This is a genomic window from Streptomyces dioscori (assembly GCF_003024195.1).
Taxonomy (GTDB): Bacteria; Actinomycetota; Actinomycetes; order Streptomycetales; family Streptomycetaceae; genus Streptomyces; species Streptomyces dioscori.
In genome coordinates this window covers 254,537-368,480 of the sequence record NZ_KZ679044.1, presented here as the reverse complement: position 1 = coordinate 368,480, position 113,944 = coordinate 254,537, and the positions used below count along the sequence as shown (strand labels likewise).

The following is a 113,944-nucleotide window of genomic DNA, read 5'->3' as shown; positions in this document are numbered from 1 at the left end:
GGCGGTTCTGGACCACGTACAGGGTGCGGCCGATGCGGTAGAGGCCGTCCCCGTTCACGACGTCCGTCGCGCCGGTCAGGGTGATGCGGGTGGCGTGGCCCGTCCGGATGTTCACCTTGTACAGCTCCCCCGGGGTGCTCTTGACCACGATCAGGGCGCGGTCGTCGGGGGTGCCCACGACGCCGTTGGCGTTGTTGACGTCGGGGAGCTGGACCCAGTCCCCGGTGAGCGGCAGGGTGCGTACCGCTCCGGAGCGGCCCCTCGGGACTCCGTACAGCGCCGCCGCGCGGGAGTCCGTGAACCATGCACGATCACCCAGCAGCGTCACGTCGTTGATGAAGTGGCCGGTGGCTTCCGTCAGTTGGTGTGTTGCCACGACATCTCCCGTGCGGGAGTCGTGTGTACGGGCCACCCCTGTATTGCCCGCCACGTACAGCAGGCCGTCGTGGTCGAGTTTCAGGCCCACCGCCACCAGGCCGGCGGCCCCCGCGAAGAGGATCCCGCCCTCGCCCGTCCGCAGGTCGGTACGGTAGATCGCGCCGTTCGCGCGCGAGCCCATGTACGCGTACGGCTTTCTGCCGATGGCTATGCCCTCGGGGAGGAAGCCGTCGGGAAGCGGGAACTGCGTCGGCCAGGTGGCGGGGGAGTTCGCCGCCGCCGCGTTCGCCGTTCCTGTCGCCGTCGCCGTCCCCGCCGCCACCGTGAACGCGGCGAGCGCCGCGCCGCCCAGCAGCGTGCGGCGGGAGGGGTGTTCGCGGGTCGTGCGGATCGAGTGGGTCATCGTTCCTGGCCTCCTTGGAGGGTCTGAGAACTTCAACTCCGTACGTGCCGTGCGTTCATCCTGGCTCAACCTCGCCCCGCCCATCCCGCCCGTGCCCCGCATCGACAGAGGATCGACAGCTTGACGGTCCCCCTGCGGGTACACCACTGCGGGTACACGACGCCTCAGCCGTTCCAGCTCTCGTCGTACGGGTCACGGGGGGCCTTGATCGGTTTGGCGTCGGTGACGTCCAGGAACGGGATGACTCCTTCGTTCACCGGGTCCTTCGTCCGCTTCGTGGTGTACGTGCCCGTGACCTCCAGCCACGTGTCCGGGCGCAGGACCGTGGGCGTGTGACCGGTGAGGCCGATCTTCACCGGCTGGGCGTCCGCGGCACAGCAACTGAGTGCCATGCGCACCAGGTAGGGCGTGCCGTCGCTGCCCATCGCCAGGAAGCCCGCCGTCCTGATACGGCGGTTGCCGAGCGAGCGGCCGTGGCCGTACGCGGCCCGGCCCGCGTAGTCGACGAGGCTCAGGCGGACGGTGTCCCCCGCGGGCAGGTCGGCGAACCCCCATGGCTGTTTCTGCAGCGCCGTCCCCGTGCGCATCGCGCTGTACGAGCCGAGCGCCGGCGGGGCCACCAGGACGAGCGCCAGGAGGGGGAGGGTCATCAGCCAGGCGATGCCGGGTTCCCGGTGAGCGTGAACGTGATCATGAGGGTGAGCATGAGAGTGGGGGTCGGAGTGGGGGTCGGAGTCTGCGTGGGCGTCCGTCCGGGTTCGGCGTTCGCGGCGGTCGTACCAGACCGTCGCGATCGCCGTCGCTATCAGGACCACCCCCGCCGCCAGCAGCAACGGCCTCAACCCGGCCTTGACGTACCGCAGATAGAGGTCGGTGAGGCCCGCGTGCAGGATCGCTCCGCCGGTGAGGAAGAGCACCGCCGCCTGCGCCTGGCGGTTCACAGGAGCACCGCCCCGACCAGGGACGACACCAGGACGGCCAGCGTGAACGTGGCGGGCGCGAAACGCAGCGCGAAACCGCGGCCGAACGTCGCCGTCTGCATCGCGAAGAGTTTCAGGTCGATCATCGGGCCGACGACCAGGAAGGCCAGCCGGGCCGTCAGGGAGAACTGGGTGAGGGACGCGGCCACGAAGGCGTCCGCCTCGGAACAGATGGACAGGAGCACGGCCAGGACCGCCAGGGCGAGGATCGACACCAGCATGTTGTCGGCGGCGTAACCGAGCCAGTCCGCCGGGACCACCGCCTTGAGCGTCGCCGCGGCCATCGCGCCGACGACCAGGAACCCTCCCGCGTGCATCACGTCGTGCCGTACCGACCCCCAGAACGCCGCCCCTTTGCCCTGGCCCTCCCAGGAGGGGCGCTCCGGCGGGCGCAGCCAGTCCGCACGGCCCAGCCGGTGCCAGAGCCAGCCCATCGCGCAGGCCACCAGCAGGCTCGCCACGAAACGGGCCAGGACCATCCGGGGCTCGCCCGGGAACGCGACCGCGGTCGCCGTCAGCACGATCGGGTTGATCGCGGGCGCCGACAGCAGGAACGCCAGCGCCGCCGCGGGCGTGACACCCCGGCGCACCAGCGCCCCGGCCACCGGCACGGACGCGCACTCGCAGCCCGGCAGCACCGCCCCGGCCATGCCCGCGACCGGTACCGCGAGGGCGGGCCGCTTCGGCAGCGCGCGGGCGAAGAACGACGGCGGGACGAACACCGCGATGACCGCCGACAGCATCACGCCGAGCACCAGGAAGGGCAGCGCCTGCACGATCACCGCGACGAACACGGTCATCCAGCTCTGCGTCACCGGCGCGGACAGCGCCCCGCGGAGGGGGTCCTGGAGCACCACACCCGCGAGCAGCAGCATGGTCAGGACGAGGGGGGAGTTGAACTGCCAGCCCTTCGGCCCACCGGGGACGTCTGTCGTGCCGTCCGTCCTGCCGTCTGTCCTGCCGTCCGCCGCGCCGTCCGTCTCGCGGTCCTCAACCCCGGGCGGAGTCGTGTCGGTTGTGGTCACGGGAGAGGTACCTCCGGTTGGGAGGGGCTGTGTCGGTGGATCGCCCTCCACCTTCAGTACGCCCGTTCCGGCACAGCTTCTCATCCGGGTCCGCCGGGGTTTCCCGGGACCGGTCGCCTTGCGGCAGGCCACCGTGCAACCACCCGTACCCGTGAGGCAGTCTGTGCTGTTGTGGGGAGCCTTCCGAATCAGAGCGGATCGAACGATCGCGGGCCGGACGATCGCGCCGCGCACATGGTGGTGTGCGGGGACGACGCTCTCGCGCACCGCCTCGCGGCCGAGTTGCGGGGCGTCTACGGGGAGCGGGTGACGCTGGTCGTGCCGTCCGCCGAGCGGACCGCGCGGCCCCCGGTCGTGGGACGGGCCCGCGCCTCGACCCTGCTCGACCGCGTGTCGGCCGCCATGACCCGGGCGGCGGCGGGCAACGGCGTCACCGGCGACAGCGGATCCGCCGGTCGTGGTGCCGGGGCCTCCGAAAGGCCGCGTGCGGAAACGGTGTTGGAGGCCGCCGTACTGACCGAGGCCGTGCTCGCCGAGGCCGGGGTCGAGCACGCCCACGCGCTGGCCCTCGTCCATGACGACGACGAGACCAACATCCGCGCGGCCCTCATGGCACGTCGGCTCAACCCGCGCCTCCGCCTGGTCATACGGCTCTACAACCGCCGCCTCGGCCAGCACATCGAAGCCCTGCTGGACCAGGCGTCCGCCCTCGCCATGGCGGGGATCGGGGAGTCCACGGGCTCGCCCGCGCCCGGTCTCCTCGACGCCTCCACGACCGTACTCTCCGACGCGGACACCGCCGCGCCCGCGCTGGCCGCCACCGCCGTGGCCGGGACCAGCAAGGTCGTACAGACCGACGGGCTGATGCTGCGGGCCGTGGAACGGCAGCCGCCGGGTCCGGGGGAGGTCGCCGACCCCGGGCTGTGCACCCTGGCCCTGCTCTCGGCCACCACCAACGACCCGGCGGGCGCGGACGGTTCGGAGAGCAGCGGGGAGCACGGGCCGCGGCTGCTGCCCGACGAGGCGTCCGTGGCCGCCGCGACCGGCCGCGGCACGATCGTCCTGGAGACCGTGTCGTACTCCGCTCCCCCGCTGCCCGCCCGACGCGGTGTCCTGCCGGGCGGGATGTCCATCGGGCTGCCCCTCGGCAGACTGTTCTCCCGGCGGCTGCGCTGGTCCTTCGCCGCTCTGGTGGCCTGTGTGGTCGCCCTCGTCGTCGCGTCCATGCTCGTCACGGGCGCCCATCCACTGCACGCCACCTACCTCACCCTCCTCGACCTCTTCGCGATCAACGATCCCGCGCTGGACGACCCCCTCGGCCGCCAGATCCTCCAACTCCTCTCCGGGCTGGTCGGGTTGCTGCTGCTCCCCGTACTCCTCGCGGCCGTCCTGGAAGGCCTCGGTACGTTCCGCAGCGGGACGGCGCTGCGCAAGCCGCCCCGGGGGCTCTCCGGTCACGTCGTCCTCCTCGGAGTCGGCAAGATCGGTACGCGCGTCCTCGCCCGGCTCCGTGAACTCCACATCCCCGTGGTGTGCGTCGAGGCCGACCCCGAGGCGCGCGGGCTCGCGCTGGCACGGCGGCTGCGCGTGCCCGTCGTACTCGGTGACGTCACCCAGGAAGGCGTCCTGGAAGCCGCCAAGATCCACCGGGCACACGCCCTGCTCGCCCTGACCAGCGCAGACACCACCAACCTCGAAGCGGCCCTGTACGCCCGGTCGGTACGCCCCGACCTGCGCGTCGTCCTGCGCCTGTACGACGACGACTTCGCCACCGCCGTCTACCGCACCCTGCGCGCCACCCACCCGAACGCCCTCACCCGCAGCCGCAGCGTCTCCCATCTGGCCGCGCCCGCCTTCGCCGGAGCGATGATGGGCCGCCAGATCCTGGGAGCGATCCCCGTGGAACGCCGGGTGCTGCTCTTCGCGGCCCTGGACGTCGCGGGGCATCCGCATCTGGAGGGCCGGACCGTCGCCGAGGCGTTCCGTGCGGGGGCGTGGCGGGTTCTCGCCCTGGACACGACGGTCCTGGACACGACGGTCCTGAACACCGTGGCGGCAGCGGGCGGTCGCCGCCCCCGTCCGCCGGCCGATCCCGCCCCGCCCGCGCCGAACAGCCCCGCGTCCCCGGCCCCGGCCCCGCCTCCGTCGGCTCCGGACCGCGACCGCAACGCCCCGTCCCCCGACCGCCCCTCGGGCCTGGTCTGGGACCTGCCCCCGAACTACGTGCTCGGCTCCGGGGACCGCGTCGTCATCGCCGCCACCCGCCGGGGCCTCGCGGAACTGCTGGGACGCGGCACCCGGGAACGTACGGCCGGCGGTGCCCCGGCCCCGTAAGGAGCGCGGGAACTGCGCGACCAACTCCCACCGACCCGCGGCTTTGAACTGCGGTGACGCACGGTTCAGCCACATCAACACCCCCTCCGGCCGGAGAGTTGTCCACAGGCTGAGGGGCCCGTCAGCGCGATGTCGTCCTGTGCGTGCAATATGGGGCCATGACTGAGAGCAACGGGGCCATCCCGCACGAGGGAACCATGCCCGAATGGGAGAAGCGCTTCCGGGCGCCGCGGGTGTCCTTGCCGGACTGGGCGGAGGACGCCCCGCACCGGTCCCTGTTCGTGTCCAACGCGACAGGGACGTACGAGTTGTACGCGTGGGACCGTGGGACGGGCGCCCAGCGCCAGGTCACGGACCGGCCCAACGGGACGACGGACGGCGTGCTGTCGCCCGACGGCGAGTGGATCTGGTGGTTCGACGACAAGGACGGCGACGAGTTCGGCATCTGGCGCCGACAGCCCTTCACCGCCAGGGCGGGCGATGAGGGCGGGTCCGGCGCCCCGGGCGGCACCGACGCACCCGCCGCCCCCGGCCTCGACCCCTCCTACCCCGCCGGGCTGGCGCTCGGTCGGGACGGGCGGACGGCGATCGTCGGCAGGTCGACCGACGAGGACGGCTCGACGATCTACGTCAGCCGCACCGGCGAGGACCCCGTCGAGGTCTACCGCCACCGGGAGTCGGCGGGAGTGGGCGACCTCTCGCACGACGGCACACTCATCGCGGTCGAGCACACCGAGCACGGTGACGCGATGCACTCCGCGCTGCGGGTGCTGCGGATGGACGGTTCGGCGGTCTCCGAGCTGGACGACACCAAGGACGGCACGGCCGAGCTGGGCCTTGAGGTACTGGGCTTCGCCCCGGTGGCCGGGGACACCCGGCTGCTCGTCGGACACCAGCGGCGCGGGCGCTGGGAGCCGATGGTGTGGGACGTGGTGTCCGGCGAGGAGACGGACCTGGAGCTGACCTCTCAGCTGGACGGCGACCTGAGCGCCGAGTGGTATCCGGACGGCTCCGCCCTGCTCGTCGTCAACAGCTTCGAGGCGCGCAGCGAGCTGTGGCGGTTCGACCTGGCGACCCGCGAGCTGGAGCGGGTGCCGACGCCCAAGGGCTCGGTGTCGGGCGCGACCGCCCGCCCCGACGGCAGCGTGGAGTACCTCTGGTCGTCCTCCGCCGAGGCGCCGGTGGTCCGTTCGACGTCCGGCGAGGTCGTCCTCGATCCGCCCGGTATGAAGGCGCCGCGGTCGGTGCCCGTCGAGGACGTGTGGGTGACGGGTCCGGGCGGCCGGATCCACGCCCTCGTGCAGCGGCCGGCCGGAGCGAGCGGCCCCCTCCCGACCGTGTTCGACATCCACGGCGGCCCGACCTGGCACGACAGCGACTCGTTCGCGGCGGGCCCGGCGGCCTGGGTGGACCACGGGTACATGGTGATCCGGGTCAACTACCGCGGTTCCACGGGATACGGGCGCGAGTGGACGGACGCCCTCAAGCACCGGGTCGGCCTGATCGAGCTGGAGGACATCGAGGCCGTCCGGGAATGGGCTGTCTCCTCCGGGTCCGCCGACCCCGACCGGCTGATCCTGACCGGCGGTTCATGGGGCGGCTACCTCACCCTCCTCGGTCTGGGTACGCAGCCCGAGGCATGGGCGCTGGGTATCGCCGCGGTGCCGGTCGCGGACTATGTGACGGCCTACCACGACGAGATGGAGGCGCTGAAGGCGATGGACCGCACGCTGCTCGGCGGCACCCCGGAGGAGGTTCCCGAGCGTTTCGAGGCGTCGTCCCCGCTGACGTACGTCGACGCGGTGAAGGCACCGGTCTACATCTCCGCCGGGGTCAACGACCCGCGCTGCCCGATCCGCCAGGTCGAGAACTATGTGACCCGCCTGGCCTCGCGGGACGCGGACCACGAGGTGTACCGCTATGACGCGGGGCACGGTTCGCTGGTCGTGGACGAGCGGATCAAGCAGGTCCGGCTGGAGCTGGACTTCGCGGAGCGGCACCTGGGCGGCTGATCGCGCCGGGGCCCTCGCGGGGCGGGGCGGGCCGGGGCCGGGGCACCCCACTCGGCCCGCTCCCCGCGAGGGCCCGTACCTTTGGGGTTGTGTACCGGTTCCTGCTGACGCCCCGCTGGTGGGGGATCAACGTCTTCGTGCTGTTGGCCATCCCCTTCTGCATGTTCATGGGGTCATGGCAGTTGAGTCGGTTCGAGGACCGCGTCCAGGACCATCGCGACGCCGGTGAGCAGGCCTCGGCGGCCAGGACGCAGGCTCCCCGGCCGCTCGGCCGGCTGCTGCCCGTGGACAAGAAGACGTCGGGCAAGCAGGCCACCGCGACGGGCCGGTACGGGAAGCAGTTGCTGGTCCCCGGCCGGGAGCTGGACGACAAGCGGGGCTTCTACGTCCTGACGATGCTGCGCACCGACGACGGCAGGGCCCTGCCGGTGGTCCGGGGCTGGCTCGCCGGCGACGCCGACACCGCGAAGGCTCCGGCGGTCCCGGCCGGCGAGGTCACCGTGACCGGTGCGCTCCAGGCGTCGGAGACGCCCGGGTCGAACGGCGTGCCCGCGGCCGGCGGGCTCCCCGCCGGACAGACCGGCGCGATCAGCTCGGCGTCGCTGGTGAACCTCGTGCCGTACAAGATGTACGACGCGTGGATCACGCTCGCCGAGGCCGACTCGGGGATGAAGGCCGTGCCCGCCGCCGCGCCTTCGGACACGGGGCTGGATCTGAAGGCCTTCCAGAACCTGGGTTACACCGGTGAGTGGTTCGTCTTCGCGGGGTTCGTGGTCTTCATGTGGTTCCGGCTGATGCGGCGCGAGGTGGAGTTCGCGCAGGACGCGGAGCTGGGTCTCGTGGAGGAGGCTCCGGTGGAGACCGACGCCGCGAAGGTGTCGTCCGCGTCGTCCACCACTGCCTGACACTGTCTGACACGGCACCCGGCCCGTACCCGGGCCTACCCGATGCACGGGCCCGAGCCGCAGCCCGGGCCCGGCGCGGTCAGGAACCGGCCAGCACGCCGGTCCGGTAGACCGTCCCCGCACACGCGTTGGACACGGTCGTCGCGGCCGCCGGTGCGCCGCCCGCGGCCGTGTAGGACACGCTGACGCTTCCGTCGACGGTTCCGTCGGCCCTCATGAGCTGGGGTTCCTCGCCGGTCGCGCCTTCCGAGACCGTACCGCCGCTGGCCCCGGTGGGGTCCTCCGTGGGCGTCGGGTCGGGCGAGGGTTCCCCGCCGCCGGTGCCGCCGTTGCCGCCACTGGTCGGGCAGGTCGACGAGGGCACCCAGGCGAACTTCACGTTGTACGTCCCGCCCGGCGGCAGTACCAGGGAGGAGACGTAGGTGGACGGGTCGGGCAGTCCGCCGGCGGGGTCGCCCGCCGTGTGCAGGAGCGTAGAGAGTTGCGAGGGATCCGCGGCGCCCAGCGCGGTCGGCGCCACCGAGCCGTCGCCGACGACCGTACAGCTGGCGGTAGAGACGTTGGTGACCGTGAAGGTGCCGTAGACCGCGCCGGTGGCATCGGGTGCGCCGCCCCCGGCAGCGGCGATGAGCTGCGTCGGCGTACAGGTCGGCGCGACCGCGGTGGAGTTCGTGGGCGAGGTGCCCGCGGTGCCGCCACCCTTGCCCTTGCCGGGCTTGTCCTTCTTGTCGCCCTTGCTGGAATCCTTGGACGAGCCCGAGGAATCGCCGGAGCCGCTTCCCGAGGAGGCTTCCTTGCCTTCGTTCGCGCCGCCCTGGGTCGCGGAGGTGGCGCCCGCCATGGACGGGTCGGCGTTGGAGCCCGTGGAGTTCGAGACGTGCACGAGGGCCGGGACCGCGGTGCCGATGAAGAGCGCGGCGGCGGCCATGCCGACGAGGGCCTGGCGCTTGCGTGCCCGCCTGGCCGGTACCGCGCGCCGCAGATGGTCCAGCGTGCCGTCGGTCGGCTCGATCTCCTCGACGGCCTGGTGCAGCAGTCGCCGCAGGGCCAGTTCGTCGGAGCCGAACACGTCGGTTCCAGACCCGTCGGCGGCGAGACCGGTACCCGGGGCCGTGGGGGTGCCGGGACCGTCAGCTCCGGACCCGCCCGCACCTCCGGCCGCCGAGCCGACGGACTCCGTACCCGTGGAATCCGTACGCGCGGACTCCGCACCCGCGGACTCCGTAGCCGAGCCGCCCGAGTCGCCGGCCGAGTCCTTCGTGAACAGCGGGGACAGCGGGGACACCTTGGTCGGTGCGTCGCCGGAAGCCTTCTCCGGCGTGCTGCCCGCGGACTCGACCGCGACCGCGCCTTCGCTCTTGCTCTTGCCCTTGCCCTCGACCTCGTCCGGGGACGTGCCCGGCGATGAGTCCGAGGCACCGGGGGCGGCCGGGTCGACCGACCCGGCCGGCTCGGTCGCGGCGTCCGGGGGACCACCCGTCGAGCGGTCCGACGGGCGGCCTTCCGTGTCCGTGCGGCCCGACTCTTCCGGGCCCGGGTTCTCCGAGGGGCCGTGATTCACAGTTCCGTTCCCAGCGTGCTGCTCTTGCTCGTCGTCGCCGTGGCGACCGTGCTCGTCGTGGCGTGCTCGCTCGTCGTGGCCGCTCATGCCGGCTCCTCCATGGCGACGCGCAGCGCGGCGATGCCGCGCGACCCGTACGCCTTCACGGAGCCCAGGGAGACACCGAGGGTCTCGGCGACCTGCGCCTCGGTCATGTCCGCGAAGTACCGCAGGACCAGGACCTCGCGCTGGCGTCTCTGGAGCCCCTTCATCGCCTTGATCAGGGCGTCGCGCTCCAGCTGGTCGTACGCGCCCTCCTCCGCGCTCGCCATGTCGGGCATCGGCTTGGAGAGGAGCTTCAGGCCGAGGATGCGCCGGCGCAGCGCGGAGCGCGAGAGGTTGACGACGGTCTGGCGCAGATAGGCGAGCGTCTTCTCCGGGTCGCGTACGCGCTTGCGCGCCGAGTGCACCCGGATGAAGGCCTCCTGGACGACGTCCTCGCAGGACGCGGTGTCGTCGAGGAGGAGCGCCGCGAGGCCGAGGAGCGACCTGTAGTGGGCGCGGTAGGTCTCGGTGAGATGGTCGACGGTGGTACCGGCCGCCAGTGCCTCGTCAGCGCCTTCACGCTGATTCGGGATGCGGGCCGACCGCGCTGCGGGCATGGGGGCGATCACCGGCATGCCGCCGCCGGACGCGCCGGACGTGCGGGGTCGGCGGGGCGGACGGAGGGCAGTGCCCCGCGTCGCCACAGTGAATTCGAGAACCTCAGCCACGCCAGTTGGACACGCGTCCCCCCGCCGGGGTTGTACGCGACAGGCATCACGTTTGCGTAGGACCTCGTGCCGGACCGTGCGCTAAGTGTCCTCATACGTAAAAGCCCATCCCCTATGCCCCATATGAACGTGGCGTCCGGTCACCCCTGAAGGGCGACCGCAAAGACGCTCCCCGCCCTCCGCGCGGTTGCGGAGAACGGGGAGAAAAATCTTCAGAACGCCAGAGGCTTGGCTTCAGTGGTCCGGACCACAGCTTCGAACCCGATCGAACCACAGAAGTCGCACAGATCCTACAAAAGATTCAACTAACGACCGGATGATTTCCCGGCCCGGCCCGGAGCCGGCGGCTTCCGGGGCAGGTCACAGCTCCGCGGCCACCAGTTCCGCGATCTGCGCGGTGTTCAGTGCGGCACCCTTGCGCAGGTTGTCGCCGCAGACGAAGAGCTCCAGCGCCGTCGGGTCGTCGAGGGCCCGGCGTACCCGCCCGACCCAGGTGGGGTCCGTACCGACCACGTCGGCGGGCGTCGGGAACTCCCCCGCCTCCGGGTTGTCGAAGAGCACCACCCCGGGGGCCGTGGCGATGATCTCCCGTGCCCTGCCCACCGTCACCTCGCCCTGGAAGCGGGCGTGGACGGTCAGGGAGTGCACTGTGACGACCGGCACACGGACACACGTGACGGCGACGGGCAGGTCCGGCAGTCCGAGGATCTTGCGGGACTCGTCCCGCACCTTCATCTCCTCCGAGGACCAGCCGTCCTCGCGCACGGTCCCGGCCCACGGCACCACGTTGAGCGCCACCGGCTCCGGGAACGGCCCGGTGTTGTCGCCCACAGCCCGCCGTACGTCGCCGGGGGTCGTCCCCAGTTCCGTACCGGCGACGAGCTTGAGCTGCTGCCGCAGGGTGTCGACCCCGCGCTGCCCGGCCCCGCTCACCGCCTGGTACGAGGAGACCACCAGCTCGCGCAGCCCGAACTCGGCGTGCAGCGCGCCCAGGGCCACGATCATCGACAGGGTCGTGCAGTTGGGGTTGGCGATGATGCCGCGCGGCCGGACCCGGGCGGCGTGCGGATTGACCTCGGGCACCACGAGCGGCACCTCGGGGTCCATCCGGAACGCGCCCGAGTTGTCGACCACGACGGCGCCCTTGGCGGCGGCCACCGGCGCCCAGCGCCCGGCCACCTCGTCGGGTACGTCGAACATGGCGACGTCGACCCCGTCGAAGGCCTCCTCCGTCAGGGCCACCACCTCGACCTGCTCACCGCGCACGGTCAGCTTGCGGCCGACCGAGCGCGGTGAGGCGACGAGGCGGATCTCGCCCCAGATGTCCGCGTGCTGGGACAGGATCTGGAGCATGACCGTGCCGACGGCTCCGGTCGCGCCCACGACCGCGAGCGTCGGCCGCCCGGCCGCCGTCACTGTCACCGTCGTACGCCTCCGTACGAGGGGACGGTCATCGTCCGGTGCCTCCGTAGACGACGGCCTCGTCGCTGTCGGAGTCGAGCCCGAAGGCGCTGTGCACGGCGCGCACGGCTTCGTTGACGTCGTCCTGGCGGGTGACGACCGAGATGCGGATCTCGGAGGTCGAGATGAGCTCGATGTTGACGCCCGCGTCGGACAGCGCCTGGAAGAACGAGGCGGTGACGCCCGGGTTGGTCTTCATGCCCGCGCCGACGAGGGAGATCTTGCCGATCTGGTCGTCGTAGCGCAGCGACTCGAAGCCGATCGCGCCCTTCGCCTTCTCCAGCGCCTCGATGGCCTTGTGGCCCTCGGACTTGGGGAGGGTGAAGGAGATGTCCGTGAGGCCCGTGGAGGCCGCGGACACGTTCTGCACGATCATGTCGATGTTGATCTCGGCGTCCGCGATCGTCCGGAAGATCACCGCGGCCTCGCCCGGCTTGTCCGGGACGCCGACGACCGTGATCTTGGCTTCGGAGATGTCGTGCGCGACTCCGGAGATGATGGCGTGCTCCACCTGCGCGTCCCCTTGCGGATTCTCGTTGCTGACCCAGGTGCCGCGCAGTCCCGAGAAGGACGAGCGGACGTGGATCGGGATGTTGTATCGGCGTGCGTACTCGACGCAGCGGTGCAGCAGCACCTTGGAGCCCGAGGCGGCGAGCTCCAGCATGTCCTCGGAGGAGATCCAGTCGATCTTCCGGGCCTTCTTCACCACCCGGGGGTCGGCGGTGAACACACCGTCGACGTCCGTGTAGATCTCGCAGACCTCGGCGTCGAGGGCGGCGGCGAGGGCGACGGCCGTGGTGTCGGAACCGCCGCGCCCCAGCGTGGTGATGTCCTTCTTGTCCTGGCTGACGCCCTGGAATCCGGCGACGATCGCGATGTTGCCCTCGTCGAGCGCCGTCCTGATGCGGCCCGGCGTGACATCGATGATGCGCGCTTTGTTGTGGACGGAGTCGGTGATCACGCCTGCCTGGCTGCCGGTGAAGCTCTGGGCCTCGTGGCCCAGGTTCTTGATCGCCATGGCCAGCAGGGCCATCGAGATCCGCTCTCCCGCTGTCAGCAGCATGTCGAACTCACGCCCGGCAGGGATCGGGGATACCTGCTCGGCGAGATCGATCAGCTCGTCCGTCGTGTCACCCATCGCCGACACCACGACGACGACCTGGTGGCCGTCCTTCTTGGCGTCGACGATTCGCTTGGCGACACGCTTGATGCCCTCGGCATCGGCTACGGAGGAACCTCCGTACTTCTGCACGACAAGGCCCACGTGCGCTCCTCGCTCAGTCCGTCTCGTACCGCACGGCTGCGGTCGGCTCAGTCTAACGAGCGGCCGAATTCCACCCGAGTGATATCGCATCGTGAGATGTCCCGCTCACGTGTTGATCACCCGGTCCGGTCGGGTCCCGTCCCGCGGTCGGCCGATCGGTCGGCTCCCGCGGTCCGGCCCTCCGGCCGCTCCAGGACCGCATCTGCCCGTCCCGGACGCACCTCACTCGCAAAGTGCCCCTAGTCACACGGCCGACGCGATATGTCCGGGCGGAAAGGGGCACGGCGTGCGTGTGGGGCGGGCCCGGAGTCACCGACTCCGGGCCCGCCCCACACGCAGGACTCTCAACCGCGCGTCACTTGACCTCGCGCAGGCCCAGCGGGCCCGCGATCTCCTCCGCCATCACGCGGCCCGCCTCCTCCGCGAGGGCGTCCTCGCTGAGTTCCTGGTCGGTGTCCAGGCCGTCCAGCTCCTGCAGGGGCTGGTTCAGCCGGACGTGCGCCACCAGGGACTGCAGGGCGCGCAGGGTGGCCGAGGCCGTGGAGCCCCAGTTCGAGAAGTACGAGAACTGCCACCACCACATGGCCTCGGTGGTGCGGCCGGCCCGGTAGTGGGCCATGCCGTGCCGCAGATCCGCCATGACATCGGCCAGATCGTCCGAGATACGGGCCGGGACCGGCGCCTTGCGGGGCTCGTACGGGTCGAAGACCTCGGAGTAGACGTCGACCGGGTCGAGCATCTCGGCGAGGCGCTCGCGCAGCTCGTCGACGTCCGGCTCGGGGCCCAGATCGGGCTCGTACCGCTCGTCGGGAAGGATGTCCTCGTGCGCGCCGAGACGGCCGCCGGCCAGCAGGAGCTGGGAGACCTCCAGGAGGAGGAAGGGGACGGCCGAGTCCGGCTCGTCACCTCTCGCGACCTCGGTCACCGCGACGAGGAAACTCTCGATCTGATCCGCGATCTGGACCGAGAAGTCGTCGGGGTCGGGATCGGTCGCGTGCAGCGTGGCGTCAGACATCTAGAAGCCGGCCTTCCTCAAGAACTTCGTCCCGTACATCAACCAGTCGTTCAGACATCCAGCAGCCGCCTTCCCTCGAAGGCGCGTCCCAGGGTGACCTCGTCGGCGTACTCCAGGTCGCCGCCCACCGGCAGCCCGCTGGCGAGCCGGGTGACCTTGAGGCCCATGGGCTTGATCATGCGGGCGAGATAGGTGGCCGTGGCCTCGCCCTCCAGGTTCGGGTCGGTGGCCAGGATCAGTTCCGTGACCGCGCCGTCGGCGAGCCGCGCCAGCAGCTCCCTGATGCGCAGGTCGTCCGGGCCCACACCCTCGATGGGACTGATCGCGCCGCCGAGCACGTGGTACTTGCCCCGGAACTCGCGGGTCCGCTCGACGGCGACCACGTCCTTCGGCTCCTCCACCACACAGATGACCGAGAGGTCGCGGCGCGGGTCGCGGCAGATGTTGCACAGCTCCTCCTGCGCCACGTTCCCGCAGGTGGCGCAGAAGCGGACCTTCGCCTTGACCTCCATGAGGCACTGCGCGAGACGGCGTACGTCCGTCGGCTCCGCCTGGAGGATGTGGAAGGCGATCCGCTGCGCGCTCTTGGGACCGACGCCGGGCAGCCGCCCCAGCTCGTCGATGAGGTCCTGGACCACGCCTTCGTACACGGATTGCCTTCCTGTTCCCACGGACTCGGTACGTACCGTAGTCGCGCTTGCTCTCTTCGTACGTACGGTAGTTGGCGGTCGGCCTTCTTAGAAGGGACCGCCGGGTTGACTTAGAACGGCAGGCCGGGGATGCCGCTGCCGCCGCCGAGGCCCTGGGCCAGCGGGCCGAGCTTCTGCTGCTGGAGCGCCTGGGCGTTCTCGTTGGCCGCCTGGACCGCCGCGACGATCAGATCGGCGAGGGTCTCGGTGTCCTCGGGGTCGACGGCCTTCGGGTCGATGACCAGGCCGCGCAGTTCGCCCGAGCCCGTCACCGTCGCCTTCACCAGGCCGCCGCCCGCCTGACCGTCGACCTCGGTGCGCGCCAGCTCCTCCTGGGCGTTCGCGAGGTCCTGCTGCATCTTCTGGGCCTGCTGGAGCAGCTGCTGCATGTTGGGCTGGCCACCACCGGGAATCACGATCAGCTCCTGGTTCGTACGGCTGTGAGTACTGCGGTGAGTACTGCCTTCGGATACGGCTTTCCGGCGTGAATTCCGCCTTGGCACGAGCCTACGTGGTCTACCGGGCCGTCGCTTCGGCACTCTTTCGAGTGAGAGGGCAGGTTGGTCTATACCTGATCAGGACCCACATCCGAGCGGAAAAGCCCCGAAAGCAGGACTGACTCCACCCAAGGGGCGGTAGTAAGGGTGCGGCGCATCAGCACCACGCGCCACGTCACCGCCATTGCCATGCCATTGCCACCGCCATCGTCACCGCCACAAACGTCACGCAACATCACACAACGTCACAACGTCACAACGTCACAGCGAGGGAGCGTCGGGTGAGCCAGCCGGACATGCAGCCCGAGGGGCAGGCCCAGGGCGGTCGGCGCGACGGTCCCGTGGAGCCCGGCGATCTGATGGGGCGGACCTTCCCGCTCGGCGACTGGGGCGAGCCGGCCGAGCGGCTGGACGAGCTCTACCGGTGGGTGGAGGCGGGGGCGCTCACCACCGCGTACTGGTACCTCACCGACCGGGTGTGGAAGCGGCGGGGCGCGCGGGCCCTGCGGGCCGGGGCCGCCGCGGGAGCCCTCGCCGGGGCGGGGCTGCCCCTGCTGGACCTCGCCGGGGTGCTCGGCGGGGGCGCCGCCTGGGGGTATCTGGCGCTACTGGTGGCGGTCGCCTGTGTGGCGGGGGACCGGTTCTTCGGGGTGACCTCCGGATGGATGCGGGACGTGGCGACCGCGCAGGCCGTGCAGCGGCGGTTGCAGGTGCTGCAGTTCGACTGGGCGTCCGAGTGCGTGCGGGAGGTTCTCGGGCCGGCCGAGGGGACGGCCGGGGAGGCCGCTGAGCGGTGCCTTGCCGTGCTGCGGCGGTTCTCCGAGGACGTGACGGAGCTGGTGCGGGTGGAGACCGCGGACTGGATGGTGGAGTTCCGGACGGGGGTGGCTCCGTTGGCGCTGCAGGCGGGCGGGGGTGGGCATACGCGGGATGCGGCGCCGGTGGGGCGGGCGTCCCTGCCGCCGGGTGCGCGGCCGAACATGCCCCGCCAGCGGCCCCCGGAGCCCCGGTAGGGGCGTCTTCCCCCGCCCCCGCCGCCCCTACCCTTCCCGTCACTGCATGGGGGCTTCGCCCCCTCGCCCCCCTTTGTCCTCAAACGCCGGACGGGCTGAAAGATGCCTTTCAGCCCGTCCGGCGTTTGAGGACAAAGTGACGGGAAGAGTCCTAAGCCTGCGGGGACGGGAATGACACCGGGCTTCTCAGGCCCGTTCCGTTCAGCGCTCTCACGCCGAAGAAGACGTTGTCCTTGGACAGGTCCACCTCGTGGGAGGTGACGTCGCCGACCGGGATCACGTGCGTCCACTCCGGCGCCGTCGTCTCCCGCCACACGACTTCGTAGCCCGCGAGGTCCGGCTCGGCCCCCCGAGCCCACACCAACTGCGTGGAGTTCGTGAGCGCGGCGGTCAGGATCCGCGCCTCCCGCGGCGCACCCGGCGCCTGCGCCAGCGTCCACAGCGCGGCCGCGTTGACCCGCGCGACCCGGGCCGTGAAGGGGAAGTCGCAGAACTCCGGCAGGTCCCCGTACTGCTTGCCGTCCTCGACCCGCACGTCCTGGTGCTGATGGGCGAAGTCCTCGGCGGGCTCGGTGAAACGGGCCGCCGGATATCCCTGCTCCAGGAAGGGGATGTGGTCGCCGCCCCGGCGGTAGCGGTCCCGGCGGTGGACGACCCGTACCCGCATACCCGTCGCCGGGTTGTCCGCCGTGTCCCGCACGAAACGGGCCAGCTGCCGCGACGGCGAGTCGTTCTCGCCGCCCACCGAACGGCGCGTGGCCGCCTGCTCCGGCGTCTCCGACGTCGGCACGCCCTCCGCGAAGAGCCGGATGGTGTAGGGGTCCTTCGTTCCGTCGTCCGCCCTCGAAGCGCCCACGATGTCGTTCGTGAACATGGCCTGCACGTCCGTGCCCGCCGCCTTGAAACGGGACGCCATGTGCGCGGCCCCGTACAGGCCCTGCTCCTCCCCCGCCACCGCCGCGAAGACGATCGTGGCGGCCGGGCGGCGCCTCGCCATGACCCGGGCCAGTTCCATCGCCACGGCCACCCCCGAGGCGTCGTCGTCCGCGCCCGGGGAGTCGGAGGTGGCGTCCATGACGTCGGTGACGCGGGAGTCGTAGTGCCCCGAGACGACGTACACCCGTTCCGGGGTGACCGAGCCGCGCAGGGTGGCCAGGACGTTCGTGATGCGGGTGGCCGTGGGGATGCGGGGCGCGGGTTCCTGGACGTACGACTGGAGTTCGGCCGTCATCCGGCCGCCGGACGTGGCGGCGTACGAGCGCATCTCCGCCAGGATCCAGTCGCGGGCCGCGCCGATCCCGCGGGCCGGGTCGTCCTGGGTGGAGAGGGTGTGCCTGGTTCCGAAGGAGACGAGTTTCCGGACGGTCGCCTCGATGCGGGCGGGGTCGATCTCCCGTAGGAGGGCGCGGAGTTCGCGGGTGGGGGGCTGTGCGGTGGCCGGCGGGTGTGCACCCGCGTCCGACTCCTCGGCCGCCGACGCCGATGTCGACGCCGATGCCGATGCCGTCCCGGCTGTACCCGCCGTGGCGGCTCCGGCGGCCGCCGTCGCGGCCAGAACGGTTCTTCTGCTCGGGTTCACAGGTCGCATACAAGGAATGGTTGTGTACGCGTCAACAGCGGGCAAGGCCCCCTACTGCTTCGTGTACGTCAGCGCGTCGCCGTTGCTCGCGTTCACCCGGCGCAGCCGGCCGTCCGGCAGGAGGGTCAACTCCGTTGCCGCGCCCGGTGAGCAGGACGAGGCCGGTTCGCCGACGGTGACCTCGGACGGGCCGATCCGCAGAGGTTCGCCGTCGCTCGGTGCCTCGGTGAGCGCCGCCCGGAACACACAGTGGTACGTGCCGCCGTCCGCCGGTCCGTCCGCGGTGAGCGAGAGGACCGTGGCGCCCACCTCGCCCTGCTGGATGGTGAGTTGACGGGTGTTGCGGCCCGTGGCGTTGTCGATGGCCGCGGTCCAGGTGCCGAGGTACCCGGTGGGGATCGCACCGTCCGCCGGTGTCTCCTCCCCCGTGCCGGACGGCTGCGTCGAGGGTTTCCCGCTCGACGGGCCGGGGGTGGTGGGCGCGTCCTTGGTCCGGGACGCGCTGGGGTCGCCGCCCGCCCGGCCGTCCCCGCCGCCGTTCATGAGCGCGTACACGGACGCGCCCGCGCCGAGCGCGACGACCAGCGCCACCACGATCAGCACGGCGGTGGAACGGGCGTTCCTGCGCGGGGGCTCAGGCTCCGGCTGCGGCGCGAAGCCCGGTCCGTACGGAGGGGTCGGGCCGTACGGAGGGGTCGGGCCGTAAGGGGGTGTCGACCAACCGCCGGACTGCTGCTGGTGCTGCTGTTGCTGGTGCGGGTAGCCGTAGCCGGCGGCGGGCTGGGGGTGCTGCTGGGGATAGCCGTAGGCCGGGTGGAGGAAGCCCGGGGCCGGGGTGTGTGCGGGCGGGGCGGCCGGAGGCGGTGCCGAGGGCCCGCCCGCGGTCATCGTCGGGAGGTGGTCGGCGGGCGTGCCCGGCGGCGGTTCCGGGACGGGCAGGGAGGAGGCGTCGGGGGTGGGGGCGTGCTCCGGGGAAGCCATGGGCGGGGGCGCGGAAGGGGGTACGGACGGAGGTACGGATGGGGGTACGGATGGGGGTACGGAGGCAGCGGGCGGGGCGGGTTCGGGGTCCGGGGTGGGTGTGCGGTCCGGAGCTTCCCCGTCCCCGTCCCCGCCCCCGGACCCGTCCCCGGACGCCGTCGGACGGGCCGAGACGTCCGGGTCCTCCGAGTCCAGCAACTGCACGGCGTGGCGGCCCAGTTGGGCCACCAGCATCCCCGGCAGCCAGGGGTCGCGGCTGCGGCCGTCCGCGACCGTGTCCTCCGCTCCCGTGCGCTCCAGGATGTCGTCGAGCGTCGGGCGGGAGGCGGGGTCCTTGCGCAGGCACTGGCGGACGAGGTCGGCGATGCCCTCCGGTACGCCTTCCAGGTCCGGTTCCTCCTGGGCGATACGGAACATCAGGGCGTGCACCCCGCTGTTGGCCGCGCCGAAGGGAAGGACGCCCGTGGCCGCGTACGACAGGACCGAGCCCAGGCAGAAGACGTCGCACGCGGGCGTGACCCGGTCGCCGCGGACCTGCTCGGGGGCCATGAAGCCGGGCGAGCCGACGAGCGCGCCGGTGCGGGTGAGGCCGCCGTCGGTGACCGTCTCCAGGGCGCGGGCGATCCCGAAGTCGATGACGCGCGGGCCGTCGATCGTGACGAGGACGTTCGACGGTTTGAGGTCGCGGTGGATCAGTCCGGCCGCGTGGATGTCCTTGAGGGCGTGCGCGAGGCCGGCCGCGAGGATCCGTACGGAACGTTCCGGGAGCGCGCCGTGGTCGTGGCCGACGACCTCCTGGAGCGAGGGCCCCGCCACATAGCCGGTGGCGACCCAGGGGATGGCCGCCTCGGTGTCCGCGTCGAGCACCGGCGCCGTCCAGTAGCCGCCCACGCGCCGGGCCGCCCGCACCTCCTGGCGGAAGCGGGCGCGGAACTCCTCCTGTTCGGCGAGTTCCTGGCGGACGAGTTTGACCGCGACGGTCCGTCCGCGGTCGGAACGCGCCAGATACACCTGGCCCATACCGCCCGCGCCGAGTCGCGCCAGCAGCCGGTACGCGCCGATGCGGTGCGGATCCGCAGGTCCGAGCTTCTCCATCGAAACGCCGCCCTCCCCCGTACATGTGCGACAGCGACGAGGATAGTGCGGCGGAACGGGGAGACGGCAGGGGCGGTGTCTACGGTTCCGTAACAGGGGGTACGGGTTCCGGGGCCGGTCCGGCGCCCGCTCCCGTAACTCCCGTAACGGTTTCCGCGGGCGCCTCCGTGACCGTCTCCATCGCTGCGATCAGCCGTTCCAGCACCCCTACGGTCTCGGCCAGTCCTTCAAGACCGCCGACGGTGTCGGCGAGCCGGTCAGCGAAGGCCGCGTGGCCCGGGCCGATCCTCCGGACGGCGTCGAAGCCCTCGCCGGTCGGCCGGAGCAGCTTGGCGCGGCGGTGGGCGGGGTTGGGTACGTACTCGGCGAGCCCCCGCTCGACCAGCAGGTCGGCGATCCGCTGCACGCTCTGCCGGGTGATGCCCATGGCGCGGGCGATCCCCGAGACGGGCAGGGGTTCCCGCAGGACGGCGCCGAGCACCTGCCACCGGGCGGCGGTGAGCCCGGCCGGTCCGGCCAGTTCCTCGGCGACGCCCAGGTACTGGCCGTTCAGCCGGAAGACCGCGAGCGCGCTCCGGCTGAACAGGTCCTGGCGCCCGCCGCCCTCCTCGGCCGCTCCGCTCACTGTCCGGCCGCCTCAAGGATGTCGTACGCCTGCGCGTCCGAGTCGTGGAAGAGCCGGTACCAGGCGTCGAGCACCTCTCCCTCGTACACGCCGAGCAGGGCGAACACCTCCCGCGCGAACGCGACGGGCTCGGTGGGCCCGGCGGTGACGAGCCCGCCGTCCGTCACGGCGTCGGCGTCCACGTACCGCTCGCCGCCCCGGTAGCCGGTGGCGGCCAGATAGAAGGACACGGCCGCGGTGTGCGCGCGGTCGTCGAGCAGGCCCTCGCGGGCGAGTCCCGCGGTGGCCCCGCAGATCGCGGCGACGGGCACGCCGGCCGCCAGGAACTCCCGCGCCGTGCGGGCGAAGGGGACGAGTTCGTCGCCCGTGTCCCAGAGGTCGGCGCCCGGCAGGATCAGCAGCGCGGCGTCCTCCGGGCGTACGTCGTCGAGCGTCACGTCGGGCCGGATCCGCAGCCCGCCGACGGACCGCACGGAGTCGCCGGACAGGCCGACCGTCCGGATCTCGTAACCCGCGCGGGCGAGATACGCGGTCGTGTGACCGGTCTCCCAGTCGGCGAGCGTGTCGTAGACGGCGAGGTACACGGGCTTACGGGCGGGATCGCGGTCGCTGTCGCGGGTCATGGCTTCTCCTCGGTCACTCGATCACTCACTGGGGCACTCGCTTGGTCACCGGCTCGCTTGGTCACCGGCTCACTTGATATGCCAACATGCTGTCATCACGACAGCATGCTGTCAATCTATTCACCGGCGCCCGGCCGGGGCCTCCCACACACGACAACCTGTCGCTTTCCCGGCCGCACCGCAGACAGGACGCCGATGTCGCGCCCGCGCCCCGGACACCTACGCTCGGGCGCATGACCCCTCAGCCCAACCCCCAGGCCGGCGCCGCCGTGAAGGCCGCGGACCGCGCACACGTGTTCCACTCCTGGTCAGCGCAGGAGCTCATCGACCCGCTCGCCGTCGCCGGTGCGGAGGGGTCCTACTTCTGGGACTACGACGGCAAGCGGTATCTCGACTTCACGAGCGGCCTCGTCTTCACGAACATCGGCTACCAGCACCCGAAGGTCGTCGCCGCGATCCAGGAGCAGGCCGGGAAGCTCACCACCTTCGCGCCCGCGTTCGCCGTCGAGGCCCGGTCGGAGGCGGCACGGCTGATCGCGCGGCGGACGCCGGGCGACCTGGACAAGATCTTCTTCACCAACGGCGGCGCCGAGGCCGTCGAGAACGCCACCCGGATGGCCAAGCTGCACACCGGCCGCCCGAAGGTGCTGAGCGCCTACCGCTCGTACCACGGGGGCACCGCCGCCGCCATCAACCTCACCGGCGACCCGCGCCGCTGGCCGAGCGACAGCGGGACGGCCGGGGTCGTGCGCTTCTGGGCCCCCTTCCTCTACCGCTCCCCCTTCCACGCGGAGACCGAGCAGCAGGAGTGCGAGCGCGCGCTCCAGCACCTCGCGGACACCATCGCGTTCGAGGGCCCGGCCACCATCGCCGCGATCATCCTGGAGACGATCCCGGGCACCGCGGGGATCATGATCCCGCCGCCCGGCTACCTGGAGGGCGTCCGCGCGCTCTGCGACGAACACGGCATCGTCTTCGTCCTCGACGAGGTCATGGCCGGCTTCGGACGCACCGGCGAGTGGTTCGCCGCCGACCACACCGGTGTCGTACCGGACCTGCTGACCTTCGCCAAGGGCGTGAACTCGGGGTACGTGCCGCTCGGCGGCGTCGCCATCTCCGGGGCGATCGCCGACACGTTCGCCCGGCGCCCGTACCCCGGCGGGCTCACCTACTCCGGGCATCCGCTCGCCTGCGCCGCCGCCGTCGCGACCCTGAACGTGATGGAGGAGGAGGGCGTCGTCGAGCAGGCCGCCCGGATCGGCGAGACGGTTCTCGGCCCCGGGCTGCGCGAGCTGGCCGAGCGCCACCCGAGCGTCGGCGAGGTGCGCGGCACCGGTGTCTTCTGGGCCCTGGAGCTCGTACGGGACAGGGAGACCCGCGAACCCCTCGTCCCCTACAACCCGGCGGGCGAGGCCAACGCCCCCATGGCCGCCTTCGGCGCGGCGGCGAAGGCGCACGGACTGTGGCCCTTCATCAACATGAACCGCACCCATGTCGTGCCGCCGTGCAACATCTCGGAGGCGGAGGCCAAGGAGGGGCTGGCCGCACTCGACGAAGCACTCTCCGTGGCCGACGAGCACACGGCCCGATGACGCTCCGCCGATGACGCTCCGGCGGGCCGGACGAAGACCGGACGAAGACCGGACAAAGAGGTGTGACAGGGGGCGCGGCCGAGGGTGTGACTCAGGGGTGTGACGCAGGACTCCCACAATCCGGGTGGCCCGACATCGAACGCGTAAGGTGACTGGCTCGTAGACATGAGCGAGTACTTATTCGATGGGGGAAGGACCCGGACGATGCGCGACACCGGCAGTGGCGGCGGCAATGGGGCCGTCACCCGCAGCACCCTGCGGCAGCAGATCGCGGACGCGCTGCGCGACGAGGTGCTCGCCGGGCGCCTCCAGCCGGGCAAGGAGTTCACGGTCAAGGAGATCGCCGAGCAGTACGGCGTCTCCGCGACCCCCGTCCGTGAGGCCCTGGTCGACCTGTCGGCGCAGGGCCTCCTGGACGCGGACCAGCACCGCGGGTTCCGCGTCCACGAGTACTCGCTGAACGACTACCGGGGCATGATCGAGGCACGCAGCCTCGTCACGGAGAGCATCTTCCACGGGCTGCTCGACGCGTCGGCAACCACCACCCGGGGCGCCCTCGCCGCTCTCGCCACCCGCTCCGACGATCCGCGCACCGCCGCCGCGCTCGCCGGGGTGCGCCGTCGCGGCGAGGAGGCACAACGGGCCGCCGCCGCCGGTGATCTGAACATCCTCATCGGCTACGACCTGCGCTTCTGGCGCGAGTTGAGCAGTCTGTTCGGCAACCCGTACCTCGCCGACTTCCTGCACCGGCTGCGCGTCCAGTCCTGGGTGTGCGCGGTCCAGCACCTGCGCCGGATCGACGATCTGCGCGGCCATCTGTGGGCCGAGCACACGGAACTGGTGGACGCCCTCACGCGCCGGGACGCCCCGGCGGCGCACGAGATCGTCGCGGCCTACAACACCCACTCGCTGGCACTCATCGAAGTGCTGGCGCAGGGCTGAGAGCCGCCCGCCGAGGGCCGCCGGCGCGGGGCCGGCGGCCGCCGGCCGGCGGTAGACCGGCGGTGGGCCGGCCGGTGTGGGGTATCCGACCCGCACGAAGGGGACCTACCGTGCCCTCACCCATTACGCTGCCTTGACCACCGTGCTGAACGAGGAGCTCTCAGTTGGCCTGTGACCTGTGGCTGGTCCCGCTCGTCGACGTGTTGTGCCACACCCCCGACAACCCCTTCGCCGAGGAACTCGCCCTCTACGACAAGGTGCTGGGCGAGGCCGGACTACCGCCGGTACCGGTGTACGCGTACATGCCGGGCCTCTCCGGCGATGTGGCGCCGGTCGCGGGCTTCGACTACGACGCGCTGCACTTCCTGCGCCGCGCCTACCTGCTGCAGGTGTGCCAGCTGCCGGTGACGCCGGTCGGCGAACTGGGCGGCGACTACGAGCAGCTGCTGGAGATGTTCGACACGACGGCCCAGCAGTCCCACCTGGTCTGGCACTACGACCACGCGGGCGCGTACGTCCCCGTCGACTTCCCGCACCCGCTGTCGAGCGACGAACTCCTCGCGGGCGGCGGCCCGTTGGGCTCCTCCCAGGTGCTGCTGCGCGAGCTGGAGCTGGTCGCCCCGTCGATCGGCATCGACCCCGCCAACCCGCCGGTGCCGCCGCAACCCCCGATGGCACCGACGGAGTTGGAGGAGCCGGCCGCCCCGGCCCCCTTCGACGCGAGCCCCTTCGCCCGCGAACGCCACGTCTGGCTGGGCCTGCACGCGGCGGCGACCCGGAGCCTGGCCCAGGGCTCGATGATCATCTTCAGCTAGGGCCCGGCCCGGGAAGGGCTGCGCCCAGCACCTCGCCGTTCACGACCGGGTGGACCCGAGCAGGGCGACGGTCTCGGCGCGGGTGCGGGCCGGGGCGTCGTTCCAGGCGCACAGCAGCTCCCAGTCGCTGAACAGGGCGCTGCCCGCGGGGTCCAGCCGTCGGCGCACGGTGGCCAGGGCCGCGCGCACCCGCGGACCGCAGGACTCCGCGTCGCCGGTCACGGCCCAGGCGAGAGCCCCGACCAGGCTGGCCGCCTGCGGGGCGTGCGGGGCTCCGACGTACAGCAGGCCCTGCCCCTGGCACCACCCGCGCCGGGCGATCAGCAGCGCCCCGCGCCGGAAGACCTTGTCGTCGCGTGCGTCGTACGCGCCGCGTGCGTCGTACGTGCCATGCGCGTCGTACGTACCGTGCGCGTCGTACGTGCCATGCGCGTCGTACTCGTCGTACGGGTCGTCCAGGTTGTACGGGTCGTCCGCCGGCGTGCCGAGGGCGGTGAGGCCGGTGAGGTCGGGGTGGTGCAGGGCTGTGCTCATCAGGTGGGGCTGCCTCTCGTGGGGAGGGATGTCATGCCTTCTGGAGCAGGGGTGTCCTGGTGGTGCCCCGGTGACGTCCTGGTGGTGTCCCGGTGATGTCCTGCCGGGTGGCGCACAGAACGCTGCGCCGTCGGCCCGGGGAGGCGAGACGAACGGCGCAGCGGCTGGCAGGGGTTGGGCGGTTGGGGGGACCGCTCGGTCCGGTTCGGTCAGCGCAGGGTGGGTTCGGCCAGAGGGAGGCGTGCGTTCGCGTCGGCCTCCTCGTCGCCGTCCGTGCCGGAGGCCGGCCGCGGGGCCGCGGCCTGCTCCGGAGTGACGGCCCGCGGGGCGGTGCGGCGGTGGCGGCCCCAGACGCGGTCGCCGACCAGCAGGAGCGTGGCCGGCATGACCAGGCGCCGGATGACGAGCGCGTCCAGGACGACGGCGACGGCGAGGCTGATGCCCAGCTCACGGACGATGCTGATCTGGGCGCTGGTGAAGGAGGCGAAGACCGCCACCATGATCGCCGCGGCGCCGTTGACGAGACCGGCGGTACGGGCCAGGCCGCCCAGGACCGACTCGCGGTGCGAGAGGCCGCCCAGGTAGCTCTCCCGCATCCGGGAGATCATGATCACCATGTAGTCCATGCTCAGCCCGAACATCACCGCGAACAGCATCAGCGGGGTGACGCTGTTGATCGAGTGGTCGTCGTTCCCGCTGACCAGGGCGAGGAAGCCGAGGCTGGCACCGACCACGGCGATGTTGAAGGCCAGGGCCAGCAGCGGCAGCAGGACGGAGCGGAAGGCGAACAGCAGGATCAGGAAGCTGAGCAGGGCGACGGAGGCGACCACCAGGGGCACCGAGCGCAGGACCAGGTCGTCGAAGTCGGAGCCGGTGGCGGTGGCTCCGGCCAGGCGGACGGTGACGGCGGAGTCGGCGCGGTCCTTGAGGTGGTCACGCAGATCGTCGACCAGGTGGTGTGCGGCGGAGCTGTCGGGGTCGGCGCCCGGGGTGACGACGACCCGGGTGACCAGGCGGTCTCCGTCGAGCGTCCACAACTGGCCGAGTGCGGCGCGCTCGCCCGCGCCAAGGCCCGAGGGGTCGGCCAGGGCCTTGGCGAGTGACGCGGCGGGCAGGCCGAGGGAAGTGACGTCCTGGACCTTGTCGGCGCCGGGCGCGGTCCTCGCGTAGGAGGCGACGTCCGTGGTGCTCCTGAGCAGGGCGTCGGCCTGGTCGCGGTCGGCGCTGAGCACGACCTGGACGGGGAACATCTCGCGTACGCCGATGTCCTGCTTGATGCGCTCCATGCCGATGCGGGCGCTGTCGTCGGAGGGCAGGATGTCCGCGCTGGCGACCGGGACGCGCAGGGTCAACTGGGCGGCGGGGGCGGCGAGCGCGGCGAACAGGACGACGAGGCCGGCCAGGACGAGTCCGGGCCGCCCGGAGAAACGACCTCCGCTACGGCCGTCGCTACGGCCGCCGGTCGCGCCGGACTTGCCGGCGTCCTCACCGGCGTTCTCACCGACCGCCTTACCAGCCGTCTTGCCGGCCGTCTTGCGGCTGCGGAGGGTGCCCCAGTTGATGCGGTCGCCCAGCAGGCTCAGTACGGCGGGGAGCAGGGTCACGGCGATGGCCACGGCGACCAGGGACACGGCCACGCCGCCCAGGGCGATGCTGGTGAAGGACATGGCGCGGGGGATGAAGAGCGCCGAGAGGGCGACGACGACGGCGAGGCCGCTGAAGAGTACGGAGTGCCCGACCGTGCGCATGGTGCGGTCCAGGGCGTCGTCCACGGCGCGTCCGTCCGCGAGTTCCTCACGGAAGCGCTTGACGATGAAGAGCGAGTAGTCGACGGCGACGGCCAGGCCGACCATGGACACGATGTTGGTGAACAGGCTGTTGACGTCCGTGAACCGCGTCATCCCGTAGCCGATGGACTGGGTGAGCATCAGGGTCACGCCCGCCATGAGCAGCGGGACGACCATCGCGGCCACGGACCGGAAGACCAGCAGCAGTACGACGAAGAGGACCGGGAAGGCGATCATCTCGGCGCGGGTGACGTCCTCCTTGGAATGCACGTTCAGCGCGTAGTCCAGGGCGGGAGCGCCGGTGACGTCGGCCTGGACGTTCGCTCCGACGGCGTCCCGCACGTCGTCCCGCAGATCCGGTACGAGGTTCTGCACGGTGGTGTTGTCGCTGGTGAAGCCCACCTGGATGAAGGTCGTGCGGCCGTCCTTCGACAGCCACTCGGGGTGGGTGGCGCGGTCGGTGACGGCGGACACTCCGTCCCGCCGCACCGCCTCGCGGGCCGGCGCGACGGCGTCCTCGACGGATCCGTTCTTGCTGTGCAGGACGACGAGCAGCGAGTTGGGCGCCTCGTCGAACGCGCGCTCCAGGGTGCGCTGGGCCTTGACGGACTCGCCCCGGGGGTCGGAGAAGCCGCCCGTCTTCAGCGCACCCTCCAGCTGGAGCGCGAAGGGGACGGCCAGGGCGAGCAGCAGCAGCCAGGCGGCGATCACGGCTTTGGGCCGTGCGACGGCGAGTTGGGCGATTTTCTTCACTTCTACTCCTGGGATCGGGGTCCGCAGCTCGCGGGGGCGGGCGGGCCGTCCGACGACGACCGGATCAGATGGATCAGGGCGCGAGACAGTCGATGATGGAACATCAATGATGCGTTATCGATGACTCATCATGCATGCTGCAACATCGATGACGCAACATCTTTGAGAGGGGTCGTCGAGGAAAGCGCGCCCGAGAGGCTGGAATCAGGTGGCCGTGCGACGGGGTGGGGCCGGGAGGGCGGCGGGCGAGGCAGCTCGACGGAGGGATGGAGCTGAAGGGGCCGCCGCCGAGGGCGGCGCGAATGGCGGAAAAGTCACGTGCCGGGGAGCGGCGGGGCCGCACGGCTCGGATCGGCGGCCGGGCAGGCGGAGGGCCGGGGCGGGCGAGCGCACCGACGGGTGACGAGCAGGGGCCCGGTCTCGAAGACCCGCGGACCACGCGACAGCTTGTGCCGGTGGCCGTCCGTAGCTCCGGTGCGGGGCGAAGTGGTGGTCCGCGGGCCCCCGCCCCGTCAGGGGCGCGGGGAACTGCGCGGCCTCCGCCCCGTCAAGGGCGCGGGGAACTGCGCGCCCCCGCCCCGTCAGGGGCGCGGGGAACTGCGCGGCCCACCCCCACGCAGCCGCAGTCGAGAACCGGACCGAACCCGCCCCTGCACCCGCCGATCAGGACCGGGCGGGTGAAGGCCTGGGGGAAGGTGCCGGGCAGCCCTCACCGGTCGGCGCGCGAACGCCGGGCCCGCAGGCCCTCGGCGGCCCGTCCCCGCTCAACGGACCACCGCCCCGGGATCCGAGCACTGCGGGGCACCCCCGCGCCGACGCGGGAGCGGGGCCGGGGCGGTGCGCAGCCCCTCCCCCTCGGTGTTCAGGCGGCGGGCCCGTAGGCGGGCCGTGTCGGCGGGGTCCGCCTGGAGGACGAGTCGGTACGGGGGACGGCTCTCCTTGCGTACCACGGTCACCCAGCCGCGGCGGGCCCAGCCGTACAGGGTGATGGACGGCATGGACAGCTCCGCGGCCAGATCCTGCAGCCACCACTCGTGCGCCGCCAGCCCCTCACCGCGTACGGCGGCGGGCCGGCGACGGGACGCGGACGTGTTCTCGCGCAGCAGCCGGCGCACGGTGGTGAGACTGATCGGATCGCTGCGGCCCGGCGCCATGGTGTAGCCCTCGTGGCCCAGCGCCCGCGCGATCGTCGGGGCGTTGAAGCCCAACGCGGCGAGGACGCTGATGCGTTCGACGATCAGCGTGTAGTACCGCTGCGACGGAATCGTGCGCGGCGGCTCCGGAAGCGCGGGCGGGCGCGGCACCCCGGACGCACCGGGCGACCCGGAGGCCCCGGGGGCGGCGCCGGGACCCTCGGCCGCCTCCTGGCGGATGCCGCTTCCGGCGAACTCGGCCACATGGCGGGCGACACTCCCGACCGGCGGTGACGTCCTGTCCGCCGCGGGCGGACCGGTGCGCTCATTCATCGGCGGCAGGACGGAAGGACGGCCGCCGGCACAGCCGTACCGGCCTTCCGGCACGGTCCGCGGCAGCCTTCCCGGCGGGGCACGGGGCGGCGGTGGCGTACCGCCGGCCCGCTCCCCGCCGCGAGCGGGCCGACCCGGGGCGTACCGGTCCCGCGAGCCCGGGGCAGCCGAGGCACTCCGCTCTCGCGCCGAGGCGCTCCGTTCTCGCGGGCTCCTGGCCCACGGAACCCGGTCGCGCCCGGCTGCCTGCCTTGCCCCGGGCCCGTAACAGCGTCCGATGCCGTGCCCGGTGCGGTGGCGGTACGGGACGCGTACGTCCCGATCGGCGCGAGGGGCGGAGGGCTGGATGCGAGAGACGGTACGGATCGCCGGGGCGGGCGACGGCCGGTTTCACGGGGAGGTGTCCTCCATCGTCACTGGGTCTCACTGAGCACACGACCGGTGGAGCGGAAGGATGCGCGCCGCGACGCTAGAAGTGCCTCTGCGCACTGGAGGCACGGTTCACACCCCTGGCCCCGAACGGCCGGCCGGCAGGGTCCGGAATGCGACAGCGGCCGGTTCGGCCCTGCCGCGCGCCCACAGCCGGGGAAAGGGGTTTCGGTCCGGCCGCCGGAGCCCCGGGCCGTCCACGAACTGGGCTTTCCGCGCATTACCGGGCCTCGACGCGAGCCGCCACCACACACAGGCGTCTCACAAGTTGACCGAAACCGGCCAGTGCGGCGGAGTCACGCCGACCGTCTTGACAACGATGGCGATAACGATGCCGATAACGATGGCGACAGCGTTGTCACCGTCCGGAACGGGCGGCAACCCGCGCGGCCGCCGTCAGTTCAGACCGCACTGAAAATGCGGCCCATGATGTCGAAGACGGTGGTGAAGTCCGCCCCCTCCGGCTCCGGGTGGACCGGGACGACGGGGGCGGGCTCGTCCCCGCCCGCGGGAACACCGGCCCGGTGCGCGGCTGCCGCCCGCTGCCCCTCGGTACCCGCTGTGTACGGCGCGACGGATGCATCAAGCATGATCATGTCAACTCCAGATCCGGGTACGGCGACTACGGGCAACTACAGACGACTACGGGGTACGTGGACACGAGCGGTGCGGCGCGGTGCGGTGCGGTACCGCCCCTCAGGGCAGGGTGATCACCTGGGCGGCGTACGAGAGTCCGGCGCCGAAGCCGATGGTGAGGGCCAGGCCGCCGCTGCGGACGGCCCCGGAGGCCAGCAGGTGCTCGATCGCCAGCGGGATGGAGGCGGCCGAGGTGTTCCCCGTGTGCACGATGTCGCGGGCGACAGCCACGTGCGCGGGCAGCCGCAGTGTCGTGGCGAGGCTCTCCACGATGCGCAGGTTCGCCTGGTGCGGAATGAAGGCATCGAGGTCGGCGGCGTCCAACCCGGCTGCCTCCAGGGCCTGTCGGGCGACCCGGGCCATCTCGTAGACGGCCCAGCGGAACACGGTCTGGCCCTGCATGGTCAGCGCCGGGAAGCGCGCCGGTGTGCCGTCACGCAGTTCGAGCCAGGAGGCGCTCTGGTCGATGGCCCCGCCCTGCGACCCGTCGGCGCCCCAGACCACGGGGCCCATGGCCGGGGTGTCGCAGGGCCCGACGACGACGGCTCCGGCGCCGTCGCCGAAGAGGAAGGCGGTGGCACGGTCGTCGTGGTCGATCAGGTCGGACATCCGCTCGGTCGCCACCACCAGGACGTGGTCGGCGCTGCCGCCGCGCACCAGGTCGTGGGCGACCGCCAGGGCGTGGGTGAAGCCCGCGCAGGCAGCGGAGAGGTCGAAGGCCGCGGCCTGCGTGGTGCCGACCCGGTGGGCGATGTCGGCGGCGACGGCGGGCAGTTGGCGGAAGTGGGTGGAGGTGGCGACCAGGACACAGCCGATCCGGTCGGCGGTGACTCCGGCGTGCGCGAGCGCCTTCTCGGCGGCGGCGGCTCCCATGAGGGCCACGCTCTCCTGCTCGGCCGCCCAGCGCCGTTCGGCGATGCCCGAGCGTTCGCGGATCCACTCGTCGCTGGAGTCGATGCGGCGGGCGATCTCCGCGTTGGGCACCACGCGGGAGGGCCGGTAGCCGCCCACGCCGACTACACGGGCGTACGCGGGACCCGCGGGAGGCCTCGGTACGAGGGGTGTGGACACGATGCGTCTCCCTGGAACGGACGGTCGATGGAGCGGACGGTCGGCGGAACGGACGGTCGATGGAACGGACGGTCAGGGGATGGGCGGGAGTGAACAAGGAGCTGGGGGGGTGGGAGGCGGGAAGTGGGAGGTGGGAGGTGACGGGCCCGGTGCGGGGGATTTTCGCCGGGCCCGTCACGTATGGGGGGCGGCCTGTTCGACGGCCGGTTCAGTCGAGGCCACGCAGGATGTGGTCCTCGGCGTACTCGCTGTCGGGCCGGGCCAGATGCAGCGGAGTGGGCCGCGCCCAGCAGTCGGCGCGGGCGGGGGGCACGGGCGGGACGGCCCGTGCCGTGTTCTCGACGGGCGGCGCGGCAGCGGGTGTTGCTGTGCCGGGAGCCATGTCAGGACACCTGGGCCAGGGCGCGTCGCGCGGCCCGACCGGACAGCCGGTCCAGACGGAGGTCGGCGACCCCGGCGAAGGCCGGCCGCAGCAGGGCGGCGAGGGCGCCCCGGTGGGTGAAGGAGTGGGTGACGTGGGTGCCCTCGCCGTGCGGCAGCAGGCTCCAGCTGTTGGTCTCGGCCAGGCCGGGCACCTCCCAGCGGCCCTCGACGAGGGTCTCGCCGATGCCGACGTACTCCCAGTGGCCGCGCAGGGCGCCACGGGCGACGAGCGGGTAGCGCCGGCCGGTGAGCGCCTCCGAGGGGCCCCCGACCGAGAGGAAGGCGGGGTTCCACTCGGCCAGGGCGGTGGGTTCCAGCAGGATCTGACGCACGGTCCCGAGCGGTGCGGGGATCAGGATGTGCGAGGAGTGACCGTTGCCGGCGTGTGCGTCGCTGTGGGCGTTCATCAGTACCTCATTCCTCCGTCGGTGCGGATGACCGTGGCGTTGATGTAGTCGGCGGCCGGGGAGGCCAGGAAGGCGATCGTCTCGGCGGTCTGTCCCGCCTCGCCGATCCCGAGCAGCGAACGGTCGGTCATCCGCCGCCGCTGCGGGCCCGCGACGGCCGCCCCCAGACCGGTGTCGAGGATGCCCGGGGCCACGGTGGTGGTGCGGATGTTGTAGGAGGCGTACTCCTGCGAGACGGTCATGGCCAGGCCGTGCAGTCCCGCCTTGGAGGAGGAGTAGGCCGCCTGTCCCGCGTTCCCGGTCAGGGCGGTGATGGAGGAGATGTAGATGATGCGGCCGTAGCGCGCCCGCATCATCGTCTTCACCGCGTACTTGGTGGTCAGGAAGGCCCCGCGCAGATTGACCCGCTGCACCTCGTCCCAGTCCTCGATCGACATGCGCACCAGGGGCTGGTCGCGGGTGATCGCGGCGTTGTGGATGAGGACGTCGAGCCGGCCGAACCTGCGGGCCTCGGCCGCCAGCAGGGCAGCCGTCTCGTCGGTGGCCGCATCGCCGGGGACGAGCCGGAGCCGGTCCTTGTGCTTGTCGGCGAGGCGGTCCAGGCCGTCCGAGGGCGAACGGTGGTTGGCCACGACCGCCGCTCCCTGGTCGAGGAGCGTCTGCGCGGTCAGCAGGCCGAGGCCCCGTCCGGCCCCGGTCAGGAGCACCACTCGGCCCTTCAGCGGACTGCCCGGAGGCGGGACCGTCGGAGCGGGACTGCTCATGGTGTGCTCTCCCAGGTGTGGGCCGCGGCCATCGCCGGACCGGCCGGGCACATGGCCGCGGCCGCGATGTCGGCGGTGACTGCGGGATCGGGGACGCCGGCGACATCGTCGACGCCGGGGATGAGGGGGGTCTCGGGGGCACCGGCGGTGAACAGCCGGTCGGTGACCGGTGCGAGGCGGTCCTCGGAGAAGGGACGGGGGGTACGCAGCCGGGCGAACCGCAGGTTCTCCGGCCGGTACGGCGGTGTCTCCACGATCAGGTGGGGCAGCAGCAGGTCGGGACTCCCCCGCAGCAGCCCCGCGCTGTCCTCCAGGAAGCGCAGACCGCGTTCGCGCAGCGCGGGCGGCAGCCAGTCCATGACCGGCAGATGCAGTTCGCTCACCACACCGTCGCTGGTGAGTTCCGCGCGGTCCGCCACGTCGGGCGGCAGCCGGTCGGCCTCTTCGGCGTACATGGGCACGGAGATGCGTTCCTGTTCGAGCAGGACGAGCAGGCAGCCGCCGCCGTGCAGGTGGTCCAGTACCTCGGCCGCCTGCGCCGGGCTGGGCCACAGGGCTGTCGGGGTGTAGTCGCCGGACACGGATGTTCGCCAGGAGAGCCGGCGGGGTCCGTCGAAGACCACGAGGGTGTTGCCGCACTTCAGGGACGCCGAGGTGCTCGGCGCCGACATGCTCGACGCTGATGTACTCATGGATGGGCTCACCCCCTTGGGGTCGTGGGGCCGGCACCGGCGCCGGCGAGTTGCTGGTACTGGGCCTCGGCCCGGCGCCGCCGCTCCGCCGTCCGCACGTCGGGTGCGGGGGCGGCGAGCACGTCGCGCAGCTGTCCCGCCGCCTCGCCGTCGCGGCCGACCGCGATCAGCGCCTCGGCGTACGCCATGGGGTACCGGGTGTCGTGGGCGCCCAGGCGGGCCGCGTGCCGCAGGTGCTCCAGCGCTTCCTCGCGCCGGCCGCCCAGGGCCCGGGGCATCAGCAGATGCCAGCGGCCCAGCAGGTAGCGGGCCATCAGATGGTCGGGGTGTTTCCTCAGTACCTCCTCGGCGCCGCGCCGGACGCCGCGCAGCACCGCGGGGCGCAGTACGGCCGGGGCGTCCAGGGCGCGCAGTCCGGTGAGCCGGGCCGCCAGCACGCGGGCGTCGGCGGCCACCGGGTCGTCGGGCCGGGCGAATCTGTCCGGATCGGTGCGGCGGGCCAGGGTGAGCAGGAGGCGCGCCTGCCGCACGCGCCGCTCCGCGGGCAGGGTGTCGGTACGGCTGAGCATGGTCTCCGCGACCGTCTCGGCGCGCCGGACCAGTTCGAGGGACGCCTGGCGGATCCGCGCCGGGCCGGGTTCGGTACGGGCTGTCTCCACGAGTGGCTCCAGCGCTCCGCGCGCCGCCGCCACCAGGGCTTTGACCCGCTGGGGCCTGGGCAGGGCGGTGTCGTCGGGCAGTGCGGGGCCGAAGACGACGCGGACCTTGGCGCGGCGGGGCAGACTGGCCCCCTTGGGCAGGACGTGCTGCGCTCCCCACATCGCCACCGGTATGACGGGCACACCGGCCCGGACCGCGAAGCGGAACGCACCGTCCTTGAAGGGCAGCAGGGGCCAGCCCGTCCCGCGGGTGCCCTCGGGGTAGACCACGAGGGCGCCGGAGTCCGCGAAGACACCGTCCACCGCGGCCAGCAGTTCCTTGCCGGGGCGGTCCCGGTCGACGGGGATGCCGCCCATGCCGTGCGTCCACCGGCCGCGTACCGGGTGGACGAAGGCCTCGGCCTTCGTGAGGTAGGAGGTACGGGTGTCGCGCAGCGCTTCGAGTACGGCGTCCAGGACGAGGTGGTCGGCGAAACTGCTGTGGTTGGCGACCAGCACGAACGGCCGGTCGGCCGGCAGGTGCCGGACCCCTTCCACTCCGGCGAGGAACCGGTGCGTGACTGCGGGTCTGGTGACCGCGTTCGACGCACCGGCCATCCACCGGGGGATACGGCTCACTTCACCTGCTCGGTGCGGGCGGCGGCGTACTCCCGGAGCTTTTCGATGCTGGTCAGGACCAGGCCCTCGCGGCGGGCGAACTGGACGAGCTGGGGGAGGCGGGCCATCGTCCCGTCCTCAAGGATGATCTCCACGATGACGCCGGCGGGCGTGAGGCCGGCGAAGCGGGCGAGGTCGACCGCCGCCTCGGTGTGGCCGGGCCGCTCCAGGACGCCGCCCGGACGGGCCACCAGGGGGAAGATGTGGCCCGGCCGGCGCAGGTCCTGGCCGGTGCCGTTCAGCATGAGGTCGATCGTCCTGGCCCGGTCGGGGGCCGATATACCGGTGGTGACGCCGTGCTCCGGGCCGCCGTCGACGCTGACGGTGAACGCGGTGCCGTGGTGGTCCTCGTTGCGCTCGACCATGGGGGGCAGGTTGAGCTTCTCGGCCTGCTCCTCGGTCACCGAGACGCAGACCAGACCGCGGCCGTGGGTGATCATGTAGTTGATGGCCGCGGCGTCGGCGTACTCCGCCGCCACGATCAGGTCTCCCTCGTTCTCCCTGTCCTCGTCGTCCACCACGACGATGAGCTCCCCGCGTGCGATGGCGGCCACGGCCGCCGCCGCGTCGTCCAGAACGATCGGGGCGTCGAGTGCGACGGGAGCGTCTTCAAGGATCTGCGCGGTCATGTCGGTTCCTTTGCTTGACGTGGGCTTGAGCTGTGAGGTCGTGCACCGGCCAAGGATTCGATGGCGCGACATCGATGGTTTGTCATCGATGTCTCAACACCGATGCTTCATCATGCATGTCCCAGCATCGTTGTCGCAACACCATTCTGGGAGTCCCTGAAAGTGGTAGCTGCCCTTCCGGATGGACCGGGACAAGCCACGGGGGCCGGAAAAGGCGTATATCGATGACGTAGCATTGAATGATGTGGCATGGATGCTGCATCATCGAGAAATGATGTGATCACCCGCTCGTTCACCGCCGTCCACCGACAGCACGCCCACAGCACCCCCTGGAGCCGCCATGTCCAGCCCCCCGACCGCCACGGACACGACCTTGAGCCGCTCGCCCGCCACGGCCGAGCCACCTGTGCACGACTCGGAACTGCGCTACCTCCTGCTGGCCGCGCAGCGTGAGGGGGCCCGGCAGATGACCGCGCAGCTCAGGCCCTTCAACCTGACGCCGGCCCAGGCGGAGATCCTGCTGGTGCTGGCCGAGCGCGCCCCGCTCACGCTCGCCGAGGTGGGCCGCCTGATCGTGTGCGAGAGCGGGAGCCCCAGCCGCATCGTCGACACCCTCACCAAGCGCAGCCTGATCGACCGCGAGCCCGGTCAGGTGGACCGCCGGGTCGTCTATCTGCGGCTGACTCCGCGGGGGCAGGAACTCATCCCCGTACTGCGCGGCATCGACACCCAGACCGACGCGATGATCACCGACTGTCTGAGCCGGGATGAACAGGCGGTCATGACCCGCGGCCTGCGCCGCATCCTCAGCGGCACCCCCAGCGGGACGGCTCTGGCGGCCCGCTTCGAGCACGAGAAGTAGCCGGCCGACGCCGGGTACGCGAGGCAGCCGGCCGGCACCGGGTACACGAGGCAGCCGGCCGGCGCGGGGATCGGCCGCCGCGGTGTCAGGGCCGCGGCGGCACCCCGCCGGGCAGGCCGCCCACGAAAAAGACCGCCGCCCCGTACGAAGGATTCGTACGGGGCGGCGGTCTTTGCGCGGGCAGGTTCCCACGCCGGACGCTCTACCGCAGGAACGAGTTGATCTCGATCGTCTCGTCGCGGCCGGGACCCACGCCGATGGCGGAGATCGGGGCGCCGGACATGTCCTCCAGCGCCTTCACGTACGCCTGGGCGTTCTTCGGGAGGTCGGCGAAGGTCTTGGCCTTCGTGATGTCCTCCGACCAGCCGGGCAGGTTCTCGTAGATCGGCTTCGCGTGGTGGAAGTCGGTCTGCGAGTAGGGGAGCTCCTCGACGCGCTTGCCGTCGATCTCGTACGCGACACAGACCGGGATCTCGTCCCAGCCGGTGAGGACGTCGAGCTTGGTGAGGAAGAAGTCGGTCAGGCCGTTGACGCGTGTCGCGTACCGGGCGATCGGCGCGTCGAACCAGCCGCAGCGCCGGTCGCGGCCGGTGGTGACCCCGCGCTCACCGCCGATGCGGCGCAGCGCCTCACCGTCCTCGTCGAGCAGCTCCGTCGGGAACGGACCCGCGCCGACCCGGGTCGTGTACGCCTTCAGGATGCCGATGACCCGGCTGATCTTCGTCGGGCCGACGCCCGAACCCGTGCAGGCACCGCCCGCGGTGGGGTTCGACGACGTCACGAAGGGATACGTGCCGTGGTCGATGTCCAGCAGCGTGCCCTGGCCGCCCTCGAAGAGGACCACCTTGTCGTCGTCGAGCGCCTTGTTGAGCACCAGGACGGTGTCGGCGACGTACGGGCGCAGCCGCTCCGCGTAGGTCAGCAGCTCCTCGACGATCTGGTCGGTCTCGATCGCGCGGCGGTTGAAGACCTTGGTGAGGAGCTGGTTCTTGCCGTCGAGGGCCGCCTCGACCTTCTGCGTCAGGATCGACTCGTCGTACAGGTCCTGGACGCGGATGCCGACACGGTTGATCTTGTCGGCGTAGGTCGGGCCGATGCCCCGGCCGGTGGTGCCGATCTTCCGCTTGCCGAGGAAGCGTTCCGTCACCTTGTCCACCGTCACGTTGTACGGCGTGATGATGTGCGCGTTTCCGCTGATGAGGAGCTTGGACGTGTCGACGCCTCGCTCGTTCAGTCCGTTCAGCTCGGAGAACAGGACCGACGGGTCGACAACGACTCCGTTACCGATGACCGGGGTGCACCCCGGCGAGAGGATTCCGGAAGGGAGGAGGTGGAGGGCGTACTTCTGATCGCCCACGACTACCGTATGGCCGGCGTTGTTGCCGCCTTGGTAGCGCACCACATAGTCCACGGAACCACCGAGCAGGTCGGTGGCCTTTCCCTTGCCTTCGTCACCCCACTGAGCACCGAGCAGCACAAGTGCGGGCACGCGCGTACACCCCTTCCGGGCGGGGCATGTCCAAGGTCGGGGACGTACGCGGCTGAATCTGGTACGGCTGCGTGCGCCGGCGACCACCTTTGGCCGCGACCGTCGGACCGGATGCCCCGGAATAGACGAAGCCCCTGGCGCAATAGCGCAAGGGGCTCTTGCACAAAGATGCTACCCGAGGAAGCGAGGCATGACCGAGGTGGCGACTTCCGACCAGCTCCTGGTGGTCATCGACCCGGTCGCCCGTCACGGTGACGGTGAGGCGGTACGGATCGCAAAAGACGTGCTCAGCGCGGGTGCGACAACAAAAGTGTGCCTCCCCGACGGGCCCGAGGAATTCGATCGGGCGCTGGCCCGCAGAGGGTCGCGGCGGCCCGTCGTGATCGGGGACGACCGGGCGCTGCTGCGCGCCGTGTCCCTTTTGCACCGCAGGCGCGAGCTGGCTGGATGTGCACTGTCCCTGGTGCCGGTGGGCACGGGCGACGGGGCTCTGACGCTCGCGCGGGCCCTCGGCGTGCCCATGGGGGCCGTGGCGGCGGCCCGCGCCGTGCTCGACGGGTCCGAGCGGCGGCTCGATCTTCTGGTGGACGACAGTGACGGGGTGGTGCTGGGGGCGCTGCGGATTCCGCCGCTGGGCGGGGACGCGGGCCCCCCGGAGGGGCCCGGCCCGCAGCACGGGCCCCACTGGTTGCGGACCTGTCAGTCCCTCGTCCGCACGCTCGCCGCACGGCCCGCGCGGGCGCCGGCGTCCGCCTCCCCCGGGCCGGCCCGGCTGCGGGTCGAGGTCGACGGGCGGACCCTCGTCGACCTGGACCAGCCCGTGGAGGCCGTGTCGATCACTCCGGCGGGCGCGGGGGGTGGTGCGCGGGTCGAGATCCGGCCCGTCTCCGTGGGGGCGGAGGCCGCGCCGCTGGGGGCCGTGGGGCGGACGGTCACCGTGTCGGGGGCGGATTTCCGGTACCGGGCGGATGCGGTGGTGGCGGGCCCGGTCCGCACCCGGACGTGGACGGTCCGGGAGGGGGCTTGGGGGTTGACGCTGCCGGGGTGACGCGCGGGTTTCTTCCGCCCCCGCCGCCCCTGCCCTTCCCGTCACTGACTCGGGGGCCGGCCCCCGAACCCCCGCTCCTCAAACGCCGGAGAGGCTACCCACTCAGCCCGTCCGGCGTTTGAGGACGAGCGCGAAGCGCGATACGGGGGCGAGGGGGCGCAGCCCCCATGCGTGGACGGGAACGGGAAGGGGCGGCGGGGGCGGAAAAACGGCTCAGCCGTCGCCGAAGTGGCGTTCCCGATGGATCCGCCACCGATCCATCATCAACGCCACCTCCCCGTCCACGAACTCGAAGAACGCGAGCGTCTCAGCCAACCGCCGCCCCGCCGGACTCCCCCCGCCCAGACTGTCCACGCCCTCCCGAAGAGCCCGCTCCCACCCTTTGATGACGGCTTCGCGATTGGTGAGCGCCTCGTACCACTGGTCGCTGTGCACCCGGTACCGCTCCCGCCGCGATCCCGGCTCCCGTTCGCGCGCGACCATGTGCTGCTGCGCGAGATAGCGCACCGCCCCCGACACGGCGGCCGGACTGATCCGCAGCTGTTCACCGAGCTCGGCGGAGGTCAGCGTCCCGGAGTCGGAGGAGAGCAGCGCGGCGAACACCCGGGCCGGCATCCGCTGCATCCCGGCTTCGACGAGCTGCGCGGCGAAGCTCTCGACGAACTTCGACACCGCTTCGACGTCACGTGGCGCCCCGTTCGCTTCCGCCATCCCGCGCTCCACCTTTTCCCGTACTCCTCGCCCGTGTCCCGCACCCGTATCCCTCACCCGGTGCCGAGTCTATCCGTCGTTCATACGCTTCCTTAACTTCACAAGTTTGTGAAACCAGCGTACGTTCTGAAGCATGACGAAGGCCATCACCGTCTCCGGACTGCACAAGTCGTTCGGCGGCACGCACGCCCTGGACGGTCTCGACCTCGACGTCGAGACCGGTGAGGTGCACGGCTTCCTCGGCCCCAACGGCGCGGGCAAGTCCACCACCATCCGTGTCCTGCTGGGCCTGCTGCGCGCCGACTCGGGCACCGCACGGCTGCTGGGCCAGGACCCGTGGGCCGACGCGGTGGAACTGCACCGCAGGATCGCGTACGTCCCCGGTGACGTGACCCTCTGGCGCAACCTGTCGGGCGGCGAGGTCATCGACCTGTACGGGCGTCTGCGCGGCGGCCTGGACCCGGCACGCCGCGCCGACCTGGTCCGGCGGTTCGAACTGGACCCCACGAAGAAGGGCCGCACCTACTCCAAGGGCAACCGCCAGAAGGTCGCCCTCGTCGCCGCCTTCGCCTCCGACGTGGACCTGCTGATCCTGGACGAACCCACCTCGGGCCTGGACCCCCTGATGGAGGAGGTCTTCCAGACCTGCGTCGAGGAGGAACGCGACCGGGGCCGCACGATCCTCCTCTCCTCCCACATCCTCAGCGAGGTCGAGGAGCTGTGCGACCGCGTCAGCATCATCCGCAAGGGCGTCACGGTCGAGACCGGTTCGCTCGCCGATCTGCGGCACCTCACCCGCACCAGCGTCACCGCCGAACTCGCCGGACCCCCCGGAGGACTGGCCGCCCTGCCCGGCGTCCACCACCTCGACGTCCAGGGCGCCCGGGTCAGGCTCCAGGTGGAGAGCGACAAGCTGAACGCCGTGCTGCGCTCACTCACCGAGTCCGGCGTACGGTCCCTGACCTCCACCCCGCCCACCCTCGAAGAACTCTTCCTGCGCCACTACCAGGAGGACATACAGGCACAGGAGCAGGCACAGGAGCAGGAGCAGGAGCAGACGGAGACGGGGACGGGGACGAAGGCGGTGCCCCGATGACCGCCATGACCTCGGCCGCCGGGCCCACCGCCGTACGGGGCAGCGGTTCACGCCACCTTGCGGGCACCTGGCCCCTGCTGCGGCTCGCACTGCGCCGGGACCGGGTGGTGATCCCCGTCTGGGTCGGCGTCGTCGCCCTGATGGTGGTCTCCCTGCCGAGCTCCCTGAAGAGCGTCTACTCCACGGCCGCCGAACGCGCCGACGTCGCCCACCAGATGCTCACCAACAGCTCCCTGCGGGCCCTGTACGGACCGGTGTTCGGCGACTCGCTCGGCGCTCTCGCGGCCTGGCGCATCGGCGCGTACGCGGGGGTGTTCGCCGGAATCATGAGCCTGGTCGTCGTCGTACGGCACACCCGGGACGAGGAGGAGAGCGGCCGTCAGGAGATGGTCTCGGCGGGCATGGTGGGCCGCCGCGCCCCGCTGACCGCCGCGCTGCTCGCCGCCCTGATCGCGAACGCGGCCCTCGCCCTGCTCATCACCGCCGGCCTCGCCGGACAGGGCTCGTCCGGCGCCCTGGCGCTGGGGCTCGGCGTGGCCGGGGTCGGCATGGTCTTCGCGACGACGGCGGCGGTCGTCGCCCAGCTCACGGAGAGCGCGCGGCTCGCGAAGGGGCTGACGGGAGGCCTGCTGGGCGCGGCGTTCGCCCTGCGTGCGGCCGGCGACTCCGCGGTGAGCGACGGCTCGTCCGTGCTGACGTGGCTGTCCCCCGTCGGCTGGCTGGAGAACCTGCGCGCCTTCGCGCACGAACGCTGGTGGGTCCTGCTGCTCTTCGCCGCCGCCGTCACCATCCAGGGCGCGATCGCCTACGAACTGGCCGGGCGCCGCGACGTCGGCATGAGCTTCCTGCCGACCCGGCCCGGCCCCGCCGCCGGCCGCCTCGGTACGGCGGGCGCGCTGGCCTGGCGACTGCAGCGCGGCGGCGTACTCGGCTGGAGTCTCGGCTTCCTCGCCGCCGGGGCCGCCTTCGGCGGGGTGACGAAGGGCGCGACGGATCTGGTCGGCGACAACGAACGCACCCGCGAGATCATCGAGCGCATGGGCGGTCAGTCCGGCATCACGGACGCGTTCCTCGCCACGATGGCCGGCATGCTCGGCATGGTCGCCGCGCTGTACGTCGTCCAGTCCGTGCTGCGGCTCCACGGCGAGGAGACCTCCCAACGCGCCGAACCGGTCCTCGCGGGCGCGGTGGGCCGACTGCGCTGGGCCGCCGGCCACCTGCTGATCGCCTTCGGCGGGGCGGTGCTCATCATGCTCCTGGGCGGCCTCGGCCTGACAGCCGGCTACGGGCAGTCACCCGGCCCGATCCTGGGCGCCTGCCTGGTCCAACTCCCCGCGATCTGGACGATCGGCGCCCTCGCGGTCCTCCTGTACGGGGTGTCCGCGCAGGCGGCTCCGGCCGCGTGGGCGGTGGCCGGCACCGCGCTGCTCCTGGGCTGGATCGGTCCGGCCCTGGACCTCCCCGCCCCCCTGCTGAACCTCTCCCCCTTCGCCCACCTGCCACATCTCCCGGGCAGCGAGATGACTTGGCCCCCGGTCCTGATCCTCACGGCGATCGCGACGACCCTGATCACGACGGGCCTGACAGCCTTCAACCACCGCGACCTGACAACGGGCTGACTTTCTTGAGGGCGCGGGTTGCCTCTCAGGGGCGCGGGGAACGGCGCAGTCTTTTGCCTTCAGGGGCGCAGGGAACGGCGTGATCGGTTGTCTTTTAGGGGCGCGGGGAACTGCGCAGTCTTTTGCCTTTCAGGGGCGCAGGGAACGGCGCAGTCTTTTGCCCTTAGGGGCGCGGGGAACTGCGCGGCCAGCCACGACGCACCCGCACGTCACAGCCGTCCCGTCACGACCGGTCCGTCAGACCTCGACCAGTAGCCCGTCCAACCCCCGGATGACGAAGTTCGGCTTCCGCGAAGGCTCGGCAGCGAGCCGAAGCAAGGGAACCTGCTCCAACAACGCCCCCATGGACGCCGCGAGCTCGATCCGGGCAAGCGGCGCCCCGATGCAGTAATGGATACCCGCACTGAAGGAGATGTGCGGATTCTCCACCCGGGCCAGATCAAGCACCTCCGGCGCGGCGAACACCGCCGGATCGTGGTTCGCCGCCCCGAAGAGCAACGCCACCTCACTCCCCCGCGGAATCACCGTCCCGTCGACCTCGATCTCGTCCAGCACCCATCGCTCGAACAGCTGCAGCGGGGTGTCGTACCGCATCAGCTCCTCCACCGCCGTACCCACCAGCCCCCGGTCCGCCCGCAGCGCGGCCAACTGCTCCGGGTGCCGGAACAGCGCCCACCAGCCGTTCACCGTGGCGTTCACCGTCGCCTCGTGGCCCGCGTTGAGCAGGAGGACGCACGTCGAGATCATCTCCTGCTCACTGAGCCGGTCCCCCTCGTCGTACGCCGCGATCAGCCCCGAGATGAGGTCGTCCCCGGGCTCCTTGCGCCGTACGGCGATCAGCTCCCGCAGGAACTCGGTGAACTCGACCGAAGCCCGTACCGCCCTGTCCGCCGTCTCCTTCGACGGACTCAGCTCGTACATCCCGCAGATGTCCGCCGACCAGGGCCGCAGCTGCGCCCGCTCGGACTCGGGGATGCCCAGCATCTCCGCGATCACCGCCACGGGGAGGGGCTCGGCGACGTCCGTCAGCAGGTCTCCGCCGCCCGCCGCGACCAGCTCGCCCACCAGCTCGGACGCCAGCCGGTCCACGTACGGCCGCAGCCGCTCGACCGTGCGCGGGGTGAACGCCTTCGACACCAGCCGCCTGATCCTTGTGTGGTCCGGCGGTTCCAGGTCGAGCATGCCGTGGTCGTTGAGCACGTGGAACGGCTCGTGCTCGGGCGGGGGCGGGGTCCGTCCGAAGTCCTCGTGCGTGAAGCGGTGCTGGTAGGTACGGCCCAGCCTGCGGTCCCTCAGCAGCGTCGACACGTCCGCGTGGTGCGGGATCAGCCACTGGTCGGTGGGCTCGTAGTAGTGGGCCCTGCCGGTGGCGCGGAGGTCCGCGTACGCGGGGTACGGGTCTGCCAGGAAGGTCTGGTCCCAGGGGTCGAAGGACTTCGGGGGGTTGATGGCTGCCATGTCCGGACGCTAGCGGGTGGTGGCCCTGTCTGGACAGGGTCTGCCCTCTTGAGCTGGGGGTTCGCTCCCCTGGCGTCGGTTTCGGCTGCGGGCCGGTGGGGGCTTGTCGCGCAGTTCCCCGCGCCCCTAAAGGCAACCGATTGCGCCGTTCCCCGCGCCCCTGAAAGACAACTGATCGCGCCGTTCCCCGCGCCCCTGGAAGGCGGGACGGTCAGCCCGGGGTCACCAGGCGGGCCTCGTATGCGAAGACCGCTGCCTGGGTGCGGTCTCTCAGGCCCAGTTTCACCAGGATGCGGCTCACGTGGGTCTTGATGGTGGACTCGGCCACGACCAGGCGGGCGGCGATCTCCGCGTTGGACAGGCCCTGGGCGATGAGGACCAGCACCTCGGTCTCGCGGTCGGTCAGGTCGCCGTACGCCGCGTGCGCGCCGGCCGAGTAGCGGGGCTCCTCGGACAGCTTCGAGAACTCCGTGATCAGCCGCTTCGTCACCGAGGGCGCCAGCAGTGCCTCGCCCGCCGCCACCACCCTTACCCCGTCCGCGAGCTGCCGGGCCGAGGCGTCCTTCAGGAGGAAGCCCGACGCCCCGGCGCGCAGCGCCTGGTACACGTACTCGTCGAGGTCGAACGTCGTCAGCACGAGCACCTTCGCCGCGCCGTCCGCCGCCACGATCTCGCGTGTCGCCTCGATGCCGTTCATCTCGGGCATCCGGATGTCCATCAGGACGACGTCCGGCGCGAGTTCCCTGACCCGGTCGACCGCCTCCCGGCCGTTGACGGCCTCGCCCACGACCTCGATGTCCGGCATCGCTCCGAGCAGTACCGAGAACCCTTCGCGGACCATCATCTGGTCGTCGGCGATCAGTACCCGAATGGTCATGCCGCTGGTCATGCCGTGTCCTCCGCCGCCGCAGACGCGGACGCGGACGCGGACGACGGGACCGGCAGGAAGACCGCGACCTCGTAGCCCCCGTCGTCCGTCGCCTCCGCCGTCATCTCGCCGTCCAGCATCGACACCCTCTCCCGCATGCCCGTGACGCCGTGCCCGGCGCCCGGTGACGGCTTGACCAGCCCGGTCGCCGGACCGTTCACCACGCGCAGCCCGAGCCCGCCGAGCACGTAACTGACCTCCACCTTGGCCGACGCTCCCGGCGCGTGCCGCAGGCTGTTGCTCAGCGCCTCCTGGACGATCCGGTAGGCGGACAGCTCGACGCCCTGCGGAAGCTCCCGCACCGCTCCGGTGACCGTACTGTCCACGCGCAGGCCGGCGTCGCGCACGTTCTCCAGGAGGCGGTTCAGGTCCGCGAGCCTGGGCTGCGGGGCGTCCGGGGCCTCGTAGTCCTCGGCCCGTACGACACCCAGGACCCGGCGCAGCTCGGAGAGCGCGATGACCGCGTTCTCCCTGATCACCTTGAAGGCGTACTCCAGCTCCGGCGGGGGGTTCTCCACGCGGTAGGGCGCGGCCTCCGCCTGGATGGCGACCACCGACATGTGGTGGGCGACGACGTCGTGCAGCTCGCGGGCGATCGTCGTGCGCTCTTCGAGAAGGGTGCGCTTGGAACGCTCGTGCGCGGTCACCGTCTGCTGGTCGGTCACCTTCTGCGCGGCCTCGCGGCGCACGTGCCACACCGTGACGACCAGCAGGGCCAGCGCGCTCACGAACAGGAAGGGCATCGTGTTCGTGCTGTAGTGGCCGTCCGGGAAGAAGCCCTCCGAGACGAGGCCGTAGGCCGCGGTCAGCGTCCACATCCAGGCCGCCGTACGGGGCCTGGTCCGCATCGCGACGACCGTGAGGACGACCAGCTGGGTCGCGAAGGCGCCGGGTGCCCAGGGCCAGTCGCTGTCCCACCAGTTCCCGAACTGGGCCGTGACCAGTGCCACCGCCAGGGAGGACCAGAAGGCGACGACCGGCCTGAGCAGCGTCAGCAGAACGGCGCCCATCCCCATGAGGCCGGTCAGGAACTGCGCCGTGTCACCGCCGCCGTTGGCCGCGAGGGAGATGAGAAACGTGAGCAGACCGGCCAGCACCACCAGGGCGTGCGGGAGCAGGGTGACCCGCTCTCTCAGCGCCGGCGGCAGATTCCGGGTGACGGGGCCGTCCACCCGCATCCCCGGAAGCGGGCGGAGGGCGAAGGCGTCATGGAACAGGTCCTGCCACAGCCCCCGGGACACGTTGATCGCGAGCTGGAACTCGGGACTGCGCGGCCGTCCGCCGCCTGGCTGTGTCATCTGCGTCTGTGTCATCTGCGTCTGGGTCGTCTCGGTCATGTACGAAACGTAGGCCGAGGCGGGGCGGCGGTCGTCACCAGTGAGATGGGTTCTGCGGCCTCCCTCTCAGGTACTACGGGTGTCCCGCGAGAGTCCTGTACGGGCCCCCGCCCCTACCAGGCCAGTTGGGCGATCTCCTCCGCCACCACCGCGCACGCGTCCGCCGCCGGGTCGATCAGGGGGAAGTGGCCGACGTCCTCCAGCAGCGTCAGGCCCACCACCTCGCCGGCCTTCGCCGCGGCCTCCGCGTACGCCTCGGCGACCGCCTGTGGCACGACGGTGTCCGTCCGGCCCTGGACCAGCGTCGTGGCGATTCCCGTCGGGAGGAGCAGGGCCGGGTCGGCGTACGGCTGCCGTTCCTCGAACGTGGCCGTGCCGCCGAGGAGTTGAAGTGCGGCTCCGGAGCAGACGTCCAGCTTCTCCGCGACGGTGAAGTCGGCGATCGGGGCCAGGGCGACGACACCGCGCAGCGGGGCCGGCCGCTCCAGGTACCAGGGCGCGTCGGCCGGCAACAAATGGCGGGCTGCCGCCCAGAGCGCCAGCTGACCGCCGGCCGAGTGGCCGGTGACCACCGTGCGGCGCGCATCGGCTCCCGGCAGGGCCTGCCGTACGAGGGCCGGCATCGCGTCCAGCGCCGCCGCCACGTCGTCGAAGGTGTCCGGCCAGCGCCCCGCCACCGGTCCCGTACCGCCCTGCGCCGGGATCGTGCCGCCGCGCCGGTACTCGACGTTGGCCACGGCGAAGCCCCGCCGGGCCAGGAAGTCCGCGAACGGGGTGATGTGCCGCCGGTCGTACGGGGCCCGCCAGGCGCCGCCGTGCAGGACGACGACGAGCGGGGCCGACTCCTCACCGCCGCGCGGTGCGTAGAAGTCGACGACCTGGTCGGGGTGGTCGCCGTACGCGGCGGTGGCGTCGGGGTCGACGGGCGGATGGGAGAAGGCCGACTCCTCCTCCGCGGCGTCGCGGGCGTCGTCCGGCATGCTCCAAGCCTCTCAGCGGTGCGGTGTGCGTCCCCCGGCCCGCGAGCTCTCGGAGCCTGCGGTCAACGTGCGCCGGGGCGCGGGTCGTTGGCGGGACGGTATCAGGCCGGTGACGTGCGTCTACACACCGCCGTGACGCTCGGTGAGGGGTAAACGGTGCTGCTGTTTCGTTACGCTGGACGCAGCGCACCGCGCGCCCGCGTCCGCGCCCACGTCAGCGTCCGCGCCCACGTCAGCGTCCGCGCCCGCGCCCGCGCCCGCGTCTGCGTCTGCGTCTGCGTCTGCGTCTGCGTCTGCGTCTGCGTCTGCGTCTGCGTCCAAGGAGCCCACCATGATCGCCGAGCCCGAACCAGGGACCACTGCCGAACCCGAACCGGAACCCGATCCGGAGCCCGGGACCGTCCGTCCCGGTGGGCGTACCGCTCGGGTCCGTACGGCCGTGTTGCGCGTCGCCGGGGACGTACTGGCCGAGCAGGGGTTCGCGCAGCTCGACCTGGCGGACGTGGCCCGGCGCGCGGGGGTCGGCAAGACGACCGTGTACCGGCGCTGGGGCTCGGTCACCGGGCTCGTCGCCGACCTGCTCGGCGACATGGCCGAGCAGTCCCTCCCCCGTACCGAGACGGGTTCCGTGCTCGGGGATCTGCGGGCCAACGCCGCGCTGGTCTGCCGTACGCTCGCCGATCCCCGGCAGGGGGCGCTGTTCCGGGCGGTGATCGCCGCGGCGGCGTGCGACGCGCGTACGGCGGAGGCGTTGCGACGGTTCTACGAGGTGCGGGTCGCCGAGTGGGCGCCTTGTGTCGAGCAGGGGGTCGCGCGGGGGGAGTTGCCGGTGGGGACCGATGCGGGGGAGGTCGTACGGGCTGTTTCGGCGCCGCTGTACTACGCGTTGCTGACGTCGGGGGTGGCGCCGGACGCGGCTGCCGGGGAGCGGGCGGCCGCGGCGGCGGTTGCCGCTGCGCGGGGCGGGGTGTTCGTGGGGTAGGGGGGTTCCTCGCCCCCGCCGCCCCTACCCGTTCCCGTCACTGTGTCCTCAAACGCCGGACGGGCTGAAACGTTTTCAGCCCGTCCGGCGTTTGAGGACGAGCGCGCAGCGCGATAGGGGGGCGAGGGGCGCAGCTCCATGCAGTGACGGGAAGGGTAGGGGCGGCGGGGGCGAGGAACCCTGCCGACGTCAGAACAGCCCGCCCAGCACCCCCGCCGCCCTCTCCACGTCCCCGAACCCCACATACAGCGGCGTGAACCCGAACCGCAGGATGTCCGGCTCCCGGAAGTCGCCGATCACCCCCCGCTCGATCAGCCGCCGCATCACCCCGCCCGCGTCGGCACACCGCAACGCGACCTGACTCCCCCGTTCCCCATGCCCGGCCGGAGTCACCGACTCCACCGCACCCCCGGGCACGTACGCCGCCACGCACTCCAGGAAGAAGTCCGTCAGGGCGAGGGACTTGGCCCGGACCGCCTCGATCGAGACGTCGTCCCAGACCTCCAGCGCCGCCTCCAGGGCGAGCATGGAGAGGATGTCCGGGGTCCCGACCCGCCCACGCAGGGCGCCGGGGGCCGGAACGTGGTCGGGCGTCATGCCGAACGGGTCGGCGTGCGAGTTCCACCCCGGCAGCGGGGAGTCGAAGCGCGCCTGGTGGTCCCGCCGGACATAGAGGTACGCGGGCGAACCCGGCCCACCGTTCAGGTACTTGTACGTGCAGCCGACCGCCAGGTCCACCCCGTGTTCGTCCAGACCGACCGGCAGCGCGCCCGCGCTGTGGCAGAGGTCCCAGACCGAGACGGCACCCGCCGCACGGATCGCGGCCGTCAGCGCCGGCAGGTCGTGCAGACGCCCCGTGCGGTAGTCGACGTGGTTCAGGAGCACCGCGGCCGTACGTCCGCTCAGCGCGTCCGGCACCTCGTCGGGCGCGACCGGCCGCAGCGTGCACCCCGTGAGCCGCGCGGCCGACGCGGCGATGTACCCGTCCGTGGGGAACGTGGTCGCGTCGACGAGAATCTCGTCCCGGGTCCCGCCGGGGGAACCACCGTCCCCGTCCTCGCCCCCGCCGGCCAGGCGCACCGCGCCCACGACCGCCTTGAACACGTTCACGCTCGTCGAGTCGCCCACGACGATCTGGCCCGGCGCGGCGCCCACCAGCGGAGCGATCCGGTCACCGATCCGCTCGGGCGCGGTCCACCAGCCGCTCTCGTCCCAGGACCGGATGCGCAGCGAGCCCCACTGTCTGCGCACGACGTCCTCGACCCGGCCGGGCACCGAGCGCGGCAGCGCGCCGAGCGAGTTGCCGTCCAGGTACACCGTGTCGTCCAGGACGAACTGCGCGCGCACCTTGCCCAGTTCGTCGGCGGCGTCCAGCGCGGCAGCCCTGCCGGCGAGCGACGTGGCCCCGAAGTCCGCATACGGCTCAGACATGCGACCGTGCCGTCCACAGCTCGGGGAACACGTTCTTGCGGGCCCGCTTCTCCAGCCAGGCCACGCCCGCCGAGCCGCCGGTGCCCGTCTTGGAGCCCATCGCGCGGCGGGTGGCGACCAGATGGTCGTTGCGCCAGCGCCAGACCAGTTCGGCGACATCGGTCAACGCCTCGCCGAGCCGGGCGAGTTCGGAACTCTCGTCGCCCGCGTAGAGGTCGGTCCACACGGCCTCGACCTCGGGCGAGGGCTCGTAGCGGACGGAGACGTCCCGCTGGACGACCGAGGCCGGTATCGCGTGGCCGCGCCGTGCGAGGAGCCGCAGCACCTCGTCGTACAGGCTCGGCTCGTGCAGGGCCTTCTCCAGCTCGGCGTGCACGCGGGGCGCGCCCCGGTGGGGGACGAGCATGGACGCGGACTTGTCGCCGAGCAGGAACTCCATCCGCCGGTACATCGCCGACTGGAATCCGGAACCCTCACCGAGGGCGCTGCGGTACGAGTTGAACTGGGCCGGGGTGAGCTGGCCGAGCGGCTTCCAGGAGGCGTTCAGCGCCTCCAGCTCCCGTACCGAACGCTTCAGGGCGGCCACCGCGACGGGCACGCGGTCCTCGCGCAGCGCCTTCGCCGCGGTCTCCCACTCGTGCACGATGACGGTGAACCACAGCTCCATGACCTGGGTCGTCACCAGGAAGACCATCTCTCCGGGGTCGTCGGAGAGGGTGTGCTGGAGGTGGGTGAGGACGTCCGCCTGTACGTAGTCCTCGTAGGGGGTCGTCCCCCGGAAGTCGAGATGCGGGGTCTCGGGCTCCGAAGCCACTGCGTGGGCCTCGCCGTGCTGAGCCTGTTGGGACATCGCTGTCTCCTGCTGTACTCCGGGTAGCGGTCCGCCCCTGCCGAATTCCGACACGGGGGCCCCGGTCCCCAACCGGCATCCTCCACAATCGTGCCCCGAAACCGCAAGGTCCGCCTGGTCACACCAGGCGGACCCGCACGTACGCGGCCCTCGACGGGCTCGGGGCTAGCCCAGGGTCTGGGCCGCCGCCGGGGAGGAGTCCTTCAGGAACTGCGCGCAGCGCTCGTACTCCGCCTGCTCGCCGATCGCCTGGGCGGCGCGGGCGAGACCGTGCAGGGCGCGCAGGAAGCCGCGGTTCGGCTCGTGCTCCCACGGCACCGGGCCGTGGCCCTTCCAGCCGCCGCGGCGCAGGGAGTCGAGGCCGCGGTGGTAGCCGGTACGGGCGTACGCGTACGACTCGACGACGCTGCCGCGCTCGAACGCCTCGTCGGCCAGCTGCGCCCAGGCGAGCGAGGAGGTCGGGTACTTCGCGGCGACGTCGGCGGGCGCCGTGCCGTTCGCGAGGAGCTCGCGCGGCTCCGGGTCGTCGGGCAGGTGGGTCGGGGGCGGTCCCCCGAGGAGGTTCTCGTGAATGGCCATGGGTTCCAGTTTGCGCTATCCGCGACCGCCGCGGGGTCCCCGGGTGGAGCTGCCCCGACCGAAAACGTGCACGAGCAGGCACTCGGGTCCGCCGGGCCCGGGGGTGAGCCCGGGACGGGCTGGGGATGGGCCAGGGATGGACCACGGGTGCGTCGGGGTGGGAGCGGGCCGTGCCGGTACGTCGAGTCCGCCGCCCCCGTGCATACGGCTCTCAGTTGGAGGGTCGGGCTTTTTTGCGGGAGCCCTACGCGGCGGACTTTCGACGTACCGGCACGGCCCGCTCCCTGGTCTCGTCGACGGGTGCCGGTCATCCGACCCGTCGACCGGTGCGGGGATGGAGAGAGGGCGCGCGGGCTACTCCAGCCGTCCCCGCGACCGGTTCGGCTCCAGCGGCGGAGCCGTCACGCTGCCGTGCGTGAGGCACTCCGGGCGCAGACAGCCCGGCGGAGGCTTGCGCACGGTCGCGAAGGCGATCACCGCGCCCACCACCAGGATGCCCGCGCACAGCGGCATGGCCCGCCGGAACGCGTCGTCGAAGGCGTCCGCCGACCGGTACGCCTCCTCGCCCATCCCGGCCAGCAGCGGCAGCGCGGCCACCGCGACGAGACCGGCGGCGCGGGCCGCCGCGTTGTTGATGCCGCTGGCGAGCCCCGCCCGGCCGGTGTCGACGGAGGCCAGCACGGTCGCGGTGAGGGGCGCCACCAGCGTCACCATGCCGGTGCCGAGCACCAGGACGGCGGGCAGCACGTCGGCCGCGTACGAGGCGTCCTCGCCCACTCTCAGCATCAGCAGCATGCCGGTCGCGCACAGCAGCGGGCCGACGGTGAGCGGGATGCGCGGGCCGATGCGCTGGGCCAGCTCGCCCGAGCGGGCCGAAAGGAGCAGCATCAGGACGGTGGTCGGCAGCAGCGCCGTACCGGCGCCGAGGGCCGAGTAGCCGGCCACGACCTGGAGCTGGACCGCGGAGAGGAAGAAGAACCCGCCGAAGGCCGCGTACACGCACAGGGTGACGACGTTGACCGCGGTGAACTGGCGGGACGCGAAGATGTCGAGCGGCATCATCGGGTCGGGCCGCCGCTTCTCCACGGCCACGAAGGCGACGCCCGCCGCGACCCCGGCCGCCGCCGTCACCGCGACGACGGGCACCGAACCGCCGGGCGCCTCGATGAGCGCGTACGTCACCAGGGCCAGCGACAGTGCGCCGAGGGCTGCCCCGAGCACGTCGAAGCCGCGCCCGTGGACCCGGTCGTCCCTCGACTCCGGTACGTGTCTCAGGGCGATCGGGGCGCACAGCAGGGCGAGCGGGACGTTCAGCAGGAACACCCAGCGCCAGCCGGGGCCGTCCACCAGCCAGCCGCCGAGGAAGGGGCCGACCGCCGCGCCGATGCCGCCGAACCCGGACCACAGGCCGACGGCCCGCGCCCGGTCCTCCGGGTGGAACGACGCCTGGATGAGGGCCAGCGAGCCGGGGGTGAGCAGCGCGCCGCCGACGCCCTGGAGGGCGCGGGCGGCGACGAGCACGCCCGCGTTCGGTGCGAGCCCGCACAGCAGGGAGGCCGCCGCGAACCACACCACGCCGACGACGAACACCTTCCGCCGTCCGAAGCGGTCGCCCAGGGCGCCGCCCAGCAGGATGAGTCCCGCGAGGGTCAGCATGTAGGCGTTGACGGTCCACTGCAGGCCGGCCAGGTCGGCGTCGAGGTCGCGGCCGATCGTCGGCAGCGCCACGTTCACCACGGTCGAGTCCAGCATCGCCATGCTGGAGCCGAGGACCGTCGTCAGCAGGATCCACTTGCCCGTGGAGGAGGACATCCGGACAGCCGGGGACGGCGTCGGAGAGGAGGCCGGCGACGAGGCCGGGGACTCCTTCGACGGGTCCGGTGGGGGCGTTGGGGCAGCCATGTTCCGGATCATACGGACATACGGCGGGGCCCGGCCGTCCCTGTGGACAACCGGGCCCCGCCTACGCGAAGAGGCGCTTACTTGATCTTCGTACCCGTGGAACGCAGGTGACCGCAGGCCTGCGTGACGCGCGCGGCCATCGAGCCCTCGGCGAGCTTGCCCCAGGTGCGGGGGTCGTACGTCTTCTTGTTGCCGACCTCGCCGTCGACCTTCAGGACACCGTCGTAGTTGCGGAACATGTGGTCCGCGACCGGGCGCGTGAACGCGTACTGGGTGTCCGTGTCGATGTTCATCTTCACGACGCCGTTCTCCAGGGCCGTGCGGATCTCCTCCTCCGAGGAGCCGGAGCCGCCGTGGAAGACGAAGTCGAACGGGGACGGCTTGTTGTACTTCGCCGCCACGCCCTCGTTCAGCTCCTTGAGGAGCTCGGGGCGCAGGACGACGTTGCCCGGCTTGTAGACGCCGTGCACGTTGCCGAAGGACGCGGCCAGCAGGTAGCGGCCCTTCTCGCCCAGGCCCAGGGCCTCGACGGTACGGAACGCGTCGTCGACCGTGGTGTAGAGGGAGTCGTTGATCTCGTGCGTGACGCCGTCCTCCTCACCACCGGTCGGGGTGATCTCCACCTCAAGGATGATCTTCGCGGCGGCGGCGCGGGCCAGCAGTTCCTGGGCGATGGCCAGGTTGTCGGCGAGGGTCTCCGCGGAGCCGTCCCACATGTGGGACTGGAACAGCGGGTTCCGGCCGGCCTTGACGCGCTCCTCGGAGACCGCGAGCAGCGGACGCACGTACCCGTCGAGCTTGTCCTTCGGGCAGTGGTCCGTGTGCAGGGCGACCGTGACGTCGTACTTCGCGGCGACGATGTGCGCGAACTCGGCCAGCGCCACCGCGCCGGTGACCATGTCCTTCTTGTGCTGGCCGCCCAGGAACTCCGCACCGCCGGTGGAGATCTGGATGATGCCGTCGCTCTCGGCCTCCGCGAAGCCGCGGAGCGCAGCGTGCAGGGTCTGCGTCGAGGTCACATTGATGGCCGGGTAGGCGAACTTGCCTGCCTTCGCCCGGTCGAGCATCTCGTTGTAGACCTCGGGGGTTGCGATGGGCATCTGTCCGCTCCTTGTATGTGCGGGTGGCGTTCTGCTGAGAACCCTGACCTAGGGGGCGACGTCATCGTCGGCCCCATCCTTCCAGACCCGACCGGATGCTCCGGCCTTGCTCCGGCCTTGCTCCAGCCTTGCTGCGGGCTTGCTCCAGCCTTGCTGCGGGCTTGCTGCGGGCTTGCTGCGGGCTTGCTGCGGGCTCGCTCAGGCCTCGCTCAGGCGAGACCCAGTTCGTCCTTGGAGTAGGCGAAGAGGTAAGGCACCCCGGCGGCTTCCCGGATCTTCTCCGCGGCGCCGGTGGCGCGGTCGACGATGGTCGCCACGCCGACGACCTCCGCGCCGGCCTCGCGCACGGCCTCGACGGCGGCGAGCGGGGAGCCGCCGGTCGTCGAGGTGTCCTCCACGACGAGCACGCGGCGGCCCGCGATGTCCGGGCCCTCGACCCTGCGCTGCAGGCCGTGCGCCTTCGCCTCCTTGCGGACGACGAAGGCGTCGACGCGCCGGCCGCGCGCGTGGGCGGCGTGCAGCAGGGCTCCGGCCACCGGGTCGGCGCCCATGGTGAGGCCGCCGACCGCGTCGAAGTCCAGGTCCGCGGTCAGGTCGAGGAGCACCTGGCCGACCAGCGGGGCGGCCTCGCCGTCCAGGGTGATCCGCCGCAGGTCGACGTAGTAGTCGGCCTCGATACCGGAGGAGAGGGTCACCTTGCCGTGCACCACGGCCTTGTCCTTGATCTGCTGCAGCAGCTCGCCGCGTACGTCGTCGCTCATGCGGGTCAGCTTAGAGGCGGCGCCAGGTCCAGGTGGTGGCGGCTTCCAGGGGGTCGATGGGCGTGACCAGGCGGGGCAGGGTGTTCAGGCCGTTGGGCGGCCCGGTCTGCGGCTCCACGCACACGGCCGCCTCCTGCTCGTCGTACACGACGACCCACTGCTCGCGGCTGGCCACGTTCAGCTCCAGCCGGCCCGGCCAGGTGAGAGTGACGTCGACGCCGTCGGGCATCCCGAAGCAGTCGTCCCAGGGGCTCGGCCGCGGGTCGATCCGGCGGCCGGTCGGCAGATGGTCGTCGCCGCGCTCCTCCTGCCACTGGGCAGTGAAGTCGACGCGCACGCCGGCGTCCTCGGCCTCTCCGCCGCCCCCGAGGGTGCGGTTGAACCAGGGATGCCAGCCGATCTGCGCCGGGAACGAATCGCCGTACGTCTCCACCGACATGGTGAGCGTCAGGGAGTCCTCGGTCAGCTTGACGACCTGGGTGACACGGCCGGCGTACGGCCAGGGGTCGACGAGGTCGTACGTGATGACGGCTTCGTCGGCACTCCTGCGGGCGATGCGCCAGGCGGCGTCGCGGGCGGTGCCGTGGATGGCGTGGGGTGGGGAGTTGAGGGGGAGCTGGTGGGGGATGGAGCCGTTCAGGAAGCGGCCGTCCCTGGTGCGACCGCACCACGGGACCATGGGGAAGCAGCCGAACTTGTCGCCCTGGCGCAGCAGTTCGACGCCGTCGACCTTCAGTCCGCCGATCCGTCCGCCGTTGCCCGGCTGCACGGTCGCTTGCGCGTCGCCGACGGTCAGCGTGATGTCTTCGTTACTCACGCGACGACCCTACGGGGTGCACCCCGGGATACGGGCCCCAGGGCCCCGCGGAACTGCGCGGCCCACCCCCACTGCCCACAGACAAAACACCCACCACGCCCACCATGCCGACTACAGACCGCCGTGGCTGACCGCGCAGTTCCCCGCGCCCCTGACAGGGCACCCGCCGTCCGCCGGCCGCGGGTCGTACGTGGCTGAGCGCGCAGTTCCCCGCGCCCCTTCGGGGGCACCTGCTCGTCCGTCGGCTGCGGGCCGGGCCCCGTAAGGGGCGCGGGGAACTGCGCGAGCAACCCCCACCCGCCCGCAGGCAAAGAACGCACCGCGCGCGCTATGCCGGCCGCAGGCCACCCGTGGCTGAGCGCGCAGTTCCCCGCGCCCCTGACGAGGCGCCTGCCGTCCGCCGGCCGCGGGACGGGCGCGGTCCCCGCACACCCGGGGCGGGCCCCGTAGGGGCGCGGGGAACTGCGCGGGCAACCCCCACCGGGCCGCAGGTAAGAAACGAGCAGCCCGCGGCCAGCGGTCAGTGGCGTTTGCGGAGGGCCCGGCCCACCACGATCGCCGAGGCCAGCGCCAGCGCCGCCGCGGGCGCGGCCCAGCGCAGGACCGCTCCGCCGCCCGCGGACTCGGGCGCCGGCACGGGCGCGTACCGACCCCGCGGCGGCGCATGGTCGACCTCCTCCGCGCTGCGGCCGATCATCGTGCGCCGCGCGTGCGCCGCCTCGGCGGGTGCCCCCGGCGGCATGCTCCCGTCGTCCTCGAAGCCGCCGACGAAGTCGCCTTCGGCGAACGGCACGTGCGACGAGGGGTGATCCGACACCGGCTCGGGGTCGGACTCGGGGTCGACGGACGCCTCCTCAGGTTCCGGTTCCGGTTCCGGCTCCGGCTCCGGCTCCGGCTCCGGCGCCAGGTGTTCCGCGAACCGGTTCAGCAGGCGGGTCGTCGCCGACGCCACCTCGTCCGCCGGCAGGTCGGCGATACGGCCGTCGGCCGAGACCGTACCGGTGAAGGTGAGCGCCGAGCCCCCCTCGGCAGGCAGCACGGTCAGCGTGAGCGCGAGCTTCACCGCCCCCGACCCCCGCGCCTCCGTCGCGTCGGCCTCGACCGCGTACGAGCCGTCGTCCCGCGCGGAGACGCCGAGCGTCCCCCGGTACGTGATGGAGTGCCCGCCGATCCGTACCTTCAGGCGGCCTGAGACGGGCGCCGTCCCCGCGTCCTGCTGGAGACCGGGCAGCGCCCGCGCGACCCGTGCGGGATCGGCGAGAGCCTCGCGCAGACGCTCGACGGGAACCGGAACGAACACCTCATGCTCCATGTCGGCCGAGCCTACCCAGCACCGCCCGCACCGCACCCGTACATGCGGGGATTCCCCCGGATCCGCCGCAGATGGACGTGCGGACGGACGCGCACGCCGACTCAGTAGGCGTATCTCGGGTGCACCAGTGTCGAGGGTGGCAGTCCCGCCAGCCGGGTGCGGGCCGCCGCCCGGACGCCCGCCTGGAGGGAGGGGACGCCCGGCGCCCCCGCCGCCGTGCCCAGCCGTGGCCGGGCGCGCGACGCGAGCACGTACCCCCAGTCGTGCGGAACCCGCGACCGGTCCGTCGTCCCGGAGTCACGGCCGCCGACCGAGTACGGCACCGTCCGCAGCCCCGCCGCCCGTACCGTCGCGTCCACGGTCCAGAAGGCGTGCGGCCGCGCCGCGACGGGACCGGCGTGCACGACGAGCCGCCCGCCGGCGCCGAGCACCTCGCTGGCCAGCCCGTAGAACTCCTGCGAGTACAGCTTCGTACTGGACGTGTTCCGGGGGTCGGGCAGATCGGAGACCACCACGTCGTACGCGTCCCGCGGGGCCTGCCGCAGCCAGCCGAACGCGTCCGAGGCGAAGACCCGCACCCGCGGATCCCCGTACGCGTGATCGTTCAGCGCGGACAGCGCCGGATCGGTGCGCGCCAACCGCACGAACGCGGTGTCGAGTTCGACGACGTCGACCCGCCGTACGCCCCGGTGCCGGAGCACCTCGCGCAGGGCGAGCCCGTCGCCGCCGCCGAGGACGAGCACGCGCGCGTGCGGGCCGTTCATCGCGGGGTGCACGAGGGCCTCGTGGTAGCGGCGCTCGTCGCTGCCGCTGACCCGCAGCCGGCCGTCGAGGTAGAGGTCGAACCGGCTGCCGTCGGTGCCGCCGGTGAGGACGACGTCCTGGACGTCGGTGTGCATCGCGACCCGGACGTCCCGGCCGTACATCGCGTGCCGCGCGGACCGTTCGAAGTCGTCGACGAGGACGGCGGCCGAGGCGAGCAGCGCGAGGACGAGAAGGTTGGCGACGACGAGCAGCCAGCGTCCGCGCCGGGTGAGGTCCTGCCGGAACAGGCCGAGGACGAGCGCGGCGCCGGCGATCGCGTTGACCGTCCCGGTGATCAGCGTCGCGGTCAACTGGCCGAGCAGGGGCAGGAGGAGGAAGGGGAAGGCGAGCCCGCCGGCCAGCGCGCCCACGTAGTCCGCGGCGAACAGGTCGGCGACCGCGCCGCCCGCGTCCTGTCTGCGCACGCGCTGGATCAGCTCCATCAGCAGGGGCACCTCGGCGCCGATGAGCAGGCCGATGGCGAGAGAGAAGCCGACGAGGAGGTAACTGGAGCCGTTCGCCCAGGCGCCACCCCAGTCACCGGTCCAGGCGAAGACGGCGTACAGGGCCATCGCGCTGCAGCCGCCGACCAGCGCGAGCAGGGCCTCCACGGCGCCGAAGCCGGCCGCGGCGCGACAGCGCAGCCGTTTGGCGAGGAGCGAGCCGATGCCCATCGCGAAGACCATCACGGACAGGACGACGGAGGCCTGGGTGATGGAGTCGCCGATCAAGTACGAGGCGAGGGCGACCAGTTCCAGTTCGTACACGAGTCCGCAGGCCGCGCAGACGAACACGCCGGTGAGGACGAGGAACCGGCCGGTCGCGGGCCTGACCGGCAGACGCGCCTGGCCCGCGCCGCGGCGGGGCGGCGGGGCCGTACCGGGCGGGGCGGGCGCGTGCGGCTCGATCACCCAGGGAACGCTACGTCACGGTTTCACTGCACCCTGTCACCCACACGTGTGTAAATACCGTCCCCGGCGCATACTTTGACCGTTTCGGGGCCCCTTCCCGGAACCCGCCCGGAGCCTGCCCTGGACCTGCCAGGAACCCGCCGTTGACCTGCCCGGAACCCGCCCTGGACCTGCCTAGAGGGGCACGGGCACCCGTACGCCCACCTTCGTGCGGGTGGCGACCAGTTGGCCCTCCTGGGGGTACGCGTGCCAGGTACGCCAGTGCACCTGGCCCTCGTGGCGCTGCGCGAGCATCGCGGTGAAGGCGTGCGGACTGCCGGGGAAGACCCCCGCGAGACCGTTCGGATGGTCGGCGACGAGGGCGAGCAACTCCTGCGCCCGGCCGGCGAAGGACCCGCGCGACAGCGTCTCCACGCGCGCGGCGAACTCGTACTCCCAGTCGCCCGCCCGCTTGGCGACGCCGAGCGGCAGCGGTGAACTGCTGCCCGCGATGCAGGCGACGGTCTCCGAACAGGTGCCCCGGTCCTCCTCAAGGAGCACCTGGTGGGACGCGCCCAGCAGTCTCAACTGCAGTTTCGCGTCGGCGAGTTCGATGTCGAGGGTGGCGAGCGCGGGCAGCGGTTCGCGTCCGAGGGCCCAGGCGAGGTCGGCCGCGCGCGTGTCGGTGTAGGCGGTGTTGAGGGTCGTGAGCATGGGTCGGCTCCGCTGCACGCAAGGGTGGGATCGGTCCGTCGCACCCCGGTCGGCGCCGGGCGGTGATCCGGGCCCGGTCGGCCAGGTCAGAAGGTTGTTCCGGGGTCTGCGTCGGCGATACGAGGGAATCATGAACGGCGCGTCCGCCACAGCGTTTTTACCCAACTTCGTAGGGTTTCCATCCCCCCGAGGGCTCCACAGCTCAACTGTTCAACCAGAAAGTGCGCCCCTGGGGGGCTCGCAAACAGCTTCACGCCCCCACAACGACGAAGCGCCCCCCCGGGAGATGCCTCCCGAAGGGCGCTCATACGACCGGACGCGATCGCGCGGATCCGGCTGCCACCCGCAGCCCGGCCTCCGCCCGGAGCTCAGCCGCCGCCCGGAGCTCAGCCGCCCCGTGTCAGCTGCCTCCGCCGCATCCGCCCCCGCCGCCGCCCCCGCAGGACGAACCGCCGCCGCACGACGAACTCCCGCCGCCGCACGAGGAGTGGTGACCCGACGAGCCCGACGAACAGGAGGAGCCGCTGTCGCCCCCGCCCGCCACTCCGCCGGCCCACCAGCTGCCGCTCGCGCTGCCGCTGCCACGGCGCGAACGCCCCCGGCCACGACCGCGACCCCGGCCGCCGGATGCGCTCCGCACGACCATCACCACCACGAACCCCACGACGAACAACGCCAGGATGATGCCGATAACCATGGCGCCACCCTCCTTCCGTTCCCCCGAAGCGGCCCCCCGTGGGCTCTGCTTCTCGTCTGTCTGCTGTCTGTTTCCTGCCGTGATCCCTGCTGTCTGATCTCTGCTGTGCTTCCTGCCGCGATTCCTGCCGCCCACCCAGGTGTGCGTCTCGCGTGGGAGGGGGATGCCCTCTCGTCTCACGGACCAAAGCAGAGTTGAGCAACTCCAGAGGTTGAGCGCAGGATGGCCGTTATGACCTCCAGTGCACGCCGCCCCCTTCTCAACCGCCGTCTCGCCGAGTTCGGTACGACGATCTTCGCCGAGATGTCGGCTCTCGCCCTGAGTACCGGCTCGATCAATCTCGGGCAGGGTTTTCCCGACACGGACGGGCCCGAGGAGGTCCGGGAGGCGGCCGTGCGGGCGTTGCGCGACGGGCGCGGGAACCAGTACCCGCCGGGGCCCGGCGTCCCCGAGCTGCGTGCGGCGATCGCCGCGCACCAGGAGCGCCGGTACGGGCTGACGTACGACCCCGGCACCGAGGTCCTCGTCACGGCGGGCGCCACCGAGGCCATCGCGGCCACCCTGCTGGCCCTGGTGGAGCCCGGCGACGAGGTGATCGCGCTGGAGCCTTACTACGACTCGTACGCGGCCTGCATCGCGATGGCGGGCGGCACCCGCGTGCCCGTCACCCTGCGGCCGCACGAGGAGACCGGGGCCGACGGGGCCGTGCGGCGGCGGTTCCGGCTGGACCTCGACGAGCTGCGCGACGCGGTCACGGACAACACGCGGCTGCTGCTGATCAACACCCCGCACAACCCGACCGGCACGGTCCTCACCCGCGAGGAGCTGACCGCGATCGCCGAGCTGGCCGTCGAGCGGGATCTGCTGGTCGTCACCGACGAGGTGTACGAGCACCTGGTCTTCGGCGGCTCCGAGCACGTACCGCTCGCGACGCTGCCCGGGATGCGCGGGCGCACGGTCAGCATCGGAAGCGCGGGCAAGACGTTCTCGTTCACCGGCTGGAAGGTCGGCTGGGTGACCGCCTCACCCGATCTGGTGACAGCGGTCCGCTCGGCGAAGCAGTTCCTCACGTACGTGTCCTCGGGGCCCTTCCAGTACGCGGTCGCCGAGGCACTGGCGCTGCCCGACACGTACTTCGACGCGTTCCGCGCGGACATGCTGGCCAAGCGGGACCTGCTGAGCGCGGGGCTCGCGGAGGCCGGCTTCGGGGTCTTCACGCCCGCCGGGACGTACTTCGTCACGACCGACATCCGGCCGCTGGGCGTGAGCGACGGCTTCGCGTTCTGCCGGGCGCTTCCGGAGCGGGCCGGGGTCGTCGCGATCCCGAACGCGGTCTTCTACGACCACCGGGACGCCGGGGCACCCTTCGTCCGCTTCGCGTTCTGCAAGCAGACCTCTGTACTGGAGGAGGCGGTCAGCCGCCTCAAGACGCTCGCGACGGTGGCGTAGTCGCACATGGCGAAGTGATTCCGGACGCAGGCGGGCTCTCCCACGAAGGGCCCGCCCGTCAGGGCCAGGTGCGCTCGATGCGGTCGTGCCGCACTGCGTACGCAGCCGGGCCGCCCTTCTCGACGGCCCGGTGGATCGCGTCCCGGCTCACGACGAGTCGCTGCACCATCTCGGCGCTGGGAAGCTGCTGGTTGTCCAGGTAGAACAGCACCGCCTCACGTTCCAGAACGGGCCGGATCTCCAGGTCCCGCGTCTTGATCCGCCCGTCCTTCGACAGCGGGATCCAGGACCGGTCGAGGAAGAACTCAGGCGGCAAGGTGCACCACTGCCCGGCAGAGCGCGTCCACCTGCTCGGGCGTCATGTCGTAGTCGTACGCGATGTCCTCGACGGTCTCCCCGGCCTCCCACAGGTCGGTGATGGCCCGGACCGCGACCCGGTTCGCGGCCACCACGGGGAGACCGTGGCCGAACCTGGGGTCGATCACGACGGGGACGGAGTCCGGGTACTGCCTCAGCCGCAGGCTGGAGGGAAAGTCGTCGCCCGGTTCCCAGGTGAGGTAGCGGAGGTAGTCGGAGACCACTTCGTGGATGGGGACCTGGCCGTCGCGGGCTCTGCGGAGATCCCCCCAACCGTGCTCGACGAAGATGTCCACGCCGTCCGTCGCGATCCGCTGGGACACCAGCCCGTACGGGGTGTCGAAGGCGTCCCGTACAGCGGCTGCCGCTTCTCTGATCTCGCTCATACGAAGTCCGAGAGAACGCAGGGAACGCAGGACGTGCGCCTCGGCCACCGCGATGAACGGCACAGAAGGCTGTCCCGCCCGCACCGGCTCGACCTGGTGGACCAGTGGTGTTCCGGCAGCCTTGTTCTGCAACCACGAGCTGAGAGTCGACTGCGGAATCTCAAGGTAGGAGGCCGTTTCCCCGGGCGTCAGCAGCCCGTCCTGAAACCTGTCGACCATGCCCCACCTCCTCTTGGCGCCGGATTTCGCATCGTGCCACATCAAGCCTCCCAGCTGCGGGTGGCCAGCACGGCGGGCCATCGGCTCAGCAGGCCGCACGCAATGGCTCCTGGGAGCGGCAGTCCCGGCAGCGGCCCGGTTGCGGCGCGCGGAAGGCCCGGTCGCAGCCGTCACAGTTCCGGAGGGGTACGAACGACGGCCGTACGGGGACCTCCGGGCTTCCGAGCCGTACGGGCGGGGCGGCGAGCGGGGTCTCCTTGAGCCGGTAGGCGAGGAGGCCGGCCGGGCGGGTCAGGAAGGTGTCGGGGAGCCGTGCGGTGAGGTGGTCCGTGATGTGCGTGGGCAGAAGGCCCGCCGCGAGCCACTCGGTGACGGCCGGGGCGAGACGCGCTGCCTCCTGCTCGGACAGCACGAGGCGGGGGTCGATCCGGCGCAGAGCGGCAAGGACTGCGACCGCTCGGGGGTCGTTGGCGGTGGCGGTGTCGGTGAGCGGGGGCGGTCGCTCGGCCTCGGCGGTTACCTGCGGGTGTGCTGTCCCCCGCATCGCTTCCCGCGCGGGCGGAACCGCCTCCGCGACAGGGACCTGCTTACGGGGCCGGGGTGGCCTGGGCGGCTCAGGAGGGCCGTCCGGATTCGGTACGCCGCCGGGGACGTCGTAGAAGTACGTCCGGGTACGGACCTGCCCGGTGGGCGTCCGCTCGCGGCGGCGCTCCAGGTATCCGGCCGCTTCGAGTTCCCTGAGCGCTCGCGAGATCAGGATCTCGCCCTCACTGAAGTGCTCGCACAGGGCGGTGATCGTCACGGAGGAACCGTCGGGCAGGGAGGAGATGTACGCCGCGACGCCGATCGTGACCGCGCTGCCGCGTCGCTGGGCGAGGGCGTTGGCGAGGACGGTGAAGTCGGCGGTGAGGCGGGTGCGTACACGGATCACGCCGGAAGTCGGAGTTCCGGCGTCGGCGCGCAGGCGCGCGTTAGACTGCGAATCAGCCATCGGGAAGCTTTTCTCTTCCTGGTTGGTAGCCATCAGGAAGGTGTTACTTCCTGGCGGTCAGGCCCTCGTTCGGGATGCCAGTCCCGGCCGGGGGCCGTATCTGTTTGCGGTTGTCGCGGCGAACGTAGCCGCCCGGATCTCGCTGCTGCAAGCCGGTCACTCGGACGGGTGACGCGGGCTTCCCGCGCGGGGAGGGCGGGTGGGCGGGTAGTTCTTTCCCCCGGTTCTTTCAGGAGGTCAGTGGCTTGCCGGACCCTCGCGGACAAGGGCCCGGCAAACCCGGAACGTGGACCGCCGCCGGGGTCCGGTCGTCTCAGGGACGGTGGGGACCGGCTTTCAACTCGCCTGCAAAAGCGGTCCGGGAGGCGGTGCCGAAGCACAGCGCCTTGCGAGGGGGAAGACCGAGCAGAGCCGGGCGCCTTTTTGTCACAGCTGTCACAGCTGTCACGGCTGTCACGGCGGCGCGCCGTAGCAGTGGAATATCGGGGTGAATCGGACCCGCTCGGGCGCGCGTTGCTCGCAAAAGGTGGCAATTGCCCGCAATCTTCTGATGTGACCCTCGCACGAACCCTCGCGCCCTCCCCCGTCACGCCACCCGCCGGGACCGAGCGTCCGCCGCGGCGCCGCCGTCGGGCGCTTACCGCCACGATGGGTACAGCCCTCGGGCTGTTCGTGGCGGCCCGGCTGCTGGGTGCCGCGGCCGTGGCCCTGACCGCCTGGGCGGTCGGCGAGCACCCCGTCCTGCTGCTCGGGCGGTCCTGGGACTCCATCTGGTATCTGCGGATCGCCGGGGACGGCTACGGCCGCAGCCTGCGGTTCCATCCCGACGTCGTCCACAGCGACCTGGCGTTCTTCCCGCTCTATCCGGGCTTGCTGCGGGCTGTCACCGAGCTGACTCCGCTGAGCGGCCCGGCGGCGGGGCTGCTGGTGTCGTGGACGGCCGCCGGGGTCGCCGCCTGCGGGATCTACGCGATCGGGGCCCGGCTGCACGACCGGGCCGTCGCCACCGCCCTCGTTCTGCTGTGGGGCCTGCTGCCGCACTCCGTGGTGCTGTCGATGGCGTACACGGAGCCGGTCCTGACCGCCTTCGCGGCCTGGTCGCTGTACGCCGTCCTCACGGGCCGGTGGGTGTGGGCGGGCGTCCTCGCGGCGGGCGCGGGGCTGGCCCGGCCGAACGGGTTCGCGGTGGCCGCGGCGGTCCTCGCGGCGGCGGCGTACGAGCTGTACCGGCGGCGCGGAAAAGTTACCCACAGGCTGTGGACGGGCGCGGCGCTCGCCCCGCTCGGCTGGGTGGCGTACGTGCTGTGGGTGGGGCGGCGGCAGGGCGATCCGCTCGGCGGGTACTTCGAGGTGCAGCGGCTGTGGGGCTCGCGCTTCGACTTCGGCCTGGACGCGCTGCGCTTCGTACGGCATCTGCTGCTGGAGGGCGACCTGCTCGTCTTCCCGATGTCGATGGTGATCGTCGCGGCGGCGCTCCTGCTGTACGGGCTGCTGCTCGCGGACCGCGCTCCCGCGCCGCTGCTGGTCTACGCGGGCGTGCTGCTGTTCGTGGCGGCCGGCGGCGCCGGGTTCTTCGAGTGCAAGCCGCGGTTCCTGCTGCCGGCGTTCCCGCTGCTGCTGCCGCTCGCGTGCGCGCTGGCGCGGACGGCGAGAGCCCGGCCCTGGCACGCGACCCTGGTGGTCGGTGCCCTGGCCGGGCTCTCGTTCGCGTACGGGGCGTATCTGGTCGTACTCGCCCACAAGCCGCTGTGACGTGCTGTGACGTGAGGACAGCCGCTGTGCGGACTACTCGTCCTCTTGGGGCTTCTCGGCGTCGTCGATCTCCTGCTCCAGGCCGAGCTGCTCGACGAGCCACTTGTCGAACTCGATGGCGGCCCGCACCCAGCTGACCGTCGACGACACGAAGTGCTCCAGGCTGACGCCCGTGCCGATCAGCATCTGCGCCTCGCCGATCAGGCGGACGGTGCCGTCGTCGTGCGTGTGGCTGTAGACCTTGGGCCACAGCGTGCGGCGGTTCCAGTCGTCGATCGATTCGAGCAGGTGGAGCTTCTCGTCGATCTGGTGCGGCCGGTCGTAGAACGTCCGCACCGAGAAGACCTGCTGGTCGTCCTCACCGCGGAACATGAAGTACGTACGGAACTGCTCCCACGGCGCCGCGAGGTCTCCCTCGTCGTCGACGACATACTTCAGCTCCATCTGGTCCAGGAGCTGCTTCACAAGGTCCTGATCCGGGACGACGGGGCCCGCCGGTCCGCCGGGGTTCGGCTCTGGCTGGCCCCCGAAGTTCGGAATCGAGGACGGGTCGATGCTCACCGTGATTTTCCCTTCGTACGGATTCCGCCATCCTCTCCCATCCGGGGCGGGGGCCCGCAACCCCCGCCCCCGCCGGTGACGGAATTCCGCTCAGAGCGTTTTGCCGAGCGCCGGGCCGCTCGCCGGGCCCTCCGTGCCGCCTGTCGCCGGGCCCTCCGCGGCGACCGTCACGGGTCCCGTCGCGGGTCCGACGATCAGGCCGTCGCCGAAGGCGTCCACGCGGACCGTGTCGCCGTCCTTGACCTCGCCGGAGAGGATCTCCTTGGCCAGCCGGTCACCGATGGCGGTCTGGACGAGCCGCCGCAGCGGCCGGGCCCCGTACGCCGGGTCGTTGCCCTCGTCCGCGAGCCAGGCCAGCGCCTCGTCGGTGATCTCCAGGGTGAGCCTGCGCTCGGCGAGCCGCTTCGCGAGACGGCCGACCTGGAGCTTGGCGATGCGTTCCAGTTCCGCCTTGTTCAGCGCCGAGAAGACCACGAGGTCGTCGAGCCGGTTGAGGAATTCCGGCTTGAAAGAAGCCCTCACCACCTCCATGACCTGTTCCTTCTTCTGCTGCTCGCTCGTGACGGGGTCGACCAGGAAGTGGCTGCCCAGGTTCGAGGTGAGGACCAGGATGGTGTTGCGGAAGTCGACCGTCCGGCCCTGCCCGTCGGTGAGCCGCCCGTCGTCCAGGACCTGCAGCAGGACGTCGAAGACCTCCGGGTGCGCCTTCTCCACCTCGTCCAGGAGCACGACGCTGTACGGGCGCCTGCGCACCGCCTCGGTGAGCTGGCCGCCCTCCTCGTAGCCGACGTAGCCGGGAGGCGCGCCGACGAGGCGGGCCACGCTGTGCTTCTCGCCGTACTCCGACATGTCGATGCGGATCATGGCCCGCTCGTCGTCGAAGAGGAAGTCCGCGAGGGCCTTGGCCAGCTCGGTCTTGCCGACACCGGTGGGGCCGAGGAAGAGGAACGAGCCGGTGGGGCGGTCCGGATCGGCGATCCCGGCGCGCGTACGGCGTACGGCGTCGGAGACGGCCTGTACGGCCTCGCTCTGGCCGATCAGACGGCGGCCCAGCTCCTCCTCCATGCGCAGCAGTTTCTGCGTCTCGCCCTCCAGGAGGCGGCCGGCGGGGATGCCGGTCCAGGCGCCGACCACGTCCGCGATGTCGTCGGGGCCGACCTCCTCCTTCACCATCGTGCCCTTGGCGGCCTCCACCTCGGCCTCGGAGGCCTCCTCCAGGTCCCTCTCCAGGGTGGGGATCTCGCCGTACAGGAGCTTGGAGGCGGTGTCGAAGTCGCCGTCGCGCTGGGCCCGCTCGGCCTGGCCGCGCAGCCCGTCGAGCCGCTCCTTCAGCTCACCGACGCGGTTGAGGGACTGCTTCTCCTTCTCCCAGCGGGCGGTGAGACCGCGCAGTTCCTCCTCCTTGTCGGCGAGGTCGCGGCGCAGCTTGTCCAGGCGCTGCTTGGAGGCCGCGTCGGTCTCCTTGTCGAGCGCCAGCTCCTCCATGCGCAGCCGGTCGACGACCCGCTGCAGCTCGTCGATCTCGACGGGCGAGGAGTCGATCTCCATGCGCAGCCGGGACGCGGACTCGTCGACGAGGTCGATGGCCTTGTCGGGCAGGAAGCGGGAGGTGATGTACCGGTCGGAGAGGGTCGCGGCGGCGACGAGCGCGCTGTCCGCGATGACGACCTTGTGGTGGGCCTCGTAGCGGCCCTTGAGGCCGCGCAGGATGGCGATGGTGTCCTCGACGGTCGGCTCGGCGACCAGCACCTGCTGGAAGCGCCGCTCCAGCGCCGGGTCCTTCTCGATCCGCTCGCGGTACTCGTCGAGGGTGGTGGCGCCGACCATGCGCAGTTCACCGCGGGCCAGCATGGGCTTGAGCATGTTCCCGGCGTCCATGGCCGAGTCACCGCCCGCGCCCGCGCCGACGACGGTGTGCAGCTCGTCGATGAAGGTGATGATCTGCCCGTCGGAGTCCTTGATCTCGGCCAGGACGGTCTTCAGGCGCTCCTCGAACTCACCGCGGTACTTGGCCCCGGCCACCATCGCACCGAGGTCGAGCGACACGAGCCGCTTGTTCTTGAGGGACTCGGGCACGTCGCCCTTGACGATCCGCTGGGCGAGGCCCTCCACCACGGCGGTCTTGCCGACGCCGGGCTCCCCGATGAGGACGGGGTTGTTCTTGGTGCGCCGCGACAGGACCTGTACGACGCGGCGGATCTCCTGGTCGCGGCCGATGACCGGGTCGAGCTTGCCGTCCCGGGCCGCGGCGGTGAAGTCGGTACCGAACTTTTCGAGTGCCTTGTACTGGCCCTCGGGATCCGGGGTGGTCACCCGGCGCCCTCCCCTGCTCTTCTCGAACGCGTCCAGCAGCTTCTTGGCGCTGGCCCCCTGCTGGGAGAGTATGTCGCCGACCTGACCGCCCTTGGCGGCGATCGCGATCAGCATGTGCTCGGTGGAGAGGTACTCGTCGCCCAGCTCCCTGGCCCGCTCGCTCGCGTCGGCGATGACCGCAAGCAGCTCACGGTTGGGCTGCGGCGGGGCGACGGTGGAGCCGGTCACGCTGGGCAGCGCGGCGAGGACGCGCTCGGCGCCGGCCCGTACGGCGGCCTGGTCGGCCTCCACCGCGGCCAGCAGGTCGGTGATGTTCTCGTTCTCCTGCCCGGCCAGCAGCGCGAGCAGCAGGTGCGCGGGGGTGAGGTCGGGGTGACCTTCGGACACGGCCCTGCTGCTGGCCGCGTTGATGGCGTCCCGGCTCCTGTTGGTCAGCTCGGCGTCCACGTTCGCGTTCTCCTCCTCGTGCTGTTGCTCGTACTCACGCTCGTGCTCGTGCGGTGTTGGCTGACCCAACCAACGTACACAAAGTTGAGTCTATTCCACTCAAGGGGGCTCGGGGGGCCGTAGCGCCTTCAACGGGCTAGGTTCCGGTCCATGGCCTCGTACCCCGTGAACCCGCGCGATCCCGGCGACTCCTTCCTCGCCTTCTGGCGGGAACGCCACGTGTGCACCCTGAGCACCTTCCGTCCCGACGGCACCCCGCATGTGGTGCCCGTCGGCGTTACATACGATCCCGAGGCCGGTCTGGCTCGGGTCATCGCCTCCAGGTCCAGCAAGAAGGTACGCAACGTGCTGGCCGCCGGGCCCGACGGGATGCGGGTCGCCGTCTGCCAGTTCGAGGGACGGCGGTGGGCGACGCTGGAGGGGCGCGCGACGGTGTCCGGGGACCCGGAGCGGGTCGCGGAGGCGGAGCGCCGCTACGCCGAGCGCTACAGCAGGACGCCGTCACCCAATCCGGCCCGGGTGGTCATCGAGATCGACCTGACGGCGGCGATGGGCAACTGCTAACACCCAGCAGGGCACGAGGCCGGTTTTCACCCTTGTGGAGCCCCGGGGGAGGCATGAAGCATGCCTGCTGAAACATGACTGCCGGAACATGCCTGAAAACTGCAGCGGCGTCACCGTGTTCAGGTCACGGTGACGCCGCTGCGGGGGGAAGCGCCTGAGCGATCTACTACGACGGGGGAATCGCGTCAGGCACTGCGGGGGGTGGCTGCGATGGTTCGTACGTCCGGGGCCTCCGGCTCGTCCAGCCGATGGTCGCGCTGATCGAGGTTCACAAAGATCATTCCGTACCGAATGGCGCACCGTACCGGCTGCGGCGCCCCCCGAGGCCGTCGCAGACACCGGTACGCCCGTACGTCGTCCTCGTCGTCCCGGGTCACCACGACCGGCTCTCCGAAGACGGTCACCATCAACGAGTCACCGCTGTGGGGGATGGCGGTGGCCAGGTCGATGAAGTGCCAGCCGGATCGGTAGGCGGTGGCCATTTCTCTGCGGAAGGATCGGTCGTCGGGAGGAGTTGTCATGTCAGCCCCCGGAACCGTCGTCCACCGGCGGGGCCGGCCAGTGGGAGTCCGGCACACCGGCGGTCTCGTAGTCGATCGCCGCCGCCGGCCAGTGACTGTCGGCCCGGTCGTCACCCTTCGCGAGAGAAGCGTCGCTCAATGCTCCGAATGCCACGACGGCGGAGAAGGCGGCGACAAGCACCGAGCGAAGCATTTTCTTACGCATAGTCGGCTTCGTCCTCACTTGAAAGTTCCGTCTTCCCCCGTCGGGTACGACGATGGCTCATTCGGGCACGTCGTGACCACATAATCGATGCATCATGTTCCTGCACGTTCAGGACCCTGGGGGGTGGAGATTTGACTATAAGCAGAATAAAAGCGACACATCCCCATTCGGTGGCCGAACTGTGTGAGGAAGGTGGACGTCTTTACGCAGACGCTCTACGAGTAGGTCGCATCGCACGCACGGACGTGGAGGCCGCTCCCTGTTTGATGGAGTTCGCGCTGCTTCACCCCGATCCCGACGACGCGGAGTGGCTTCGCCCCGTACCGCCGTCGGTCGCGTTGGCGCAACGGCTCAACCCCATCGAGCGGGAGATCACCGACCGCAGACGGCTCTCCATGCAGCTGGCCGATGCATTCGAGCCATTCATGGCCCTGCGGGTCCAGGAGACGACGACCACCAACTCGATCACGGTCCTGGAGGGCAGCGACCGCATCAACGCGGCACTCAACCTGGCCACGGCCCAGTGCCAGACCGAGATGATCACGATCCAGCCGAGCGACCGCGGTTCGGAGCGCAGCCTGCTGCAAGGGCTGGAGCGCGACAAGCCGATGATCGAACGTGGTGTGCGCATACGGACGCTGTACCAGCACACGGCCCGTTACAGCCCCGAGCGGCTGGGCTACGTCGCCCAGCTCGCGGAGGGCAAGGTCGAGTACCGCACGATCGACGAGCTGGTGGAACGCCTCATCGTCTGCGACGAGACGGTCGCCTTCATCCCCACCCGCGACGACCAGCAGGTCGCCCTGGAACTGCGGCACCCGGGCCTCGTCCGTTATCTGATCAAGGTCTTCGAGTTCGTCTGGGGCCGGGCCGTCCCGCTGACCGCCGGCGCCCCCTACGAAACCTCTCCGGACGGCATCACGAACATCCAGCACTCCATCGCCAAACTCCTGGTGGAGGGCCATGTCGACGAGGCGATAGCCCGGCGCCTCGGCATGAACGTACGGACCTGCCGCGCGCACATAGCGAAACTCGCCACCGCCCTGGGCAGCGGAAGCCGTGCGCAGCTCGGCTACCTGATCGCCATGTCGGGAATCCTGAAGCAGGAGGGGGCCTCGGAGTGAGGGTTCCGCACACGGCACACGACGTGGAGGAACTGTGCGCGGCCGGAGCCGCGTTGTACGAACGGGCCCTGCGCGAGGGGCATGTCCACACCGACGAGGCCGCGGAAGCCCCCTGCCTCGTCGACTTCGGGCTGCTGCACCCGGCCGTCGAGGACCTGAGCGCGCTGGAACCGGTCGCCCCGGTCGTGGCCCTCCACCGGCTGTTGCGGATCTCCGGGAAGCGCATCGCCGACGAACGGCGGCGCGAGGCCCGGCTGACCACGCTGTTCGAACCCCTGCTGCGAGTCCCCGGCCGGCCGGCGGCGACGGACGCGCCCGCGATCACCGTCCTCAGCGGCACCGGACCGATCAACCAGGCCATCACCGAGGCCATGAGCGACGCGACCCGCGAGATCCTCTCCATCCAGACGAGCGCCGGACGCGCGAACGGTCGCCAGGAGGCGTCGGAGGTCGTCGCTCTCCCCCGCGACCAGGCCTTCCTGGACCGCGGCGGCCGGATCCGCGTCCTCTACCAGCACACGCTGCGCCACTCGCCCCACGTCCTGGCGCGCTACGAACAGCTGCGGGGCGACGTCGAGGCCCGCTCCCTCGACGAACTCACCGACCGCCTCCTCGCCATCGACGGCGCCGTCGCGTTCATCCCCGCGAACAAGGACGGCACGCTCGCCCTGGCGGTCCGCCACCCCGCGCTGGTCGGCTACTTCGTCACGACCTTCGAACGGTTCTGGCGGCTCGCCACGCCCATGTACCCCGTCGCCGTACAGCGTCCGTCCCTCAACGGCGTCACCCCGCGCCAGCAGGCCATCGCGGGCCTCCTCGTCGAGGGGCACACCGACGCGGTCATCGCCGAGCGCCTCGGGCTGAACGTGCGCACCGCCCGCGTCCACATCGCCAAACTCGCGGCGACCCTCGGCAGCGAGAGCCGTGCCCAGCTCGGCTATCTCATCGGTCGCTCGGGGATCCTGGACGATTCGGAACGGTGAGCGGCTGGAGTTCCGCGGCGCGCGGCGGCCCGTCCAGGCCCGCCTGAGCGATCCGCACCCCCAGTTGCGTACGGCTGGCGGCCCCCAGCGTCTCCGACAGCCGGGCGATGTGCGCCCGGCACGTACGGACGCTGATGCCGAGGCGCTCCGCGACCACCGCGTCCTGGTGCCCTTCGGCGAGCAGCGCCGCGATGGAGCGTTCGCGGTGGGTGATGCCCTCTATGCCGGTGTCCGGGAGGGGCGCCGTGAGGGGGATCGCCAGCCGCCAGAGCCGTTCGAAGACGGTGACCAGATAGCCCACCAGCGCCGGGTGGCGCAGTTCGAGGGCCATGGTGCGGTCGGGGCTCGCGGGGATGAACGCGACCGTGCGGTCGAAGACGATCAGCCGCTCGGTGACCTCGTCGAGCGTGCGGGCCTCCGCGGCCTCCTCCATCAGCTCCATGTAGTTCCGCAGGCCCTGGCCGTGCCGGGCCACGTGCGTGTACAGGTCGCGCATACGCACCCCGCGGCGGCGCAGCGCGAGCGCCCGGTGCAGGCCCTCGGAGAGTTCGTCCTCGCGGCGGATCCCGCCCGGCTGGACCGCCAGCACCTCGGAGGTGCACGCCTCGGTCGCCTCGTCCATCGCGGCCCGGATCCGGGGCAGTCCGTCGAGCACCCGGATCGCCACCCCCTCGGCGGGTGAGCGCGCGTCGCCGCCGCCGAGGGCCGCGTACCACTCGAAGGCGGACACCGCCTCGCCCATGCGCGACTGGGTCGCGACGACGTGCTCGTGCATCTCCCGCAGCAGCCGCGTCATGACCTCCTGCGGCGAGGTCGGCACCAGCCAGCCCATGTCGTCGGGGTCGGGGTGCAGGAGCGCCAGTTCGACCAGGCAGGGCACCGATTCGGCGTCCTGGCGGGACACCCGGCCGCGCCGCACCGCCCGGGAGTAGACCCGGTCCCCGGCATCGCACAGGCGGTCAGCACCGTGTGGATGCGCTTCCGTCGTGTGCCCGGCCATCTCCCCAACCCCCGGTTCCAGCCTCTTCGGAGCGCAACTATGCGCGGCGTCCCCCGCCTCCGCAACACGGCTCCCCCGCTTCCATGCCCCTCATCGCACCACTTGATCCGCGTTTGCGCACACGTCCGTATGACTCGTTGCAACAAGCTGTAGGGGGCGGCGGCGCGCGCCCCTTCCTCCAGGCACCCCCGGAGACTCCTAGGGGACGCTGCCCACGTGAGCTGCCGGAAACCGCCGGGCGGCGGCCGGGTCGCGGACAGCGTCCGACGTCAGGGCGCGCGTCGGGGCACGGAGAACCGTTGTGGCGCGTACGTGTTGTCCGGCGCGGGGGACGTGATGCCGGAGCGGTCCGGTGGGGCCGGGGTGCCCCGTGGGTGAGCGTCCGACGCGCCGCAACCTACGGAACCGGCCGAAATTCGGCCGGTCCGCGAGGTCCGGTCCGCGAGGTGGGGGCCGCCTGTCCCCCGGCGGGGCCGTCGGAAGCGGGGGCGCCGGCTACTTGATGCCGAGTTCCTCGCATGCCGCGCGGTACTTCGCCGTGCAGATCTCCTCCGCCGAGTAGATGCCGTCCTCGACGACCGTCGACTCGATGGTGCTGCGGGTCAGGGAGGAGACCTGGACGAGGCTGGCGGGGATGCTCTTGTCGGTGGGGCTGGAGACCCGGTCGGGGGTGAGCGAGTCGAACTCGATGCCGTAGCCGCGGACGCGGGCCACGGCTATCTCGGCGGCGGTCTCCGCCTCCTCGGGGTACGGCTTGTAGACGCTCATGAACTGCTCGCCGGCGAGGATGCGCTGCACCGCGTCCAGTTCGGCGTCCTGGCCGGTGATGGGCGGCAGCTTGGTGGCGCCCGCGGCCTTGAGCGCGGAGATGATGCCGCCCGCCATGCCGTCGTTGGCGGAGTACACCCCGGCGATGTTGTCGACGCCGATGGAGGAGATGGCCGCCATCATGTTGGCGCGGGCGTTGGCCGGTTTCCAGTCCTTGGTGTCGTACGTCTTGGCGACGGTGACCTTGTTCCGCAGTTCGGTGAGGGCGGCGGCCTTGAACTGGGCGGCGTTCGGGTCCGTCACCGCGCCGTTCATCATGACGATCTTCTGGGACTTGTCGCCGTCCAGCCGGTCGGCGAGCGCCCTGCCCTGCACCTGCCCGACCTCCTCGTTGTCGAAGGAGATGTACGCGTCGATCGGGCCCTCGGCCAGCCGGTCGTACGCGATGACGGGGATGCCGGCCTTCTTGGCCTTCCTCACCCCGGCGGCGATGGCGTTGGAGTCCACGGCGTCCACCATCAGCACGTCGACCTTGTCATCGATCATTTTCTGCAGCTGCCGGTCCTGTACGTCGGCGTCCTGCTCGGCGTTCGCGTAGACGACCTTGCCCTTGCCGTCCGTGAGCGTGCCGACCTTCTCCTTGATGATGGGGTAGTCGAACTTCTCGTAACGGGAGTTCGCCTTCTCCGGCAGCAGCAGGCCCACCGTGATGTCGTCGCCCTTGGTGGGGCTCGCTTCGGCTCCGTCGTCACCGCTCCCGCACGCGGCGAGGGTCAGAGTCATGGAGCAGACGGTCACGGCCAGGGCGGTACGACGTGTGGCGCGGTTCACTTCAGGTGCCTTCCGTACGAGGGCGACAGTGCGGGCCCAGGTGACAAAAAGACAACGCGGGGGTTCTCGGGGCGTCAAGGAGTAACTGCTAACGACCTCGCAACAGAAGTCTGTGAAGAGTCAGGGCCGAAGTCGGGCGGATGCGCGGAGTGAGAATCCACATCACCCACGCACTCCCCCCCACTCTCCCCGTCGCTTTTCGTTCGCCCCCTCGCACGACCGACGCGACAGAAACGACAGACGCGACAGAAGGTCGCGAGAGGGAGCGAAAAGTGGCAGAACACCACGTCCGGGTCAGCATGAGTACCTGATCGGCGGCGCACGGATTGCGGTGGGACGGCTCCCGGATCTTGCTGGGACCAGACAACTCGTTTCTTCACCACGGAGTTCCCATGCGCTTTCTCTCCCGGTCCCTCATAACTGCGCTCGCCGCGGGCTGCCTCGCCCTGACGGCAGGCACGTCCGCGGCGGCCACTCCCCGGTCCGCGCCCGATCCGGTCCCCGGCGCCTGCGACGTCGACTGGACCGGGCTGGCCGGGATCACGGGCACCGGCACCCTGCAGGAGGCGATCGTCGCCTGCGTCGAGGCCTATACGGAGCGCGACCTCGAAAGCTGGCTCCAGACCCCGCCGAAACCCCCCGCCGAGCAGCAGGAACAGCCCGCGGAACAGTCGGCGAAGGACCAGGAGAAGGAGCAGGGGAAGCAGGAGGACTGGACCGGGGCCGACGCCGGAGACTGGGCGAGCGACCTCTCCTGCGACTTGGCGGAACTCTTCGACGAGCCCACGGCATGCCGGCCGTCGGACTCCGTGACGCGACCGTCGGACTCGATGACGCGACCGTCGGACTCGGTGACGCGGCGATAAGACCTCTCGTCGTCACGGCGTTCGCCGTCGACGCGGGCAGGCAGGCAGGAGCACGCGGAGGCGCGGCGGCCCACTCGGACCGCCGCGCCTCCGCGGTCACCGACCTGCTGGACGGACCGCCGCGGGACGGCGGCTGGGCTACCGTCTGTCCCAGCCCGCTCCCGATCCCCCACCAGGTGAGGCCCGCGATGCGAAAGATCGTCCTGAGCATGTCCGTCTCCCTCGACGGTTTCTTCGAGGGGCCGGACCGCGAGATCGACTGGCACCTGGTCGACGACGAACTGCACCGGCACCTCAACGAACGGATCGGCGCCCTGGGCGGCTTCCTGACCGGCCGTGTCTCCCACGAACTGATGGCGGAGTACTGGCCGACCGCCGACCAGGACCCCGACGCTCCGGAGCCCGTCCGCGCGTTCGCCGCGATCTGGCGGAACATGCCGAAGGTCGTCTACTCACGGACGCTGGACAAGGCCGACTGGAACGCGACCGTCGTACGGGAGGTCGCGCCCGATGTCATCAGGGCGCTCAAGGAACAGCCGGGCGGGGACCTCGCGGTCGGCGGGGCGGAGCTGGCGGCGGAGTTCCGGCGCCACGACCTGATCGACGAGTACCTGATCTACGTCCACCCGGTGCTCCTCGGGCACGGCCGCCCCCTCTTCCGCGACACCGACGCGCTCGCCCACCTGCGCCTGGTCGAGTCCCGCGCCTTCGGCAACGGGGTGGTGCTGCTGCACTACACGCGCGAGGGGGCGCAGGCGGCGGAGGGCCAGGCGGCGGAAGCGTAGGCGGGGCCCGCCCCGAGCCACCGGCCGCCGTCATCCGCGGTCATCCGACGTCGGCCGCCGTCAACCGCCGTCGTCCGAAGGGTGTTCGTGGCCCCGCGGGCGTTCAGGGAAGGGCAGGAGACGGGCCGGCGGCCGGTCCGCGGGGTCCGCCACGTGCTCCTGTCCGGACGCACGGGCGTGTTCCTGCCAGCCCGCGCGGAACCAGCTCAGCTGCTGCCGCTGCAACTCCTCCTCGGTGAGCACGCGCACGCCGTCCGGGCCCGCGACACGCACCTTTTCGGCCAGTACGTCGAGGAGTTCGCCCACGGTTTCCACGACGTCGGCGACGCGCTCCGCGTCGGCCCCACGGCCGCCTCCCGGTTCACCCATGCCGCGCTCCGTTCCCCTCGCCGTCAAGCACCCTCCGGCAGGAACTGCCGTGCCACCTTGGCGAACAGTTCCCGCAGTTCGGGCGGGACACCCATCCGGCAGGCGGCCTCCTCGGGGCTGAGCCACGGGGGCTCCTCGCCTTCGGCGGGACGGCCGTCGCCGGTGAGCGGCAGATCGTCCTCGGTCAGCCGCCCCGACCGGATCAGCATCTCCCGCAGAGGCACGCCCAGCACGGCCGCGATGCGCCGCATCGTCTCCAGGTCGGGCATCGACTGCCGCTGGAGCAGCCGGCTCACGGCGGCCCGGTGCACCCCGGCGTCGTCGGCCAGTTTCGAACGGCCGCCGCCGCGCGGGCTGTCGATGTCGTAGCCCCGGGCGCGCAGCAGTTCCTCGATCCAGCCGGCGAACTCCCGCAGTCCGGCGGCCCGGTACGTCTGATCCGTGCGGGCCCCGGCCCGCGCGCTCGAAGCCATGTGTCCGCTCTCCCCTCGTCGCCGGGGCAGCGTACCGATCGCATACGCGCCAGTCTGTGTGCGCGCTCGCACGTAACTGTGGAGATTCCGCGACGCCGGTAACTCTGTGCAGCGAAACCGGGACTGACAGGCCGTCACCGCTTCACTCCTCACGGAACGTAATCACTTGCGTACGCGCTCGCAACATGTAACCCTGTCCGCTCGCCCGCAACTGTCGAACACATGTTCCCATACATGAGGAGGGGTTGCACGTGCACAACCAACCGTCCGAGGCCGCCGTCACCACACCCGGACCGCTGGACCGGCGCAGCAGGGCCGCCTGCGCCCACCTGTCCCCACGCTCGGTGTTCACCCGGATCCCGGCCGAGTCCGAACCCGTCTTACGCGCCTGCGGCCGGTGCCCGATCCGCAGGCGGTGCGAGGCCGTCGTCGACCCCTCGCACACCTGGTTCGACGGAGTCAGCGGTGGCCGCCTGTGGCGCAACGGACGCGAGGTCACCCGATGAGCGGGAAAAGCGGGAAACAGGACGGAGCCGTGTGGATCGCCTCCCTCGTCCGCCGGTGGCCGGACCTCGTCGACGAGTTGTCCCCCGCGGCCCGCACAGGACTGCGGGAACGGCGTGGCGGCGGGCCCGTCGGCGGCACGACCGCTCCGGTCCGCCTCTACGTCTCCGACGCCGTACGGGACATCACCGACGGGGTCGTCGAACTGGAGGAGGCCGTACGGGAACGGCTCGGGCTGCGGCCGGTGCCCCCGGCGTCCGTGCCGGTACGGCTGCGCAGGATCGCCGGGCTGCTGGACCGCATCGCCGCCGACCCGCTGCTGGCTCCGCACGTCGAGGACGAGACGCGGCGGATGGCCGCACGCTGCGCCCGCGCGCTCGGCGACCCGGAACAGCTCGTAAGGCTGCCCGGCCGCTGCCCCGCGTGCGACTGCGTGTCCCTGCGGGCTCTCCCGGAACGGGCCGAGATCAGATGCGTCAACCCCGCATGCCGGCGGGTACTGGAGGCAGGATCCTCGTGAACGGCTCCCTGGGCACCCCACTGATCACCACCGAGCTGGCCGCCGACGAGGCGGGCGTCACGACCGCGACCATCCGCAAGTGGGTGCAGCGCGGCCATCTGCGGTCCGCGGGCAGCCAGGGCCGCCGGCGCCTCTTCCGCCTGGAGGACGTCTTCGCGGCCGAGCGGACGACGTACCGCGCCCGCAGCCACGACCACTGATCCCGCCGTACGCGGGAGGGGCCTCGCCGCACCACGCGGTGAGGCCCCTCCTGCATATGCCCGAATACCCCTGCGGCATAAGCCGGTTGCACGTTCGGCCGAGCGGTGTCACATTGGATGCAGCGGCAGAGCTGCGCCCGGCGGACGGGCGGCGGACCTGCCGCTTTGTGTTGCCCGAAACCGGGGGCGACTGTCGTCGCGGCGGTTGTCGGAGGCGAACTGGATGTTCGCGGCGGTCAACCGGGACGAGGACGCCGAGCCGGTCGACGGACGAACTACGCGTGCCGAGCACCTGACACAGGAGGTACCCGATGACGACGACCGAGACCGAGGAGGTCGTCCTGGAACTGGAGCGCCTGCGTCGTTCGGTCGACGTCGGCTTCGCCACCACCCGGGGCGACCTCGCACTCCTCCTCCAGCGCGCCGACCAGACCGACAAGGCCCTCGACGAACACGAGGCCCGTATCGAGGCCCTGGAACGCGCCCGCTGGCCGCTGCCGTCCCTGGCGGCGGCCACGTCGTGCCTGGCGCTGGCACTCACGGTGTGGCAGACGACGGGGCGGTAGCGCGTGTTACTGCGGCAGGGCCCGGACCGCGCGTCGCGGTCCGGGCCCTGCCCCTTGCTGTGTGTGCTGCGTCAGCTCTGTGCGCTGTCGTCGCCGGCCTGCCGCGCGGCCTCGGCCGCGTCCGCGGCGGCCTTCTCGCGCATCTTGCGCACCAGCTCGGCCTTCTGGTCGGCCGCGCCCTGGCGGTCGAGGTTGCGGTACGGGCCGTTGTTCGCCCGTTCGGCGCGGGACTGCTTCTTGCGCTGGCCGCCGCCCTGGCCCACGGGGTTGTTGATGTTCTTGCTCACGGTCACGGGTTCTCCCGGTGCTGATGTGGAGTGATCTACGGATTCGTCGGTGGGGACGGGCGGCGACGTGACGTCGGAGGACGTCGAGCGGGGCCCGTCACGCTCTCACTCGTAAATCGGCGTCTGGAAGAACATGTCAAAGACGTTACCCGGTTCCGCCGACCCCGCACACCAAGATTTTCGCCGCCCCGGCGCTCATACCGTCGGCCGCAGCTCGAACCACACGCCTTTCGCGTACCGCCCGGTCCTCGCGTCGGCGACGCCCCACCTGTCCGCCACCTCCTCGACCAGGGCGAGCCCCCGCCCCCAGCAGGCGGCGGCCCCGGTGGCGGAGCGCGCCACGACGGGTGGATCGGGACTCTCGTCGAAGACGCTCACGTGCAGGCGGGCCGGGTTCAGGCGGACTCGGAGTATGGCGGCGCCCTTGGTGTGCAGGTGGACGTTGGTGACCAGTTCCGAGGTGCACAGCGCGGCGGGCATGACGAGAGCCTCCCGCCCGTGCGTGAACAGCACGGCCCGCACGAAGTCCCGGCAGACACGGGGTGACGTGGCATCGGCGGGCGCGAAGAGGCTGTAGTCGTGGGTGAGTTGGGCGGGGCGGTGGGCGGCGGTGCGGGCGGGGTCCATGGGGGTGACTCCAGTCGGGGTCGAGGGGGCCCGCGCCCGGCGATGGCTGTGCCCGCGCGCTCCTGGGTGGAGGGGCGGGTGCTCTGTCGGCTTGTGGGCAGGGGGAGTTGCCTGACTTCAGAGTGTTACCTGAAGCACACCTAAAGTAACTGTTAGAGGATGTAAATCTCAACCTCTTTGCAGGATCGATGGACCCACCTCCTTGAGCAGGGCAGACTTTGACGGAGCCATCAAGGAGTGACCCGTGGGATTGCGCACCATCATCAGCGAACGTCAGCGACGACTCGGCTTCGAACTCAAACACCTGCGCGAACAAGCGGGATTGAGTGCTGGTGAGGGGGCTGAACGTATCGGCATGAGCCGGGCTCAGCTAAGTCACATCGAATTGGGACGCACCTCGATCCTGACTGAGCGACTACTGAACCTGTGCCGCGCTTACGGTTGCACAGACAAGCCCTACATTGACGAACTGGTGTCCATGTCCGAGGCTGCAGGAAAGGGATGGTGGAGCGCACACAAGAAGCGTCGAGGCTTGGACGCGCTCAACACGGCGGAGCTGGAGTCCGATTGCACCGCCCTGCGGATGCACCAGTCGCTGTTCATTCCGGGACTCCTCCAGACAGCTGATTACACCCGGGCCATCTTCGCCAGCCCCGGATTGGGCTTCGAGCGCAAAGAGGACGCCGTGGAGTTCCGTATGGAGCGGCAGCGGGTACTCACCCGCGAGAGTCCCCCCTCGGTGCACGCGGTGATCCACGAGTCAGCTCTGCACATGCAGTTCGGCGGCCCAAAGGTGGCCCGCGAACAGCTGCTGCACCTTGTCGAACTCGCCCGACTCCCCCACGTCACCATCCAGGTCTATCCGTTCAGCGCCCCGGCGTACGCCGCCCTCAGCGGCAACTTTGTCCACGTCGTCCCAGGACTACCGCAGTTGGGCACCGTCGTGCTCGAAAAGCCCGTCGGCCTGCAGTACTTGGCGGACAGGGCAAGCCTGGAGCGGTACGAGAAGCTGTTTCGCCATCTCGCCGAGAACGCCTTGCCCCCTATCGACGTATCGTTGGCCCCCGATGCACACTCCGTAAAGGACTCGCTGGCTCTCATCCAGCACGTTCTCTACACCTTCTAGGGAGGCCTCGATGCCGGAACTCAACTGGCAGAAGTCGACGTTCAGTGGAGGTCCGGAAGGTGAGTGCCTGTACATAGCCACGGCCCCCGACGGAACGATCCGCCTCCGCGAGAGCGAGGCCCCCGGCGTCATCCTCGCCACCGAGCCGCAGGCCCTCGCCGGGCTGCTGCACCATGCCCGTCGCCCCGCGCAGGGCAATGGCTGAGGAACGCAGAGGAGGCCCACATGCCTGCGCTGAACAACTGGCAGAAGTCATCCTTCAGCGGCGGCCCCGAAGGCAACTGCCTTGAAATAGCCACCACCCCCGCCGGAACCCTCCGCCTCCGCGAGAGCGACGACCCCGACATCATCCTCGCCACCGCACCGCAGAGCCTCGCCGCACTGCTGCACCACGCCCGCGGCCCCGCGCAGCGCAATGGCTGACGAGAACTTCGGGCATCCCCGGCTCGCCGCGATCTACGACCCGCTCGATCCCGATCGTGGTGACCTTGACGCGTACCTCCGTGTCGCGGAGGAGTTCGGGGCGCGGCGCGTGCTCGACATCGGCTGCGGGACCGGGGTGTTCGCGCTGCTGCTCGCCGCGCGCGGGATCGAGGTCGTCGGGGTCGACCCGGCGCGGGCGTCCCTCGATGTCGCCCGGGGCAAACCGCGCGGCGAGACGGTGCGGTGGATCCACGGGGACGCCACCGCGCTCCCTCCCCTCCGCGTCGACCTCGCGACCATGACGGCCAACGCGGCCCAGCAGATCGTCGGCGACGGGGAGTGGCGGGAGACCCTGCGGGGTGCCTACGAAGCCCTGCGGCCCGGTGGGCATTTCGTGTTCGAGGTCCGCGATCCGGCCCGGCGTGCCTGGGAGGAGTGGAACCGCGCCGCCTCGTACGGCGTGACGGAGATCCCCGGTGTCGGTGCCGTGGAGAGCTGGACCGAGCTGACCGGGATCGACGGACAGCTGGTGTCCTTCCGCCAGACCTACGTGTTCGCCGCGGACGGGCAGGTGCTCACCTCGGACTCGACGCTGCGTTTTCGCGAGCGCGAGGAGGTCGAGGCCGACCTGGCCGCCCAGGGCTACGCGGTGCGCGGCGTCCGCGACGCACCCGACCGGCCGGGCCGGGAGTTCGTCTTCGTCGCGCGGCGGCCGGGAACGGCTTCCTCCTGAGCCAGTTCCCGCGTGACGGCACGGCGCCTAGGACGCCGAGAGCGTCATGCGGGTGCCGCGGCGCCAGACCTCGCGCAGGTTGAGGGTGTCGCCGATCGTGGTCGTGGGGTCGCCGTCCACGAGGAGCAGGTCGGCCCGCAGGCCCTCCTCGATACGGCCGCGGTCCGGGAGGCCGAAGCGCCGTGCCGGGGTCGCGGTCGCCGCGCGCAGGGCCTGGACCGGGGTGAGGCCGGCCCGGACGAGGTACTGCAGTTCCTGGTGGACGCTCGCGCCGTGGACCACCCCGCCCATGAACATCAGCGGCATGGGGGCCGAGTCGGTGCCCACCAGGAGGTCGACGCCCGCGTCGTGCAGGGCCTTGACCGAGGCCAGGACGTCCTCAAGCCTGCCCTGCGGGTAGCGGTCGTAGCTGGCGTTCAGGGCGTTCGTCCACGCCTCGTCCAGGCGTGAGCCGACGCGCGGGTCCGCGGAGAGGGACGCTCCCGTGATGCCCATCATGGAGGCGTTCAGGACGACGCAGGGGACGACGAACGCGCCGGAGTCGGCGATGAGGCCGATGATCTCCTCGGTGTGCGGCCGGTCCATGAACAGGTGCGCGAAGCCGTCGATACCGGCCTCGATCGCCATCCGCGTCGCGTCGACGGTCAGCGTGTGGGCGATGGTGAGCATCCCGTGCCGGTGGGCCTCCGCGACCCCGGCGCTCAGCGTCGCCTGGTCGAGCATGGGCAGACCGGGGTGGCCCTCGACGCTGCCGTCGTCGACCATGAACTTGATGTAGTCCGAACCCGCCTTGACCAGCTGGGGGACGAAGGCGACCGCTTCCTCCGGCGTGGTGGAGAACGGCATCAGAGGCATCGGAGGCATCTCGCGCGGCGCGTCCCCGTCGCCCCGTCCGCGGTGGCCGCCCGGCTTGAAGCCCTTCGGCATGAGTTCGCTCGGGTGGCCCCCGGGAGGAGTGATGCCGAACCCCGCGGAGCGGACATCGGCGAGGGAGTCGTCCCCCGTGATGTGCGCGCGGGCGGGCCCGGTGTTCAAGCCCTGCATCTCCAGTTCGGTGGTGATCCCGAACCGCAGTGCCAGCGCGAGCGCCGCTTCGGAGGTGTGCACATGGGCGTCGAACAGACCGGGCAGCAAGGTGCCGCCGGCGGCGTCGACGATGTCCGCCCCGGCGGGCGGTTCGCCTCCGACCTGGGTGATCCGCGCTCCGTCCAGCACGACGGTGGTGTCCTCCAGCACGTGCTCACCGTCGAACACCCGGCCGTTGATGATGGCTGTGATCATGACTCTCTCTTCTCCGGGCAGGTCGGTCCCTCAGCCGGTGCCGAGCGCTCCCACCGCGAACACCACATTAATGCAACCGGCAACTCCATGCATCTTTGCATGTATCTGTGTTCCGCAGATACATGCGATAAGGTGCCCGGGTGACTGACAAGGACGCCTCCATGCCGCAGGGCCAGGCCCTCCTGGACGCCGTCGGCGCGGCCTTCGCCCGGCTCAGGCGGCGCACCATGCAGGCGCCGGTCGACCCCCCGTCGGGACCCAAGGACCTCAAGCGCAACCTGGTCCTCAACATCGTCGACGAGGCAGCCGAGGCGGACACGGAGATGACGGTCGGCGGACTCGCCGAGCACCTGCTGGTGGACCCGTCGGTGGCCAGCCGCATGGTGAGCGACTGCATCTCCCACGGCTATCTGGTCCGCGCGGCCTCGCAGCAGGACGGCCGCCGCACCGTGCTGCACCTCACGGAGGAGGGCACCGCTCTCCTCAGCCGGTTCCGCCACCAGCAGCGGCAGGCGTTCGAATACATCACCCGCGACTGGCCCGAGTCCGAGCGGCTCGAATTCGCCCGCCTCCTCCTCAAGTACACGGACTCCACCGCCCGGCTGCCCGCGCCGGGCGGTGGGGCATCTCCGCAGTAGTAGGCACAGCTCTCACAGACAAGGGGCCCGGAGGTTCGAATGAACCTCCGGGCCCCTCGGCCGATGTGACTGCGCGTCCGGGTCAGTCCGTCGGTGGGCGCTTGGGGCGCCACACCACCAGCGCGCTGGTCTGCTGGACCTCCTGGTACGGGACCAGGTCGCGGCGGTACGAGGCGTGCACCGCGGCCTCGCGCTGCTGCATGGTCGCCGCCGCGCCCTCCAGGGCCGACGACAGTTCCGCGACCCGGGACTGGAGTGCGGCGACCTGGTTCTCCAGCTCGATGATGCGTTTGATGCCGGCGAGGTTGATGCCCTCGTCCTGCGACAACTGCTGGACGGTGCGCAGCAGTTCGATGTCGCGGGCCGAGTAGCGCCGGCCGCGCCCGGCCGTGCGGTCCGGGGAGACCAGGCCGAGGCGGTCGTACTGACGCAGCGTCTGCGGGTGCAGACCGGAGAGCTGGGCGGCCACCGAGATGACGTACACCGGTGTCTCTTCCGTCAGCTCGTAGGCCCTGCCGGTGAAGGAGTTCTGCCGACGGCGTCCGGGTGCGTCCATGATGTCCTCATGCTCCCTTCGCGGCCTGGAACAGCTCGGCCCGCGGATCCTCCTCCGCGGTCGCCTCGCGATACGCCTCAAGCGCGTCACGAGCCTTCCCCGTCAGGTCCGCCGGAACACTCACCTCGACGGTGACCAACAGGTCCCCGCGCGAGCCGTCCTTGCGGACCGCGCCCTTGCCGCGGGCCCGCATCGTACGGCCGTTGGGGGTTCCCGGCGGCAGTTTCAGGGTGACCGGAGGCCCCCCGAGCGTGGGCACGCGGACCTCGCCGCCCAGTGCCGCCTCCGTGAAGGTGACGGGCACGGTGACGGTGAGGTTGTCGCCCTTGCGGCCGAAGACCGGGTGCGTGTCCACGTGCACCGTGACGTACAGGTCGCCCGACGGGCCGCCCCGTTCGCCCGGTGCGCCCTTGCCGCGGAGCCGGATGCGCTGGCTGTCCGAGACCCCCGCGGGGATACGGACCTGCATGGTCCGGGACGACTTGGCGCGTCCCGAGCCGCTGCAGACCGCGCACGCGTGCTCCGCGATCAGGCCGCGGCCCTTGCAGTCGGGGCACGGGTCGGTCAGCGAGAAACCGCCGCCCGAACCGCGTGCCACCTGGCCGGTGCCGACGCAGGTCGGGCACACGCGCGGTGTGCCGTTCTTGTCGCCGGTGCCCGAACAGGCCTTGCAGGGTGACTGCGAGGTCATCCGCAGCGGGACGGTCGCCCCGTCCACGGCCTCCGTGAAGCTGAGTGTGACCTCGGTGTCGATGTCCTGGCCGCGCCGCGGCTGCGTGCGGGCACCGGGGCCCGCACCGCCGCGGTTGAAGAGTCCGCCGAAGACGTCCCCTATGCCGCCGCCGAAGCCACCGGCCCCGCCCTGCGGACCGCCGCCGCCCGCTCCGCCCTGGGGGCCGCCTCCGAAGAGGTCCCCCAGGTCGAAGTTGAAGGAGCCGCCCGAACCGGCCGGGCCGGGCCTGAAGCCGCCGTTGCCGAAGAGGGTGCGGGCCTCGTCGTACTCCTTGCGCTTCTTGGGGTCCCCGAGGATGTCGTTCGCCTCGGAGATCTCCTTGAAGCGCTCCTCGGCGCGCGCGTTCCCCTTGTTGGCGTCCGGGTGGAACTCGCGGGCGAGTTTGCGGTACGCCTTCTTGATCTCGGCCTCGGTGGCGTCCTTGGGGACGCCGAGGACCTTGTAGTAGTCCTTCTCGATGAAGTCCTTGGTGCTCATCCTCGACGCCCCTCCTTCCGTACGCCACCGTCACGTACGCGCTCGACGTTCTCCGTGCCAAGGGGCGCGCGTACGCCCTGTTTCACGTCAGCCCTCGTCCGGGCCACCGCTCTCCTTGTCGTCGGCCGCCGCGGTCCCCGCATCCGTCTCGTCGCCCTTGACGGGCTGCGCTCCCGGCTGCGGCTCGGCGACCGCCACCCGCGCGGGGCGGATGGTGCGCTCGCCGAAGCGATACCCCGGCTGCAGAATCGCCACGCACGTCGTCTCCGTGACGTCCGGCGCGTACGAGTGCATCAGGGCCTCGTGGATCATCGGGTCGAAGGGCTCGCCCTCCTTGCCGAACTGCTGCAGGCCCATCTTGGCCGCGACGGTCTCCAGCGACTCGGCCACCGACTTGAAACCGCCGAGCAGTTCGCCGTGTTCCCGCGCGCGGCCGATGTCGTCGAGCACGGGCAGGAGCTCGGTCAGGAGACTCGCGATGGCGAGTTCCTTGACCGCGATCCGGTCACGCTCGACCCGGCGGCGGTAGTTCTGGTACTCGGCCTGGAGCCGCTGGACGTCCGCCGTACGCTCGTTGAGCGCCGTACGCACCTGGTCCAGCTGGGCCGTCAGGCCTGCGATCTGGGCTGCTGACTGAGCTGCTGCCGTGTCCCCGGCCGGGGCCGCCCCGTCCTCCGCGGAGGAGGGGGCGGCCTTCGGCTCGGCGTCTTCAGGGGTGGCGCCGGAGGGGACGTCGGGCTGCTCGTCGAAGCCCGGAGTCTCCTCGGTCACGCGGCACCGTCCTTGCGGTCACGGTCCTCGTCGACGATCTCCGCGTCGACCACGTCGTCGTCGGCGGCCTTGGCACCGGCGTCCGGGCCGGCGCCCGGGGCCTCAGCGCCGGCTCCACCCTGAGCGGCCTGCGCGTCGGCGTACATCGCCTGGCCCAGCTTCTGGGAGACGGCGGCGACCTTCTCGGTGGCCGTACGGATCTCGGCGGTGTCCTCGCCCTTGAGCGCGGCCTTCAGCTCCTCGACACTCGTCTCGACCTCGGTCTTGACGTCGCCGGGGACCTTGTCCTCGTTGTCCTTGAGGAACTTCTCCGTCTGGTAGACGAGCTGCTCGCCCTGGTTGCGGGCCTCGGCGGCCTCGCGGCGGCGGTGGTCCTCGTCCGCGTACTGCTCGGCCTCCTGGCGCATGCGGTCGACCTCGTCCTTCGGCAGCGAGGAGCCGCCGGTGACGGTCATCTTCTGCTCCTTGCCCGTGCCGAGGTCCTTCGCGGTCACGTGCATGATGCCGTTGGCGTCGATGTCGAACGCGACCTCGATCTGCGGCACGCCACGCGGGGCCGGCGGCAGACCGGTCAGCTCGAACATCCCGAGCTTCTTGTTGTACGCCGCGATCTCGCGCTCGCCCTGGTACACCTGGATCTGGACGGACGGCTGGTTGTCCTCGGCCGTCGTGAAGATCTCGGACCGCTTGGTCGGGATCGTGGTGTTGCGCTCGATGAGCTTCGTCATGATCCCTCCCTTGGTCTCGATACCGAGGGACAGCGGGGTCACGTCCAGGAGCAGGACGTCCTTGACCTCACCCTTGAGAACACCGGCCTGCAGGGCGGCGCCGATGGCGACGACCTCGTCCGGGTTGACGCCCTTGTTTGCGTCCTGGCCGCCGGTCAGCTCCTTGACGAGCTCGGCCACGGCCGGCATACGGGTGGAGCCACCGACGAGAACGACGTGGTCGATCTCGGACAGCTGGATGCCGGCGTCCTTGATGACGTTGTGGAACGGCGTCTTGCAGCGCTCCAGCAGGTCTGCCGTCAGCTGCTGGAACTGGGCGCGCGTGAGCTTCTCGTCCAGGTGCAGCGGGCCCTCGGCGGAGGCCGTGATGTACGGCAGGTTGATCGACGTCTCCGTGGAGGAGGACAGCTCGATCTTCGCCTTCTCCGCGGCCTCGCGCAGGCGCTGGAGAGCCATCTTGTCCTTGCCCAGGTCCACACCGTGGCCGGACGCGAACTGCTTCACCAGGTAGTCGACGACCCGCTGGTCCCAGTCGTCACCACCGAGGTGGTTGTCACCGTTGGTGGCCTTCACCTCGACGACGCCGTCACCGATCTCCAGGAGGGACACGTCGAACGTGCCGCCACCGAGGTCGAAGACGAGGATCGTCTGGTCGTCCTTGTCGAGGCCGTACGCCAGGGCCGCGGCGGTCGGCTCGTTCACGATGCGCAGGACGTTCAGGCCCGCGATCTCGCCGGCCTCCTTCGTCGCCTGACGCTCGGAGTCGTTGAAGTACGCCGGGACGGTGATGACCGCGTCGGCCACCTTCTCGCCCAGGTACGCCTCGGCGTCGCGCTTCAGCTTCTGCAGGATGAAGGCGCTCATCTGCTGCGGGTTGAAGTGCTTGCCGTCGAGCTCGATCTTCCAGTCCGTGCCCATGTGACGCTTGACCGACCTGATGGTCCGGTCCACGTTCGTGACCGCCTGGCGCTTCGCGACCTCGCCGACGAGCACCTCGCCGTTCTTGGCGAAGGCGACGACGGACGGCGTGGTCCTGGCGCCCTCGGCGTTGGTGATGACGGTGGGCTCACCGCCCTCCAGAACGCTGACGACGGAGTTAGTCGTGCCCAGGTCGATGCCGACCGCACGTGCCATTTCAATTCCTCCAGCAATGACTTGAGTGGAACGGACTCAAGTGTGCATGACGCTTGCCGCGTGGTCAACAGAGGTGAGTCGTGGGGGCTCAACTCTTATCTCCTGCTTACGCGCACCTTGGTCCCTGACCTGCGGGTCGACGGCCCCCTGCGGCCCGGCGGGGGCCGTCCGCGCAGTTCCCCGCGCCCCTAAAAGACTGCGTCCGCCGTCGTCGGGTGCGGGTGCGTGGGGGCTGAGCGCGCAGTTCCCCGCGCCCCTCAAAAGCGGGGCTGCGCCCCTGCTTTTGCCCCTTCAGGGGCGCGGGGAACTGCGCGAGCAACCCCCACCGGGCCCGCACCCGACGAAAAGGCTCGGGGCGTAGCGCCACCCATAAGGGGCGCGGGGAACTGCGCGGACAAGCCCCGCCACGCGTACCCAGGTATGCCTCAGCGACGCAGATCACCGTGGGGCTGACTACAGTGCGGACGTAGGAATGGGTAGTCTCGTAGGACTGCGTAAGCTACCGCTCAGTAATGACCCTCGCAGGCCCGAGGAGCCCCGAAATGCAACTCGCCGCGATCATCGTGTCGCTGGTCCTGACCGTGGTCGGCGTCGCGCTCATCGCACGCGCCATCGGCCAGTTCGTCCGGTACTTCAAGCTCGGCCAGCCGGTCCCCGCCGGGAGTCGGACCGACAATCCCTATCAGCGAAGCGTCACGCTGGTGAAGGAATTCCTCGGTCACACCCGGATGAACCGGTGGGGCATCGTCGGCTTCGCCCACTGGTTCGTCGCCGTCGGCTTCCTGACGCTGCCACCGACCCTCGTCCAGGCCTTCGGCCAGCTCTTCCAGGCCGACTGGGTGCTGCCGGTCATCGGCGGGTTCCTGCCGTTCGAGCTCTACATCGAGTTCATCGGCGTGATGACGATCCTCGGTATCGCCGTGCTCATCGCGATCCGGTTGGCGAGTCTGCCCTCGCGGGCCGGCCGCAAGTCGCGGTTCGCGGGCTCCAAGTCCGGCCAGGCCTACTTCGTCGAGTACGTCATCCTCACCATCGGCCTCGCCATCTACGTGCTGCGCGGCCTGGAAGGCGCCCTCCACCACGTCGAGGGCTACGAGGCCGCGTACTTCGCCTCGTACCCGCTGGTCCTGGCCTTCAAGGGCCTCGGCCTGAGCACGCTGCAGAACCTGGTCTACCTCGTCGCGACGATCAAGATCGGCACGTCCTTCGTGTGGATGATCGTCGTCTCGCTCAACACCAACATGGGTGTCGCCTGGCACCGCTTCCTCGCCTTCCCGAACATCTGGTTCAAGCGGGAGGCGAGCGGCGGTACCGCCCTGGGCGGCCTTCAGCCCATGACCTCCGGCGGCAAGCCCATCGACTTCACCGATCCCGGTGACGACGACGTCTTCGGTGTCAGCCAGGTGGAGCAGTTCTCCTGGAAGGGCCTGCTCGACTTCTCCACGTGCACCGAGTGCGGGCGCTGCCAGTCGCAGTGCCCCGCCTGGAACACCGGCAAGCCGCTCTCCCCGAAGCTCCTCATCATGTCGCTGCGTGATCACGCGCACGCCAAGGCCCCGTACCTCCTCGCGGGTGGCGGTAAGGACATGGAGGGGAACGAGAAGGCGACTGCCGAGCAGCTGAAGGATGTGCCTGCCGCCGCCCTCGCCGAAGCTGAGCGGCCGCTCATCGGGACCCTTGAGGAGAACGGGGTCATCGACCCCGACGTCCTGTGGTCCTGCACCAGCTGCGGCGCCTGCGTCGAACAGTGCCCTGTCGACATCGAGCACATCGACCACATCGTCGACATGCGCCGCTACCAGGTGATGATCGAGAGCGCGTTCCCGTCCGAGGCGGGGACGATGCTCAAGAACCTGGAGAAGAAGGGCAACCCCTGGGGGCTCGCCAAGAAGCAGCGTCTTGAGTGGACCAAGGAGGTCGACTTCGAGATCCCCGTCGTCGGACGGGACATCGAGGACCTGGACGAGGTCGAGTACCTGTACTGGGTCGGCTGCGCCGGTGCTCTGGAGGATCGGGCGAAGAAGACCACCAAGGCCTTCGCCGAGCTGCTGCACATGGCGGGCGTGAAGTTCGCCATCATGGGCGGCGACGAGAAGTGCACCGGTGACTCCGCCCGCCGCCTCGGCAACGAGCCCCTGTTCCAGGAACTCGGCATGGAGAACGTCATGTCCCTCAACGCCGCCTTCGGCGAGGAGATGGACGACGACGGCAAGGTCACCGCGGAGTCGAGGAAGCCGAAGTCCGCGAAGAAGATCGTCGCGACCTGCCCGCACTGCCTGAACACCCTCGGCAACGAGTACCCGCAGCTCGGCGGCGACTACGAGGTCATCCACCACACCCAGCTGCTCCAGCACCTCATCGACGAGGGCAAGCTGATCCCGGTGACCCCGGTCGACGGCCTCATCACCTACCACGACCCCTGCTACCTGGGCCGGCACAACAAGATCTACACGCCTCCGCGCGAGATCATGTCCGCCGTGCCGGGCCTGCGCCAGCAGGAGATGCACCGCCACAAGGAGCGCGGCTTCTGCTGCGGTGCGGGTGGCGCGCGGATGTGGATGGAGGAGCGGATCGGCAAGCGCATAAACAACGAGCGTGTCGATGAGGCGCTGTCCTTGAACCCCGACATCGTCTCGACCGCCTGCCCGTTCTGCCTCGTCATGCTGACCGACTCGGTCAACGGCAAGAAGAACGACGGCAAGGCCAAGGAGTCCGTGCAGGTCGTGGACGTGGCTCAGCTGCTGCTGGACTCGGTCAAGACCCTGCCTGAGCCTCCGGCGGGTGCGGCGGAGGCGGAGAGCGAGCCTCAGCCCGAGCCGGTCAAGTAGCGGTCCGGACCCCTGAGCGGTCCCCTGCCGGATTCCCTGTCGGGAAACGGTGGGGGGCCGCTCGTCGCGTTTCGGCCGACCGCCGGTGGGGGCCGTCCGCGCAGTTCCCCGCGCCCCTGAAAGCGGCGCGCCGCCGGTCAGACGTCGTCGGGCGGGACCACAGCCCTGAGAACGAGCCGTCGCTCAGACGTCGTCGAACGGGGCCGCGTAACTGAATGTGCCGCGCAGGCTCGGGGCGTACGTCGTCAGGGGGCGGATCTGGAAGTACGTGCCCCAGGACGGGTCGGGCGGCAGGATGCCGAGGTCGGTGGCGGGGCGGAAGCCGAAGCGGCCGTAGTAGGCGGGGCTGCCGAGCAGCGCGACGAGCGGTTCGCCGAGGGCGTCGGCCGCGCCGAGCACCGCGTGCATGAGGGCGAGGCCGGTGCCGAGGCGCTGCGCGTCGGGGCGGACGCCGATCGGGCCGAGTCCGAGGGCCGGTACGCCGTCGATGTGTCCGCGTGTGCAGACCACGTGGCCGACGACCTCGTTCCCGGCGGTCTCGTCGACCGCCACGTACGACAGCTCGGGCAGCCAGCCCTCGCAGGTACGCAGCGCGTCGAGCAGGGTCGCCTCCACCGGGTCCGGGGTGTCCGGCCTGGCGAAGGCCGCCGCGATCACGGCGCGTGCGGCGGATACGTCGGCGGGGGTCTCACGTCGTGTCAGCACCAGGTCAGTGTGGAAGGCGGGGGCGGGGCGCCGCAAAGAGAAGTCCGGCCGCGTGGGCGGCCGTGCCGTCAGCCGCCCCGCCGACCGCCGAGCGCGGTCGTCAGTTCGCCGCGGCGGCGGATGCCCAGCTTGCGGTAGGTGCTGGTCAGATGCGTCTCCACGGTGCGGCGGGCGAGGTGCAGCAGTTCCGCGATCTCCGTGTTCGTACGGCCGTCGGCGGCCAGCTCGGCTATCCGGCGTTCGCTGCCGGTGAGCGCGCCCGACCCGGTGAGCGCCGTCGTGGTGCGGCGGGCGCCGCCCTCGCGCAGGGCCTGCTCGGCGTCGGCCCGCAGCCGTACGGCGCCCAGCCGTTCGGCGCGTTCGGCCGCCTCCCGCAGGCAGTCGCGGGCGCGGGCCCGTTCCCCGGCGGCGGTGAGCTGGCGTCCCTGCGCGACCAGCGCCGGGATCAGTTCGGTGTCGAGCGGTACGTCCGCGGGGGCGTCCCGCAGTACGCGTACGGCCTGGTCGGCGAGTTCCAGGCCGCGTCTGCCGCCGGTCGCCATGCCGAGGACGCGCAGGGCACGGCCGACCGGTCGCGGGGTGTTCCACACCTGGGCCAGGCGCAGTTCCTCCTCGGCCAGTTCCAGTGCCTCGCGGGGGCGGCCGAGCGCCAGCCGGCACTCCGCGGAGGCGGTCCGCCAGGGGGTGACGACCGGGCTCAGCACGTCGCGCGCGGACTGCCGGCGTCCGCATTCGAGGAAGTCGTCGAGTGCGCCCGCCAGGTCACCGCCGGCGGCCCGCAGCACTCCTCGCGCGTACAGGAAGCGGTTCACCTCCCAGGAGTCCTTCGCCTCCCGCAGGTCGAAGCCGCCCGCGAGCCGGCGGGCCTCCACCGCCCGGCCGGTCTCGACGAGCGCGATCACGGCGTGGGCCTGGCCGTTGCCCGGGCCCAGCCGGGCGCCGGGGGACGGCCGGGCCTCGGGGCCGGTGAGCAGGCGCGCGTAGTCGCCGCGGGCGGCGGCGATGTCGGCGTGGACGTTCAGCAGGGCGCGGTGCATCGGGTGCAGCAGGGAGGGGCGCTGTCGGGCCAAGCCGCGTCCGACGAGCCGCTCGGCCTCTTCGAGTTCGTCGGCCCACTGCGCGACGGCGGCGGCCGTTCCCAGCAGGAAGGGTTCCGCGAGCGGTTCGACGGGCTCGGCGAGGAGGGCTCGTACGCGTTCCATGGCGGCGTCCGCCGAGAGCAGGCCCGCGGTGGCCTCGTACCGTACGAGCAGGGCTTGGCCCGCGGGGCCGACGAGGTGCGGTGAGCGGCCGGCGCTCTCCCGCAGCCAGCGGTAGACCTCCTGCCTGATCTCGTGGTCCTGGTCGGAGAGCAGCGCGGAGGCGATCTGCACGGTGCGGGCCAGGTCGGGGTGGCCCGTGAGCTGGGAGTCGAGGGAGCGCAGTACGTCGACGGCGGCGCGGGCCTCGCCCCGGCCCGCGAGTGCGGTGCCCAGGGCGACCGCGGCCCGTACCCGGTCCTGCGGGACGCCCGGCAGGCGTACCGCCTCGGCGAGGCGGGGTATGCCGGCGGAGGAGCGGACGGTGGCGTATTCGAGGGAGCCCAGTTCGGTGAGGAGCCGCTGGCGGTGGTCGTCCGGGAGGGGTTCGTCCAGGGCCCGGCGCAGATAGGGGAGGGCGTCGGCGGTGCGGCCGTCGTGGACGGCGATCGCGGAGGCGTCCAGCAGGACGCCGGTGACCCAGGGCTCGCCGACGGCGTCGGCGCGCAGCAACTGGCCGGCCACGATCTCGGCGCGTTCGCCGCGCCGCAGCATGACCTCGGCGGCCCGGCGGTGCGCGGCCCGTCGCCGGGCCACGGGCCAGCCGCTCAGCACCGCGTCCCGCAGCAGGGGGTGGGCGTAGTGGGGACGCCCGTCGGCGCCGGCCCGCAGGAACCCCAGCCGTGTCATGGCGGTCAGCCACCCCGTCACCCGCGCGGGATCGGCGTCGGTGACCCCACCGAGCAACTCGGCGAGCTCACGCGCGGCGGTGTCGTCCGGGGGCAGGTCGGTGAGGGCGGGGGTGTCTGCGGCGGGGGTGTCTGCGGCGGGGCCGCCGGGGCCGCCGGGGCCGCCGGGAAGTGGGGCGTCCGCGGCCGTACCCCCGGGAGTCGCGGCGTCCGCGATCGCGCCGCCGACAGCCGTGGCGTCCCCGGCAACGCCGCCGTCCGCGGAGCCGACGCCCGAGAAGCCGTCAGCGCGCGGACCTTCGCCGGAGAAGCCGTCAGCACGCGGACCCTCGCCGGAGAAGCCGTCAGCGCGCGGACCCTCGCCGGCAGGCCGGGGCGTCTTCGAGGGCCGGGCCCGGCCGTGCTCCGCCGGTTCGCCGTGGGTGGGGTCACCCGCGTCCGGGCAGCCCGCATCGCCGTCGGGCCCGCTCCCGGCGGACGCGGCCTCCGCGCCCCGGGCACCGGTGTCCGCGGAGGCGGCAGCGACGGCCGACGATCCGGCCTCGGGCCAGGCCGGCCCCCGCCGGTCCACCGGCGTCGCGCCGTTCGGCGCATCGAACGATGTCCGGACGCGTGGGCCCGGCAACGTGTCGTCGAGGGTGGCCAGGGTCCGGGCCACCTCCGTCGTCGCGGGGCCCGCACTGTCCAGCCACCAGGAGACCGCGGCCTGGTACGCCCCCGGGTACAGCGCGGCGCTCGCCCTCGGCACCGTGGCCGGCAGGGTGCCGCGCAGGTCGTCCAGCAGGGCGCGCAGCAGCAGCGGACTGCCCGCGCTCGCCCGTACGCAGTCCTCCACCCACGCCTGCGGGACCGTGCCGAAGTCGGAACGGACCAGCTGTGCCGTGGAGTCGGCCCCCAGCGGGGCGAGGGTGAGGGTGCGTACCAGTGCGGGGGAGAGCGTGTGGGCGAGGCCCGCCGACGGCGCGTCCATGTCGTACTGGCTGCGCTCGGTCACCACCAGCAGCACCGGTAAGCGGTCCACCCGCCGGGCGGCGTCGACGAGCCAGCGCCGCGAGGCGTCGTCCGCGAGATGGACGTCGTCCACGGTCACCAGGAGCGGCGGCCCGGCGGTGAAGGAACGCAGCAGCCGCCACAGCCAGGCCCCCCGGGCCCGTTCGTCCGGCACCTCCCGTACCTCGGCGAACTCCGCGTGCGGGCCCAGCAGTTGACGTACCGCCGAGAAGGGCAGCGCCGTGTCGTCGGGTGAGCAGCGGGCCCGCAGCACCCGCATCCCGGCCGACTCCGCCTGCTCGGCGGCGGCTTCGAGGAGCGCGGAACGGCCCGTACCGGTGGCACCCCGCAGCAGCACCAGCCGACCGGTTCCGGCGCGGGCGCGCGCGGCCTCGGCGGCCACCAGTTCCAGGGTTTGACGACGCTCAAGCAGTGGTACGTACATCCCTGCCTCCCTCGCGGCCGTGGTGCGGCCCACTGTGTGGGACGGCGGAACGGACGGCTCCCGTTGCGTGAGATGACCCACTGTCATTTATGCAACGCCGTTTCCGATGTGGTTTCCGATCTCGTGGTGTGTCTCGTGGTGCTCCACGATTGCGCCGGACACACGGCCCCCAGAAGTGTGATGACCGCACGCCCGTCACGGACGCCACAGAGGTGACGGGCTCGTGAACATAGGGGAGTGAGTTGCGCAGCTCGTTTGGGACCGCGGCTCCGGGCACGGCAGAGCCCGAGTCCCGAATACCGGTGGCGGTACACGCCTCGGATCCGATCACCCGGGAGGGAGCGCTCAGCCAGCTGAGACAGCACCCGGTGATCGACCTCCGCGAGGAGACCGAGACAGGACCCGACACCGTCGCCCTGCTGATCAGCGAGACGCTGGACGAGGCCGCGCTGTCCCGGCTGCGCAGACTGGTGCGCAGCGAGGGCGCCCGTGCCGTCCTCGTGGTGAGCATGATCCGCGAGACCGAGCTGCTCGACGTCATCGAGTGCGGGGTCGGCGCCATCGTGTGGCGCCACGAGGCCACCGCGCACCGGCTGGTGCAGGCGGTCGTCGCGGCCTCGCGGGGCGACGGCGATCTGCCCGCCGATCTGCTCGGCCGGCTGATCAGCCAGGTGGGTTCGCTGCACCGCACGGCGAGCAGCCATCCCGGGGCCCCTTCCTCGGGGCTCGCACCGCGTGAGGTGGACGTGCTGAGACTCGTCGCCGAGGGGCTCGACACCGGGGAGATCGCCAGCAAGCTGTCCTACTCCGAACGGACCGTCAAGAACGTGATGCACGGGCTCACCACCCGGCTGCATCTGCGCAACCGGGCGCATGCGGTGGCACATGCCCTCCGCGAAGGCTACATCTGATCGAACGGGCAGCCGGAGGCGGACACGGGGGCAGCACTCTGTGCCCGCCGGTCGTCCCCGGCGTGCCTGCGGAGACGGAGCCATCACAGGCACGATCGGTTACGACGGCGGTCGTCGGTCACGACAGCGGTCAATCGGTGACAACAGCGGTCCACGACGGCGGTTGCGGTGTCGCCGCGGAACAGCCGCGCCGTCATCCGGTGGCGGTACGGCAGGGCACGGCACGGCAGGGCGGGAGCGCGACGGTGATCCACGAGGTGGACGAGGTCCTCAAGCGGCTGCTCGGGGGCGGTGCGCTGGCCGGGTCCGGCATCGACGTCTCCTTCGAGGCCCCGACCCGCGACTGGGCGGCCCGGCGCAACGCGCCGACCATCAACACCTACTTGTACGACATCCGCGAGGACGTCTCCCGGCGCCAGCGCGGCCACACCGCCGTGCGCGACGACCGCGACATCGTCGTACGCCGCCGTCAGCCGCCCCGCTGGTTCCGGCTGTCGTACCTGGTCACCGCGTGGACCAAGCAGCCGCTGGACGAACACCGGCTGCTGTCGGCCGCGTTGGCGACCCTGCTGCCCCATGAGCTGATCCCCGCGAGCGAACTGCCGGGCCCGCTCGGCGCGCTGGGCCTGTCCATCCCGCTCACGGTGGCCGGGCTGCACACCGAGTCCCGGTCGCTGGCCGAGATCTGGTCGGCGATGGGCGGCGAACTGAAGCCGTCCCTGGACCTCGTCGTCACCGCGCCCTTCCCGGCCTTCCCCGAGTACGACGCCGGCCCCCCGGTCACGGAGGGCGCGGGCGTACGCATCCGCGGTATCGACGGCTCGCTGGAGGGTTCGGAGGAACGCCGGCACCGGCCGCGGCACCTCAAGTCCTCGCCCCTGGGCACCGGGACCCGCGAGAACGACAGTCCCGGTCAGCACGGCAGCACCGGTGACCGACAGAACACCGGTGACCGGCAGGACACCGGCGATCGGCAGAACACCGGAGAACGGCACAAGTGACCGCCCACGCCCCGCTCACGTCCGACACGCTCCTGCTCCGGCTGGCCCGACTGCGCGACCGCGTCGGCGAGCTGGTCGACGAACGCACCGCCGGGGATCCCACGGCGGGCGATCCGCTGCGCGGCCTGTACCTCTCCGACGAGGCCGTACGGCACCTGCTCGGGCCCACGACGACCTCGTACCCCTCCGCCTTCGAGGACGAGCCGGGCGACGGGGACGGGGCGGCGTACGAGGGCGACGGCGCCGACCGGCTGGAACTGCTCGCGGTGCGGCTCGGGCTCACCGAGCTGGACCTGCGGATCCTGCTGATCGCCCTCGCCCCCGACCTGGAGCGCTCCTTCGAGTCGCTGTACGGGTATCTCAACGACGACGTCAGCAGGCGCCGCGCCACCACCGGGCTCGCCCTCGACCTGTGCGGGCTGCCCGTGCACTTCGCCGGGGCGCGGGCCCGTTTCCATCCCTCGGCGCCCCTGACCGCGCTCGGACTGCTGAGCGTCGAGGATCCCGAACGCCCCTTCCTGAGCCGGGCGTTGCGCGTACCCGACCGGCTCATCGCGCATCTGCTCGGCGACGACACCCTGGATCCCGCGCTGGTCGGCCACGTCCATCCGCTGGTGACCGCCGCGCCCTCGCACGACGACGGGTTCACCGACAAGCTCGCCGCCCGGCTGAGCACCGCGCCCCTGACCGTCTATCTGCGCGAACACCGCGAGGGCGACGGGCTCGCCGGTGCCGCCGCCGCGCTGCGGACCGCCGGGTACGAGGCCCTGCACTTCACGGGCCCCGAGGACCGCGTCCCCGAACTCCTGCGGGAGGCACGGCTGCGCGACGCCGCCGTCGTGGCGTCCGCCCTGCCCGAGAAGCCCGGTCCGCTGGTACGGGCGCTGGCGCACTCCGGGGTGCCGGTGCTGCTCACCGGGTCGCGGCCGTACGACCCGCAGTGGTGCGAGCAGGACCCGCTGGTCCTCGACGCGCCCCGGCAGCGGGCCGGCGCGGTCGACGTCTGGTCGGCCGCCCTGCGGGACGAGCCCGGCTTCGACCTCGCCGCCACGGTGGCCCCCTACCGGCTCGGCGGCGACCGCATCCTGCGGGCCGCGCAGGCCGCCCGGACCCTCGCCGTCTTCGACGGCACCCCGGTGACCGCCGCGCATCTGCGGCTCGCCGCACGCCAGCAGTCCGCCTCGGGTCTTGAGCAGCATGCCCGGCGGATCAGGCCCGACGTGGGCTGGGAGGACCTCGTCCTGCCCGACAAGCCCCTCGCGCAGCTGCACGAACTGGCCCTGCGCGCCCGCCACCGCGACCAGGTCCTCGGCGACTGGCGGCTCAGCGCGGGCGGCGGCCGGGGCCGCGGTGTCCTCGGTCTCTTCGCGGGCGAGTCCGGCACCGGCAAGACCCTGTCGGCCGAGGTCGTCGCCGCCGAACTCGGCCTGGACCTGTACGTGGTGCAGCTCTCCTCGATCGTCGACAAGTACGTGGGCGAGACCGAGAAGAACCTGGAGCGGATCTTCACCGAGGCCGACCGCACGGACGCGGTACTGCTCTTCGACGAGGCGGACGCGGTCTTCGGCAAGCGCTCCGAGGTCAAGGACTCCCACGACAAGTACGCCAACATGGAGAGCGCCTACCTGCTCCAGCGCCTGGAGTCCTTCGACGGCATCGCGCTGCTGACCACCAACCTGCGCGCCAACATCGACGAGGCGTTCACCCGGCGCCTCGACCTGGTGATCGACTTCCCGTTCCCCGACCCCGGGCAGCGCCTCGCCCTGTGGCGGCACAGTCTCGCCGCGGTGCCGTGCGAGGAGGGCACCGACCCCTCGGCGGTCGCCGAGGCCTTCGAGCTGGCGGGCGGCTCGATCCGCAGCGCGGTCGTCACCGCCGCCTACGCGGCGGCCGGACGCGGCGCCCCGGCCACGACGGCGGACCTGCGCGAGGGCGCGGAACGCGAGTACCGCAAGGCGGGCCGGCTGGTCCCCGGAGAGGGCAACTGGTAGCCGTCCAGGGGCTCGTATGACGCCCCGGTGAACTGCGGCCCACCCCCCGGTGAGCTGCGGGCCTCGATCAGCTGACACCCCATGTGACCTGCCCTTTCCCACCCATCCCACTGGTTACGCTGCCTCTCGGACGGATCCGGAACGGACAGACGTGCGGGGTTGCCCCCGTGGTGGGGACGGCTCACTGTGCGCCGACAGCGGCAGGCGTCGAACGACAAGGGCAAGGCGCCCGGGACGGCGACAACGGCGACAGGGTCCTCCTCACCGGGAGGCCCGCCCCCGCCCACGATGCTCGCACTGCAGCAGAGCGCGGGGAACGCGGCGGCGTCCAAGGCCCTGCACGGCAGGAACCCGCACCGGACCCGCCTGCTCGGCACCCCGCCCGGCGAGGCCGGCCGGACCGTCGCGGGCCCCTCGCGCACCGCGCAGACGCCCGGTTCCACCGGTCTCTCGCCCATCGCGGAACTGCCCGAGCACTCCACCGCCACCCGTCAGCGGTCCGTGCTGCCCGCCATCGCGGAGGGCGAGGAGAGCGATCCCGAACCGGAGCCGCTGGGCTTGCCGCCGTATCTGCGGGACCTGACCGCGGCCGGCCTGTCCACCGCCCGGCAGCCCACCGGCCACGAGATCGTGGGCACCGCGCTGGCCGCCACCATCGGCCACTCCGACGGAACCGTCGCCGAGATCAAGGAGGAGCTGGCCGGCCGGCCGGAGACCTTCTACGGACAGGGCCGCGCCTTCTCCGTGGCGGGCCCGAACGGCAAGGACTGGTACGACGTCACCGTCACCGTCTCCCCCGCCCCCGGGGACCGGCCCGAGACCTTCGTCTCCGCGGAGGTCCTGAAGTCGCGCGCCGAGAACGCCCGACGGGCCGGCGACCGGGCGGCGGCGCGGGCCGCGATGGCCCGCGAGGCCGAGGGCGCGGCCACCAAGGTGGACGTCCAGCACAACACCCAGGCCACGGTGGGCCACACCGCGGGCAACTCCGCCAGCCACGGCACCGGCCTCATGGCCTTCGGCCTCGCGCCCGTCGTGCCGGGCGTCTGGCTCGGCGGCGCGGTCATGGCGAACGCCCAGCCCTTCCAGTCCGCGCGCGAGTCCCGCACCCAGAAGAGCGTGGCCGAACCGCGCGTCCTGCGCAGCGACAAGGGCTCCGTCGAACTGCTCCGCCAGGTCCGGTACGGCGTACGGATCAAGAAGCAGGACGCGCCCGAGGTGAAGTCCTTCAGCGGGACGGGCACGCTCACCCTGCGCGTCCCCACCGAACATCTGGTCCCCGCCTCCGTGGCCGCGTCCGCAGCCGGCGGTACGCCCCCGCGGGCGGCGCGGCTGACCGCGCGCACCGCACGGAAGGTCGCACGGGCCGACAGCCTGGCCCCGGTCGCGGTCACCGACACCGCGGGCCCGCACGAGGGCGGCAACGGCCTCTTCGACACGGTCCGTTCGGTGCTGCACCCCTCGCTGACCTCGCCCGGCGCCCCCGGCCGCGCCCGCCTCTACGAGGCCACCTCCACCTCCACCGTCCTGGAGGACATGCCCCGGCTGCTGCGCCAGGAGGTCGTCGGCGAGGACCTGACCGCCAAGGACGGCAGCGCGGTGGGTACGTACCGGATGCGGGCCGCGATCGGTTCGATGACGCCCGCGTGGAAGATCGGCAAGACCCAGCTGCGTACGCATCAGCAGGCGCAGCACTCGGTGACGGACACCGCGGGCAAGGGGCGCGGCGGCACGTTCGGTGTGGGCCCCGCCATCGGGGTCGGGGTGCTGGCGAACGCCGCGGCCGTACGGGCCACGGCCATGCCGACCTTCGGGGCGAAGAGCGCGCGCTTCACCGTGTCCGAGCAGACGGTCTCCAGCCGCCAGGGCGCCGAGGTCCGCGGTGACAAGGTGCTCTACCAGGGCACGGTGGTGCTCACCGTCGAGGGCACCGGACCGCTCTCGCCCGCGATGAAGGCCCGGATGGGCGACCGGACGGCGACCCACTCGATGAACGTGTGGCTGAGCCTGCGGGTCGACGAGGCACAGGCCCTCGGTCTGCCGCTGCCGTCGGGTGTCGTCGCGGACGAGATGGTGAAGAAGCCCAAGGCCGACCCGGCGAAGGGCAAAGGCACCGGCTCCGGCACCGGCACCGACTCCGGCACCGATGCCGGCAAGGGCAAGGCGCGGGCCTCCGACGTCGCGTCCGGGTCCGGGTCCGGGGAGGCCGTGCCGGACGTCGAGCGCCATCTGCCCTTCGGGGCCATGGGGTCGAGCGTCGCGATCAGCCGGCTCGACACCGGCCCGCTGCTCGCCGGCGTCCAGCGGCTGTTCGCCACCGACCCGCAACTGGCCGGGTATCTGCCGGCGTTCGGCGCCGGACGGGAGCCCGGGAAGACGAGTCCGGAGGAGGCCGAAGCGCAGCGGGGCAACTACCGCGAGCTGATGACCGTCCTGTCGGACACCAACCTGGCCGTCAACAAGGACCAGTTGCTCTCCAGCGGAATCCGCGTACGGATGCGGCGCAAGTCCCGGATGCACGCGCACGACGTGCAGATCAAGGTCACCGGCCGGCTCGGCGACACCACGTACGCCGGTGACGTCAAGGACTGGCTCGTCCGCAGCCACTCCGGTGTCACCAGCAACGTCCAGAGTGGACGCTCCAGTTCGCGGTCGGTGGGCGGCATGGTGCTCGGCCAGTTCCGGATCATCCCCTCCGCACTCAACGCCTCCGTGCGGGCCGACCGGACGAAGACCGGGGCGCGGCGCGGCCAGGGCGGCCCGACGACCCGCTCGGACATCCTGACCAACGGCTCCGAGGACGCCGCCGCTTTCGACGGCTCCCTGCACCTCGACGTCGACGTCACCATGACCACCCGCGAGCGCAAGGCCAAACGCACCCTGACGCCCGGACTGCCGGGCCGTGACGTGCCCGAGGCCAGGCACATCGGCTCGGTGGAGCTGGAGGACCAGGACGTACGCCTGCTCACCCCGGCCGGGTTCACCATGGACACCGACGAGAAGCAGAAGCTGGACGCCTCCGTGGCGGCCCGCACCGCCGGGCACGGGCCGCCGCAGCGGACCTTCGCCGCCGAGGGCATCGGCGACCTCGCGGGCATGGAGCCGCGGGCGATGGCCTCCCGGCGGGTACGGGACTGGACGCTGGTGGAGACCCTCGGCGACGGGCAGCCGATCCGGGACCTGGCGTTCGAGCTGCTGGCCGGGGCCGCCGCCCGCAACCGGACGCTCCGCGAGGACAAGGCCCTGGCCACCGAGGGCCTCGCGCCGCGGCTCGCCATCGAGGAACGGTTCAGTCCGCAGGCGGTCACCGCGGCACTGCGGCAGGCCGTGTCCTCCGGCTGGGTCGTGAAGAACCTTCGCTACCCGCGCCGGACCGCCGGGCTCACCGGCGCGGTCGGTACGCGGTTCGCGCTGGCCAACCCGAAGGTAGTGCACCGGGCCACGGGCCCCGGCACGGAGAGCTTCGTCCTGGGCGGCCACCAGGCGACCGGACAGGAGTCCGAGAGTACGAGCACGTCGGTGCAGGCCGGCGTCGTCGGCATGCAGAACGGCGCCGACTGGCGGGCCGGCGAGGGCGTCTCGGCGGGCCGCACCCTCAGCGAGGGCTCGTCCACGGCGTCCACACTGGCCGGCACGGTCGAGCGCAACGCCCACACCTCACGCACCCAGCCCCTGTACCTGGTCCACTGCGATCTGGTGGTCCGGATGGTCGCCGAGGTGGGGGTCACCGGCGGCGGCCCGTACGTGTCGAAGTCCGAACGGACGCTGCCGGGAGCGGCGGCCGTGTGGCTCACCGCGGACCAGCTGAGGGCGTCGAAGCTGCGCGTACCGGGCGAGAAGGCTCAGGAGAAGACGGCGGAGAAAACGCCGCCGAAGGCGCAGGACAAGGCACAGGACAAGGCAGGCACCAAGGCTCAGGAGAAGGCGGCCGGAAAAGTGGCCGCCGGCGACGGGCGGGACGGGCAGAGTTCCCGGGACCAGCAGAGCACTCGGGACGAGCAGGGCGGGCGGGAGAGCGGCGCCCCGGCCCCGCAGCCCCAGCTGTCCCGGGACCTCCCCCTCGGCTTCGGCGCGATCGAGAACCTGCCCGACTTCGTCCCCCTCCTGGAACAGCTCCGCGGCAGCCTCGGCCGCCGGGACCGGAGCCTCGCCGAGAACCTGCTGCCCAGGCAGCAGCTCAAGGACCGCAACGACAACGTGCAGCGGTTGCTGCGGGTGCTCGACAAGGACGGGGCCGCCGGACTGCTCTCCGGTGCCATGGACGGCGGCGTCACCGTGGAACTGCTGGACGGGCGCAGGACGCCGTACTGGGCGGTGTTCAAGGTCAGCCGCAACGGGCCCGGCACCCATGCCGAGACGCTCTCGGAGGGTCCCGGGGACATGGAGTACATCACCTCGGCCTCGGCGCAGCGGGCGAGCGGCCGGGAGAAGGGTGACTCGCGCGGGGTCGAGGCCGTGTTCGCCGGGGCCGCGAAGCCCGAGAACGGCGGCGGCCAGCTGAAGAACGTCGGCGGGGCGGCGGGGCTCGGCCTCGGGTACAGCGACGCGAAGAAGACCGCGTCCGTCGGCCGCGCCCAACTGGGCGTCAAGACCGTCGCCGAAGCCTCCGCGGCCTCGGTGCGGATGAACGTACCGATCACGGCGACGCTCGAACTGCACTCGTCCAAAGGCCGGTTGGGGCTGGCGCAACTGAGCGGCCGGCAACTGACCCACCGCATCCTGCAGAACGACCTCACGGCCCTGAACCAACTGCAGCCGGTGCGGCAGGAGCAGCAGCGGGATCAGCAGCAGGGGCAGGGACGGCCGACTCCGCCCGGCCGCGAGGACGCCCGAGCCGACCGGATGGGGGCCTGGCACGACGGCGGGGTGACCCTGCCGATGGAGGCGCAGGTCAACGGCTTCCAGGGGGCACCCGACATCCGCAAGCTGATCGACGACACGGTACGGGAGGCCGGCGGCAGCAAGCGGTACGGCAAGCAGGGGGACGCCGCCGCCCACGTCCAGCGCGAGGCCGTGTCCACGGAGTGGCTCATCTCTGCGCTGCCGTTGCTGACCTCCGCCGGGGTGGACCTGCCGCCCGTGCACGCGAGCGGTCTGCGAGGGCAGGACCTGCGCACCTCGCTGCACGCGCGGCTGCGCGGCGGGCGGGTGCTGGGGGTCGGCGACAAGATGACGTTCGAGACGGTGGCGCAGAGCGGACTGGACGCGCCGCGGCCCACCGGGGTGGACAGCCAGCAGTCGGCCGAGCACAGCAAGACGGCGCGGGGGATCGTCGGGGCGGGGGTGCTGAACGCCACGGAGTTCCGGTTGAACCAGCTGCTCGGCAACGTCGACGGGACCGGCAGCGCGACGGACGCGCATGCGAACGCGGCGGGGTCCATGCCGTTGCACAAGCCGAAGTTCGAGTCGGTGCTGGTGCAGTTCACGTTGGACGTGCGGGTGGTTGCGCGGGTCGTGGAACGCGGGCCGGGCGGGCGACGGTCGGTGGGGGTGCGGGAGTTCACGCTCCCGCGGCCGGTGGTGGTGCGAATGCCGGCGCCGGCGGTCCGCCGTATGCTCCGCGATCCGTCGAACGCGGCCGAACTCCGTGACCCGCAGGGCCACTTGTCCCCGAAGAAGTCCAACGCGGCAGCAACGCTCTGACCGACGCGACGCCACCGGGTGCGGCCCGGTGGGGGCCGTTCGCGCAGTTCCCCGCGCCCCTGAAGAACCCGTCGGGTGCGGCTGCGTGGGGGCTGGTCGCGCAGTTCCCCGCGCCCCTAGAGGGGCAAAAGCAGGGGCGCAGCCCCGCTTTTGAGGGGCGCGGGGAACTGCGCGAGCAACCCCCACCGGCCCGCAGCCGACGGACAAGCCAACCCGCACCCCCACCGGCTCAAACGTGGCGGGTCACACCGTGAACTTGACCGCTTCCAGCCACAAGTTGTTGTCCAGGGTTCCCCCGAAGATGAACCCTTCCCCCTCGCCCGGCTTGTCGCAGCCGAGCCCGAGCCACGCCGCGTTACGGACGTGCGCGTTCTGGCACACGGCCCCACCCCCGTTGTCCACGTTGATGGTGAACCCCAGCAGATTCGGCGCGTCCTTCTTCGTACTGCCGATGTAGTTGTCGATCCCGTCGGCCGCTCCCGACCAGGGAGCGATGTAGTGCCCCTGCCCGTTCGTCGACTCCGGGTCGTGGACGAACGCGGCGCTGGCCGTCCCCTTCGTGCCCGACACCGCGATGTTGAGGCTCTTGAGCGGCGTCTCCTCACCCACCGTGCCCGCCGTCTCGCCGTCGCAGACCGCTTCCGTCCAGCCCTCGCCCTTCACGAAGGCCCGGTAGCAGATGTGCTTCTTGTCGGGTTCCTCCGCGGCCAGTTCCTGGACGGCGGTGGCCGCGGTCCGCTCCGGCGCCTTGGTCTCCTTGTCGTCCTCGGAGCCGCCGCCCCCCGCTCCGGCCGCGGCCCCGCCCGCGGCCTGCGTCGGCGCGGCGGCGGGGGGTGTCGTGGGAGCGACGGTGGGGGTGGACGGCATGGGCGGCGACGCCGTGGGGCTGCTGGGCGGCAGCGTGCTGATGCCGGCTTCCTGCAGTTTCTCCGTGGCCGCACTGCGGACCTGCGGCTTGTAGGCGATCCACAGCAGCACGAAGGTGAGGGCGAGTGCCATGAAGATGCCGAGGAAGGTCGCCAGCCAGCGCGGCAGGAAACCCTTCTGGATGTACGTGCCCTCGACGTCCATCGGATCCACACCGGACCGCTGGACGGCGAGCGTGTAGGGCCGGGACTCCTTCGACCCGAACCAGATGATCTGGCGCGGCTTCAGCGTCGTCTTCACGAACGCCGCACGCCCCGGCTCGATCTGCACGTTCGACGGATAGATGTCGTACGACAGCTGATCCCCGTTGTCGCTGCCGCTCACCGACGCCGTCAGCTTCGTATTGCCCAGGTTGTCGACCGCGAGCTTCGGACGCCCCCGGAAACGGCCCTTCACGGTCGGCGGCACCAACTCCGCCCGCACCTCCGTGAAGGGGGTGATGGTGAGGTTCCCCTCGGGGACCGTCGTCGCCTCGGGGTGTTCCGTCGGCGTGATCCTCACCGCGTACGGATTCGGGCCCGCCGTCGCGTCCGGCGTACGCGGCGGCGCGAACGCGATGTCCACCGAACCCGTCGTCCCCGGATAGAGCCGCAGCACCTGCGGCTCCACCCTCGCCCACGGCGCCAGCGGACCCACCGCCTCGAAGCGGTACTCGTCCACCACATCACCGGTGTTACGCAGACGCAGCCGCACCGTCGTACTGCCACCCGGGTCCACGGTCGCGGAGGCGGGCTCCAAGGAAGTCCAAAGGCTCACTCTGGGAACCTAAACGCCGATCCGGTGCCGAGTCAGGAAGCAGCGGGGCAGGATGCGTGCCCGAACAGGCGGCATCAACTGCCCCGTTCTCAACCTGTTTTGGGATGGATGACGAGCCACTCCTGGTCATCGATGTTGGAGCAGTCGTACAGCGTCAGGTTCGTGTCGACCGTGCCGGTGCTGAACCCGGCCACGTCGAGGCACTTGTTGTTGCTGGCGAAGTTGCGGATCCAGTAGGCGCCGCTCTCCTGCTTGTCGATCCACCACAGGTCGTTGTCCGCGGACGTGCCGACGCATTCGGACTCGTACACCCCCACCTGTACGGGTTGCGCCCCGGCGTTCGGCAGGTCCATGCAGAGCTGGTCCTTGACGTTGCGGATCACGAAGAGGTCGGTGGCTCCGGGGCCCGCCTTCTCCTGGCGCACCTCCAGGTTCCAGAGCTGGTTGTCCTCCTCCACCTTCTCGGTGCAGGGGGCCTGCTGGACGCGACCGGTCGGCTTCCCCTTGTCGCGGCCCGGGAGTTCGGCGCACATCTTGGTGGTCGTGTTGCGCAGCAGGATGTTGGTCGCGGGCACCACGCTCTTCGGCTTCGGCTTGGGTTTCGGGCTTTCCCCGCCACCACCACCGCCGCCACCACCGCTGTCGCCGGACGGCGTCGGAACGGCGGGCTCGGAAACCACCGGCTCGGCCGACGGGGCCTTCGGCGCCTCGGGGGTCAGCGAGGGAGAAGGTGCCAGTGTGCTGATGCCGGCTTCCTGCAGTTTCTCCGTGGCGGAGCTGCGGACCTGCGGCTTGTAGGCGATCCACAGCAGCACGAAGGTGAGGGCGAGTGCCATGAAGATGCCGAGGAAGGTCGCCAGCCAGCGCGGCAGGAAACCCTTCTGGATGTACGTGCCCTCGACGTCCATCGGATCCACACCGGACCGCTGGACGGCGAGCGTGTAGGGCCGGGACTCCTTCGACCCGAACCAGATGATCTGGCGCGGCTTCAGCGTCGTCTTCACGAACGCCGCACGGCCCGGCTCGATCTGCACGTTCGACGGATAGATGTCGTACGAGAGCTGGTCGCCGTTGTCGCTGCCGATGACGGAAGCAGTGAGCTTCGTATTGCCCAGGTTGTCCACCGCGAGCTTCGGACGCCCACGGAAACGCCCCTTCACCGTCGGCGGCACCAACTCCGCCCGCACCTCCGTGAAGGGGGTGATGGTCAGATTCCCCTCGGGGACCGTCGTCGCCTCGGGGTGTTCCGTCGGCGTGATCCTCACCGCGTACGGATTCGGGCCCGCCGTCGCATCCGGCGTACGCGGCGGCGCGAACGCGATGTCCACCGAACCCGTCGTCCCCGGATACAACCGCAGCACCTGCGGCTCCACCCTCGCCCACGGCGCCAGCGGACCCACCGCCTCGAAGCGGTACTCGTCCACCACATCACCGGTGTTACGCAGACGCAGCCGCACCGTCGTACTGCCACCCGGGTCCACGGTCGCGGAGGCGGGTTCGAGAGAAGTCCAAAGGCTCACACAAAGACGCTAGCCATCGGACGGGCCGCGGGCAGCGGACCCAGGTGCACGCCCTGTTGCCCGAAAGGCCCACGGCCGGGGCCGTCAACTCCTGGGGATCGGCGAACCGGTCGCCGTCATCACGAAGTGCGCGTAGGAGTCGGCGTTCATCAGTGCGCGCCGGCCCATGGCGTACCAGTTCTCCTGCCTCTGCGGACGCTGCGTCTCATTGCCGCCTGTGTAGGTGCCGGGGTCGCGGGCGACCCGCTTGCCGAGCATCGCTGCGTCCTGCGCGGCGGCGGTGGCCGGGTCGAGGACCGTCGCCAGGCCCGCTTGCGCGGCGTCCTCCGACAGCTCGTGGTCGTACGAGCTGTACTGGTAGTCCAGCGTCCCGGCGAAGCGGTGCGTGGCCTCGTGGATGACGTACCAGGCGACCTCGCCCTCCTCGCGGAGGTTGATCGCGCCGGTGCGCCCCGAGTCCATGGACGGCAGCTCTTCGCTCTTCATGTAGTCCGGATTCAGCCGGGACATGTAGTCCTTGGTGCTCGGGTCGACCCAGCCGGCCGCGCCGGAGGCGGCCGCCCCCCGGGCACTCGTGTCGAGCATCGACGGCTGCCCGACCAGGGCGATCTGCGCGCCCTGGGAGTTCAGGCCCACCTGCACGCGTCGCAGCACCTCGGAGATACGCGGCACGAGCTCGCCGATCTGCTGCGGGGTCGCCGCCTGGAAGAGCGGGAAAGCGGACTTCAGCGCCTGCAACAGCAGGCCGCTCGGCGCGCCGCCCGCCGAGCTGAGCAGGGCCTGCGCGGCGGCCATCTTCTCCTGCGCCTCGACCACCGCCTTGCGGGTCCTGTTCTCGCGCTGCGGGTACCTGTGGTCGGCGATGGTGCCGCGCTTGGTGATGTCGACGGCGCCGCTGCTGTGCAGTTGCCGGGTGACGTCGTCGTACTTGTCGCCGTGCCGCAGGGAGGTGGAGTCGACCTGCAGGTCGGCGGTGGTCCTGGTCTGGCCGTTGCTGTCGAACCACATGCCCGAGTTCTGCCCCATGGCGTGGTGCGTCCGGGTGCTGCCGTTGAACGTCCAGATCGCGCGCTGGATCGCGTGCCCGCCGGCGGCGGGCCTCGCGCCGGACTTCTCGGTGGCGTTCTCGGGAGCGGCAGCGCGCTGCACGGGCGCCGCCCCGCTCCTCGCCTGCGCCTCGATCGCCTCCGCGCGCTTCTCGCCCCAGTCGCCCTGGCTGGACATCTTCATGCCCGCGCCGTTGTCCGTACCGGGGACCGCGCCCTGGCGCTGGTCCTTGACGTGCTGCAGCTCGTGGATGAGGGTCGGCTTGTCCTTGCCGTCCCAGACCACGTTCTCGCCCGCGGTGTACGCGCGGGCACCGATCGCCTTGGCGGACTGCAGGGCGACCGTGTCCGTGTGCAGCTTCACGGTGCTGAAGTCCTCGCCCTGGAACCAGCTCGCCGTCTCCTGGAGCAGCGAGCCGTTCATCCGGCTGCCCGGGGACTTCACGACCTGGTCCACCAGGTCGCGCTGTTCGTCGGGGGTGTGTCCGCAGCCCGCGCCGTGCTGGTGCTGTCTGCGCTGCACGGCCTGGGTCACCGCCGCGTTGCCCGCCGCGCTCTGCAGCGCCAGGATCCGGTCCGCGGTGGTGCCCCGGTCCGTCGTCGGGCGGATCTTGACCTGATCACCACCGGCCTTGTCGGCCTCGGCTTCCTGCGCGCGCATGACGTTCCCCTCCACGGCTGATCCTCCAGCATTATCCGAACTGGTCCCGCACGGCGAGAGCGGTACGGGCAGCCGTGGGGGCAGGACGACTGGTCCAGGGGGCACTCGGAAGCCTCACGGTGCCCTTGCGGGCAGGGAGTTTGCCCCCGATCAGGTACCGCAGGACGTTTCAACGAACGCCCGCGCGCGTGAGAGTCGGAACAGACCTGTCTCGTACCCCGAGGAGAGCAGAGCATGCCGTCCTACCTGTCGCCCGGCGTTTACGTCGAGGAGGTGGCCAGCGGCTCGCGTCCCATCGAGGGAGTGGGCACGTCGGTGGCGGCCTTCGTGGGGCTCGCCCCGCACGGCCCGTTGAACGAGCCGACGCTGGTGACCAACTGGTCGCAGTACGTCGCGGCCTTCGGTGCCTTCACCGACGGCTACTACCTCGCGCACTCCGTGTACGGGTTCTTCAACAACGGCGGAAGCGCCGCGTACGTCGTACGCGTCGGTGGCGCCTCCGACGGCACCGCCGAGAACGGCGCGTCCGCGAACGGCGCCCCGGCGGCCGTCTCCGGCTCCGCGGCCCGCGCCGCGCTCACGGCCGGCGAGCCGAAGCAGCTCGGCACCTTCAGCGTGACCGCGGTCGCGGGTGGCTCGCTCAGCGTCGAGGTCGCGGACCCCGAGGGCGAGGGCCCCGCCGAGCGCTTCAAGCTGATCGTCAAGGACGGCGACAAGCCCGTCGAGTCCTTCGACGTGACCGCCAAGAAGGGCGGCCGCAACTACGTCGTCACGCAGGTGAAGGAGCGCTCCAAGCTCATCACCGTGCAGGAGGCGGCCCCCACCGCGCAGCTGGCGCGCCCCGAGAACCAGACGGTGGCCCTGGTCGCCCCGTCGGCCGCCTCGTCCAACTCCCCGGCCGTGCCGGCCGGTTCGGACGAGTCGCACCCGGGCCCGGCCCAGTACCTCGGCGACTCCGCCGACCGCACCGGTTTCGGTGGCCTGGAGGCCATCGACGAGATCTCCATGGTCGCCGTCCCCGACCTGATGGCCGCCTACCAGAGCGGCGCGATCGACCTGGAGGCCGTGAAGGCCGTCCAGCTCGGTCTCATCGCGCACTGCGAGCTGATGGGCGACCGCGTCGCCGTCATCGACCCGCCGCCCAGCCTCAACGCCCGTGAGATCCGTGTCTGGCGTCAGGAGACGGCCGGTTACGACTCCAAGTACGCGGCCCTGTACTACCCCTGGGTGAAGGTCTTCGACCCGGCGTCCGGCCAGTCCCGGCTGACCCCGCCGAGCGGTCACGTCGCCGGCATCTGGGCCCGCAACGACTTCGAGCGCGGTGTGCACAAGGCGCCCGCCAACGAGGTCGTGCGCGGCGCGGTGGACCTGGAGCTGCAGATCACCCGCGGCGAGCAGGACCTGCTCAACCCCATCGGCGTCAACTGCATCCGCGCCTTCCCGGGCCGCGGCATCCGCGTCTGGGGCGCCCGCACCATGTCCTCGGACCCGGCCTGGCGCTACCTGAACGTCCGCCGGTACTTCAACTACCTGGAGGAGTCGATCCTGCTCGGCACCCAGTGGGTGGTGTTCGAGCCGAACGACCACAACCTGTGGGCCCGGATCCGCCGCAACGTGTCGGCGTTCCTCGTCAACGAGTGGCGCAGCGGCGCCCTCTTCGGCCAGCGGCCGGAAGAGGCGTTCTACGTCAAGTGCGACGAGGAGACCAACACCCCGGAGTCGGTCGACCTGGGCCGCGTGATCTGCGAGATCGGCATCGCGCCCGTCAAGCCCGCCGAGTTCGTGATCTTCCGCCTGGCCCAGTTCTCCAGCGGCAGCGGCGAGCTGGAGGAGTAGGCACCGCCTGCTTTCGCAGTCAGCCCCCGTACGGCTCTCCGCTAGCCCTCGTACGTCACAGACAAGAACCCTCAGAAGGACAGAGAACAGATGAGTCTCAGCCCGGGTGACGCCCTCACTTCACATAATTTCGGTCTGCAGATCGACGGCGTGATGGTCGAGTACCTCGCCGAGGTCAACGGCCTCAGCATCGAACAGGACGTCATCAAGCACCTGTCGAACTCGGCGCAGGGCAGGCCCGAGGTCAGCCTCATGCCCGGCGTGCAGAAGGACGGGCAGTGCACCGTCGTGCGCGGCATGACGCAGTCGCCGGCCTTCACGACCTGGATCAACGACTCGATCACGGGCCAGATGAGCACGGCCCGCAAGAACGCGTCGATCATCATGATGGATTACCAGAACAACCCGGTGAAGCGTTACAACATGCGCAACGCCTGGTGTTCCAAGATCGACGCCAGTGCGCTCAAGGCCGGCGAGGCCCAGGCGCTCACCGAGACCGTGACCATCGTCTTCGAAGAACTGGTCATCGAGTAATGCGCCGTACTGCTGCCAGGGCGGGCGCGGGCCCGGTCGTGGACGCACCGGTGCCGGAGCCGGTGGCGGCGCCGGAGCAGAGTTTTGCTCCGGCGCCCGCCGCCGCTCCGGCGCCGGCGCCCGCGCCGGTGGCACAACCGCTGCGCACGGAGTTCCCCTTCGAGCTTCCGCGCGGCTACGTCGACGACGCGGGCACGGTGCACCGGGACGGCGTGATGCGCCTGGCCACCGCCCGCGACGAGCTGATCCCGCTGCGGGACGTCCGTGTCCAGGAGAACCCCGCCTATCTGTCGGTGGTCCTGCTGGGCCGGGTCATCACCCGCCTCGGCACACTGGCGATGGTCCACGACGGCATCGTGGAGAACATGTTCGCCTCCGACCTCGCGTTCCTGCAGGACTTCTACCGGCAGGTCAACGCCGAGGGCCACACCCGCGCCTCCGTGGAGTGCCCCCACTGCTCGGAGCCCTTCGAGGTCGAACTCGGCGGGAGCCGCCTGGGGGAATCGTGACGTACGCGACCGACCGGCTGCACGAGGAGATCGCGTACGTCGCCTACCACTTCCACTGGAGCCTGGAGACGATCCTGGATCTCGAACACCAGGACCGGCGCCGCTACACGGAACAGATCGCGTCCCTGGTCACCCGGGGCGGGGCGGAGGGCTGATCGGTGGGGTTCCTCGACCGACTGAGGGGCGGCACGGCGGCATCAGCCGCACGGTCCGCTTCCGCGGGAGCGCATGCGGATACGGGTACGGGTACGGGCGCTGGTGCCGTACCCGCTGCGGCCGTTACGGGCACGGCTGCCGCGGAGGGCTCTGCGGGTGCCTCCGCGGGGGCCGGGCCTGCCGCGGTGGTCGGCTGGACGGGGCTGCCCCCGATCCAGCGGGCCGCCCTGGGCCGTACCGGGGTCGCCGACTCCGCGTTCAGCGGCCGGCTGAGCACCTGGCAGAACCCCTCCCTCACCGGGACCCTGTCCCACGCCGTCCTCGACGCGGCGCCGGGCGGGCTGATCAGGAACGCGCTCACGACGTCGGCCACGCCCGTCTCCGGACTCGAACCGCCGTCGCGCGTCCTGCCGGTGGCGGGGCCCGACGTGCCCGAGGCCGGGCCGTCCCCGGCGCCCGGTGACGCACCCCCGGTACAGCGCGCGTCCCTGCCCGTCACGGCGTCCCGCCCGACGGGCCCCCGGGTGACCGCGGCACCTCCCAGGCCCCACCGGCAGAGCCCGCTGACCAGGGCGCCCGCCACGCCCGCAGTACAGCGGCGGACTCTGCCGGTGGCCCAGCGCCCGGCGCCGCCGACGCCCACGCCGGCCACGACCGGCGGCCCGCGCACCGCTTCGGCCACGACCGGCAGGCCGGGCACCGCTTCGGCCGGGCCCGCCTCGTCCGGGCCCGCCTCCTCGGGTTCCGCCCCTTCGGCCGTCACTTCGTCCCGGCTCGTTCCGCCGGGTCCCGCGCCCTCGGCTCCCACTTCGTCCGGTCCCGCCTCGTCGGGTGCTCCGGCGGCGGGTGCTCCGGCGACAGGGGCCACGAGGTCGGGATCCACGGCGTCGGGCGGCGCCGCCGACCCGGGCGCGGGCGCACCCGTGCGGGGGCCGTCCGCGAGTCCGGCGGCCCATGTCCAGCGGGCCCCGGCGACCGGTCCGGTCGGAACACCGGCCCGCACGGGCAGCCCGGACCTGGCCGGTCCCGGCAACCCGACCCCCGCCGGCCCCGGCAACCCGGCTCCGGCCGGACCCGTACGGCCCGCGTCGGCGCCCCCCTCGGCGTCCGGGGAAGCCACGGCGACCGGCTCCGGCAGCCGTGCTGGCGGGACCGGCGGCACGCGGGCCAATCCAGGTGACCCGGTGACCCGTTCCAGCGGACCGGCGGTCAACGTCCAGCGGGCCGCGGCGACCCGCCCCGCCGGAACACCGGCCCCCGCGAGCAACCCGACCCCGGCGGCCGGACCCGTACAGCCCGCATCAGCATCAGCATCCGCATCCGCGTCGAGCAGCGCCGCGTCGACCGGCGGGACGCAGAGCGATCCTGGTAACCCGGTGACCCGTTCCAGCGGACCGGCGCTCAACGTCCAGCGGGCCGCGGCGACCCGCCCCGCCGGAACACCGGCCCCCGCGAGCAACCCGCCCCCGGCGGCCGGA

Annotated in this window: 101 protein-coding genes and 2 pseudogenes (1 of these 103 only partly in view); 38 read left to right on the top strand and 65 right to left on the bottom strand. The window is 71.6% G+C overall.

What is annotated here, in order from left to right; all coding sequences use genetic code 11:
• The 3 genes from C6Y14_RS20195 to C6Y14_RS20185 all read right to left on the bottom strand — a co-directional run.
• Window positions 1-781, bottom strand: partial view of an SMP-30/gluconolactonase/LRE family protein gene (locus tag C6Y14_RS20195; protein WP_107018129.1) — the 5' portion only. 194 nt of this gene lie to the left of the window's left edge; only the first 781 of its 975 coding nucleotides appear in the window; it begins with the start codon at window positions 779-781; its stop codon lies off the left edge, out of view.
• A gap of 164 nt (window positions 782-945) precedes the next feature.
• Window positions 946-1,722 carry a TIGR03943 family putative permease subunit gene (locus tag C6Y14_RS20190; protein WP_107018128.1) on the bottom strand — a complete coding sequence of 259 codons (777 nt, stop codon included), beginning with the start codon at window positions 1,720-1,722 and terminating at the stop codon, window positions 946-948.
• Window positions 1,719-2,786: a permease gene (locus C6Y14_RS20185; RefSeq protein ID WP_225891170.1), complete on the bottom strand. Its 1,068-nt coding sequence runs from the start codon at window positions 2,784-2,786 to the stop codon at window positions 1,719-1,721. Before C6Y14_RS20185 ends, C6Y14_RS20190 begins: the two co-directional genes overlap by 4 nt.
• A 234-nt stretch (window positions 2,787-3,020) precedes the next feature.
• On the opposite strand from C6Y14_RS20185, the gene C6Y14_RS20180 reads away from it, so the two are divergent.
• From C6Y14_RS20180 to C6Y14_RS20170, 3 genes are all read left to right on the top strand, one after another.
• Window positions 3,021-5,120 (top strand): potassium channel family protein, encoded by a 2,100-nt coding sequence (locus C6Y14_RS20180; RefSeq protein ID WP_107018127.1) that lies wholly within the window; start codon window positions 3,021-3,023, stop codon window positions 5,118-5,120.
• 158 nt (window positions 5,121-5,278) lie between these two features.
• Window positions 5,279-7,132 carry a S9 family peptidase gene (locus C6Y14_RS20175; RefSeq protein WP_199854785.1) on the top strand — a complete coding sequence of 618 codons (1,854 nt, stop codon included), beginning with the start codon at window positions 5,279-5,281 and terminating at the stop codon, window positions 7,130-7,132.
• An 89-nt stretch (window positions 7,133-7,221) separates the two neighbouring features.
• Entirely contained in the window at window positions 7,222-8,037 is an 816-nt protein-coding gene (locus tag C6Y14_RS20170) for an SURF1 family protein (RefSeq protein ID WP_107018125.1), read from the top strand.
• 79 nt (window positions 8,038-8,116) lie between these two features.
• On the opposite strand, the gene C6Y14_RS45075 is transcribed toward C6Y14_RS20170, so the two are convergent.
• From C6Y14_RS45075 to C6Y14_RS20135, 7 genes are all read right to left on the bottom strand, one after another.
• Complete coding sequence (locus C6Y14_RS45075; RefSeq protein ID WP_225891169.1) at window positions 8,117-9,685, bottom strand: hypothetical protein; 1,569 nt, start codon at window positions 9,683-9,685, stop codon at window positions 8,117-8,119.
• A complete protein-coding gene (locus tag C6Y14_RS20160) occupies window positions 9,682-10,350 on the bottom strand; it encodes a SigE family RNA polymerase sigma factor (RefSeq protein ID WP_107018124.1) in 669 nt (222 codons plus the stop codon). The genes C6Y14_RS45075 and C6Y14_RS20160 overlap by 4 nt, the downstream gene beginning before the upstream one ends.
• A gap of 360 nt (window positions 10,351-10,710) precedes the next feature.
• Entirely contained in the window at window positions 10,711-11,766 is a 1,056-nt protein-coding gene (locus C6Y14_RS20155) for an aspartate-semialdehyde dehydrogenase (RefSeq protein ID WP_107018123.1), read from the bottom strand.
• A 34-nt stretch (window positions 11,767-11,800) separates the two neighbouring features.
• A complete protein-coding gene (locus C6Y14_RS20150) occupies window positions 11,801-13,075 on the bottom strand; it encodes an aspartate kinase (protein ID WP_107018122.1) in 1,275 nt (424 codons plus the stop codon).
• Window positions 13,076-13,430: 355 nt separating this feature from the next.
• Window positions 13,431-14,090 carry a DUF5063 domain-containing protein gene (locus C6Y14_RS20145; protein WP_107018121.1) on the bottom strand — a complete coding sequence of 220 codons (660 nt, stop codon included), beginning with the start codon at window positions 14,088-14,090 and terminating at the stop codon, window positions 13,431-13,433.
• 50 nt (window positions 14,091-14,140) lie between these two features.
• Window positions 14,141-14,740, bottom strand: coding sequence for a recombination mediator RecR (gene recR / locus C6Y14_RS20140; protein ID WP_107018120.1), 600 nt, complete (start codon window positions 14,738-14,740; stop codon window positions 14,141-14,143).
• 110 nt (window positions 14,741-14,850) lie between these two features.
• The gene (locus C6Y14_RS20135; protein ID WP_107018119.1) at window positions 14,851-15,195 is read right to left on the bottom strand and encodes a YbaB/EbfC family nucleoid-associated protein; all 345 of its coding nucleotides are present in this window, start codon (window positions 15,193-15,195) and stop codon (window positions 14,851-14,853) included.
• A 362-nt stretch (window positions 15,196-15,557) separates the two neighbouring features.
• Between C6Y14_RS20135 and C6Y14_RS20130 the strand changes: the two genes are divergently transcribed.
• Window positions 15,558-16,289, top strand: coding sequence for an SLATT domain-containing protein (locus tag C6Y14_RS20130; protein ID WP_107018118.1), 732 nt, complete (start codon window positions 15,558-15,560; stop codon window positions 16,287-16,289).
• Window positions 16,290-16,440: 151 nt separating this feature from the next.
• Here the strand turns inward: C6Y14_RS20130 and C6Y14_RS20125 are convergent, their stop codons facing one another.
• From C6Y14_RS20125 to C6Y14_RS20110, 4 genes are all read right to left on the bottom strand, one after another.
• Window positions 16,441-17,877 (bottom strand): M20/M25/M40 family metallo-hydrolase, encoded by a 1,437-nt coding sequence (locus tag C6Y14_RS20125; protein ID WP_107018117.1) that lies wholly within the window; start codon window positions 17,875-17,877, stop codon window positions 16,441-16,443.
• A 42-nt stretch (window positions 17,878-17,919) separates the two neighbouring features.
• Complete coding sequence (locus C6Y14_RS20120) at window positions 17,920-19,944, bottom strand: serine/threonine-protein kinase (protein WP_107018116.1); 2,025 nt, start codon at window positions 19,942-19,944, stop codon at window positions 17,920-17,922.
• Window positions 19,945-20,023: 79 nt separating this feature from the next.
• Window positions 20,024-20,569 carry a MarR family winged helix-turn-helix transcriptional regulator gene (locus C6Y14_RS20115; protein ID WP_107018115.1) on the bottom strand — a complete coding sequence of 182 codons (546 nt, stop codon included), beginning with the start codon at window positions 20,567-20,569 and terminating at the stop codon, window positions 20,024-20,026.
• Window positions 20,566-21,192 carry a DJ-1/PfpI family protein gene (locus tag C6Y14_RS20110; protein WP_107018114.1) on the bottom strand — a complete coding sequence of 209 codons (627 nt, stop codon included), beginning with the start codon at window positions 21,190-21,192 and terminating at the stop codon, window positions 20,566-20,568. Before C6Y14_RS20110 ends, C6Y14_RS20115 begins: the two co-directional genes overlap by 4 nt.
• Before the next feature lie 233 nt (window positions 21,193-21,425).
• On the opposite strand from C6Y14_RS20110, the gene C6Y14_RS20105 reads away from it, so the two are divergent.
• The 3 genes from C6Y14_RS20105 (at window position 21,426) to C6Y14_RS20095 (ending at window position 24,541) form a co-directional block, all read left to right on the top strand.
• Window positions 21,426-22,784: an aspartate aminotransferase family protein gene (locus C6Y14_RS20105; RefSeq protein WP_107018113.1), complete on the top strand. Its 1,359-nt coding sequence runs from the start codon at window positions 21,426-21,428 to the stop codon at window positions 22,782-22,784.
• Between the two features lie 204 nt (window positions 22,785-22,988).
• Window positions 22,989-23,726 carry a GntR family transcriptional regulator gene (locus C6Y14_RS20100; RefSeq protein ID WP_107018112.1) on the top strand — a complete coding sequence of 246 codons (738 nt, stop codon included), beginning with the start codon at window positions 22,989-22,991 and terminating at the stop codon, window positions 23,724-23,726.
• A 164-nt stretch (window positions 23,727-23,890) separates the two neighbouring features.
• Window positions 23,891-24,541 carry a hypothetical protein gene (locus tag C6Y14_RS20095; RefSeq protein ID WP_107018111.1) on the top strand — a complete coding sequence of 217 codons (651 nt, stop codon included), beginning with the start codon at window positions 23,891-23,893 and terminating at the stop codon, window positions 24,539-24,541.
• Window positions 24,542-24,580: 39 nt separating this feature from the next.
• On the opposite strand, the gene C6Y14_RS20090 is transcribed toward C6Y14_RS20095, so the two are convergent.
• From C6Y14_RS20090 to ribB, 11 genes are all read right to left on the bottom strand, one after another.
• The gene (locus C6Y14_RS20090; RefSeq protein WP_107018110.1) at window positions 24,581-25,075 is read right to left on the bottom strand and encodes a DUF6197 family protein; all 495 of its coding nucleotides are present in this window, start codon (window positions 25,073-25,075) and stop codon (window positions 24,581-24,583) included.
• 209 nt (window positions 25,076-25,284) lie between these two features.
• The gene (locus C6Y14_RS20085) at window positions 25,285-27,615 is read right to left on the bottom strand and encodes an MMPL family transporter (RefSeq protein ID WP_107018109.1); all 2,331 of its coding nucleotides are present in this window, start codon (window positions 27,613-27,615) and stop codon (window positions 25,285-25,287) included.
• Window positions 27,616-28,379: 764 nt separating this feature from the next.
• Window positions 28,380-29,081 carry a hypothetical protein gene (locus C6Y14_RS20080; RefSeq protein ID WP_159074285.1) on the bottom strand — a complete coding sequence of 234 codons (702 nt, stop codon included), beginning with the start codon at window positions 29,079-29,081 and terminating at the stop codon, window positions 28,380-28,382.
• Between the two features lie 830 nt (window positions 29,082-29,911).
• A complete protein-coding gene (locus tag C6Y14_RS20075) occupies window positions 29,912-30,100 on the bottom strand; it encodes a hypothetical protein (protein WP_159074284.1) in 189 nt (62 codons plus the stop codon).
• A 106-nt stretch (window positions 30,101-30,206) separates the two neighbouring features.
• Complete coding sequence (locus tag C6Y14_RS20070; RefSeq protein ID WP_107018106.1) at window positions 30,207-31,217, bottom strand: beta-ketoacyl-ACP synthase III; 1,011 nt, start codon at window positions 31,215-31,217, stop codon at window positions 30,207-30,209.
• 208 nt (window positions 31,218-31,425) lie between these two features.
• Window positions 31,426-31,599 (bottom strand): hypothetical protein, encoded by a 174-nt coding sequence (locus C6Y14_RS44150; RefSeq protein ID WP_159074283.1) that lies wholly within the window; start codon window positions 31,597-31,599, stop codon window positions 31,426-31,428.
• Between the two features lies 1 nt (window position 31,600).
• The gene (locus tag C6Y14_RS20065) at window positions 31,601-32,047 is read right to left on the bottom strand and encodes an SRPBCC family protein (RefSeq protein WP_107018105.1); all 447 of its coding nucleotides are present in this window, start codon (window positions 32,045-32,047) and stop codon (window positions 31,601-31,603) included.
• Entirely contained in the window at window positions 32,047-32,811 is a 765-nt protein-coding gene (locus C6Y14_RS20060) for an SDR family NAD(P)-dependent oxidoreductase (RefSeq protein ID WP_107018104.1), read from the bottom strand. The genes C6Y14_RS20065 and C6Y14_RS20060 overlap by 1 nt, the downstream gene beginning before the upstream one ends.
• Window positions 32,808-33,503, bottom strand: coding sequence for a hypothetical protein (locus tag C6Y14_RS20055; RefSeq protein WP_159074282.1), 696 nt, complete (start codon window positions 33,501-33,503; stop codon window positions 32,808-32,810). Before C6Y14_RS20055 ends, C6Y14_RS20060 begins: the two co-directional genes overlap by 4 nt.
• Before the next feature lie 8 nt (window positions 33,504-33,511).
• A complete protein-coding gene (locus tag C6Y14_RS20050; RefSeq protein WP_159074281.1) occupies window positions 33,512-34,780 on the bottom strand; it encodes a lysophospholipid acyltransferase family protein in 1,269 nt (422 codons plus the stop codon).
• Window positions 34,777-35,448: a 3,4-dihydroxy-2-butanone-4-phosphate synthase gene (ribB, locus tag C6Y14_RS20045; protein ID WP_107018101.1), complete on the bottom strand. Its 672-nt coding sequence runs from the start codon at window positions 35,446-35,448 to the stop codon at window positions 34,777-34,779. The genes C6Y14_RS20050 and ribB overlap by 4 nt, the downstream gene beginning before the upstream one ends.
• Window positions 35,449-35,788: 340 nt before the next feature.
• Between ribB and C6Y14_RS20040 the strand changes: the two genes are divergently transcribed.
• A complete protein-coding gene (locus C6Y14_RS20040; RefSeq protein WP_107018100.1) occupies window positions 35,789-36,310 on the top strand; it encodes a MarR family winged helix-turn-helix transcriptional regulator in 522 nt (173 codons plus the stop codon).
• Between the two features lie 202 nt (window positions 36,311-36,512).
• Here the strand turns inward: C6Y14_RS20040 and C6Y14_RS20035 are convergent, their stop codons facing one another.
• On the bottom strand, window positions 36,513-37,799 hold the full coding sequence (locus tag C6Y14_RS20035; protein WP_107018099.1) for an adenylosuccinate synthase: 1,287 nt from the start codon (window positions 37,797-37,799) through the stop codon (window positions 36,513-36,515).
• Window positions 37,800-37,989: 190 nt separating this feature from the next.
• Between C6Y14_RS20035 and C6Y14_RS20030 the strand changes: the two genes are divergently transcribed.
• Window positions 37,990-38,847: a diacylglycerol kinase family protein gene (locus C6Y14_RS20030; protein WP_107018098.1), complete on the top strand. Its 858-nt coding sequence runs from the start codon at window positions 37,990-37,992 to the stop codon at window positions 38,845-38,847.
• A gap of 213 nt (window positions 38,848-39,060) precedes the next feature.
• On the opposite strand, the gene C6Y14_RS20025 is transcribed toward C6Y14_RS20030, so the two are convergent.
• Complete coding sequence (locus C6Y14_RS20025) at window positions 39,061-39,558, bottom strand: GbsR/MarR family transcriptional regulator (RefSeq protein ID WP_107018097.1); 498 nt, start codon at window positions 39,556-39,558, stop codon at window positions 39,061-39,063.
• Window positions 39,559-39,691: 133 nt separating this feature from the next.
• On the opposite strand from C6Y14_RS20025, the gene C6Y14_RS20020 reads away from it, so the two are divergent.
• Window positions 39,692-40,654, top strand: a complete 963-nt coding sequence (locus C6Y14_RS20020; RefSeq protein WP_107018096.1) for an ABC transporter ATP-binding protein — start codon at window positions 39,692-39,694, stop codon at window positions 40,652-40,654.
• Window positions 40,651-42,273, top strand: coding sequence for an ABC transporter permease (locus tag C6Y14_RS20015; RefSeq protein WP_199854784.1), 1,623 nt, complete (start codon window positions 40,651-40,653; stop codon window positions 42,271-42,273). The genes C6Y14_RS20020 and C6Y14_RS20015 overlap by 4 nt, the downstream gene beginning before the upstream one ends.
• A gap of 237 nt (window positions 42,274-42,510) precedes the next feature.
• Here the strand turns inward: C6Y14_RS20015 and C6Y14_RS20010 are convergent, their stop codons facing one another.
• From C6Y14_RS20010 to C6Y14_RS19995, 4 genes are all read right to left on the bottom strand, one after another.
• Entirely contained in the window at window positions 42,511-43,731 is a 1,221-nt protein-coding gene (locus C6Y14_RS20010; protein ID WP_107018095.1) for a cytochrome P450, read from the bottom strand.
• 211 nt (window positions 43,732-43,942) lie between these two features.
• Window positions 43,943-44,608, bottom strand: coding sequence for a response regulator (locus C6Y14_RS20005; RefSeq protein WP_107018234.1), 666 nt, complete (start codon window positions 44,606-44,608; stop codon window positions 43,943-43,945).
• A gap of 8 nt (window positions 44,609-44,616) precedes the next feature.
• Window positions 44,617-45,996: a sensor histidine kinase gene (locus C6Y14_RS20000; RefSeq protein WP_107018094.1), complete on the bottom strand. Its 1,380-nt coding sequence runs from the start codon at window positions 45,994-45,996 to the stop codon at window positions 44,617-44,619.
• Between the two features lie 113 nt (window positions 45,997-46,109).
• Complete coding sequence (locus C6Y14_RS19995; protein ID WP_107018093.1) at window positions 46,110-46,976, bottom strand: alpha/beta hydrolase; 867 nt, start codon at window positions 46,974-46,976, stop codon at window positions 46,110-46,112.
• 331 nt (window positions 46,977-47,307) lie between these two features.
• Here C6Y14_RS19995 and C6Y14_RS19990 point away from each other — a divergent pair, with 331 nt between their 5' ends.
• Window positions 47,308-47,958 (top strand): TetR/AcrR family transcriptional regulator, encoded by a 651-nt coding sequence (locus C6Y14_RS19990; RefSeq protein ID WP_107018092.1) that lies wholly within the window; start codon window positions 47,308-47,310, stop codon window positions 47,956-47,958.
• Window positions 47,959-48,147: 189 nt separating this feature from the next.
• Here the strand turns inward: C6Y14_RS19990 and kynU are convergent, their stop codons facing one another.
• From kynU to C6Y14_RS19930, 11 genes are all read right to left on the bottom strand, one after another.
• Window positions 48,148-49,389 (bottom strand): kynureninase, encoded by a 1,242-nt coding sequence (gene kynU, locus C6Y14_RS19985; protein ID WP_107018091.1) that lies wholly within the window; start codon window positions 49,387-49,389, stop codon window positions 48,148-48,150.
• Window positions 49,382-50,239: a tryptophan 2,3-dioxygenase family protein gene (locus tag C6Y14_RS19980; RefSeq protein ID WP_107018090.1), complete on the bottom strand. Its 858-nt coding sequence runs from the start codon at window positions 50,237-50,239 to the stop codon at window positions 49,382-49,384. Before C6Y14_RS19980 ends, kynU begins: the two co-directional genes overlap by 8 nt.
• 165 nt (window positions 50,240-50,404) lie before the next feature.
• Window positions 50,405-50,818, bottom strand: coding sequence for a DUF3151 domain-containing protein (locus C6Y14_RS19975; protein WP_107018089.1), 414 nt, complete (start codon window positions 50,816-50,818; stop codon window positions 50,405-50,407).
• 354 nt (window positions 50,819-51,172) lie between these two features.
• The gene (locus C6Y14_RS19970) at window positions 51,173-52,630 is read right to left on the bottom strand and encodes an MFS transporter (RefSeq protein WP_107018088.1); all 1,458 of its coding nucleotides are present in this window, start codon (window positions 52,628-52,630) and stop codon (window positions 51,173-51,175) included.
• Window positions 52,631-52,797: 167 nt separating this feature from the next.
• Window positions 52,798-53,820 (bottom strand): class II fructose-bisphosphate aldolase, encoded by a 1,023-nt coding sequence (gene fbaA / locus C6Y14_RS19960; RefSeq protein WP_107018086.1) that lies wholly within the window; start codon window positions 53,818-53,820, stop codon window positions 52,798-52,800.
• Window positions 53,821-54,029: 209 nt separating this feature from the next.
• Window positions 54,030-54,581 carry an orotate phosphoribosyltransferase gene (gene pyrE, locus C6Y14_RS19955; RefSeq protein ID WP_107018085.1) on the bottom strand — a complete coding sequence of 184 codons (552 nt, stop codon included), beginning with the start codon at window positions 54,579-54,581 and terminating at the stop codon, window positions 54,030-54,032.
• 10 nt (window positions 54,582-54,591) lie between these two features.
• Complete coding sequence (locus C6Y14_RS19950; protein ID WP_107018084.1) at window positions 54,592-55,398, bottom strand: aldose epimerase family protein; 807 nt, start codon at window positions 55,396-55,398, stop codon at window positions 54,592-54,594.
• A gap of 520 nt (window positions 55,399-55,918) precedes the next feature.
• Window positions 55,919-56,710, bottom strand: coding sequence for an SRPBCC domain-containing protein (locus C6Y14_RS19945; RefSeq protein WP_107018083.1), 792 nt, complete (start codon window positions 56,708-56,710; stop codon window positions 55,919-55,921).
• Between the two features lie 101 nt (window positions 56,711-56,811).
• Complete coding sequence (locus tag C6Y14_RS19940; protein ID WP_107018082.1) at window positions 56,812-58,425, bottom strand: polyamine aminopropyltransferase; 1,614 nt, start codon at window positions 58,423-58,425, stop codon at window positions 56,812-56,814.
• Between the two features lie 174 nt (window positions 58,426-58,599).
• Window positions 58,600-59,118 (bottom strand): DUF2617 family protein, encoded by a 519-nt coding sequence (locus C6Y14_RS19935; protein ID WP_107018081.1) that lies wholly within the window; start codon window positions 59,116-59,118, stop codon window positions 58,600-58,602.
• A 400-nt stretch (window positions 59,119-59,518) separates the two neighbouring features.
• Window positions 59,519-59,815 (bottom strand): hypothetical protein, encoded by a 297-nt coding sequence (locus tag C6Y14_RS19930; protein ID WP_107018080.1) that lies wholly within the window; start codon window positions 59,813-59,815, stop codon window positions 59,519-59,521.
• Window positions 59,816-60,037: 222 nt separating this feature from the next.
• On the opposite strand from C6Y14_RS19930, the gene C6Y14_RS19925 reads away from it, so the two are divergent.
• Complete coding sequence (locus C6Y14_RS19925; protein ID WP_107018079.1) at window positions 60,038-61,264, top strand: pyridoxal phosphate-dependent aminotransferase; 1,227 nt, start codon at window positions 60,038-60,040, stop codon at window positions 61,262-61,264.
• A 58-nt stretch (window positions 61,265-61,322) separates the two neighbouring features.
• On the opposite strand, the gene C6Y14_RS19920 is transcribed toward C6Y14_RS19925, so the two are convergent.
• The 3 genes from C6Y14_RS19920 to C6Y14_RS19910 all read right to left on the bottom strand — a co-directional run bounded on the left by C6Y14_RS19920 (window position 61,323) and on the right by C6Y14_RS19910 (window position 63,217).
• Window positions 61,323-61,580: a PIN-like domain-containing protein gene (locus tag C6Y14_RS19920; RefSeq protein WP_225891168.1), complete on the bottom strand. Its 258-nt coding sequence runs from the start codon at window positions 61,578-61,580 to the stop codon at window positions 61,323-61,325.
• Window positions 61,570-62,226 (bottom strand): DUF433 domain-containing protein, encoded by a 657-nt coding sequence (locus C6Y14_RS19915; RefSeq protein WP_107018078.1) that lies wholly within the window; start codon window positions 62,224-62,226, stop codon window positions 61,570-61,572. The genes C6Y14_RS19920 and C6Y14_RS19915 overlap by 11 nt, the downstream gene beginning before the upstream one ends.
• 85 nt (window positions 62,227-62,311) lie before the next feature.
• Window positions 62,312-63,217 carry a hypothetical protein gene (locus tag C6Y14_RS19910; protein ID WP_199854783.1) on the bottom strand — a complete coding sequence of 302 codons (906 nt, stop codon included), beginning with the start codon at window positions 63,215-63,217 and terminating at the stop codon, window positions 62,312-62,314.
• 648 nt (window positions 63,218-63,865) lie between these two features.
• Between C6Y14_RS19910 and C6Y14_RS19905 the strand changes: the two genes are divergently transcribed.
• Complete coding sequence (locus tag C6Y14_RS19905; RefSeq protein WP_107018076.1) at window positions 63,866-64,969, top strand: glycosyltransferase family protein; 1,104 nt, start codon at window positions 63,866-63,868, stop codon at window positions 64,967-64,969.
• A 33-nt stretch (window positions 64,970-65,002) separates the two neighbouring features.
• Here C6Y14_RS19905 and C6Y14_RS19900 read toward each other — a convergent pair whose 3' ends face one another.
• Window positions 65,003-65,530 carry a YbjN domain-containing protein gene (locus tag C6Y14_RS19900; protein WP_107018075.1) on the bottom strand — a complete coding sequence of 176 codons (528 nt, stop codon included), beginning with the start codon at window positions 65,528-65,530 and terminating at the stop codon, window positions 65,003-65,005.
• A 174-nt stretch (window positions 65,531-65,704) separates the two neighbouring features.
• Window positions 65,705-68,290: pseudogene (gene clpB, locus C6Y14_RS19895) on the bottom strand (ATP-dependent chaperone ClpB); the annotation flags it as partial.
• A gap of 150 nt (window positions 68,291-68,440) precedes the next feature.
• On the opposite strand from clpB, the gene C6Y14_RS19890 reads away from it, so the two are divergent.
• Complete coding sequence (locus C6Y14_RS19890; RefSeq protein WP_107018074.1) at window positions 68,441-68,854, top strand: pyridoxamine 5'-phosphate oxidase family protein; 414 nt, start codon at window positions 68,441-68,443, stop codon at window positions 68,852-68,854.
• A 185-nt stretch (window positions 68,855-69,039) separates the two neighbouring features.
• Here C6Y14_RS19890 and C6Y14_RS19885 read toward each other — a convergent pair whose 3' ends face one another.
• Together C6Y14_RS19885 and C6Y14_RS19880 are read right to left on the bottom strand one after the other, a co-directional pair.
• On the bottom strand, window positions 69,040-69,375 hold the full coding sequence (locus C6Y14_RS19885; protein ID WP_107018073.1) for a Rieske (2Fe-2S) protein: 336 nt from the start codon (window positions 69,373-69,375) through the stop codon (window positions 69,040-69,042).
• A 1-nt stretch (window position 69,376) separates the two neighbouring features.
• Window positions 69,377-69,556, bottom strand: coding sequence for a hypothetical protein (locus C6Y14_RS19880; protein ID WP_213084356.1), 180 nt, complete (start codon window positions 69,554-69,556; stop codon window positions 69,377-69,379).
• A gap of 140 nt (window positions 69,557-69,696) precedes the next feature.
• Here C6Y14_RS19880 and C6Y14_RS19875 point away from each other — a divergent pair, with 140 nt between their 5' ends.
• A complete protein-coding gene (locus C6Y14_RS19875) occupies window positions 69,697-70,704 on the top strand; it encodes a helix-turn-helix domain-containing protein (RefSeq protein ID WP_107018071.1) in 1,008 nt (335 codons plus the stop codon).
• Complete coding sequence (locus C6Y14_RS19870; RefSeq protein ID WP_107018070.1) at window positions 70,701-71,687, top strand: helix-turn-helix transcriptional regulator; 987 nt, start codon at window positions 70,701-70,703, stop codon at window positions 71,685-71,687. The genes C6Y14_RS19875 and C6Y14_RS19870 overlap by 4 nt, the downstream gene beginning before the upstream one ends.
• Here the strand turns inward: C6Y14_RS19870 and C6Y14_RS19865 are convergent.
• Both C6Y14_RS19865 and C6Y14_RS19860 read right to left on the bottom strand, forming a co-directional pair.
• Entirely contained in the window at window positions 71,647-72,687 is a 1,041-nt protein-coding gene (locus C6Y14_RS19865) for a helix-turn-helix transcriptional regulator (protein ID WP_199854782.1), read from the bottom strand. The genes C6Y14_RS19870 and C6Y14_RS19865 overlap by 41 nt on opposite strands.
• A gap of 495 nt (window positions 72,688-73,182) precedes the next feature.
• Window positions 73,183-74,238, bottom strand: coding sequence for a substrate-binding domain-containing protein (locus C6Y14_RS19860; RefSeq protein WP_107018233.1), 1,056 nt, complete (start codon window positions 74,236-74,238; stop codon window positions 73,183-73,185).
• 440 nt (window positions 74,239-74,678) lie between these two features.
• Here C6Y14_RS19860 and C6Y14_RS19855 point away from each other — a divergent pair, with 440 nt between their 5' ends.
• On the top strand, window positions 74,679-75,152 hold the full coding sequence (locus C6Y14_RS19855) for a hypothetical protein (protein ID WP_107018068.1): 474 nt from the start codon (window positions 74,679-74,681) through the stop codon (window positions 75,150-75,152).
• Window positions 75,077-75,937: a dihydrofolate reductase family protein gene (locus C6Y14_RS19850; protein ID WP_318658062.1), complete on the top strand. Its 861-nt coding sequence runs from the start codon at window positions 75,077-75,079 to the stop codon at window positions 75,935-75,937. The genes C6Y14_RS19855 and C6Y14_RS19850 overlap by 76 nt, the downstream gene beginning before the upstream one ends.
• Window positions 75,938-75,997: 60 nt before the next feature.
• On the opposite strand, the gene C6Y14_RS19845 is transcribed toward C6Y14_RS19850, so the two are convergent.
• Together C6Y14_RS19845 and C6Y14_RS19840 are read right to left on the bottom strand one after the other, a co-directional pair.
• Complete coding sequence (locus tag C6Y14_RS19845) at window positions 75,998-76,306, bottom strand: hypothetical protein (RefSeq protein WP_107018067.1); 309 nt, start codon at window positions 76,304-76,306, stop codon at window positions 75,998-76,000.
• Window positions 76,307-76,329: 23 nt separating this feature from the next.
• Window positions 76,330-76,779 carry a helix-turn-helix domain-containing protein gene (locus C6Y14_RS19840; protein WP_107018066.1) on the bottom strand — a complete coding sequence of 150 codons (450 nt, stop codon included), beginning with the start codon at window positions 76,777-76,779 and terminating at the stop codon, window positions 76,330-76,332.
• A 251-nt stretch (window positions 76,780-77,030) separates the two neighbouring features.
• On the opposite strand from C6Y14_RS19840, the gene C6Y14_RS19835 reads away from it, so the two are divergent.
• The 4 genes from C6Y14_RS19835 (at window position 77,031) to C6Y14_RS19820 (ending at window position 78,569) form a co-directional block, all read left to right on the top strand.
• Entirely contained in the window at window positions 77,031-77,285 is a 255-nt protein-coding gene (locus C6Y14_RS19835) for a hypothetical protein (RefSeq protein ID WP_225891167.1), read from the top strand.
• Window positions 77,282-77,803 (top strand): hypothetical protein, encoded by a 522-nt coding sequence (locus C6Y14_RS19830; RefSeq protein ID WP_159074279.1) that lies wholly within the window; start codon window positions 77,282-77,284, stop codon window positions 77,801-77,803. The genes C6Y14_RS19835 and C6Y14_RS19830 overlap by 4 nt, the downstream gene beginning before the upstream one ends.
• Complete coding sequence (locus C6Y14_RS19825; protein WP_225891166.1) at window positions 77,800-78,003, top strand: helix-turn-helix domain-containing protein; 204 nt, start codon at window positions 77,800-77,802, stop codon at window positions 78,001-78,003. The genes C6Y14_RS19830 and C6Y14_RS19825 overlap by 4 nt, the downstream gene beginning before the upstream one ends.
• Window positions 78,004-78,314: 311 nt before the next feature.
• Window positions 78,315-78,569, top strand: a complete 255-nt coding sequence (locus tag C6Y14_RS19820) for a hypothetical protein (RefSeq protein ID WP_107018063.1) — start codon at window positions 78,315-78,317, stop codon at window positions 78,567-78,569.
• A gap of 71 nt (window positions 78,570-78,640) precedes the next feature.
• On the opposite strand, the gene C6Y14_RS19815 is transcribed toward C6Y14_RS19820, so the two are convergent.
• Together C6Y14_RS19815 and C6Y14_RS19810 are read right to left on the bottom strand one after the other, a co-directional pair.
• Window positions 78,641-78,862 (bottom strand): DUF6243 family protein, encoded by a 222-nt coding sequence (locus C6Y14_RS19815; RefSeq protein ID WP_107018062.1) that lies wholly within the window; start codon window positions 78,860-78,862, stop codon window positions 78,641-78,643.
• A gap of 189 nt (window positions 78,863-79,051) precedes the next feature.
• Entirely contained in the window at window positions 79,052-79,483 is a 432-nt protein-coding gene (locus tag C6Y14_RS19810; protein ID WP_107018061.1) for an ATP-binding protein, read from the bottom strand.
• Between the two features lie 244 nt (window positions 79,484-79,727).
• On the opposite strand from C6Y14_RS19810, the gene C6Y14_RS19805 reads away from it, so the two are divergent.
• Genes C6Y14_RS19805 through C6Y14_RS19790 form a run of 4 tightly spaced genes read left to right on the top strand, consistent with a single transcriptional unit; the run spans window position 79,728 to window position 81,765 of the window.
• A complete protein-coding gene (locus tag C6Y14_RS19805; RefSeq protein WP_107018060.1) occupies window positions 79,728-80,609 on the top strand; it encodes a helix-turn-helix domain-containing protein in 882 nt (293 codons plus the stop codon).
• A 10-nt stretch (window positions 80,610-80,619) separates the two neighbouring features.
• Window positions 80,620-80,814 carry a DUF397 domain-containing protein gene (locus C6Y14_RS19800; protein WP_107018059.1) on the top strand — a complete coding sequence of 65 codons (195 nt, stop codon included), beginning with the start codon at window positions 80,620-80,622 and terminating at the stop codon, window positions 80,812-80,814.
• Between the two features lie 20 nt (window positions 80,815-80,834).
• Complete coding sequence (locus C6Y14_RS19795; RefSeq protein ID WP_107018058.1) at window positions 80,835-81,032, top strand: DUF397 domain-containing protein; 198 nt, start codon at window positions 80,835-80,837, stop codon at window positions 81,030-81,032.
• The gene (locus C6Y14_RS19790) at window positions 81,025-81,765 is read left to right on the top strand and encodes a class I SAM-dependent DNA methyltransferase (RefSeq protein ID WP_107018057.1); all 741 of its coding nucleotides are present in this window, start codon (window positions 81,025-81,027) and stop codon (window positions 81,763-81,765) included. The genes C6Y14_RS19795 and C6Y14_RS19790 overlap by 8 nt, the downstream gene beginning before the upstream one ends.
• A gap of 27 nt (window positions 81,766-81,792) precedes the next feature.
• Here C6Y14_RS19790 and C6Y14_RS19785 read toward each other — a convergent pair whose 3' ends face one another.
• Window positions 81,793-83,046: an amidohydrolase family protein gene (locus tag C6Y14_RS19785; protein WP_107018056.1), complete on the bottom strand. Its 1,254-nt coding sequence runs from the start codon at window positions 83,044-83,046 to the stop codon at window positions 81,793-81,795.
• A 140-nt stretch (window positions 83,047-83,186) separates the two neighbouring features.
• Here C6Y14_RS19785 and C6Y14_RS19780 point away from each other — a divergent pair, with 140 nt between their 5' ends.
• On the top strand, window positions 83,187-83,684 hold the full coding sequence (locus C6Y14_RS19780; protein WP_107018055.1) for a MarR family winged helix-turn-helix transcriptional regulator: 498 nt from the start codon (window positions 83,187-83,189) through the stop codon (window positions 83,682-83,684).
• Window positions 83,685-83,766: 82 nt separating this feature from the next.
• Here C6Y14_RS19780 and C6Y14_RS19775 read toward each other — a convergent pair whose 3' ends face one another.
• The 4 genes from C6Y14_RS19775 to dnaK all read right to left on the bottom strand — a co-directional run bounded on the left by C6Y14_RS19775 (window position 83,767) and on the right by dnaK (window position 88,083).
• On the bottom strand, window positions 83,767-84,240 hold the full coding sequence (locus C6Y14_RS19775; protein WP_107018054.1) for a heat shock protein transcriptional repressor HspR: 474 nt from the start codon (window positions 84,238-84,240) through the stop codon (window positions 83,767-83,769).
• A 7-nt stretch (window positions 84,241-84,247) separates the two neighbouring features.
• Entirely contained in the window at window positions 84,248-85,450 is a 1,203-nt protein-coding gene (gene dnaJ / locus C6Y14_RS19770; RefSeq protein WP_107018053.1) for a molecular chaperone DnaJ, read from the bottom strand.
• 87 nt (window positions 85,451-85,537) lie between these two features.
• A complete protein-coding gene (gene grpE / locus C6Y14_RS19765) occupies window positions 85,538-86,221 on the bottom strand; it encodes a nucleotide exchange factor GrpE (protein ID WP_107018052.1) in 684 nt (227 codons plus the stop codon).
• Entirely contained in the window at window positions 86,218-88,083 is a 1,866-nt protein-coding gene (gene dnaK, locus C6Y14_RS19760) for a molecular chaperone DnaK (protein ID WP_107018051.1), read from the bottom strand. Before dnaK ends, grpE begins: the two co-directional genes overlap by 4 nt.
• Window positions 88,084-88,625: 542 nt before the next feature.
• Here dnaK and C6Y14_RS19755 point away from each other — a divergent pair.
• Window positions 88,626-90,911, top strand: coding sequence for a (Fe-S)-binding protein (locus tag C6Y14_RS19755; protein WP_107018050.1), 2,286 nt, complete (start codon window positions 88,626-88,628; stop codon window positions 90,909-90,911).
• A 183-nt stretch (window positions 90,912-91,094) separates the two neighbouring features.
• Here the strand turns inward: C6Y14_RS19755 and C6Y14_RS19750 are convergent, their stop codons facing one another.
• Entirely contained in the window at window positions 91,095-91,616 is a 522-nt protein-coding gene (locus C6Y14_RS19750; RefSeq protein ID WP_107018230.1) for a GNAT family N-acetyltransferase, read from the bottom strand.
• Between the two features lie 68 nt (window positions 91,617-91,684).
• Entirely contained in the window at window positions 91,685-94,978 is a 3,294-nt protein-coding gene (locus C6Y14_RS19745) for a helix-turn-helix transcriptional regulator (RefSeq protein ID WP_107018049.1), read from the bottom strand.
• A 242-nt stretch (window positions 94,979-95,220) separates the two neighbouring features.
• Here C6Y14_RS19745 and C6Y14_RS19740 point away from each other — a divergent pair, with 242 nt between their 5' ends.
• The 4 genes from C6Y14_RS19740 (at window position 95,221) to C6Y14_RS19725 (ending at window position 104,521) form a co-directional block, all read left to right on the top strand.
• Window positions 95,221-95,889, top strand: a complete 669-nt coding sequence (locus C6Y14_RS19740) for a helix-turn-helix transcriptional regulator (RefSeq protein WP_107018048.1) — start codon at window positions 95,221-95,223, stop codon at window positions 95,887-95,889.
• Window positions 95,890-96,134: 245 nt separating this feature from the next.
• The gene (locus C6Y14_RS19735) at window positions 96,135-96,890 is read left to right on the top strand and encodes a DUF4255 domain-containing protein (protein ID WP_107018229.1); all 756 of its coding nucleotides are present in this window, start codon (window positions 96,135-96,137) and stop codon (window positions 96,888-96,890) included.
• Window positions 96,887-98,881 (top strand): ATP-binding protein, encoded by a 1,995-nt coding sequence (locus C6Y14_RS19730; protein WP_107018047.1) that lies wholly within the window; start codon window positions 96,887-96,889, stop codon window positions 98,879-98,881. Before C6Y14_RS19735 ends, C6Y14_RS19730 begins: the two co-directional genes overlap by 4 nt.
• Window positions 98,882-99,067: 186 nt before the next feature.
• The gene (locus C6Y14_RS19725; protein ID WP_159074278.1) at window positions 99,068-104,521 is read left to right on the top strand and encodes a hypothetical protein; all 5,454 of its coding nucleotides are present in this window, start codon (window positions 99,068-99,070) and stop codon (window positions 104,519-104,521) included.
• Between the two features lie 243 nt (window positions 104,522-104,764).
• Here C6Y14_RS19725 and C6Y14_RS19720 read toward each other — a convergent pair whose 3' ends face one another.
• The 3 genes from C6Y14_RS19720 to C6Y14_RS19710 form a co-directional block, all read right to left on the bottom strand.
• Window positions 104,765-106,204, bottom strand: a complete 1,440-nt coding sequence (locus C6Y14_RS19720; protein WP_107018045.1) for a hydrolase — start codon at window positions 106,202-106,204, stop codon at window positions 104,765-104,767.
• Between the two features lie 89 nt (window positions 106,205-106,293).
• Window positions 106,294-107,724: an RICIN domain-containing protein gene (locus tag C6Y14_RS19715; protein ID WP_107018044.1), complete on the bottom strand. Its 1,431-nt coding sequence runs from the start codon at window positions 107,722-107,724 to the stop codon at window positions 106,294-106,296.
• Between the two features lie 84 nt (window positions 107,725-107,808).
• Window positions 107,809-109,431, bottom strand: a complete 1,623-nt coding sequence (locus C6Y14_RS19710) for an eCIS core domain-containing protein (RefSeq protein ID WP_159074277.1) — start codon at window positions 109,429-109,431, stop codon at window positions 107,809-107,811.
• 234 nt (window positions 109,432-109,665) lie between these two features.
• On the opposite strand from C6Y14_RS19710, the gene C6Y14_RS19705 reads away from it, so the two are divergent.
• From C6Y14_RS19705 to C6Y14_RS44145, 5 genes and pseudogenes are all read left to right on the top strand, one after another.
• Entirely contained in the window at window positions 109,666-111,267 is a 1,602-nt protein-coding gene (locus C6Y14_RS19705) for a phage tail sheath subtilisin-like domain-containing protein (protein ID WP_107018042.1), read from the top strand.
• A 90-nt stretch (window positions 111,268-111,357) separates the two neighbouring features.
• On the top strand, window positions 111,358-111,801 hold the full coding sequence (locus C6Y14_RS19700) for a phage tail protein (protein ID WP_107018041.1): 444 nt from the start codon (window positions 111,358-111,360) through the stop codon (window positions 111,799-111,801).
• The gene (locus C6Y14_RS19695) at window positions 111,801-112,310 is read left to right on the top strand and encodes a hypothetical protein (protein WP_107018040.1); all 510 of its coding nucleotides are present in this window, start codon (window positions 111,801-111,803) and stop codon (window positions 112,308-112,310) included. Before C6Y14_RS19700 ends, C6Y14_RS19695 begins: the two co-directional genes overlap by 1 nt.
• Complete coding sequence (locus tag C6Y14_RS44560) at window positions 112,307-112,465, top strand: DUF6760 family protein (RefSeq protein WP_188114298.1); 159 nt, start codon at window positions 112,307-112,309, stop codon at window positions 112,463-112,465. Before C6Y14_RS19695 ends, C6Y14_RS44560 begins: the two co-directional genes overlap by 4 nt.
• A gap of 186 nt (window positions 112,466-112,651) precedes the next feature.
• Window positions 112,652-113,944: pseudogene (locus C6Y14_RS44145) on the top strand (hypothetical protein); the annotation flags it as partial.

Coding starts and splice junctions, on each gene's coding strand:
- dnaK (WP_107018051.1), bottom strand. CDS start 88,083: ATGGCACGTGCGGTCGGCATCGACCTGGGCACGACTAACTCCGTCGTC.
- C6Y14_RS44150 (WP_159074283.1), bottom strand. CDS start 31,599: ATGGCTCCCGGCACAGCAACACCCGCTGCCGCGCCGCCCGTCGAGAAC.
- C6Y14_RS20090 (WP_107018110.1), bottom strand. CDS start 25,075: ATGAGCACAGCCCTGCACCACCCCGACCTCACCGGCCTCACCGCCCTC.
- C6Y14_RS19820 (WP_107018063.1), top strand. CDS start 78,315: ATGACGACGACCGAGACCGAGGAGGTCGTCCTGGAACTGGAGCGCCTG.
- C6Y14_RS20060 (WP_107018104.1), bottom strand. CDS start 32,811: ATGAGCAGTCCCGCTCCGACGGTCCCGCCTCCGGGCAGTCCGCTGAAG.
- C6Y14_RS19980 (WP_107018090.1), bottom strand. CDS start 50,239: ATGTCCCAACAGGCTCAGCACGGCGAGGCCCACGCAGTGGCTTCGGAG.
- C6Y14_RS19860 (WP_107018233.1), bottom strand. CDS start 74,238: ATGACTCTGACCCTCGCCGCGTGCGGGAGCGGTGACGACGGAGCCGAA.
- C6Y14_RS19850 (WP_318658062.1), top strand. CDS start 75,077: ATGCCGGCCGTCGGACTCCGTGACGCGACCGTCGGACTCGATGACGCG.
- C6Y14_RS19910 (WP_199854783.1), bottom strand. CDS start 63,217: ATGGCTGATTCGCAGTCTAACGCGCGCCTGCGCGCCGACGCCGGAACT.
- ribB (WP_107018101.1), bottom strand. CDS start 35,448: ATGACCGCGCAGATCCTTGAAGACGCTCCCGTCGCACTCGACGCCCCG.
- C6Y14_RS19915 (WP_107018078.1), bottom strand. CDS start 62,226: ATGGTCGACAGGTTTCAGGACGGGCTGCTGACGCCCGGGGAAACGGCC.
- C6Y14_RS20040 (WP_107018100.1), top strand. CDS start 35,789: ATGTCCAGCCCCCCGACCGCCACGGACACGACCTTGAGCCGCTCGCCC.
- C6Y14_RS20065 (WP_107018105.1), bottom strand. CDS start 32,047: ATGAACGCCCACAGCGACGCACACGCCGGCAACGGTCACTCCTCGCAC.
- C6Y14_RS19855 (WP_107018068.1), top strand. CDS start 74,679: ATGCGCTTTCTCTCCCGGTCCCTCATAACTGCGCTCGCCGCGGGCTGC.
- C6Y14_RS19845 (WP_107018067.1), bottom strand. CDS start 76,306: ATGGGTGAACCGGGAGGCGGCCGTGGGGCCGACGCGGAGCGCGTCGCC.
- C6Y14_RS19775 (WP_107018054.1), bottom strand. CDS start 84,240: ATGGACGCACCCGGACGCCGTCGGCAGAACTCCTTCACCGGCAGGGCC.
- pyrE (WP_107018085.1), bottom strand. CDS start 54,581: ATGAGCGACGACGTACGCGGCGAGCTGCTGCAGCAGATCAAGGACAAG.
- fbaA (WP_107018086.1), bottom strand. CDS start 53,820: ATGCCCATCGCAACCCCCGAGGTCTACAACGAGATGCTCGACCGGGCG.
- C6Y14_RS19930 (WP_107018080.1), bottom strand. CDS start 59,815: ATGGTTATCGGCATCATCCTGGCGTTGTTCGTCGTGGGGTTCGTGGTG.
- C6Y14_RS19840 (WP_107018066.1), bottom strand. CDS start 76,779: ATGGCTTCGAGCGCGCGGGCCGGGGCCCGCACGGATCAGACGTACCGG.
- C6Y14_RS20180 (WP_107018127.1), top strand. CDS start 3,021: ATGGTGGTGTGCGGGGACGACGCTCTCGCGCACCGCCTCGCGGCCGAG.
- C6Y14_RS19990 (WP_107018092.1), top strand. CDS start 47,308: ATGATCGCCGAGCCCGAACCAGGGACCACTGCCGAACCCGAACCGGAA.
- C6Y14_RS19800 (WP_107018059.1), top strand. CDS start 80,620: ATGCCGGAACTCAACTGGCAGAAGTCGACGTTCAGTGGAGGTCCGGAA.
- C6Y14_RS19975 (WP_107018089.1), bottom strand. CDS start 50,818: ATGGCCATTCACGAGAACCTCCTCGGGGGACCGCCCCCGACCCACCTG.
- C6Y14_RS19905 (WP_107018076.1), top strand. CDS start 63,866: ATGGGTACAGCCCTCGGGCTGTTCGTGGCGGCCCGGCTGCTGGGTGCC.
- C6Y14_RS19700 (WP_107018041.1), top strand. CDS start 111,358: ATGAGTCTCAGCCCGGGTGACGCCCTCACTTCACATAATTTCGGTCTG.
- C6Y14_RS19795 (WP_107018058.1), top strand. CDS start 80,835: ATGCCTGCGCTGAACAACTGGCAGAAGTCATCCTTCAGCGGCGGCCCC.
- C6Y14_RS19935 (WP_107018081.1), bottom strand. CDS start 59,118: ATGCTCACGACCCTCAACACCGCCTACACCGACACGCGCGCGGCCGAC.
- C6Y14_RS19885 (WP_107018073.1), bottom strand. CDS start 69,375: ATGACAACTCCTCCCGACGACCGATCCTTCCGCAGAGAAATGGCCACC.
- C6Y14_RS20005 (WP_107018234.1), bottom strand. CDS start 44,608: ATGACCATTCGGGTACTGATCGCCGACGACCAGATGATGGTCCGCGAA.
- C6Y14_RS19785 (WP_107018056.1), bottom strand. CDS start 83,046: ATGATCACAGCCATCATCAACGGCCGGGTGTTCGACGGTGAGCACGTG.
- C6Y14_RS20125 (WP_107018117.1), bottom strand. CDS start 17,877: ATGCGACCTGTGAACCCGAGCAGAAGAACCGTTCTGGCCGCGACGGCG.
- C6Y14_RS20020 (WP_107018096.1), top strand. CDS start 39,692: ATGACGAAGGCCATCACCGTCTCCGGACTGCACAAGTCGTTCGGCGGC.
- C6Y14_RS19790 (WP_107018057.1), top strand. CDS start 81,025: ATGGCTGACGAGAACTTCGGGCATCCCCGGCTCGCCGCGATCTACGAC.
- C6Y14_RS20030 (WP_107018098.1), top strand. CDS start 37,990: ATGACCGAGGTGGCGACTTCCGACCAGCTCCTGGTGGTCATCGACCCG.
- C6Y14_RS19970 (WP_107018088.1), bottom strand. CDS start 52,630: ATGTCCTCCTCCACGGGCAAGTGGATCCTGCTGACGACGGTCCTCGGC.
- C6Y14_RS20175 (WP_199854785.1), top strand. CDS start 5,279: ATGACTGAGAGCAACGGGGCCATCCCGCACGAGGGAACCATGCCCGAA.
- C6Y14_RS19995 (WP_107018093.1), bottom strand. CDS start 46,976: ATGCCGGACGACGCCCGCGACGCCGCGGAGGAGGAGTCGGCCTTCTCC.
- C6Y14_RS20080 (WP_159074285.1), bottom strand. CDS start 29,081: ATGAATGAGCGCACCGGTCCGCCCGCGGCGGACAGGACGTCACCGCCG.
- C6Y14_RS19890 (WP_107018074.1), top strand. CDS start 68,441: ATGGCCTCGTACCCCGTGAACCCGCGCGATCCCGGCGACTCCTTCCTC.
- C6Y14_RS19810 (WP_107018061.1), bottom strand. CDS start 79,483: ATGGACCCCGCCCGCACCGCCGCCCACCGCCCCGCCCAACTCACCCAC.
- C6Y14_RS20000 (WP_107018094.1), bottom strand. CDS start 45,996: ATGACCGAGACGACCCAGACGCAGATGACACAGACGCAGATGACACAG.
- C6Y14_RS20100 (WP_107018112.1), top strand. CDS start 22,989: ATGCGCGACACCGGCAGTGGCGGCGGCAATGGGGCCGTCACCCGCAGC.
- C6Y14_RS20105 (WP_107018113.1), top strand. CDS start 21,426: ATGACCCCTCAGCCCAACCCCCAGGCCGGCGCCGCCGTGAAGGCCGCG.
- C6Y14_RS20015 (WP_199854784.1), top strand. CDS start 40,651: ATGACCGCCATGACCTCGGCCGCCGGGCCCACCGCCGTACGGGGCAGC.
- C6Y14_RS19745 (WP_107018049.1), bottom strand. CDS start 94,978: ATGTACGTACCACTGCTTGAGCGTCGTCAAACCCTGGAACTGGTGGCC.
- C6Y14_RS20120 (WP_107018116.1), bottom strand. CDS start 19,944: ATGGAGAAGCTCGGACCTGCGGATCCGCACCGCATCGGCGCGTACCGG.
- C6Y14_RS19945 (WP_107018083.1), bottom strand. CDS start 56,710: ATGGAGCATGAGGTGTTCGTTCCGGTTCCCGTCGAGCGTCTGCGCGAG.
- C6Y14_RS19755 (WP_107018050.1), top strand. CDS start 88,626: ATGCAACTCGCCGCGATCATCGTGTCGCTGGTCCTGACCGTGGTCGGC.
- C6Y14_RS20145 (WP_107018121.1), bottom strand. CDS start 14,090: ATGTCTGACGCCACGCTGCACGCGACCGATCCCGACCCCGACGACTTC.
- C6Y14_RS19830 (WP_159074279.1), top strand. CDS start 77,282: ATGAGCGGGAAAAGCGGGAAACAGGACGGAGCCGTGTGGATCGCCTCC.
- C6Y14_RS20055 (WP_159074282.1), bottom strand. CDS start 33,503: ATGAGTACATCAGCGTCGAGCATGTCGGCGCCGAGCACCTCGGCGTCC.
- C6Y14_RS45075 (WP_225891169.1), bottom strand. CDS start 9,685: ATGAGCGGCCACGACGAGCGAGCACGCCACGACGAGCACGGTCGCCAC.
- C6Y14_RS20025 (WP_107018097.1), bottom strand. CDS start 39,558: ATGGCGGAAGCGAACGGGGCGCCACGTGACGTCGAAGCGGTGTCGAAG.
- C6Y14_RS20010 (WP_107018095.1), bottom strand. CDS start 43,731: ATGGCAGCCATCAACCCCCCGAAGTCCTTCGACCCCTGGGACCAGACC.
- C6Y14_RS20075 (WP_159074284.1), bottom strand. CDS start 30,100: ATGCTTGATGCATCCGTCGCGCCGTACACAGCGGGTACCGAGGGGCAG.
- kynU (WP_107018091.1), bottom strand. CDS start 49,389: ATGTCTGAGCCGTATGCGGACTTCGGGGCCACGTCGCTCGCCGGCAGG.
- dnaJ (WP_107018053.1), bottom strand. CDS start 85,450: ATGAGCACCAAGGACTTCATCGAGAAGGACTACTACAAGGTCCTCGGC.
- C6Y14_RS19705 (WP_107018042.1), top strand. CDS start 109,666: ATGCCGTCCTACCTGTCGCCCGGCGTTTACGTCGAGGAGGTGGCCAGC.
- C6Y14_RS19925 (WP_107018079.1), top strand. CDS start 60,038: ATGGCCGTTATGACCTCCAGTGCACGCCGCCCCCTTCTCAACCGCCGT.
- C6Y14_RS19695 (WP_107018040.1), top strand. CDS start 111,801: ATGCGCCGTACTGCTGCCAGGGCGGGCGCGGGCCCGGTCGTGGACGCA.
- C6Y14_RS20110 (WP_107018114.1), bottom strand. CDS start 21,192: ATGACCCGCGACAGCGACCGCGATCCCGCCCGTAAGCCCGTGTACCTC.
- C6Y14_RS19710 (WP_159074277.1), bottom strand. CDS start 109,431: ATGCGCGCGCAGGAAGCCGAGGCCGACAAGGCCGGTGGTGATCAGGTC.
- C6Y14_RS19865 (WP_199854782.1), bottom strand. CDS start 72,687: ATGGCCGGGCACACGACGGAAGCGCATCCACACGGTGCTGACCGCCTG.